Annotated in this window: 76 protein-coding genes (1 of these 76 cut by a window edge); 48 read left to right on the top strand and 28 right to left on the bottom strand. The window is 66.6% G+C overall.

The features are described 5' to 3' along the window. Both ON26_RS13885 and ON26_RS13880 read left to right on the top strand, forming a co-directional pair. Positions 1-1,157 (top strand): WD40 repeat domain-containing protein (locus ON26_RS13885; protein ID WP_174375398.1); only part of this gene is annotated, 1,157 nt, incomplete at its 5' end. Positions 1,158-1,339: 182 nt separating this feature from the next. Beyond that, positions 1,340-2,182, top strand: coding sequence for an SGNH/GDSL hydrolase family protein (locus ON26_RS13880; protein WP_245545847.1), 843 nt, complete (start codon positions 1,340-1,342; stop codon positions 2,180-2,182). Between the two features lie 475 nt (positions 2,183-2,657). Here the strand turns inward: ON26_RS13880 and ON26_RS31645 are convergent, their stop codons facing one another. The 3 genes from ON26_RS31645 to ON26_RS13870 form a co-directional block, all read right to left on the bottom strand. After that, positions 2,658-3,185 (bottom strand): hypothetical protein, encoded by a 528-nt coding sequence (locus tag ON26_RS31645; protein WP_051027038.1) that lies wholly within the window; start codon positions 3,183-3,185, stop codon positions 2,658-2,660. Between the two features lie 478 nt (positions 3,186-3,663). Further along, positions 3,664-3,786 carry a hypothetical protein gene (locus tag ON26_RS34915; protein ID WP_085999006.1) on the bottom strand — a complete coding sequence of 41 codons (123 nt, stop codon included), beginning with the start codon at positions 3,784-3,786 and terminating at the stop codon, positions 3,664-3,666. A gap of 138 nt (positions 3,787-3,924) precedes the next feature. Further along, on the bottom strand, positions 3,925-4,911 hold the full coding sequence (locus tag ON26_RS13870; protein ID WP_040796464.1) for a zinc-dependent alcohol dehydrogenase family protein: 987 nt from the start codon (positions 4,909-4,911) through the stop codon (positions 3,925-3,927). A gap of 88 nt (positions 4,912-4,999) precedes the next feature. Between ON26_RS13870 and ON26_RS13865 the strand changes: the two genes are divergently transcribed. From ON26_RS13865 to ON26_RS13800, 15 genes are all read left to right on the top strand, one after another. Next, positions 5,000-5,374 (top strand): winged helix-turn-helix transcriptional regulator, encoded by a 375-nt coding sequence (locus ON26_RS13865; RefSeq protein ID WP_040796541.1) that lies wholly within the window; start codon positions 5,000-5,002, stop codon positions 5,372-5,374. Between the two features lie 432 nt (positions 5,375-5,806). Continuing rightward, entirely contained in the window at positions 5,807-6,811 is a 1,005-nt protein-coding gene (locus tag ON26_RS13860; RefSeq protein WP_040796463.1) for a hypothetical protein, read from the top strand. 137 nt (positions 6,812-6,948) lie between these two features. Further along, positions 6,949-7,383 carry a hypothetical protein gene (locus ON26_RS13855; protein ID WP_040796462.1) on the top strand — a complete coding sequence of 145 codons (435 nt, stop codon included), beginning with the start codon at positions 6,949-6,951 and terminating at the stop codon, positions 7,381-7,383. Positions 7,384-7,514: 131 nt separating this feature from the next. Then, complete coding sequence (locus ON26_RS13850; protein ID WP_040796461.1) at positions 7,515-9,047, top strand: Hsp70 family protein; 1,533 nt, start codon at positions 7,515-7,517, stop codon at positions 9,045-9,047. 26 nt (positions 9,048-9,073) lie between these two features. After that, positions 9,074-10,210 (top strand): DnaJ domain-containing protein, encoded by a 1,137-nt coding sequence (locus ON26_RS13845; RefSeq protein ID WP_040796460.1) that lies wholly within the window; start codon positions 9,074-9,076, stop codon positions 10,208-10,210. Positions 10,211-10,212: 2 nt separating this feature from the next. Further along, positions 10,213-10,734: a nucleotide exchange factor GrpE gene (grpE, locus tag ON26_RS31640; RefSeq protein WP_051027037.1), complete on the top strand. Its 522-nt coding sequence runs from the start codon at positions 10,213-10,215 to the stop codon at positions 10,732-10,734. After that, complete coding sequence (locus ON26_RS13835; RefSeq protein WP_040796459.1) at positions 10,715-13,453, top strand: FtsK/SpoIIIE domain-containing protein; 2,739 nt, start codon at positions 10,715-10,717, stop codon at positions 13,451-13,453. The genes grpE and ON26_RS13835 overlap by 20 nt, the downstream gene beginning before the upstream one ends. Before the next feature lies 1 nt (position 13,454). Continuing rightward, a complete protein-coding gene (locus ON26_RS13830; protein ID WP_040796458.1) occupies positions 13,455-14,093 on the top strand; it encodes a hypothetical protein in 639 nt (212 codons plus the stop codon). A 34-nt stretch (positions 14,094-14,127) separates the two neighbouring features. Continuing rightward, positions 14,128-14,388, top strand: coding sequence for a hypothetical protein (locus ON26_RS13825; protein WP_040796457.1), 261 nt, complete (start codon positions 14,128-14,130; stop codon positions 14,386-14,388). Then, a complete protein-coding gene (locus ON26_RS31635; RefSeq protein WP_157171892.1) occupies positions 14,324-15,226 on the top strand; it encodes a DUF8616 domain-containing protein in 903 nt (300 codons plus the stop codon). The genes ON26_RS13825 and ON26_RS31635 overlap by 65 nt, the downstream gene beginning before the upstream one ends. Positions 15,227-15,242: 16 nt before the next feature. Beyond that, positions 15,243-15,659, top strand: coding sequence for a hypothetical protein (locus ON26_RS13815; protein WP_040796456.1), 417 nt, complete (start codon positions 15,243-15,245; stop codon positions 15,657-15,659). Between the two features lie 181 nt (positions 15,660-15,840). After that, a complete protein-coding gene (locus tag ON26_RS33365; protein ID WP_157171891.1) occupies positions 15,841-16,098 on the top strand; it encodes a hypothetical protein in 258 nt (85 codons plus the stop codon). After that, positions 16,095-16,253, top strand: coding sequence for a hypothetical protein (locus ON26_RS13810; protein ID WP_157171890.1), 159 nt, complete (start codon positions 16,095-16,097; stop codon positions 16,251-16,253). The genes ON26_RS33365 and ON26_RS13810 overlap by 4 nt, the downstream gene beginning before the upstream one ends. Continuing rightward, positions 16,253-16,753, top strand: coding sequence for a hypothetical protein (locus ON26_RS31630; RefSeq protein WP_051027035.1), 501 nt, complete (start codon positions 16,253-16,255; stop codon positions 16,751-16,753). Before ON26_RS13810 ends, ON26_RS31630 begins: the two co-directional genes overlap by 1 nt. Positions 16,754-16,917: 164 nt before the next feature. Continuing rightward, a complete protein-coding gene (locus tag ON26_RS13800; protein WP_157171889.1) occupies positions 16,918-17,481 on the top strand; it encodes a hypothetical protein in 564 nt (187 codons plus the stop codon). Positions 17,482-17,484: 3 nt separating this feature from the next. On the opposite strand, the gene ON26_RS34910 is transcribed toward ON26_RS13800, so the two are convergent. Beyond that, positions 17,485-17,613, bottom strand: a complete 129-nt coding sequence (locus ON26_RS34910) for a hypothetical protein (RefSeq protein WP_281032393.1) — start codon at positions 17,611-17,613, stop codon at positions 17,485-17,487. Between the two features lie 44 nt (positions 17,614-17,657). Between ON26_RS34910 and ON26_RS33360 the strand changes: the two genes are divergently transcribed. Next, the gene (locus ON26_RS33360; protein WP_157171888.1) at positions 17,658-17,798 is read left to right on the top strand and encodes a hypothetical protein; all 141 of its coding nucleotides are present in this window, start codon (positions 17,658-17,660) and stop codon (positions 17,796-17,798) included. 30 nt (positions 17,799-17,828) lie between these two features. Here the strand turns inward: ON26_RS33360 and ON26_RS13795 are convergent, their stop codons facing one another. The 5 genes from ON26_RS13795 to ON26_RS13775 all read right to left on the bottom strand — a co-directional run bounded on the left by ON26_RS13795 (position 17,829) and on the right by ON26_RS13775 (position 21,697). Continuing rightward, positions 17,829-18,260, bottom strand: a complete 432-nt coding sequence (locus ON26_RS13795) for a DUF6069 family protein (RefSeq protein ID WP_040796453.1) — start codon at positions 18,258-18,260, stop codon at positions 17,829-17,831. Positions 18,261-18,369: 109 nt separating this feature from the next. Further along, positions 18,370-18,846, bottom strand: a complete 477-nt coding sequence (locus tag ON26_RS13790) for a hypothetical protein (protein WP_040796452.1) — start codon at positions 18,844-18,846, stop codon at positions 18,370-18,372. Positions 18,847-18,872: 26 nt separating this feature from the next. Next, positions 18,873-19,118 (bottom strand): hypothetical protein, encoded by a 246-nt coding sequence (locus tag ON26_RS13785; RefSeq protein ID WP_157171887.1) that lies wholly within the window; start codon positions 19,116-19,118, stop codon positions 18,873-18,875. 10 nt (positions 19,119-19,128) lie between these two features. Beyond that, entirely contained in the window at positions 19,129-20,406 is a 1,278-nt protein-coding gene (locus tag ON26_RS13780; protein ID WP_051027034.1) for a cytochrome P450 family protein, read from the bottom strand. Positions 20,407-20,422: 16 nt separating this feature from the next. Beyond that, a complete protein-coding gene (locus tag ON26_RS13775; protein WP_051027033.1) occupies positions 20,423-21,697 on the bottom strand; it encodes a cytochrome P450 in 1,275 nt (424 codons plus the stop codon). A gap of 462 nt (positions 21,698-22,159) precedes the next feature. Here ON26_RS13775 and ON26_RS13770 point away from each other — a divergent pair, with 462 nt between their 5' ends. The 3 genes from ON26_RS13770 (at position 22,160) to ON26_RS32890 (ending at position 26,614) form a co-directional block, all read left to right on the top strand. Further along, complete coding sequence (locus ON26_RS13770) at positions 22,160-23,053, top strand: helix-turn-helix domain-containing protein (protein ID WP_040796450.1); 894 nt, start codon at positions 22,160-22,162, stop codon at positions 23,051-23,053. After that, the gene (locus tag ON26_RS13765) at positions 23,050-23,256 is read left to right on the top strand and encodes a DUF397 domain-containing protein (RefSeq protein WP_040796449.1); all 207 of its coding nucleotides are present in this window, start codon (positions 23,050-23,052) and stop codon (positions 23,254-23,256) included. Before ON26_RS13770 ends, ON26_RS13765 begins: the two co-directional genes overlap by 4 nt. Positions 23,257-23,713: 457 nt before the next feature. Beyond that, positions 23,714-26,614: a class I SAM-dependent DNA methyltransferase gene (locus ON26_RS32890; RefSeq protein WP_157171886.1), complete on the top strand. Its 2,901-nt coding sequence runs from the start codon at positions 23,714-23,716 to the stop codon at positions 26,612-26,614. Between the two features lie 190 nt (positions 26,615-26,804). Here ON26_RS32890 and ON26_RS13755 read toward each other — a convergent pair whose 3' ends face one another. Genes ON26_RS13755 through ON26_RS13740 form a run of 4 tightly spaced genes read right to left on the bottom strand, consistent with a single transcriptional unit; the run spans position 26,805 to position 33,904 of the window. Beyond that, the gene (locus ON26_RS13755; protein WP_040796447.1) at positions 26,805-29,738 is read right to left on the bottom strand and encodes a type I restriction endonuclease subunit R; all 2,934 of its coding nucleotides are present in this window, start codon (positions 29,736-29,738) and stop codon (positions 26,805-26,807) included. After that, positions 29,731-30,906 carry a restriction endonuclease subunit S gene (locus ON26_RS32280; protein WP_157171885.1) on the bottom strand — a complete coding sequence of 392 codons (1,176 nt, stop codon included), beginning with the start codon at positions 30,904-30,906 and terminating at the stop codon, positions 29,731-29,733. The genes ON26_RS13755 and ON26_RS32280 overlap by 8 nt, the downstream gene beginning before the upstream one ends. Beyond that, complete coding sequence (locus tag ON26_RS13745) at positions 30,903-32,399, bottom strand: type I restriction-modification system subunit M (protein WP_040796445.1); 1,497 nt, start codon at positions 32,397-32,399, stop codon at positions 30,903-30,905. The genes ON26_RS32280 and ON26_RS13745 overlap by 4 nt, the downstream gene beginning before the upstream one ends. After that, the gene (locus ON26_RS13740) at positions 32,396-33,904 is read right to left on the bottom strand and encodes a type I restriction-modification system subunit M (RefSeq protein WP_040796444.1); all 1,509 of its coding nucleotides are present in this window, start codon (positions 33,902-33,904) and stop codon (positions 32,396-32,398) included. Before ON26_RS13740 ends, ON26_RS13745 begins: the two co-directional genes overlap by 4 nt. A gap of 486 nt (positions 33,905-34,390) precedes the next feature. Between ON26_RS13740 and ON26_RS34200 the strand changes: the two genes are divergently transcribed. The 7 genes from ON26_RS34200 to ON26_RS13705 all read left to right on the top strand — a co-directional run bounded on the left by ON26_RS34200 (position 34,391) and on the right by ON26_RS13705 (position 44,419). Beyond that, positions 34,391-34,498, top strand: coding sequence for a type I restriction-modification system subunit M N-terminal domain-containing protein (locus ON26_RS34200; RefSeq protein ID WP_218000579.1), 108 nt, complete (start codon positions 34,391-34,393; stop codon positions 34,496-34,498). After that, positions 34,495-35,415 carry a GIY-YIG nuclease family protein gene (locus ON26_RS13730; RefSeq protein ID WP_040796442.1) on the top strand — a complete coding sequence of 307 codons (921 nt, stop codon included), beginning with the start codon at positions 34,495-34,497 and terminating at the stop codon, positions 35,413-35,415. Before ON26_RS34200 ends, ON26_RS13730 begins: the two co-directional genes overlap by 4 nt. Positions 35,416-35,515: 100 nt before the next feature. After that, positions 35,516-37,579 carry an McrB family protein gene (locus ON26_RS13725; protein WP_040796441.1) on the top strand — a complete coding sequence of 688 codons (2,064 nt, stop codon included), beginning with the start codon at positions 35,516-35,518 and terminating at the stop codon, positions 37,577-37,579. Beyond that, entirely contained in the window at positions 37,572-38,855 is a 1,284-nt protein-coding gene (locus ON26_RS13720; RefSeq protein WP_083884057.1) for an McrC family protein, read from the top strand. The genes ON26_RS13725 and ON26_RS13720 overlap by 8 nt, the downstream gene beginning before the upstream one ends. Before the next feature lie 216 nt (positions 38,856-39,071). Further along, complete coding sequence (locus ON26_RS13715; RefSeq protein WP_051027030.1) at positions 39,072-39,404, top strand: type VII secretion target; 333 nt, start codon at positions 39,072-39,074, stop codon at positions 39,402-39,404. Beyond that, positions 39,404-43,957, top strand: coding sequence for an RHS repeat-associated core domain-containing protein (locus ON26_RS13710; RefSeq protein WP_051027029.1), 4,554 nt, complete (start codon positions 39,404-39,406; stop codon positions 43,955-43,957). Before ON26_RS13715 ends, ON26_RS13710 begins: the two co-directional genes overlap by 1 nt. A gap of 117 nt (positions 43,958-44,074) precedes the next feature. After that, complete coding sequence (locus tag ON26_RS13705) at positions 44,075-44,419, top strand: colicin immunity domain-containing protein (RefSeq protein WP_083884056.1); 345 nt, start codon at positions 44,075-44,077, stop codon at positions 44,417-44,419. A gap of 84 nt (positions 44,420-44,503) precedes the next feature. Here ON26_RS13705 and ON26_RS33355 read toward each other — a convergent pair whose 3' ends face one another. After that, positions 44,504-45,523: a hypothetical protein gene (locus ON26_RS33355; RefSeq protein ID WP_157171884.1), complete on the bottom strand. Its 1,020-nt coding sequence runs from the start codon at positions 45,521-45,523 to the stop codon at positions 44,504-44,506. Between the two features lie 128 nt (positions 45,524-45,651). Continuing rightward, positions 45,652-46,644, bottom strand: coding sequence for a helix-turn-helix transcriptional regulator (locus tag ON26_RS13695; RefSeq protein WP_040796440.1), 993 nt, complete (start codon positions 46,642-46,644; stop codon positions 45,652-45,654). A 60-nt stretch (positions 46,645-46,704) separates the two neighbouring features. Here ON26_RS13695 and ON26_RS13690 point away from each other — a divergent pair, with 60 nt between their 5' ends. Further along, complete coding sequence (locus ON26_RS13690; RefSeq protein ID WP_085999003.1) at positions 46,705-47,862, top strand: epoxide hydrolase family protein; 1,158 nt, start codon at positions 46,705-46,707, stop codon at positions 47,860-47,862. Between the two features lie 173 nt (positions 47,863-48,035). Here ON26_RS13690 and ON26_RS13685 read toward each other — a convergent pair whose 3' ends face one another. Continuing rightward, positions 48,036-49,247 (bottom strand): NAD(P)/FAD-dependent oxidoreductase, encoded by a 1,212-nt coding sequence (locus ON26_RS13685; RefSeq protein ID WP_040796439.1) that lies wholly within the window; start codon positions 49,245-49,247, stop codon positions 48,036-48,038. A 164-nt stretch (positions 49,248-49,411) separates the two neighbouring features. After that, positions 49,412-49,858, bottom strand: coding sequence for a nuclear transport factor 2 family protein (locus tag ON26_RS13680; RefSeq protein ID WP_040796438.1), 447 nt, complete (start codon positions 49,856-49,858; stop codon positions 49,412-49,414). Positions 49,859-49,982: 124 nt separating this feature from the next. Between ON26_RS13680 and ON26_RS13675 the strand changes: the two genes are divergently transcribed. From ON26_RS13675 to ON26_RS13655, 5 genes are all read left to right on the top strand, one after another. Continuing rightward, positions 49,983-50,873 carry a LysR family transcriptional regulator gene (locus ON26_RS13675; RefSeq protein ID WP_040796437.1) on the top strand — a complete coding sequence of 297 codons (891 nt, stop codon included), beginning with the start codon at positions 49,983-49,985 and terminating at the stop codon, positions 50,871-50,873. A gap of 533 nt (positions 50,874-51,406) precedes the next feature. Continuing rightward, on the top strand, positions 51,407-51,871 hold the full coding sequence (locus tag ON26_RS13670; protein ID WP_040796529.1) for a DoxX family protein: 465 nt from the start codon (positions 51,407-51,409) through the stop codon (positions 51,869-51,871). Positions 51,872-52,348: 477 nt separating this feature from the next. Further along, positions 52,349-55,156 (top strand): aconitate hydratase, encoded by a 2,808-nt coding sequence (locus tag ON26_RS13665; RefSeq protein WP_040796436.1) that lies wholly within the window; start codon positions 52,349-52,351, stop codon positions 55,154-55,156. A 79-nt stretch (positions 55,157-55,235) separates the two neighbouring features. Then, positions 55,236-55,616, top strand: coding sequence for a DUF488 domain-containing protein (locus ON26_RS13660; protein ID WP_040796435.1), 381 nt, complete (start codon positions 55,236-55,238; stop codon positions 55,614-55,616). Positions 55,617-55,668: 52 nt separating this feature from the next. Continuing rightward, positions 55,669-56,361 (top strand): cation efflux transmembrane domain-containing protein, encoded by a 693-nt coding sequence (locus ON26_RS13655; protein WP_051027026.1) that lies wholly within the window; start codon positions 55,669-55,671, stop codon positions 56,359-56,361. Between the two features lie 102 nt (positions 56,362-56,463). On the opposite strand, the gene ON26_RS13650 is transcribed toward ON26_RS13655, so the two are convergent. After that, on the bottom strand, positions 56,464-56,823 hold the full coding sequence (locus tag ON26_RS13650) for an Rv2640c family ArsR-like transcriptional regulator (RefSeq protein ID WP_040796434.1): 360 nt from the start codon (positions 56,821-56,823) through the stop codon (positions 56,464-56,466). A gap of 98 nt (positions 56,824-56,921) precedes the next feature. Here ON26_RS13650 and ON26_RS13645 point away from each other — a divergent pair, with 98 nt between their 5' ends. After that, positions 56,922-57,392 carry an ArsI/CadI family heavy metal resistance metalloenzyme gene (locus ON26_RS13645; protein WP_040796433.1) on the top strand — a complete coding sequence of 157 codons (471 nt, stop codon included), beginning with the start codon at positions 56,922-56,924 and terminating at the stop codon, positions 57,390-57,392. Between the two features lie 126 nt (positions 57,393-57,518). Here ON26_RS13645 and arsA read toward each other — a convergent pair whose 3' ends face one another. Continuing rightward, entirely contained in the window at positions 57,519-59,276 is a 1,758-nt protein-coding gene (arsA, locus tag ON26_RS13640) for an arsenical pump-driving ATPase (RefSeq protein WP_040796527.1), read from the bottom strand. Between the two features lie 317 nt (positions 59,277-59,593). Here arsA and ON26_RS13630 point away from each other — a divergent pair, with 317 nt between their 5' ends. The 3 genes from ON26_RS13630 (at position 59,594) to ON26_RS32885 (ending at position 61,597) form a co-directional block, all read left to right on the top strand. Next, positions 59,594-59,965, top strand: a complete 372-nt coding sequence (locus ON26_RS13630) for an ArsR/SmtB family transcription factor (RefSeq protein WP_040796431.1) — start codon at positions 59,594-59,596, stop codon at positions 59,963-59,965. Then, positions 59,962-61,059, top strand: a complete 1,098-nt coding sequence (gene arsB / locus ON26_RS13625; RefSeq protein WP_040796430.1) for an ACR3 family arsenite efflux transporter — start codon at positions 59,962-59,964, stop codon at positions 61,057-61,059. The genes ON26_RS13630 and arsB overlap by 4 nt, the downstream gene beginning before the upstream one ends. A gap of 127 nt (positions 61,060-61,186) precedes the next feature. After that, complete coding sequence (locus ON26_RS32885) at positions 61,187-61,597, top strand: arsenate reductase ArsC (protein WP_040796429.1); 411 nt, start codon at positions 61,187-61,189, stop codon at positions 61,595-61,597. Positions 61,598-61,769: 172 nt separating this feature from the next. On the opposite strand, the gene ON26_RS34195 is transcribed toward ON26_RS32885, so the two are convergent. Then, positions 61,770-61,928: a response regulator gene (locus ON26_RS34195; protein ID WP_218000578.1), complete on the bottom strand. Its 159-nt coding sequence runs from the start codon at positions 61,926-61,928 to the stop codon at positions 61,770-61,772. Between the two features lie 27 nt (positions 61,929-61,955). Then, positions 61,956-63,101 (bottom strand): FAD-dependent monooxygenase, encoded by a 1,146-nt coding sequence (locus tag ON26_RS13610; protein WP_040796428.1) that lies wholly within the window; start codon positions 63,099-63,101, stop codon positions 61,956-61,958. 104 nt (positions 63,102-63,205) lie between these two features. On the opposite strand from ON26_RS13610, the gene ON26_RS13605 reads away from it, so the two are divergent. The 3 genes from ON26_RS13605 (at position 63,206) to ON26_RS13595 (ending at position 66,920) form a co-directional block, all read left to right on the top strand. Beyond that, a complete protein-coding gene (locus ON26_RS13605) occupies positions 63,206-63,748 on the top strand; it encodes a TetR/AcrR family transcriptional regulator (protein ID WP_040796427.1) in 543 nt (180 codons plus the stop codon). A gap of 208 nt (positions 63,749-63,956) precedes the next feature. Further along, complete coding sequence (locus ON26_RS13600) at positions 63,957-65,474, top strand: sulfatase family protein (protein WP_245545846.1); 1,518 nt, start codon at positions 63,957-63,959, stop codon at positions 65,472-65,474. A 225-nt stretch (positions 65,475-65,699) separates the two neighbouring features. Beyond that, complete coding sequence (locus ON26_RS13595) at positions 65,700-66,920, top strand: cytochrome P450 family protein (RefSeq protein ID WP_040796425.1); 1,221 nt, start codon at positions 65,700-65,702, stop codon at positions 66,918-66,920. A 30-nt stretch (positions 66,921-66,950) separates the two neighbouring features. Here ON26_RS13595 and ON26_RS13590 read toward each other — a convergent pair whose 3' ends face one another. After that, positions 66,951-67,355, bottom strand: coding sequence for a DUF302 domain-containing protein (locus ON26_RS13590; RefSeq protein ID WP_040796424.1), 405 nt, complete (start codon positions 67,353-67,355; stop codon positions 66,951-66,953). Positions 67,356-67,535: 180 nt separating this feature from the next. On the opposite strand from ON26_RS13590, the gene ON26_RS13585 reads away from it, so the two are divergent. Continuing rightward, positions 67,536-67,853: a hypothetical protein gene (locus ON26_RS13585; RefSeq protein WP_157171883.1), complete on the top strand. Its 318-nt coding sequence runs from the start codon at positions 67,536-67,538 to the stop codon at positions 67,851-67,853. Between the two features lie 138 nt (positions 67,854-67,991). Here the strand turns inward: ON26_RS13585 and ON26_RS13580 are convergent, their stop codons facing one another. The 4 genes from ON26_RS13580 to fabG form a co-directional block, all read right to left on the bottom strand. Next, entirely contained in the window at positions 67,992-69,143 is a 1,152-nt protein-coding gene (locus ON26_RS13580; protein ID WP_040796422.1) for an LLM class flavin-dependent oxidoreductase, read from the bottom strand. A 1-nt stretch (position 69,144) separates the two neighbouring features. Further along, positions 69,145-70,374 carry an SfnB family sulfur acquisition oxidoreductase gene (locus tag ON26_RS13575; RefSeq protein ID WP_040796421.1) on the bottom strand — a complete coding sequence of 410 codons (1,230 nt, stop codon included), beginning with the start codon at positions 70,372-70,374 and terminating at the stop codon, positions 69,145-69,147. Between the two features lie 287 nt (positions 70,375-70,661). Next, complete coding sequence (mscL, locus tag ON26_RS13570; RefSeq protein WP_306307247.1) at positions 70,662-71,174, bottom strand: large conductance mechanosensitive channel protein MscL; 513 nt, start codon at positions 71,172-71,174, stop codon at positions 70,662-70,664. A gap of 325 nt (positions 71,175-71,499) precedes the next feature. Further along, positions 71,500-72,261 (bottom strand): 3-oxoacyl-ACP reductase FabG, encoded by a 762-nt coding sequence (gene fabG, locus ON26_RS13565; RefSeq protein WP_040796420.1) that lies wholly within the window; start codon positions 72,259-72,261, stop codon positions 71,500-71,502. Positions 72,262-72,507: 246 nt separating this feature from the next. Between fabG and ON26_RS13560 the strand changes: the two genes are divergently transcribed. The 4 genes from ON26_RS13560 to gad all read left to right on the top strand — a co-directional run bounded on the left by ON26_RS13560 (position 72,508) and on the right by gad (position 77,135). Beyond that, the gene (locus tag ON26_RS13560) at positions 72,508-73,722 is read left to right on the top strand and encodes a sensor histidine kinase (RefSeq protein ID WP_245545845.1); all 1,215 of its coding nucleotides are present in this window, start codon (positions 72,508-72,510) and stop codon (positions 73,720-73,722) included. Between the two features lie 13 nt (positions 73,723-73,735). After that, a complete protein-coding gene (locus ON26_RS13555) occupies positions 73,736-74,407 on the top strand; it encodes a response regulator transcription factor (RefSeq protein ID WP_083884055.1) in 672 nt (223 codons plus the stop codon). 160 nt (positions 74,408-74,567) lie between these two features. Next, positions 74,568-75,554: an alpha/beta hydrolase gene (locus ON26_RS13550; RefSeq protein WP_083884069.1), complete on the top strand. Its 987-nt coding sequence runs from the start codon at positions 74,568-74,570 to the stop codon at positions 75,552-75,554. 183 nt (positions 75,555-75,737) lie between these two features. Next, positions 75,738-77,135 (top strand): glutamate decarboxylase, encoded by a 1,398-nt coding sequence (gene gad / locus ON26_RS13545; protein ID WP_040796419.1) that lies wholly within the window; start codon positions 75,738-75,740, stop codon positions 77,133-77,135. A 16-nt stretch (positions 77,136-77,151) separates the two neighbouring features. Here gad and ON26_RS13540 read toward each other — a convergent pair whose 3' ends face one another. Then, positions 77,152-78,573, bottom strand: coding sequence for an amidohydrolase family protein (locus ON26_RS13540; RefSeq protein ID WP_040796418.1), 1,422 nt, complete (start codon positions 78,571-78,573; stop codon positions 77,152-77,154). 82 nt (positions 78,574-78,655) lie between these two features. Then, positions 78,656-79,987, bottom strand: a complete 1,332-nt coding sequence (locus ON26_RS13535) for a CoA transferase (RefSeq protein WP_040796417.1) — start codon at positions 79,985-79,987, stop codon at positions 78,656-78,658. 42 nt (positions 79,988-80,029) lie between these two features. Here ON26_RS13535 and ON26_RS13530 point away from each other — a divergent pair, with 42 nt between their 5' ends. Both ON26_RS13530 and ON26_RS13525 read left to right on the top strand, forming a co-directional pair. Next, positions 80,030-81,199, top strand: a complete 1,170-nt coding sequence (locus tag ON26_RS13530; RefSeq protein WP_040796416.1) for an enoyl-CoA hydratase/isomerase family protein — start codon at positions 80,030-80,032, stop codon at positions 81,197-81,199. A 200-nt stretch (positions 81,200-81,399) separates the two neighbouring features. Next, positions 81,400-81,586: the 5' end (the start) of a TIGR03619 family F420-dependent LLM class oxidoreductase gene (locus ON26_RS13525; protein WP_040796415.1), read on the top strand. The gene runs 713 nt beyond the window's last position; the window shows 187 of its 900 coding nt (coding positions 1-187); the start codon lies at positions 81,400-81,402; the stop codon falls past the right edge of the window.

Below are 81,586 nucleotides of genomic sequence, written 5' to 3'. Positions count from 1 at the left end.
CCGGTCAGCCGATCGGAGAGCCACTCGTCGGTCACACGAGTGGCGCTTTCAGCGTGGCGATGAGCCCGGACGGGCAACGCATCGTCTCCGGCGCGATGGACGGCACCGTGCGGGTCTGGGACGTCTCCACGGTCGACTTCATCGACGCTCACTCCCAAGCCGTGAACAATGTGGCATTCAGCCCGGACGGGCAACGCATCGTCGCCGGTGGCCGCGACGGCACCGTGCGGATATGGGATGTGTCCACCGGCCGACCCGTCGGCCCGCCGATCACCGGGCATGCCGGCTCGGTGGCCGGCGTGGCCTACAGCCCGGACGGAAGACGGATAGCCACAGGCGGACGCGACGCCACCGTACGGTTATGGGACGCAACCACCGGGCAACCGATCGGCCCGCCGATGATCGGACACACCTCCTGGATTATCAGCGTCGCGTTCAGCCCGGACGGAAAACAGATAGCCTCCGGCGGCTACGACAGCACCGTGCGGGTGTGGGAGGCAGACACCGGCCGACCGATCGGACCGCCGATCAGCCATCCGAGCACCGTGCAGACCGTGGTGTTCAGTCCGGACGGTCGACGAATCGCCTCCGCATGCTGGGACGGCACCGTGCGCGTCTGGGACGCGCACACGGAACAGCCCGTCGGCGAGCCGATGACCGGACACGCGGGCGCTGTGATGGCCGTGGCGTACAGCCCTGATGGACACCGGATGGTTTCCGCCAGTCAGGACAACACCGTGCGGATGTGGGACGCGGCCACCGGAGAACCCCTCGGCCAGCCGATGACCGGACACACCGGAGTCGTGGACAGTGTGGTGTTCAGCCCGGATGGACAGCGCATCGTCTCCGGCGCATGGGACGACACCCTGCGAGTCTGGGATGCGGCCACGAGACAGCCGATCGGCCAGCCACTCACCGGACACACAGGCCCGGTCTTCAGTGTGTCGTTCAGTCCGGACGGGCAGCGCATCGTCTCGGGTAGCTGGGACGGCACCTTGCGGATATGGCCGACCGCCGAATCGAGCGAAGATCGATTGTGCGCCAAACTGTCCGCGAACATCAGCCGCCAGCACTGGCGTGAATGGATATCCCCGCATCTCGGCTACGTGAAGATCTGCCCTGATCTACCGATCCAACCCGACGACTACTCGCGATGAGAACCGCGGCGCCTGGTCACCAGACGTCTGAACGGCTGCCTGCTTCATCGATCACCGAATGCCCGTAGGCCGTTACCCGTTGCTGGACGACTTCTCTGAAAGGACGGATCGCCATGACAACCTTCGGGTCCCGACGCCATCACCGTGCCGTTTCCGCGGCGGGCTTGTGCGTGGCCGTTGTCATGGCCTGCGCGGGCACTGCGCAGGCCGCTCCGCAACCCGGGTCGGCGATGATCTATGTCGCGATGGGCGACTCCTTCTCTTCAGGGCTCGGCATAGCTCCTCAGGCCCACCCCGGGGCCTTCGAGGTCTGCTCCCGCTCGACGGTCAACTACCCGACCTTGGTTGCCGCCGCGCTCGGCGCGGCCGAGGTCCGCGACGTCACCTGCGCGGGGGCAGGCACCGCCGATCTCAGTGGACCGCAACTCGATCTCGACGGCTCCCTGATCGCGCCTCAATACGATGCCCTCACGCCCGACACCACCCTCGTCACCGTCGGGATCGGCGGCAACGACGTCGGCATGTTCCCACTCTTCGTCACCTGCACGAACTGGCTACCCGAACCGTTCGGGCTGTCCTGTGCCCAAACCAGCACCGCCGGAGGCAGAGACACGATGGGCGAGCGCATCGAGGCGTTCGCCCCGGCATACGGCGCCATGATCGATGAGATACGCCGACGCGCCCCACAGGCACGAATTCTGCTGGTCGGCTACCCCCTGGGCATCCGCCAGGACGGATGCCCGGGCACGCAGCCGGTCTGGCCCGCCGACGCGAATTACGAACGGGCCAAGATCGACCAGCTCAACTCCGTCATGCAACAGCAGGCGGCCGCCCACCAAGCCACCTACCTCGACTTGGGCGCCTCCGCCGACGGTCATGACGTCTGTGCCCCGGTAGGCGAACGGTGGATCGAGGGGACGATTCCCTCCTCCCCCGCCGCCACCGCACCGGGACATCCCAACGCCGCCTATCACGACAACGCCGCCCGCCGGATACTGACCGTCATCAGCCACAAAACACCATGAGAGGGGTGACTACTCGGTCCTCCTGGTCACCGACCACCGCCCCCGACTCAACCCCGAAGTCCAGCAGACGGTCGATGCGGGGCAGGATCACCCCGATCAGGAAGGAGCTCGACGATGGCGACGGACACACAGCCGCCGAGCAGCCGCCCCGAACCACCCGTCCGGCCCGAACCCCGACCATCCCGCACGGGCGGCTACGACCCGCAGACCATGCCGGACAGCCTCGGCAACCCACCGATCGCGCACCGTCCCTACCCCGGCATGCCGGACCGCGCAGACTGGCTCGAACACCTCGACCAACGCGTTCCCGGCCCCGAACACCGCGCCCCGCGGGAACACCCCCCCCGGAGAGCAGGAGTCGAGTTCATGGGCCCTCCCGAGAGAGGTCGAGCACACGGTCGGATCTCGACGAAGTCTGCGCGCACGTGGTGCACGAGTATCCGGATGTCTTCCGGTCGGCGCCCATCGGCCCGGCTCACCGCACCTCCCCGCTCCGACACCAATCGACCACCGACCGCGCCGCCGCACCGGACTCGGTATCGGCCACCAGAATGAGGTACGAGGTGCCGAGACCGCGCAGGCCGTTGATCGAACATTCGTAGCCGATCCGATGCGCCGCCTCCCGAACCCACCGGATCGCGCGCGTCCGCTCGGCCACGGAGGTCCGCCCGGCATCACACAGGATCAGGAGGCGGCGGGCGGCGATGGCGACCGCTGCCCCGGTCATGCTCTCGCACAACTGATTTCCACAGGAGCGCGCCTTCGTCGCGCGGTACAGCGACCGGAGGTTCATCCGACCGGCGCCGGACTCGCCGAACAGGGCCGCCACCATCGACCGATCGATAACGAGGACGATCGCGTCGGCGCCGGCCTGGATGCCGACGGTGATCGGCTGTGCGGAGGCCCCGGACCCACCGCCCGGCCGCGAGCACGCGCCAGGCGGTGGGTCGATACGACTCGCCGGAATGTCACAGCGGCGCAACTCCGTGAAGATCACGTCCACCAGGTGATTCGGCGGATCGGAGGCGACCGGCGTCCGGACGACCTGCTCATCCGTGGACGGAAGAGATGTGCCGCGCCGAGGCCGCACATACGTCCTGCCCCTGGGGTTCCGCTTCGTGGCGATCACTGCTGTCGTACCTGTCTGTGTGTTTCCGTGATGTCCGGACGTCGAACATCGCCTCGATCCGAGACTTGATCTCGGCGGTGCTGAATGTCATCTCGCCGTCTCTTCTCCGGTCCGCGATTCCCGGTGCAGCCATGCATTACTCCTGAAATAGAAAAGCGCACGACTCATCGCCGGAAAACTGCCGAGTCCGTGTGCAGACACGATCCGCAAGAATTCCCATACGGGCAATAGGCGGCAATTGTGGCGCCATCTCGCAGCACCACTCGGCGGAGGGTGGCGCTACACCGCTTCCAGCCGCATCCCACCCGCCACCAGGGCGGGTCGCCGAACCGACGGCGAGTTCACATCCGGTTCAGCGCTTCCTCTTTCGCACGATCACGCTCGACTCCTGCTGCCGTTCACGCTTCGCCGCCCGGCGCTGCTCGAGGGTAACCGTGGGTTTCTTCAGCGATTTCCCGCGCGATTTGTCAGCCATGGCCGCTCCTTTTCCGAAGTTTTATCCGACCGACATCGACCATACGTCAGAAAAAATAAAAAGCCAGTCGGGCGCTGTCCAGCTCGATCCTTCCCGGCCCGGTTCTCCATCGACGGTGGGTGCGAGAGAAGGCGAAGATCACCGCGGAACCGTGACGACGATCTTCTTCCCGCCGTGCAACCCCTTCTCGAGGTGACGGTGTGCCTCGACGACATCGTCGATAGCGAACACCCTGTCGATGGCCGGCCGCAGCGCGCCGAGGCGCACCCCGGCGTTCAAGAAGGCCGCCATGCGTTTCACCACCACGGCGTCGAGGGTGTGCTCGAAACTTCGGTAGTTGTGGATCAGCGATGCGCCTTCCGGGAAGGGCGTCGGCCGAGGATCCAGGAAGCCCGCGACGACCAGCGTCGCACCGGGACGGGCAGCCTGCAGGAGTTCCCGCTGACCCGGTCCCTTGACCAGGTCGAGGACGATATCGGCGCCGGCCCCACCGGTGTGGTGGCGGACGGCCTCCACGATGTCCACGTCGTCGCTGACGATCACCGCGGCAGCGCCGGCCGCGCTCAACTCGTCCCGCTTCGCGGCGCTGCGGGTGAGGGCGATGGGCACCGCGCCGATCTGATTCGCGATCTGTATCGCAGCCCGGCCGACACCGCCGGACGCGGCAGTGATCAGGACCTGATCGCCGGGACGCATCCCCGCCTTCTCGATGAGCGCGCCGTAGGCCGTGGAGTACGCGACCCAGATCGCCGCCGCCTCCTCGACGCCGAGCCCGTCGGGCCGGGCGAGCACCCGGCTCGCGGGGACCGTGGTGTATTCGGCGTAGCTACCCCGCACGCTCGCGTCCGGAACGGCCGTGAGGATCACCGGATCCCCGACCGCCACCCCGGCCACATCGGGGCCCACCGCATCGATGACGCCGGTCCCCTCCACACCGAGACGGGCGTGCGGCAGGGCAACGGCCGCGGGCATGCTCCCGGAACGCATCATCTGATCGAGCGGGTTGACAGCGAACGCCTCGATCCCGACCCGCACCTCACCGGCCGCCGGCTCGACGATCGGCTCCTCGACGACGCGCATGACTTCCGGTCCGCCGAACCGATCGAACACAACAACTCGTGACATGGTGATTCCTCCGCTTCCGGCACTGAATTCGTTGCTCTCCGGAAGACGCTACGGAGCCCTGCGTTACCTCCTGGTACCTTCGAATTCCATGCAGAACACCGCCGGACCGGCATTCCTCGTCGACTGCCCCACCCGCCTGGCGGTCGAGATCATCTCCGACAAGTGGACCGTGCTCGTGCTCTTCGGCCTCAGCCACGGCCCCCACAGGCATGGCGAACTCGTCGACCTCATCGGCGGCGGCATCTCCCGCAAGGTCCTCACCCAGACGCTGCGCCGGCTCCAGCAATACGGTCTCGTCGAACGCCGCGCCGACGCGCCGCGGCGGGTCGTGTACAGCCTCACCGACCTCGGCCGGACCCTCATCGAGCCCATCGAAGTCCTCACGAGCTGGGCGAGAGACCACGGCGGGGCGATCGTCGACTTCCAGGAAGCGGCCGAAGGCACTACACCGCACGCCGGGTAAGCGCGTCATTGCCCGGTCATCGGGCCCCACCGCACGGAACTCGACGGGTACCCATCACCGAGCCCGCGCTCGACTCGAAGCGCTCCCTCACCGCTCTCCGTCCGGTCGGGCAGGACGATGACGTCCAGGCCCGGCGATGGGGCGGGGTCCCGAGCGGGCCCTGATCAGATCCGGCGCGCTCCCACGGGGCCGGTCAGGCACAGCCGATGTCCGCCATTTGTAGGACTGACGCGAGGCAACGTGGGATGCGAAGCTCACATGGGCGGGGAGCGCCTCGATCACCGACCCGATCCACGTGCCGAGCAATACCGCAGTGCACGGCCGAATCGTCGACGGCATCGATCACAGGATCTGTCCGGAACGGAGATCCCGCGCCCCGCCGTGTCCAGATCAGCAATTTCGGGGAAATTGGATTACAGAGGCACCCTCTCGATGACCGCACCGAACCGGACCATCTGCCAGCGCGAGGCCGAATCGCCTTCGCACCGACTCAGTCCCGAGACCACCGAATGTTCGGCTACCGGGGGCATCGAAACTGCTCTCGCGTTCTGGGAGTCGCTGGGCTGTCCGGTAGATATCGATGAACTCGCCGAACATCACCTGTTCACCTGGCTGGCCGGCCTGCTGAAAGCAGGCCGCGACATCTCGGCGCTGCGGAGGGCACTCGAGGCGCTGCGGCCGGTGGTCGAACGCGGTCATCCGGTGCTGTCGGCGCAGACCCTGCACCGTATCGACGGTGCCGTCCTGGCCGTGACCACACACACCACCGCACTGGTGGTTTCCGCCGACCCGATAGTACGGTCCGGACTGGCTGCCACACTCACCGAGCAGGGTGTCATGACCTGGCCGAAGCGTCTCGACGACGCGGTCCCGCAGGCAGCGGTGGCCTGGAGTTACGTCTTCGTCTGGTTGCCGTCTCCGCGCGGCATCGACCCGAACTCCAGTGTCGGATGGATCGCCGAAGCCGCGCCGACAGGGGTGCCCGTGATCGCGGTCCACCCCAGCAGCATCACCGAACTGTTCCGGCTCCGGCTGGCCGAGGCCGGCACCCGCTACGTGCTGTCCCAACGCTGGCTGGCCGAACATGCCGGTGAACTCGCGCACATGCTCTCGAATGCCGAACTGCCCGAACAATTTCACCTCGAGACACCGCTGGCCTTGCGGCAGCGGCTCGGTCTGCGCCTGTCGGGGCAACTGGCCCCGCTCCTCGAAGCAGCCGCCGAACTGGATGCCGATGTGTGGCGTACGGCACCTGACGAACCGGCGCCGACCGTCGCCCGCTCCGACATCAAACGACTCCGGACGATCGCCTGTGAGGAAGCCGGCATACCTCCTCCGTTCGGGCGGTATTCGACCGCGATGCGCAATGCGCCGAAGACTCCGGATTGGCGTGATGTGCAACGGGTTGTGCGTCAATCACTCAATCTCGCTGAGTAACAGATCATTCCTGGCGAACCACTAGCACATCGCTTGCGGCACTACAACCGCAAGCAATGCAACGTGAACCAGCGGAGAGTTCTACGAAGGACGCCGATCCCGGAGCGAATGGGCGGCGAAGACACGAAGGAGTACATATGGACGGCGGTGTGATCTTCGGCCTCGTCGTGGTGGTGCTGATCGGCCTGTTCGGGTTCTACCTGTGGATCCACAGCCAGGCCAAGCGAACCGACGAAACGGTCGTGCCCATCAGCGCCTCGCGCGTAGCCGACGCGGTGTCGCAGTCGTTCGGTCCGCTCTGGAAGGACTGGGAAGGCCCGGCGCAGATCAACAAGAAGCGTCGCGGCTGGGTCGCCGCGTACGGGAAAGGGCACCTCGGCGGTTCGGGCCCGGTTGTGTCGGTGCAGATCGAACCGGCGTCCAACGGTGGTACCCAGGTGTCGGTGTGGATGTCGGCGTGGATCACCGACCACGGGGTCCCGCTGCTCTCGGGCACCGCGTACCGGCAGAAGCGCAAGATCCTCAAGCGCGTCGAGGCGGCAGCCGCACAGCAGGGTGCCACCACTCTGTAGGTAGCACTACACCGCCCCACGATCCAGGGACCGTGGGGCGGTGACCGTCCGCCCCACATCAGGTGCTGCGCCGGAAAGAGCCCGGACACAGCCGGATCGCGAATCAGACGCCCCCGACGATCGGATCGAAAATGGCCAAGGCAATCGGCATCGACCTCGGAACCACGTACTCCGCAGTGGCGGTCCTGCGTGAGACCGGTACGCCCGAGATCCTCCCGAACCGCGACGGCGAGGACATCACCCCGTCCGTGGTGCTGATCCAAGAAATCGGCGGTCGTGTCGAACCGCTCGTCGGGACGATGGCCAAGCACTCGGCAGCGAGTGCACCAGAGGACGTGGTGCAGTTCGTGAAACGCCAGATGGGCAACCCGTCATGGCGGTTCGACTCCCCCGGGGGCGAATCGTATACGGCCGAGGAGATTTCCGCGATCATCCTCAAACGCCTGAAAGAGGACGCCGAACTCGCACTCGGCGAGCCGGTGCGGGACGCGGTCATCACCGTGCCCGCCTACTTCGACGACGCGCGCCGGACCGCGACCCAGCACGCAGGCCGGATCGCCGGGCTCAATGTCCTGCGGGTACTGAACGAGCCGACCGCCGCGGCCCTGTCGTTCGGTCTGGACACCTCCGCGGAAGGGATCGTGCTCGTCTACGACCTCGGTGGCGGCACCTTCGACGTCACGTTGCTGAAGATCACCGACGGCGAGTTCGAGGTGCTGGGCACCGACGGTGACCGCAACCTCGGTGGGTTCGACTTCGACAACCGGCTGATGGAGTACGTCGCCGGGAAGATCGAGGCAGAAGGCGGCCCGGACCTGCTCGAGGAACCTGCGCAGGTCGTGATGCTGCGCGAGAAGGTGGAGATGGCCAAGCGGAGTCTGACGACCGTGGCCACCACGATGATCCACGTCTCGGCCGGCGGCCGGCCTTTTCGGGTCCAGGTCGAACGCAGCGAATTCGAGCGCATCACAGCCGATCTGATGAGCAGGACCGAGGACATCACCGAACTCGTTCTCGAAGAGGCAGGCTACACCTGGCCCCGGGTCGACCACGTGCTCCTGGTGGGCGGTTCGACGCGGATGCCGATGGTCCGCGCGCTCGTGGAACGGCTCGCCGGTAGACCCGTGGACCGCAGTGTGCATCCCGACGAAGCAGTGGCGTTGGGCGCGGCCATCCAGGCGGCGGTGGAGCAGTCGTCCGTGGCGGGCGCGGACCTCGCCTATCTCGGCGGAAAGCCGCTCGTCGTCGACGATGTCACCTCGCAGGCACTCGGTGTCATCACCGTCGGCGCAGACCTGCGGACGAAGATCAACACCATCGTAGTTCCGCGCAACACGAAGGTCCCCGCGAAGATGAGCGAGGATCTGCACACGGTGCACGACAACCAGACCGCCGTCGAGGTCGAGGTGACCGAGGGCGAGGAGACGAACCCGGACTATGTCGTCGTGGTCGGCTCCAAGACCCTTCCGATTCCGCCCTATCCAGCCGGTGCTCCTGTACGGGTCACCTACGCCTACGACATCGATCAGACCGTGTTCGTCGAGCTGACCGATCTCACCACCGGCAGGTCGCTGGGCACCTTCACGGTCGACAGACCGGCGAACCTCGCCGACGCCCAGCTCAGAGCAGCGGAGATCAAGGTCTCCGGTCTGCCCGTCCTTTGAATAGAGCCGTACTCAGGAGACCCATCATGGCATTCGTCAACTACTACGAGATCCTCGAGATCGCCCAGCCGTCCGACGACGACACGATCAAGAAGGCCATCCGCAAGCAGCGCAAGGAATGGCGCAACAGGACGGCTCATCCCAAGGCGGAGACCCGCGCGCTCGCGGAGAAGATGACCCAGCATATCTCCGATGCCGAGGCAGTCCTGCTCGACCCCGCCAAGCGCGCCGACTACAACCGTCAGCTCGCCGCCCAGGTCAACGCACCCGAACGACCGCAGCAGGGCGGCGGGAGCGGCCGCAACTGGCTGGAGATCACCCGCCAGTATCTTGCCGACGGTACCCCGTCCCGCGCCAACTACGCCGCTCGGGAGGCAACGCAGAACAGCCCCGGCGATCCCGAGGCGTGGTATCTGCGCGGCGTCACCTCGTCGATGCTCGACAATGTCGCGGACGCGGAATTCGAGTTGAGCGAGGCGCTGCGGCTCGACCCCAACAATGCCTCCTACCACTGCGAACTCGCCGACCTGTATGCCTCGGCCGAGCAGTGGTCCCGCGCGCAGCAGTCATACCAGCGGGCAAGCGACCTGGAGCCGGGCAATCCCTACTACCAGGTCGGCGTCGCGACGATGCATTGCGCGCAGGAGCGCCCCGATCTGGCGCTGCCGACGCTGGAGCAGTCGGTGGCCGTCAACCCACAGGTCGAGTTGTTCCGCGTCCATCTCGCGATCGCCTTGGCCGACAACCTGACCAACCAGTGGTCGCAGTTCGGCGACGGCTCGCGGAGCATCCTCAACCATGCCCAGCTCGAGCTGAGCAAGACGACCCTGCAACGCATCAAGAGTCTCAACGTAACCGATCCCGAGTTGACCGAGCACCTCGACGAAATCGACCGCGTGGTGGGCAATGCCGACCGGGTCCGCTGGTACAGCTCCGACAATCTCCTCGTCTACGCCGGCGGCATGCTGGCGTCGCTGATCGCCGTGTTCTTCCTCGCCGATCCCTCGACCGCGCTTGTCGGGCTGGTGGGGCTGGCCGGGCTGATCGGCATTCCGGCGCTCTTCGTCAAACGCCATCATGTGGCCGGATGGGTGTGGGACAGCCGCAATGCCCCCGCCTACGCCAAGAAGACCGGTCTGCAGCCGACCATTGCGGTCTCGTGACGATGGCCGGAGGACCCGCATCCCAGGAGTCTCTGCTGCAGCAGATCCACACCGACGTCGCCAATCTCACGGATCTGTTCCGGCGAAGGCTGATGGACGACAAGGTGCGTAGCGGGCTTTTCGAAACGCTGCAGGAACAGGTCAGCACGGCACGGGATCTGTTGCGCTACCGAGCTTTCGAATCGCTCTTCCGGGAGGCGTTGCTGGCGGTCGACCGGCTCCAAACGGAGCCGGTGACTGTGGAGCTCGTCGATTCCGCGGTGGCGGAACTGCTGGAGGTGTTCGCCCGCCGCACCTTGCTGCCGATCGACGATTCCGGCGAGTTCGATCCGCGCTGGCACGAGGCCATCGAGACGGTGCAGGCGAGCGAACGGATTCCGGCCGGTGCGATCGTCGCCGTGCACCGCACCGGTTACACCCTCGACGGGCGTCTGCTCCGTCCGGCCCAGGTGACGGTTGCTGTCGCGCCCGGCGCTTCGGCTACCCGTCCGCGGCAGGTACCCGATGCCGGCGTCTCGTACTGATCACATCGCCGGGCGCCTCCGGCAAGCACATGCCGAGGCGCTCGGCGCCCTCGACGCCGCCACGGCACAGGCCGCCGCGGTGTTTCAGGACGCCGAGCGCGCGGCGACGGCGCGCTTCGAACGCCAGGCCGCCATCATCCGGAAGCACTCGGATCGTCGGGCCGAGCAATGCGCCGACAGCGCGAGAGATCTCGGAACCGCGCTGACAGCCGATCGCGAAGGAGCGGTGGCCGCAGCAGATTTCATTACGATCGGCATGTTGTCGCTGCCGGCCGCCGATGGCGGCAGGACCGGCACACCGTGCGTATTGCCACTGCTCGGCAGGGGCAACATCGTCCTCGACGTGACAGGCGATCACGAAACCGGCCTGATCCGGCATATCGTCGCCGAGACCTACTCCGGCACGGCGCCCGGGCAGGTCGATGTCATCGGCTTCGATCCGCTGCTCGCCGGCGTGCTCTCGCCGTTCGCGGGCATCAAAGCGGCAGCGGAATCCGCCCTGACCGTCCTGTACCGCCCCGCCGAGCTCAGCGAGCTGGTCGATCGGCTCGCCGGCGATGTGCAGCGGGTGAACGACGTGTTGCGCGGCACCTGCGATGACCTTCTCGCGTACCGCGAGCACACCGGACACCCCGTCGAACGCCTGCAGTTGGTGGTCCTTGCCGACGCACCCGCCGGTATCGACGAACAGACATTTCATCAATTGCTCTCCTTGATGAAAGTCGGCCCGGTGGCGGGTATTTCCTTTCTCTGGTCGATACGTCCCGGCAGCGATACTCCCGACTGGTGGGATCGTGCGGCGATCGACGCCGCCGCGCAGGTGCTTTCCGCTGGGCAGGATGCTCTCCGATGGCAGGCGCACCCGCAATTCCGCCTGGAGCTGCACCAGCGCACTGCGAGCGAGATCGTCGCGACAGCCGACAGGCTCGCGACCCGCATTTCGGACGCGGTAGCACCGAGTGTCGCGTTCGAACAGGTCCAGCCACTCGACCGGCGGTGGCAGGAGTCCTCGGCCGAGGGCATCACGTTCGCCATCGGCACCGCCGGCCGGCGCACCATCGAGGTGACACTCGGCGACGAACGACAACAGCGGCACAACGCACTGGTCACCGGCGCGGTCGGGCAAGGCAAGTCCAACCTGCTGCTGGTCGTCGTGCACAGTCTGTGCCAGCGCTACGCACCGGACGAACTCGCCTTCTACATGCTCGATTTCAAGGCCGGTGTGACACTGTTCCCCTTCGCCTCCACTCCCGGGTCCCTGGATTACCTACCCCATGCGCGGGTGCTGGGGCTCGAGAGCGACCGCGAATTCGGTGTCGCCGTCCTCGAACATCTCGAAGCCGAACTGGGTCGGCGAGCGCGGTTGTTCCGCCCCTACGGCGACGACATCGCCAAATACCGCGCCGCCGTGCCCGAGGCGATCATGCCCCGGATCGTGCTGATCATCGACGAATTTCAGATGATGTTCGACCCCGTGGACAACAACGCCGAGCGCGCGGCTCATCTACTGGAGGGATTGGCCCGCCGGGGCCGTTCGTGCGGGGTCCACATCATCCTGGCCTCGCAGACGATCTCCGGCATCGCGGCGCTCATGAGCCGCGAGAACGGTATCTTCGCGCAGTTCCCTGTCCGGATCGCCTTGAAGAACTCGGTCGGCGAATCCTTTGCGAGCCTCATGCAGGGCAATGCCGCTGCCGCCCAGCTCCGCATGCGCGGGGAGGCGATCCTGAACCTCGACTACGGCATACCCACCGCCAACCAGCACACCACGATCGCAGTCGCCGACCAGGAGGTCCTCGCCCAAGTGCGCAAGGACTGGTGGGAGGCGGCCCGCAATTCGGCCACCCCACCGCAAGTATTCGACGGGACCGAGCCGGTCCGGGCAGGCGTGGCCGCTCCGGCGATCACCGCCATGCGTAGCCGGGTGGCAGCGGGCGCTGCGGCACCGGCTGCCCTGGTGGGCTATCCGATCGAAGTGTCGCGCACTCCCCTGGCCATTCCGCTGTCCGACGACCCCGGCCGCAATATCGTGGTGCTCGGGGCCGGGGAGAAGGGCGGTCAGGACGATGCCGGCGTAGCGGTCAACAACGCCATCGGCATCCTCCAGACGGCGGCGGTGAGCCTGGCACTGCAACATCCGGACTCCGACGCCGAATTCATCTGCTTCGATCTGCTGGACGAGGCGACCGCTCGGCGCAACAACCACACGGAGTGGCTGAGCCTGATGCAACAGCTCGGCTGCCGGGTGCATGTCGTCGGAAAGGGTGAGGTCGCCACCCGCCTGCAGACCATCGCCGACGGTCTCGCCGATCGGGAGCCGCGACGCCGGTCCTATCTCATCGCATTCGGGCTCGACCGCGCACCGGATCTCGAAATCCCGGACATGTTCGCCCACACACGCGCCGAAGATCTGCGGACCATCCTCCGCGACGGACCGTCACGCGGCGTGCATGTCATCGGATGGTGGTCGAACGCCGCGACGTTCAAATCCCACATCGGCTTCGGCGGCGACGGGTTCGTGGAATGCCTGATCGTGCTCCGCCTCGATCAGAGCACCACGCAAGAGTTCCTCGGCCCGTTCGTCACCTGGTCGGTACGCGACAATCGCGGACTCGTCTCCGACCGCACCCAGCTCGCGGAACCGACCACCGTCGTCCCGTTCGCGCCGCTCACCGAAGACGACAGCCGACTGCTGCTCGATGCTAGCCGGGAGGCTTGAGATGGCTGTAGAGAGATCGGCAGACCGAGCCGAACTGTTCGCCCGTTACGAGGCGGCCCTGAAAGATCTCGCCGACGTCCCCGGACGGCTGGCCCGTGAACTGGCGAATGCCACGGCAACGCACGATTCGACCCGTGCGACTGCCGGCGCCGCGGCGAAGCGGAACCAGGAACAGCTGGCCGCCTTGCGCCGGACGCTGACCAGCGGCTACCACGAGCAGGCCACCGCCCTGAGAGCGGCCAATATCTCCGTCCCGCAACAGGTCAGGGCTGTTCCGGGACGAAGAGGCGACGCCGACGCACTGTCGGCGGCTGTCGCCGCGCAGCGCGAGGCCGAGAAGGCCGTGGCCGTGGCACTCCGAGCCGCCGCTCGCGCCGCCGAACAGCAGACGAAAGAGGAACAGGCGCGGGCCGCCGCCGCGCTCGACGCCGCAGCAGCCTTACGCAGGCGGCAGGAACAGATTCTCCGTGCCCGGCAGGAGGCCGAAGACCCGCCCCGAATCGAACAGGTGGCAGAGGTGGCGGCAGGGCCGGAACCCCAGGACGACGGAGCACACGCGAAACGGCAACGCCAGGCCGCCATCGTCACGGTCGCCGCGCTGCTCCTGCTGATCGCCGCCGCCGCGCTGCTCCTCACATGAGGCCCCGGACAACAACCCATCGAAAGGATTCACGATGTCTCAGCTGACACAGGTCAAGCAACAACTCACTTCCATCGGCAGCGACGCCAAGACGACAGCCGCCGGCCTCCAGGGATTCCGGAGCAAGTTCGCGCAGGCGGTCGCTCAGGTCCAGGCAACGATCGGCGGCAGCGCCGCAGGAGTGGACAAAGACATGATCCAGACGCTGCAAGCGGCCGAGAAACAGGTCGATGCTGCGATTGCCGCGCTCCAGCACGCCTCTCAGGCCGCGAGTCGGTTCGCCTCGTCGTTGTGAAAACGGCAACCGCTGCGCGAACGGCCCCGGCCCAGCCATGAGCGAATTGCAGGAGCTCTGCCGAACGCTCGAATCGGTGAATCGTGATGCCGACCGGCTCGCGGCAGAACTCACCCACCGGGCCCAGCACCTGATGCAGGCCGCCGGCCGGGCGGCCGGTGCAGCAGACAGCTCCAGCCGCCGGGAATGCGCTCAGGTAGCGCAGACGTTGCAGGCCGCGGCACGATCGGCACACCAGGCAGCGCGACTGCTGCACCAGGTTGCCGTGTCGGGCCGTGGTTTCGTCACCCGGCACGCCGGAACTGGAACCGGCGGCGCACGAATCGGCTCCGCGGGCGCCGCAAACCCCCGCCCCGGAACAGCGACCGCGCAATCCATCTTCGACGAGCAATCTTTTGCTTTCGACAAGGGGCCGGGCCGGTTCTTCCTCGCACCCGACGACGCCCTCCGCGACCTGGCCGACACGATGCCCCGTCCCACCGACGGCAGCTATCTGGCGGTGATCCACGGCGCCGCGGATGTGGTTGGCGTCGGCGACACGGACCTGAGCGCGACCGAGCTCGCGTCGTTGATCCGCAGCGACCCCGGGTATCAGGAAGGCCGGCCCGTGACCCTGTTCGCCTGCTCCACTGGGCAGGACCCGAACGGATTCGCCCAGCAATTGGCGGATCGACTCGGTGTCCCGGTCACAGCGCCGACGAGCCTGGTCTGGTTACCACCGGACACACGCGGCAGCATTGTGGTGACACCGCAGGATCCGATCACCGGCGGACCCGCGCTCGATCCCAACGGCCGCGGATACGGCGGGTGGCGCCGTTTCGAACCCGCTGCCGCGTGATCCGCCACAACGACCTATGAACGAGGAGGCCAGGACGGTGCAGACCATCCCCCGCGGCGGACGACAGGAAACGCCCCAGCCCGACGAGCACGACGCCCTCATCGGCTACCTGTCCCGGGCAGCTGTCGTGACGGCAGCGGCCGGTGCCGCCGTCGATGAACACGACCCGTCGAAAGGCGCCGTGGTGCCGATCGGCCTGGTCACCGACGGCACGCTCGTCTGGCCGATGGAGGTCCGGTACTACTACCAGACCTATGGCGGCGGCATCGACGCAACCGTCCTGGACAGTGCGCGCCGCCACGGTTTCGCGATGCCCGCGATATCCGCCGCAGATCTCGCCACGATCAGGACCCAGGTGCTCACCGCGTCGCCCACCGCATCCGATGACGACTACGCAGATATCCGCGGGGATGCACCTGATCCGTTCGGATGACGGGTCGTCGCACAGCACAACCATGGTCCATCAGCCGGAGAAAGCCGCGCCCCACAGTCATGGGCAAGGCGTATGCTGGCGGCTCACAGGGGGGGCATCACGGCGGTGGTTGATGGTCGGTAGGACCGGTAGCGTGCATGTCGGGAGCGTCTCGCACTCGCCGTTCCGACAGGATCACGACTTGACCTATCAATTCAACGTCGTTCCCGACGACATCGCCAACACGGCGAAAACACTGTCCGACCTCGGTGCGGGCAGTGCGAAAGCTGTCGACTCCACCAAGAAATACCTCGACCTCGAAAGCAATGCCGGCCTGGTCCTGAAGCCGCTCATAGGCGTACTCCAGGAAGCCTGCGACGAGTGCGCGACCAGCCCTCCCTCGGTATCGCTCAGACAGTGCAAGCACTGGTCTTCTGCAACGCCATCCTCGTGGCGATGACGATCAACGTCGCCAAGACGGCCAAGCACCTGGGAACCCTGCTCGCGGCCGCTCAAGCCTTGCTCGGAACGATCACCGGGCTCATGGGCGCGGCAATGGAATTCCGGATGCCCGGCGTCGGCGGTACCGGCTACGACCATCCGGGAGTCATCTGATGAATCGCGACGAACCGATGCTCGACCTGGCCGGCGGGGATATCGGGATGTCCCGTCATCTCGCGAAGGCGATGAAGATCATCGCCGACAGTCCCGGCACCGACCCCGATCTGAAGGCGCAGTTGCGAGAGATCATGCGCGGACAAGCAAACCTCCGCGATCTCATGCACAGCGACGCGTTCGCGAGGCTCACCGACGCGGCGATCCCCGCCGCCCTCGAACAGACAGCTGCCATGTCGACCGAGGAGATCGAGCGCAAAGCCGCTCTCGGCGAGGCGATTCTGGAAAGCTACCGCCATCAGCCGCCAGAGACCGATCCTGCCCCCGACGCCCCGAAAGCCCCGGTCGCGCCTCGGAGCGTGAGCGATCCCGAACCCGCGGCGCGCCCGGTGATCCCGGGAACCCGCAGGCCGAATCGCGACCGCGTCGTCACACCGGACGAGGACGACGAGGACGACCTGTACTTCCGGGAGCGCCATCAACGCGGATGGCTCCAATGAGGCGCATCGACTCGATCGGCGAACGCTATCGCCCCAACAGCGGCGGCTTCGAGACCACTGCGCAGCCATCCCGACCACTCACTTACCAGCGGCCGCACACCCACGAAAGCGATGTGACGGTCGAGCTGCGACGATGTCGCGAGCCGTTGCCGAACACCGGATCCTTGTGGCTAGCGACGCCGAGGCGACTGCGTGTCGAACCCCTCGAACTCGAGCTCGCCCAGCCGTTGCCCGATGTGTGCGCCCCGCACGGCCGACCGGCGCCCGACCGCGAACCCACGCGAACCTGCTTCTACGACACCGACATCCATCCCCGCTTCCATCGCACGGCTCTCGAGCGGGATCTGGCCAAGGTGCTGTTGCTGAGACGAGTCCCGACAGCGCCTGTCTCCACGATCGTCGTCGGTGACTGGCCGGTGTGCGACCGCTGCCGTCGCGCGTCCCGCCGCTACGTCCGGCTGGCCCGCGCGCTGCTGTGGCTGATGGCCGCGGACCTCGTCGCACTGGTGATCGCCGCCGTAGCGGATCTCGACGCGCTGATCCCGCCTCTGGCACTCGGCCTCTTCCCCGGCTCGTTTCCGCTGGGACTGATGCTGTTCGTCGCCTTGCTCGGCAGGAGTGCCCGACGGGTCACCTACCGCCCGATCTACGACGAGCGCTTCGCCTTCGTCGCCGCGCACCCGAATTTCCGTGCGGCGCTGCACGACACCGCACCCGGACAGGAGTGATTCTCACTGTCCCTCCGCCTGGTCGGGCAGCACGATGACGGCCGGGACCGGCGGTGGGGCGGGACCGGTGCCGGCCAGACCCTCGTCGAGCCCATCGAAGTCCAGCTGGGCGAGGGACCACGGCGGAGCCATGGTCGACTTCCAGGAGCCGCCGTAGCCGCCACACTCCGAGCCGGGTGACACACCCTCGCCTGGTCACCGCCCCGCTGCTGGCCCCGCTGCCGGCCCCGCTTCGGCCGGCCTGCATCAAGCCCATCGCGGTGGCAGCCATGGTCTGGGTGATCATGCCGTTGTTGTCCCGGAGCTTCGCCGGGTGACCGAGTCACTGACCAGAGCTGCCGTGGACGTCACCCTTCGAGCAGCTTGCGGCGCAGCCCCTCGGTGGCGACGACGAGGGCGGGAACCAGCATCAGGTGCGCGATCGACAGCGCGATCGTGGACGCGGTGTCGAAGTCGGCACGCACGGTCAAGGCGATGGTGGCGACGGCGAGCACCGAGCCGATCACTGCGGCGACACGCAGCACGCCGATCCACTTGTAGGACAGGAGTACGGCCGCACCGAGGCCGATCAGCATCGGAACCACGGTCAGCATGATGATTCCGCCAGGGGCGGCACTTTGCACCTGCCCCGCGTCGGTCATTTCGAACGTGCCACCGGCGGCCGCGCCGATCAGCCAGACGACGAGATTGGTCAGCAGCGCGGCACCGATCGCACCGAAGAGGGCGGCGGGACGGTTCAGTGCGGGGATACGTGTCGCGATAGTGGTCGTGGCGCTCATGATGATCTCCTGTGGTTGCGAAGTTCGCGTGGAATCATCTTGAAACCTCAATGATTATTGAGGTCAACCCCCTCGGAACGCCGTGTGTCGCACATCCTTCCGCTGCCCATCACCGATCCCCCATCCCGGCGCCCTCCGGCTCGTCGGGCAGCACGACGACGGCCGGCGTCGGCGGTGGTGTCGGGTCCGGTGCCGGCCGCAGCACCCAGGCGGTGACCGAGAACGCGATCAACGCGACCACAGCGAGGACCCGGCGCGCCCTGGGCCGCTGTCTTGGATCGGTTCTCACGCATGCGAGCGGTCGGCCGGGTTCCTCGTCACGCCCGGGCACCACCAGTTCGGCGACCAGCGGCAGCACTCGGGCGGAGACGCCGAAGTGTTCGAAGCTCGGCGCCAGCAACGCTGTCGCGCCGGCACTGCGGGCCCGTTCGGCGATATGGGCGGTCGGCATGTAGGTGGATTCATCGATGGTGAGCACGTCGATCAGGTCGTAGCCGCGGGCGTGGGCAAGTTCGGTCAGGATGTGCCGATCATCGGCCGGGGATCGGCTGATGTCGAGATTGAGCACACCGAGTGCCGTCTTCATGGTGGGGTCCTTGTCGTTCGATGCGGTCAGTGGATACCGCGGTCGCGGAAGTACCGGTAGTCGTCCGCGCTGACGATGAGCGCGGCGATTCGGGTCGAGCAGTGCCAGGGGCATTCGCCGTGCAGAGTCAGCGCGGCCGCGGCCGCCGCCGGTGACCGCACAGGCCAGTGCGGGTTGTCGTGGCGGCGCTTGTCGGCCGCGGACCGGAATCCGAGCACACGCGCGGCCTGGTCGATCGGGATGGTCGGGCCGGAAAGCCGCTTCCCCCTCACCCGCCGGTCGTCACCGAGCACGGCGATCCCCGCCGCCGCCGTGCGGCCTGTCCAGGTGGACGGGCAGGGACCGGTGGCCGTGGGAGACGAAGCTGGGCAGCGGTTTCAGCTCGTCGGCCTCGACCGCGAGCGTGAGGTCCGGGAAGCGTCCGAACAGGGCGGGTAGCGCCTCGATCGCTTCCAGGCGGGCCAGCGGCGCACCGAGGCAGTAATGGGGTCCGTACCCGAAGGACAGATGCTCCTTGCCGGGGCGGGTCGGGTCGAACTCGTCCGGCCCGGGGCCGTGCACATCCGCGTGACGATTGGCAGCGGCGAAGCAGGCGAGGATCGCGTCACCGGCTTCGATCCGCCGGCCCGCGATGTCGATATCGGTGACCGCGTAACGCAGTGGCAGGTTCGGCACCGGCGGCGCGTACCGCAAGCACTCCTCGAGCAGACTCGACCACGTGACAGCGCCGACTCGCAGCCGAGGCAGCAGCTCGGGCCGGGTCAACACCTGATAGACGGCCTGGTCGAGGAGATTCACGGTCGTCTCGTATCCGGCGCTGATCACCAACAGCAGCGTGTGCACGAGTTCTTCTTCGCTGAGCCGGTCCGCCCGCTCGTCGCGGTGACCGATGAGCAGGCTGGTCATGTCGTCACCGGGTTCGATGCGCCGGCGCTCGACCAACTCGGCGAGGGTGCCGACGAGTTCGGTGAAGGTCTCGTGCGGATCGCGTCGCGGACTGGTGCAGAAGATCTCGTCGACACACACCCGCAGGCGCCCCTGAAGATCGGCGGGCACCCCCATCAGCGCGGTGATCACCCGCAGCGGCACCTGCGCGGCATACTCCTCGCGCAGGTCGATCACCGCCCCGTCGGGCCGGGCGGCGAGATCGTCGAGCAGCCTGCGCACGATCATCCTGATCTGCGGGCGCATGGCGGCCACCCGGGGAGCGGTGAACGCGGGCCCGACGAGCTTGCGCAACCGCCGATGGTCCGCGCCGTAGGCGGTGAACATGTTGCGCACCGACACCCACGTGATCAAGGGCCAATCCGGCGGAATGTCCCCGGACCGGAATCTCGGCCAGTGCCGGTGGGCGTCCTTGGACACCCGCCGGTCGGTGAACAGTTCCTTGACCACCTCGGGGTCGGTGACCGCCCATGCGGGAACACCACCGGGCAGCACCACCCGCACCAGCGGCCCTCGATCGCGCAGCGCGATGGCCTCGCCGATGATGTCGGAGCCGGTGACGTCCAACGTGACCGGACCGGGAACGGAAGCGGAAACAGATTGCAGATCGGTCATGAGGGATTCCTGACGTTCAGCGAGCGGTCGGCACGGACAGTGGCGCGACGGGAGCGAAGACGACGGGCAGCGCCTCCAAGGACCGATGGAACGGCCCCGGACGCCACCGCAGCCGGTCGGCAGGCACCGCCGGTTCGATCTCGGGCAGCGCATCGAGCAACTGATCGATCGCCTCACCCGCGATCACCTCGGCCGGTGTCCGCGCCGGGCACCGATGCGGTCCCGCCCCGAGTCCCAGATGCGATTCGTTGCCGAAGATGTTGCCGCCCAGCACAGCCGGATCGTTGTTGCAGGCGGCCAGGCTGATCACCACCGGCTGATGCGCAGGCACCCATCCCCCGTCGACCCACTGCGGCTGACGCGGATAGGACATGCAGAAGTTCGCCAACGGCGGATCACGAAACAGCACATGCGTGAGCGCGTCACGAGTCGACACCTCTCCCCCGACCACCCGGCCCCCGAAATCGGGCCGGGCCATGATCAACAAGACGGTGTTGACGATCAGATTCGTCAGCGGCTCACTCGCCGCCGCGTAGAGGGTGAACAACTGGTGGACGAGTTCCTCGTCGTCCAGGGCGGCGGGATGAGCCGCCAGCCAGGACGTGATGTCGCGCCCCGGCCCGGCCCGTTTGCGCCCGACGAGCTCACCCAACGCCCGCACCACCACCCGATTCCCCTCGACCGCGTCGGAGGTGGTGTCGAACACCATCGTCATACCCCCGGCGGCCCGCTCGCCGATGTCGGGATCACACCCGATCAACTCGCCGATCACCTCGAACACCAGCGGAAACGCGTAGTCACCGAGCAGATCCGCCCGACCGCGACCACAGAACCCGTCGATCAGCCGGACGGCGCTGCGTTCGACCACCGCGCGCAGAGCGGTCGGATCGACGCGACTCAGGGCGTCCACGGTGGCCGCCCGGTACCGGGCGTGCTCGATCCCGCTGCTGCGCAATGCGTTCGGACGCTTCTGCATCATCGGCAGGACCGGGCACTCGGCCGGGATACCGCGCTGCCAGTCGCTGGGATCGGCGGGGAAACGCTCGGGATCGTTGAGGATCTTCAGCGCGGTCCAGTACCCGATCACCAACGTCGCCGGAACACCCGGAGCCAGCCAGACCGGCGCCACCGACCCGAAATCCGCACGCATCCGCGCGTAGGCGGCGTGCGAGTCGGCGGCGAATTCCTCGCTGTGGAGCGGAACGCGGACGTCGTCGTCGGTGTCGTGGGGCGAACCGCGACCGACCGGGCGACGAATGACATGCGTGACACCGGATCGTGTTGCAGGCAAAGCGATCTCCAGAAGTGAAGGGAGTGGGGGGTGATGCGCCTCGCGGACGGCCTCCGCGAGCGAGTGGAAATCGGCCGGTGAGCCGATTTACCGCGGTGTGCGGGACCGGAACAGCTTCGACCCGCGTCGCCGTCGCAGTCCGAGGAAGAAGGGGATGAGAGTTCCGAGCGCCGATAGGGGCAACACCGCCGCCACGATCCAGGCATCGTCGACAGACATCTGAAACCCTCTCGTAGACAGTGGAATTGAATGCTGGTGAGTACTTCTCGCGGTCCGGGCCCCCTGCACCCGAAGCGCTTCAAGTACACCTTGAATTGACCTAATATGCGTGGCGCACAACGGAATTCATTGAAATTGGATGGACGTCCACCTCGAGGCGGTCCATGAAAATCCGGTCGACCGCGGTCCGGTCCACTATGCACCGGTCCGGGGTGGACCTACTCTGAGAGGGAGGCACGAGGCATGACAGGTTCGACACTTCCGAGGAGGGCGCTCGGACGCAGGTTGCGCGAGCTCAGAGAGCAGGCGAAGAAGAGTCAGCTCGCCGCGGGCACCTGCATCGAGGTGTCCAAGCAGACGATCGGACGAGTGGAGGAGGGGCGGCCGGCGCGCATCAGCACGGCGCAGTACCGCGAACTGCTCGACCTCTACGGGGCGAGCGAGGCGGAACGAGAGGAAGTGCTCGGGTTGCACAAGGAGGTGAGGGCGATCAACGACACCGTCTCGACGCGGGGTTGGTGGCGCGCGTACTCCGATGTGGTCAATCCGCACTTCGACCACTACATGAGCCTTGAGCAGGCGAGCGATCGCCTCACCACGTTCCAGCTGACGCTCCTGCCCGGCCTCGTGCAGACCAATGGCTACCGGCGATGGATCGAGACCACATCCGATCCGGTGGTTTCAGCAGTCGACATCGAGCGGCGGCTGGAACTGCTTGCCCTGCGCCAACGCCGGATCACCGAATCGCAGGACTTCCGGCTGGACGCGCTGATTTCCGAAGCAGCTCTGCGCCATCATGTAGGAGGCATCGACGTCATGGCGGAGCAGCTGCACCACCTTGTAGAGGTCAGTCGCTTGCCGAACGTCTCCTTGCGGGTGGTCCCCTTCGCGGCAGGGCCCCATCCAGGCCTGCGGACCCAGAGCTTCGTCTTGCTGCAATTCCCGCCACTGTCAGCACGCGCAGTATCCGAGCCACCGGTCGTTTATGTGGAGGGCTACACCGGCGCATTGTTCCTCGAGGAAGATGCGCTGATCCAGCGCCACCGCGCAGCATTGGAAAGCATCCAGCGATCGGCGCTGGACGAAGAGAGCACCAGGGAACTGGTGAGGCAGATTACGAAGGAGTACACATCGTGAGTGCAGACCTATCCGGCGCACACTGGTTCAAGAGCACGTTCAGCAACGCGGGCGGTGAGTGCGTCGAGATCGCGCACCTGGACGGTGGCGGCGTCGGCGTGCGGGACTCCAAGAACCCGGGCGGCGCCATCCTGACCTTCACCCCGGGTGAATGGGACGCCTTCCTCGCCGGCGCGCGGGACGGCCAGTTCGACCGCCCCTGAACGCCGGAATAGTTCGGCACCGAAGCAACGGGCCCGCCTCATCGAGGCGGGCCCGCAGCACGGACATGGCCGGATCCAGCGGCGGGCAACTCGCTGCCGTCGGCGATGCCGGAGCCGGAGTTACGTGCACCGCGACAGCATCGGCAAGACACTCGGAACCGGTTGTCCCGAACCAGGCTTGATACAACCACGCCCTCTGCTTCAGCACCCCGCCCTCACCGGCCAACTGCAGCCTCTCGCTGCGGGCCCGGTCGACCAACATCGCGATCAACTGCTCGTCCGACACCTCCGCAGAAGGATCGATCGTTGTCCGAACCTCAGCCATAACCTCACTCACTTGCCCTCTCTCCCTTGATTATTGAGATACTCCGTTGATTAGACACTCCCTCCCGCCCCTGCTCCGTGGGCTCCTGGGGCAGAGATGCTTCTGGCTTCTGCGGTGGATAGTCTTGGACGCGTGACGAGCGACGGTCTCATGCGTACCACCACTGCCCGGCTCTTCGACGCTTGCTGGGCTGGGGGAATTTCCAATCCGCTGGAGGTTGTCGATCAGCTCTCCCACCTCATGTACCTCCACGAGTTGGACCGTGCCCAGGATGACTGGGACGAGCGTGGGGTGCGATCAGAATCGATGAGGAGGGCACCGATCTTCGCCCACGATGAGCAGCACCTTCGGTGGTCCCATCTCGTTCGTCTGACTCCTCAACGCATGTTCACTACGATTGCCGACGACGTGTTCCCGTGGCTGCGTAATCACGAATTCAGGAGGATGGCCTATTCGCGTCACGTCAAGGATGTTCGTCTTACGATCCCGACGCCTGGCCTTCTGGCGAAGGTCGTCGACGTGCTCAACGAGGCTCTTTCAACCAGCGACGCCGAGGCAGCTGATCTGTACGAGCATCTGCTCGCCAAGGTCGCAACGGCTGGTCGCTTTGGCACCTTCCGTACGCCACTCCACCTGACAGCTTTGATGGTGGCGATGACCGCACCTGGCCCCGACGATGAGGTATGCGATCCGACTTGCGGCACGGGCGGTCTGCTAACCGCTGCGGCGCAGTTCATGCTGACATGCCATTCAGGCACTGCGCAGCAGAGCAAAGCGGAAGTGAGTGGCAGGCTTCACGGGTTTGATTTCGACAGGACCATGCTGCGATTGAGCAGCATGAGGCTTGCGCTACATGGTTACGGTGCTGCCGATCTGCGACATCGAGATAATCTCTCAGCAGAGGCTGGAGCGGAGATTGAGCGTTACTCGGTCGTCCTGGCAAATCCTCCTTTCGCTGGCAGTGTCGACTACGAGACCGCCGCACCCGAGTTGCTAGCGGCCGTTCGGACGAAAAAATCCGAAATCCTTCATCTTATTGCCATTCTGCGACTATTGAAGCCAGGAGGACGCGCAGCCGTAGTCGTCCCCGCCGGTCTGCTGTTCGGCTTGACTGCCGCTCACACTGAACTTCGTCGGATTCTCGTGGAAGAACATGGACTAGAGGCCGTGGTAAAATTGCCAATCGGTACGTTCAGACCGTATGCGAGTGTTTCCATGGCCATTCTGTTCTTCACCAAATACGCTGGGCAAACCGACTACGTGTGGTTCTATGATCTCAGGGCGGACGGCTGGAGCCTGGATGACCAGCGTGTGCCACTGCTGCCAGAAGACAAGCTTGGCTTGTCTCCCGAAAGCCTTCTCGACACTGCTGACCACACGCGCAACAACCTTCCAGATCTAATACGACGTTGGCGGCTACGGAAAAGCAGTGAGCGTCGACGTACCCGGTCCGAACAAAGCTTCTGCGTGACCAGATCGGAAATCGCCGCAGTGGACTATAACTTGAGCCTGGAGAATTTCCGCCGAATCCATGAAATGCATCGAGTGGCACAAGAAGGCGTCCGTCTCGGAGACTTTGCTCAGATTTTCGCCGGCTCTGTCCGCAAATCCGATCTGGACATGGAGCGGGACATAACTGACACGGATGAACGGAGACGGGTTCTGACACCCATCCTTTTGACCGACACGCTGCCGGACAGGGCACACCTTCCCCTCCGCCTAGACCGGCGCGAGCCCCAGCACAGGTTGCGACAGGGCGACATCATCGGACGAGACCTCGCCGGGAACCGCCACTGGACATCAGTACCGAGCCACTACAACGGCGTCCAGCCCGGGCAAGGCCTGATCGTGGTCCGGCTCACGCAAGAGGTCTTCCCTATCGAGTACGTGATTGCCTACTTGTCCAGCTCGCTGGCGGAACAGCAGCTTCCTAAGTACGGCACGATCCCGCGTATCCGCGCAGGCGCGATGGCCGATATTTGGATCCCCAAATGCGAAGGAGATCCATCGGAGATTCGAGCCTCACTCGCTATGCTTGCTGAAGGAGAACAGGAAGCCGCGCGCATCTATAACGAACTCCGTCAGGCTCGTAACCAAATCTTCGAGAGTGGATCGGGACCTGTCAGGCGAGAACGCCTGGATAATGCCGCTGCCATCAGCTCGTTGACTGCTCAGAACCTGCGCCGGCACAACGATCCCTACCTCCTCTTCCAGGACTCATACCCCTATGCAATCGCCCGCGCCGTACGGAAGTTCCGGCACTCCCGATCGGAGGTAGAGAAGCATGAGGCAGCGATCCAATGCGCCGAGTCACTGATCCTCTCACTGGGCATCATGGCGCTTGCCCTGGCCACCGACCGCGGCCGCCAAGACCTGCCCGCCATCGCGCAGTGGAGTCAGTCCGTTGATCGAGGTGGCGTCTCCCTTGGCCACTGGGTGGGGGTGGTCAAGGCAGTGGCCGACGACGCTCGGCAACACGGTGAACCTGCCGCAGGGCTCGTAGAGGCCACAGTCCGGAAAAAGGGCGGCAAGGGCCTGATCGCCGAACTTGAGCAATTGGTCAACCTCCGCAATAGGATTCGACACGGTGCAGGCCCTCGGACGCGAGCAGAGCTGGAAAAGAGCCTTGGGCGCATCGAGCCTCTGATGCTCAGCAGCCTGTCGGGATGTGCCTTCCTTGCCCGCACCCGATGGGTTCACACAGACCGCCTCCGATGGCAGCCCAATTCTGGAAAGTTCCGCGTGTCAGGCATGGCCTTGATGGGCGACCACCCCGACTTCGCGACGGTGACGTTCGATACGGCGCGCCCTCTAGTCGACGACCGTCTCTACCTCATCACATCACCCGATGCGCCCATCCTGCTGTCACCGTTCTGCCTTCTAAGCGACTGCCCGACTTGTCTTGCGCCCGAGCTGTACTATCCCGACCGCATGACGAATTCCACGGCCCTTCTAAAGAGTCTGGACCGAGGCCACGAACTCGATAGTGAATCCGTTTTCAAGGAACTGCGCGAATGGAGTACACCAGAATGAAGTTCACCCGATATCCAACTTCAACGGGCCGGGAGACCGCCCTTTTCTGAATTGCCAACTCAGAGGGAGGATCGAGTCCGCGTACACAGCCGCATGCTCCGAACGATCGCAACTAACGGGAAAGACCCGAAATACGCGGGGTGAATACCCGGGATCGATCACCATGTTGAGATCATGCAATAATTCCCCATCAGTAGTATTCCCGGACATAGCCAAGGGCCTTTTCGAAGACGTCGTTGTCTCGGATCTTGAACTGGACATACAGCGTCTTGCGGAGCGCTTGCCGTACTTCCTGGTCACCGCGGATAGTGCCCTGCCAGCCTTCGAAACGGACTCCGCGGACAACTTCGTCGATCCGGTTGACGATGTTGTCCACGATGATCGGGGTCTCATCGGTCTTCAGCGCTTCGAAAAGCTCAGTGAGAGCGGCTTTTCCCTGTTCCTCGCGCGGCACCTCGTCGGCGGCCTTCTCAGCGGCGACGGTGTCGCGGGCCAGTTCCAGGAGTTCCCGCAGGAAGTCGAGGCTGGACTGCTGGATATCGGCGTATTTCTCGCGCAGCGCGTTGAGACGCTGGCCGAGTTCGATAAAGACCGGGTTGTTGAGGTGGCGGGCAATACGGGCGGTGATCTGGCGTTCGATCTCCTCGGGCGGGATGTCCTTGCGCCTGCCCATCATCAGGTCCTCGACGGTTTGGGCGTCGAGCACGATCGTCTCGGTGCCTTGGGGGATTTCGACCTGGACGTGTTCGTTGATGAGGTCGATGGTTTTGGCGCCGAGGGCGTGCCAGACCAGCCGGCCGGTGATATCGGAGGGACGGACGGACTCGTAGACGTCGGTGAGCCAGCGGTAGTCGTCGCGGTACTGCCCGAGCATCGGGTCCGGGCTGATCGCTTCCCAGAATTGAGAGACCACGCTGTAGGCGAGCCCGAATGCGTCCTTGGTCGCGGCGTCGGCGATCGCGGACTGGGCCTGCACGAGGCCTTCGTAGCCGCCGACAGTGCGATCGACGCCTGGGAAAAATGACAGCGCGGCCGCGATCGCAGGCGCGAATTCCTGCTTCAGTTCCTCGATGTTGGAGATGACCTGCTGCACAGACTTCTCGTCGAAGGCGAGCGATTTGGCGACATCGTCGAAGATGCCGAGGTAGTCGACGATCAGGCCGTGGGTCTTCTTCGGCGGGTAGACCCGATTTGTGCGGGTGATCGCCTGCAGAAGCGTGTGCTCCTTCAATGGTTTGTCGAGGTACTGGCAGAACAGGATCGGGGCGTCGAACCCAGTGAGCAGCTTCGCGGTGACGATGATGATCTTCAACGGGTCGGCGGGATCATTGAAGCGCCCCACGACCTGCTCTAACTCCGCGGCCCCGGGGGTCCATTCGGCCCAGTCCGGGGAATCGCCACGGGTCTTCGACATCACGATGGTCGACGCCTCCGGCCCGAGGTACTTGTCGAGTTCGGCCTTGTAGGCGACGCAGGTTTCCTTGTCATAGGCGACGACCTGGGCCTTGAAACCCTCCGGTTCGACCTTGGCACGGAAATGGTCGGCAATATCGGCGGCGATCTTGGTGATCCGCGACGGGGTCTTGATCAGCACCTCGATCGAGGCCGCCCGCTTCGACAGGGTGGTCTTGTCGCTCTCGGACAGCCCCCGCTCGGTCGCCAACTCTTCGAACGCGGTGTCGATGGCCTCCTGGTCGATGTGGATCTCCGACAGGCGCGGCTCGAAATGCAGCGGCAAGGTGGCGCCGTCGCGAATCGAGTCGTCGAACGAGTACCTCGACAGGTAGCCGCCCTCGTCCTCGGGCGACCCGAACCACTTGAACGTGTTGCGGTCGCGCCGATTGATCGGCGTGCCGGTCAACCCGAACAGGAACGCGTTGGGCAGGGCCTCGCGCATCTTCTGCCCATAGTCGCCCTCCTGCGAACGGTGGGCTTCGTCGACCATCGCGATGATGTTGTCCCGTGTGTCCAGCACGCCGGGCGCCTCGCCGAACTTGTGGATAGTGGTGATGATGATCTTCCGTGCGCCCTGTCGCAGCAGGGTCTGCAGTTGGGCACGCGAATCGGTGGAGGCCAGGCCGGGCACATCGGAGGCATTGAAAGTGCCGGTGATCTGGGTATCGAGATCGATCCGGTCAACCACGATCAAGATCGTCGGATTAGTCAGCTCGGCCATCGCCCGCAGCTTGAGCGCGGTGAAGACCATGAGCAGCGATTTCCCGGAACCCTGGAAATGCCAGATAAGACCCTGCTTGATCTGGCCAAGCAGCACCCGCTCCACGATGAGGTTGGTGGCCTGGAACTGCTGGAACCGGGCGATGAGCTTGATCTTTCGATGCTTCTTGTCGGTCGCGTAGAGGGTGAAGAACCGCAGGAAGTCCAGTACAGACCGCGGAGCGAGTACTCCCTCGACCGCCTCCCGCACCGCACTGAGCCCGTACCGGGCCGGCGGGCCCTCCACACCATTCTCCTCGCGCCACGGGCCCCACAGCTCCACCGGCATACCGACCGTGCCGTAGCGGAAATCTTTGCCCTCGGTCGCGAACGAGAAGACGTTGGGCACGAAGAACTGCGGCACGCTCTCCTCGTACTCGTGGATCTGGGCCGCGGCGTCGATCCACGTGTACGCCGGCCGGGTCGGCGACTTCGCCTCACCGACGACCAGGGGGAAACCGTTGCACCACAACACTAGATCGAAACGCTTCTCGACCCGGCCCAGCACGAACGTTACCTCAGTGGAGATCACCCACTGATTTGCCGATTCGTCGGCGGGGTTGTCGAAGTTGATCAATCGGACGGTCGTGTGCTCACCATTCGGTCCGAACGGCATCGACTTCTGCCCGGTCAACCATGCCATGAACTCCTCGTTCGCCACCACTGGATGCGGAGCGGTGCGGGCAGCGATCAGGATGGCACGTAAGTTATAGAGAACCTCGTCAGCCTTGGTCGGATCCGAATCGATCTCCGGATTCAGCGCGATCAGCGACTTCCTGACTAGGCTTCCCAGGATCACCTCATCTGTGCGGCGCGGCAGATCAGGCCCTGGCACGAATTGGACATGTGTCGACTTCACTATGTCGCGCACGAAATCGCGGACCGAGTTCGCCTCGTCGAACTTAGCCATCAGATTCCTCGAAGATAAGAGCGAGAAGAGATGCGCGCAGAGAAGCAAGTTCCCTTGTCTCGGCATCGATATTGGTGAGACTTGATTCGAAAGTACGAAGATCATTCAGCAAGGCTTGCTGGATCTCTAATGAAACGTCCGGGAACTGCAAGCGCCCGAGAGACGCCCGGTTAATTTTCACCATGCTTGTCGCGCTGCCTGCAGCAGATCGCCGCATGTGCATCCGCCCGTACGTGCTGCTTATCACCGCGACAGCGAACTCAGAGAGTACACCTTCGATGAGGGACACACGCATCATCGTGTCAGGAAATGAGACGTCCGATCGATCCTCATCATAGATGCCAATACGCCCAACAGCATCAACCGTATTCGCCCGTGAGATCAGCAGATCGCCGCGCCGAAGGGTCGCAGCACGTGCCTGCGGGCTATCTGTAATGTTCTTCAGATTGCCGGGTCGGTACCCATCGGGGCCGAGCGCCGCCAAGGATAGAACATAGTACCCAGTGGAGTCATCGACGGGTGTGGAGGACCAGCCGCTCTCGGGCGAGCGCGACCAAATGTCCGCAAAGGGTACCACTCCTTCTGTGATAAGCGCGGACATCCGACCATCCAGCCAGATACGCCGACTCTCACTTGCGGCAGTACGGAGCTTTACCAATGATCGGAGTGCGCGCTCCACCCCCCACAAGAGATCGGCGATGCGTTTCTGTTCGTCGCAGGGTGGGAGATTGAACTCGAAGTTGGAAAGGTCTCTCCAGTTGGTTCGAGGTGACAGCGAACCAGCAGAAGTGCCGAGGGCATGGTTGAAGAACTCGTTCGATTGGACGAGAAATGGCAGATACTCGGAGAGTATCTGACTCTCGTCCGCTTCGAAGGTAAGGATGTCGCCGGAACAGATCGCATCAAACTCCGCGTAGCCAACCTTGCGCTGATATGCGCGACGCTTGCCGAAGAGCGTCTGGCCGGGCCTTACCCGGCGGGTAAAAGTGGTACCGTCCGCGACGGTACCCCATCGCTGAATCTTAAGTTCACCAGGATCCATATGTTCCATTGCAATTACTCGGTCGATACGAGCCGCTTCCGGACCCTTGACGGTGAAATTAACATTCCGAACCACGTCACCGAAAGTAACACGCTTCCATATGGATTTGTTGAGATTAAGACTCAATGCGACACCTCCGTACGCAGCAGAGCAACAACGTCAGCGAGAGCGGACTTGGATGTCACCGCCGCAGCTCGCCAGCCAGCCAGTGCATCGACGATATCGACACCCTCTCCCACATTGCCCGTTTTGACTCCGGCGACATATAGCGGGATGGCCAGGCTGAAATTCTTGTCCGCAATCTGGTCCAGCGTGGCGACGGCCGCAAACCGGTTGATGTCTGTGAAACTGCGGTACACGGTGAGGATTTTCGTCTGGTGTGCTTCGCGGAGGAATGACTGCCCTTGTTCACGGGCAACCTCGTTGACAGCGTTGATGAACAGAACCTTGCCTTCATGTTCAGCGGGTTTGGTTGCGCGGAGGGTGATGACGACAGCCTCCATGGGGCTGTTGTAGAAGAGTCCGGCGCCGAGTCCGAGAACGCATTCAACAAGGTCGGATTTTACCAGCGCCTCACGCAGGGCGGCTTCTTCTCGGCGGAACAGCACACCGTGGGGAAAGAGGATCGCTGCGCGGCCAGTCGTCGAGTCAAGGCTCTTGGCGATGTGCTGAAAGAAGGCATAGTCGGCGCGCCCTTGCGGCGGGGCGCCCCAGATGTTCCGGCCGTAGGGGTCCTTGGTGAACGCGGCTCGGTTCCACGCCTTAATGGAGTACGGCGGGTTGGCGAGTACGACGTCGAAGGTCTGCAATTGCCCGGTGGCGTCGAGGAAGGCCGGACGCGTGAGAGTGTCACCGTGGGCAATGTGCCCGTCAGTGATGCCATGCAGAAAGAGGTTCATCCGGGCGATCGCCGAGGTGCCGTAGTTGAGTTCCTGGCCGTAAAGGCGTAGGTTGCGCCATTCTTTGCCCTGCCGTTTGACCTCGGCGGCGGTGGAGATGAGCATGCCGCCGGTGCCGCAGGTCGGGTCGTAGACCGACTCGCCGGGTTGCGGTTCGAGCATGAGTGTCATCAGGTGGACGAGGGTGCGGGTGGTGTAGAACTCTTGGGCGGTGTGGCCGGAGTCGTCGGCGAATTTCTTGATCAGGTACTCGTAGCCGTTGCCGAGCTCGTCCTCGGGTAGATTCGCGATCGACAGGGTCTTGGTCGAGAAGTGTTCGATTAGATCCGCCAGCGTCGAGTCCGGTAGCAAGTTCTTGTTACTCCAGTCGCCGTCGCCGAACACACCGGGCAGGGTGTCGGGGTTCGCGGACTCAATCCCACGCATGGCCTGCAGGATCGTGGCGCCGATGTTGTGGGTGCGGGAGCGGATGTCGTCCCAGTGGCAGCCCTCGGGAATGGCGAATCGGTGGTTCTCCGGCAGGTCGGCGAGGTCTTCGTCGTCGTAGACTTCCAGGGCGGCACGGTGTTCCTCGTCGTAGACGTCGGAGATCCGTTTGAGGAACACGAGTGGGAATATGTACTGCTTGTAGTCGCCGGCGTCGATGAGGCCGCGCAGCACGACGGCGGCGCCCCAGAGGTAGGACTCCAGTTCGCGCTGGGTGATACGAGACGTACTCATGCCGTAATCCCCAGTCCCCACTTGGTCAATTCTGCCTCTAACGCGGCGCGGGTCGCCGCCGCCTCGGCACGCGCGGATTCGAGATCCGCCAGCGCGTCGGCCAGCGTCGTCTTCTCACCGGTATCCGCGGGTGCAACGTAGAGCGGAATGTTGAGATTGTAGTCGTTGTCGGCGATCTCACCGAGATCGGCGACGTGCGCCAGGCCCGGGATATCCTCGAACCGTTCGTAGGCGTCCAGGATTTGCTGGGCGTGCCCAGGCTCCAGGATGTTCTGTTTGCGCCCCCGGTTGAACAGACTCTCCCCGTTGATGAAGAGCACGTTCCCCTTCTTCTCCGCTGGTTTCCAGCGGCGCAGGATGAGTACGCAGGCGGCAAGGCCGGTGCCGTAGAATAGGTTCGGCGCCAAACCGATCACGGCCTCGACTGCGCCGGATTTCAGCATGTAGGTGCGGATCCGTGCTTCGGCTCCCTGCCGGAACAACGCGCCCTGCGGTAGCACAACGGCGACACGGCCGCTGACCGGGGTGGCGGAGGTGAACATATGCTGCACCCACGCCCAGTCGGCATACCCCTTGGGTGGCTGGCCGCCGAGCTCGTGGCGGCCCCATTTGTCCGTAGCCCACTCGGCTTCACCCCAATTCTTCAGCGAGAAGGGGGGATTGGCGACGACGCAGTCGAACTGCGCCAGGTGGTTGCCGGTATAGAAGGCCGGATTACGGAGCGTGTCCTCGCGGACGATCTTGAAGTCCTCGATCCCGTGCAGGAGCAAGTTCATCCGCGCAATCGCCGAGGTGGTAAGCACCTTCTCCTGACCGAACAGCTTGCCCCACAAAGTCTTCGGGCTACCACCGGCGGCTTTCACGTGCTCGATAACCTCGATGAGCATGCCGCCGGTACCGCAGGCCGGATCGTAGACTGTCTCAGCCTCACGGGGATCGAGAATGTTGACCAGCAGACGAACGACCGAGCGTGGGGTGTAGTACTCGCCGGCCTTCTTGTTCGACTGATCAGCAAAGCGTTTGATCAGGTACTCGTAGGCGTTGCCGAAGACATCCGGGGTCACCGCCGCATTGGAGAGCGTCTTGGTGGAAAAGTGCTCGATCAGATCGGCGAGCCGACGGTCGGGCAGCTTGTCCTTGTTCGTCCAGTTCGCGCTTCCGAAGATCCCGTAGAGGGTCTCGGGGTTGGCCTTCTCGATCCCGCGGAACGCGGTCTGCAGCGCGGTACCGATGTTCTCGGTGTGCGCCCGCACGTCGTCCCAGAGGTTGTCCTCGGGAATCGCGAAGCGGTGGTTCTCAGCGAATGCGGCGAACTCGTGATCACCACCGGACTCCTCCAACGCCTGGGCGTACTCCTCGAGGTACACGTCGCTGATCCGTTTAAAGAACATCAGCGGGAAGATGTACGCCTTGAAGTCTGCCTGGTCGATGCTGCCGCGAAGCAGATCGGCCGCCTTAGCGAGATACTGCTCCAACTCGGCCAGGGTGATGCGGTCGATGGTCACTTGCCTCCCTCTGAATGTCGGCCCCATTCTGGCAGAGCGGACCGACAGGCAAGGATCGATCCCGTCTACCACCCTGGTGTGAGCACCGTAGACTACGGTCGAAGCGACCAAGTCGACCCCGATGCTCCGGTAGTGGCTCGTCCAGGTGGAGAGCAGGGCGGGTTCGATGGTCCGGCGGGGAACATCCGGCACCAGGGGTGCTCGGTGAGTCGACCGGTGAGGTGCGGGTCGGGTCGCGATCGGAGACGATCAGCGCCACCCCGAGCCGAGCCGCCTTGAGGATCAACCCCGATTCCTCGCCGACCCCGGCTCGGCGGGTGACCAGGCTCGCGTTCGCTGCGGCAAATACCAGCCGCACCGCCGCCTCCGGCAGCAGTCCCACCGAACTCGGGGCAGTCCCAATCTAGCTCGGCTGGCCGCTGATCCGGATCCAGCCTGTGAGGGTACTTTCACTGCGACCGCCGAACCGAGGAGACCGCACCACAGATGGCCAAGACCGATGCAGTTCTGATCTGGAGCATCGCGAACCTGATGCACGGACCACTGCGTCCGAACCAGCACGGGGACGTCGTCCTGCCGCCAACGGTGGCATGACCATGGCCCGCGCACAGACGATTCAGATCTACCTTCCATCAGGCAATCCGTCAGGCATTCGAGTCGCCAGCATCACCACCCGCACCGTTCGGGTCTTCGAGGTACCGCGCTCGCTGCTCGGTGAGTTCCTCAAGCGGCCGGAGTCGGGACAGGTTGGCGTCTACTTCCTGTTCGGCGCAGACGGTGACGAGACCGCCCAGGCGTACATCGGTCAGACCGGCAATGTCGGCGGGCGACTCCAGCAGCATGCAAAGAGCAAGGACTTCTGGACGCGCGCGATGGTCGCCGTTTCGCTTACCAACGAGTGGACTACCACCCACGTGTCCTACCTGGAGTGGCTGTCGATCGGCCGCGCCACCATGGCCGACCGGTTCCGGTTGCTCAACGGAAATCAGGCCTCCAACCCGCACACACCCGAACCGTTGGAAGCGGACTGCCTCGAGTTCCTCGACACGATCGCTGTGCTGCTCGCGACCCTGGGTGCACCGATCCTCGAGCCGGTTAAGGCCGCGCCCCCGGTGGCGCCCGACGCGAGTGTGGACCAAGGCGAGAAAGACGAACTCTTGTTCCTGCAGAACGCCGGCTGCCAGGGGCGCGGGTACCTGACGTCCGAAGGGCTGCTGGTGTTGGAGGGATCGCGCGGACGTGCCGAGGCAAGTCCGAATGCGACGGCGGCGCTCATGCGGCGACGCGAGATTCTCCAGACCGAGGGGGTCATCAAGATCGACGGGGGTGACCTGGTCTTTCTCAGGGACCACCTCTTCAGCAGTCCGTCAGCCGCTGGCAGCGTGCTCGTCGGGCGGAGCACCAACGGCCGGGCGAACTGGAAGAATGCAGCTGGTCAGTCGCTGAACGACCTCGAGGAACTCGCGATCGAGGCAGTAGCGCACGGCGTGGATAGCCCGATCAGGGAATGATCCCGAAGTTATCAGTGCGGCGGCTCCAGTACCCGGCGTCTGTGTCGCCCATCGATCCGCTGCCCGCACCCAGCCCGCACTACCCTGTCGAGAGGCATCATTGACCACCGATCTGCGAACCACCATCGCCGCGTTCGACCGCTCCACCGTCGCCGCCGAAGTCGCCGAGGCCACCGACCTCCGCAAATACGTCGTCGAACAATTCCCCCTGGATGAGTGGCCCGCACTCCCTCTCGACCGCTACGCCCTCGGCCTCGGCTCCTCCGACACCATGACCTACTGCCGGCTCATGGAGTTCGGCACCCGCCGACTCGGCAGCATCAGCGGCGGCAGCGCGGGCAAGCACATGCTCTACCGGCACCGCTCCGGTGAGTGGAAGCGGGCCCCCGCCTTGCTCGATCTTCCGGTCGAGGAGGCGTGGCAGCGGCTGCGTGGCCAGTTCGTGGCCGCTTTCGACGCGGTCCAGCGGGAAGCGTTCGACGAGCTCGACGACCTCGACATTCTCCGGTCGGGCCAGGCTCTGGTCACCAAGTCTCTCGCCACATACTTCCCGGAACACTTCCTGCCGATCTTCTCCTCGTCGCACCTGCGCGCGTTCATCACCGCGCTCGGCGGGACGCCGGAGAAGAATGTCGCGGCGTGGCGCGCCAACCGGCAGTTGCGCGAGCTCGTCGCACGCGATCCCGATCTATCCACCTGGGATGCGCAGGAGGTCATGCGTTTCCTGTACGCGAACTTCGACCCGCGCGGGCACGAGCACGCCATCTGGAAGATCGCGCCGGGCGCGGATGCGAGGCATTGGCAGGAATGTCTCGAGGGCGGGTTCATGTGTGTCGGCTGGGACGAGGTCGGCGATCTCACCCAGTTCGCCAGCGACGCGGAACTCAAAGAGCTGATGGACGAGCTCTATACCGAGCGTCCCGGCATGAACGCCGACAAGGCGAGCAAGCTGATCGCGTTCCGTGACCTGCAGCCCGGCGATCGGATCGTTGCCAACCAGGGAATTCGCAAAGTGCTGGCGATCGGGACGGTTTCCGATGGCTACCGGTTCGACGACACGCGCCGCAAATCCAAACACCTCATCCCGGTCGACTGGGACACCAGCTACGCGCAGGAGCTTTCCGAGCCGAACGGTGCATGGCGGACCACCTTCGCCAAGGTGCCTCGAACTCTCTTCGCGAAGCTCACCGCCGCACGCCCCGCCGGGCCCGAGGAGCAGACGGAATCCGCACTGCCGGAGGAAGTCAGCCGTGCGCTCGCCATCCTCGAGCACAAGCCGCAGCTGATCCTGCACGGACCGCCGGGAACCGGCAAGACCCGGCTCGCCCTCGACATCGCTCTGGCGCTGCACTCGAACTCGATCGCGGAGGGTTCCTCGCGGAATGCCGCCGTCGCCCGGCTCATCGACTCCGGCCGCGTCCGGTTGGTGACCTTCCATCCCTCCTACAGCTACGAGGATTTCGTCGAGGGCTTCAAGCCTGCCCAGGATTCCAGCGGGTCGGGTCTGCGGCTGCAGTTGGCCGATGGGGTGTTCCACACGCTGTGCACCGCCGCTGCCGACGCCCCGGAATCGACGTTCCTGCTGATCATCGACGAGATCAACCGCGGCGATCTGCCTCGGATCTTCGGCGAACTGGTGACTCTGCTCGAAGCCGACAAGCGCGGCCTCCCGCTCACGCTTCCGATCAGCACTCGCCGTTTCGAGGTGCCGCCGAACATCCGGATCATCGGCACGATGAACACCGCGGATCGCAGCGTCAGCCACCTCGACGCCGCGATCCGGCGGCGGTTCGCCTTCGTGTCGGTGGATCCGGACCCGGATGCCGTGTCGGGCCAGATCGGACCGCTGGAACTGTCGTCACTGCTGACGTCGATGAACGAACGCATCGACCGTGTCCTCGACTCCGATCATCGCATCGGCCACGCCTATCTGCTGCGCGACGACGAGCCGGTCGCCACCGAGGACGAACTGTGGTCGGCCTTCTATCACGACATCGTGCCCCTGCTGGTGGACTACTGTGTCGGCCGCGTCGACCTGCTGCGGCAGATCCTCGGCGCTCTGGTCGACTCCGAGTCCGGCCGGCCGGTTCACTTCGCCGCCGCCGATCTGCCCGCGGCGCTCGCCGCCGAGTACACCGCGGGGACACACGACAGCGATGCGTGACATGCCGCGGATCCTCGTCGCCGAGTACGAGTCGGCGACGCTGGGCCACGACCAGCTGACCGACAACGATGTCCGACGCCTCACCCTGTTACAGAACCAGCGGCGCTGCACGCTCACCCCGACACGCTCCGGCTGGAGTTTCCGCCCGGAGGGGACTGTCGGTGTGCTGAATCTGGACCGAGTTCGCCTGATCATCACCCCGAAGACGGCCTTCACCGGACGCTCCCTGATCCAGTGGTTGTGTTACGCGCTACATGCCCCCGTTCCGCACGAAGCCACCCTTCGTGAATGGACCGTGGCCACCGACGGATTCGCGGACCTGGTTGCCGCCGCACTACTCGCCGAATGCCGCACACTTCTCCGCGACGGCCTCCGCCGCGACTACGTGCGTGCCGAGCACGTGGGGCCGGTCCTGCGTGGCCGGCTCGACGTCGCGGCCCAGGCCACTCGGCGGTTCGGGCAGCTCGACCGACTCCATATGCGCACGTTCGACCGGGACGTCGATATCTGGGAGAACCAGTTGTGCGGGCACGCCCTGCGCGCGGCAGTCGCGACGGTCAGCGACTCGCACCTCGCCCGGAACCTCCGGTCGGAGGCCGCGGAATTCCCCGTCACGGGATCGTCGGCGACATCGCTACGGGCCCATGCGCGGGCCCGTTATACCCACCTCACCCGTCGCTACCGGGCCGCCCACACATGGGCCGCGTTGCTTTTGCGCGGTGGCGGTGTCGCCGACCTGCTCGCCGACACCGGATCCGAAGCGGGCAGTCTGCTGCTCGATCTGCCCCGTCTCTGGGAAGCTGCCGTACGTCGGCTGTGTGCGGATTCCGTTCCACCGCAGGCGATCCTGCTACCCCAGGGAGGGAACGACGCCATCACCGTCCACGGCGATCTGTCATCGACATCGCGGTTCCGGCCCGATGTGCTCGTCCGGCTGGGCGGGCCCGACGCAGCTGTGGTTCCCGTCGATGCGAAGTACAAGACCTATCACGCCGATCGCGTGTCTCCCTCCGATGTCCATCAGCTGCTGACCTACATCGCCGGCTACTCCCCCGCCTCCGCGCCTGTCGCTGCCATCATCTACCCGCGGCCGAGCAACCACTCCCGGCGAGTCATGAGAATCGCCAGCGCCGGCCGGAGACTGGGGGAAATCCATGTGCTGGGGGTATGCGCGGATGTGACGCCCGGAGAGGCTGCCGGATGGTTGCGGGCCGAGTGCTGGAACTCCCTACAGAACGAGTCCGCACCTCCGGATCACATGTTGTCACCTCATTAGACGCATCCAAATGTCCTCGGGTTCCGTCGAATTCTCCACAGTCGTGGAGGTGAATGCCTCCGCTACGCTGGTCAATCGGCACCGAGTGGCGCAGGCCGTCGATCGGCGTTCTCTTACGGGAGGCAAAGGTGGGGCGGCCGGTCGACACCGCAGATCGAGGGGGTCGTAACGCCCGTCGAGCGGGTGGCACGAGGCTTCACCATAGGAGGGGGCACGATGACGAGTGCGGGTGGTGCCGGGGAGCTGAATGTCTCTCCGGACAAGATAAAGACCCATGCCACCAACGTCACCTCCGCCGGTTCCGGGCTCACCGAAGCCTTGGAAGCCGCCCAGGCGGCCTCAGCCCCTTCGGACGCGTTCGGGAAGCTGTGCGCGTTCCTCGGTCCGTTGTTCGTGGATTCGGTCGAAACCGACGGGATCGACGCTATCGAAGCCGCGATCACCTCCTTCGGTGACACCGCCGACAAGCTCACGGCAGTAGCCGATGCGTTCACCGGTCGCGACACCACCAACGCCGCCGCCCTGAAGTCCCAGGAATCTAGGCTGTAGTGGCCAGCAACCCGCTCATCGCCGCACCGGAAGACACCACCGACTGGTCCACCGGCATCAGTCTGGTCAGTTCGGTCACCGACCTGTCGGACGCCATTTCCAGTGGCTCCTGGATCGACGTCGGCCTCGGCGTTGTCGGTCTGGCCGCTGAAGCCGTTTCCTTGGTCGTCGATCCTTTCGGCACGCTCGCCGGCTATGGCGTCGGCTGGCTCATCGAACACTGCCAACCCCTTCAGGACGCCCTGGACTGGATCGCCGGTGACCCTGCCCAGATCGAGGCTTATGCCAAGACATGGGACAACGTCGCCACCCGCCTCGGCGAGGTCGGCGCCGCCCAGAGCAAGGCCGTCAGCACCGATGTCGCCGACTGGACGGGCCAGGCCGCCACCGCCTACAAGAACGCCGCCGCCGACACCACCAACCTCCTCACCGCCGCGAACACCGCCGCTACTGCCGCCGCCTCGGCGATCCGCCTCGCCGGCGGAGTCGTCGCCGCGGTCCGCGAAACTGTGCGCGACCTCGTCGCCCAAACCGTCGGACGCCTCGCGGTCTGGGCGGCCGAAGCCGTCTTCTCGCTGGGTGTCGCCACTCCGGTGATCGCGGCCCAGGCCACCGCCTATATCGCGAAGACCGTCGCGATGATCTCGAAGCTGTTCTCGCGGCTGGCGAAGACGATGGCGAAGCTGAAGCCATTGCTGAAGCAGTTGAAGTCGGCGTTCGGCGACATCGCGAAGGCGTTCAGGAAGACCCCGTCGAAGTCGACGAAGAACACCGACGATCTCACCACGACACCTGCGAGCGCGAAGCAGACCGACACCCCGACCACTCCCGCAAGCACCAAGCAGCCAGACACTCCGACCAACCCAGTTAGCACCAAACAGCCTGACACACAAACGAATCCGGCGAATTCCAAAGAGTCTGGATCACCATCGAATACAACCGAGAATCCCACCAAGACCACTCCCGCGAACGCTCCGGCGACGAACAACCCGAAGATCGCGGCCGACAAGGACACCAAACTTCCCGACCAGACGAAATCCGAGAGCCCGGACCTCAACAAGACCAAGTCGCAAACCACCGACTGCGGTGACCCGGTCGATGCCGCGACAGGTGAGTTCCTCCTCGCAGAGACCGACGTCGAACTCCCCGGTGTCCTCGCCTTGGTCCTGACCCGCCGCCACCGCTCCTCCTACCGATTCGGCAGGTGGTTCGGCCCGTCCTGGGCAGCGACACTGGACATGCGAGTGGTCGTCGATCAGATCGGGGTGAAATTCATCGGCCCCGACGGTGAACTATGGCAGTTCCCGCACACAGCGCCCGATGTCCCGGTCGGCCCGGTGCACAAGGGAATCCGTGCCAGGATGACCCGCACCGACACCGGTGGATACCTAGTTCACGATCCCGAGCGCGAGCTCACCTGGGGCTTCCATCCCGACCCGGTCCTGGCCGGACTCGACACCCGGCTCGGCAATTACGCAATCACCGAGATCACCGACCGCCACCACAATCACATCCGCTTCCACTACAGCACGGACGGCACCCCCACCCACGTCACCCACTCCGGTGGCTATCGCGTCGAGATCACCACCGAAGACGCGCGCATCACGTCTCTCACTGTCACCGGCGCCGACCCCGCCAACACTGCCGCCGGTATCCGCGTCCGCGAATTCGAATACACAGCAGGCAATCTCACCTCGGTCACCAACGGTGTCGGCGCTACAACCCACTACGGGTACGACAGCGACGCGCGAATGCTGTCCTGGCGCGACTCACGCGGCACCGAAATGCGCAACACCTACGACCGGTCCGGCCGCGTCGTGCAACAGGTCGGTACCGACGGCATCCTGTCGGCGAGTCTCGCCTACGAAATTCTGCCCGGGTCCGGACGGACCCGAACCCGCCACACGAACTCCTTGGGCGCGACCACCATTTTCGAGTTCGACGAGGATCTGTGCCTGCGCAACAGGATCGATCCGCGGGGCGCGACCTCGATCTTCGCCTACAACGAATACCGCCAGCCGGTCCGCCACGTCGACGCCTACGCCAACATCACCACGTATCTCTACAACTCCGACGGTGATCTGATTCTGCTGCGGCGTCCGGACCAACAATCGATCACCATCAGCTACGCCGCGCCACACCGCCCGGCCACGACGACCGATGTCGACGGAACGACCACTGTCCGCACCTACGACGAGCACGGCAATCTCGCCGGCGTCACCGATGCCGACGGTGTCACCACCACCTACACCCACCACCCGTGCGGGGCCCCGGCGTCGATCACGCTCTCGACCGGAGCCACCACCGTCATCGAGGTCGACCCCGCCGGTCTGCCGATCCGGATCACCGAACCGAACAACGCCGTCACCCTCATCGAACGCGACATGTTCGGCCGACCCACCACGATCACCGATCCCCTCGGGGGAACCAGCACCCGCCGCTACTCGGCCGAAGGCAAGCTGCTCTCGTATACCGACGCCGACGGCGGGACCCAGTCCTGGACCTACGACGGTGAAGGGAACCTGCTCACCCACACGAACCAGATCGGTGCCGTCACCCGGTACACCTACGGAACCTTCGACCTGGTCGCCACCCGCGAAGCACCCGACCGCACCGTCACCATCTACACCCACGACAGCGAACGCCGCCTCACCTCGGTCACCAACCCCCTCGGCGACACCTGGACCTACGAATACGACGCGACCGGCAACCTCAGCACCGAAACCGACTACAACGGATCGGTCACCCGCACCGAATACGATCTGCTCGGACAAGCTGCTGCCACCACCACACCGACAGGCGTCCGACGCCTGCACACCTACGACATCCTCGGCAGGTACGTCGGTACCAGAACCGACACCGGCGAGTGGATCCGCAACACATACACCCCCACCGGTCACATCGCAGCTGCCCGAAACGGTCTACACGACAAGACGATCCATACCGTCACCTTCGACCGCAGCCCAGCAGGCCGGATCCGGGCACAGTACGTCGACGGACACGCCACCACCTACGACTACGACATACACGGCCGGCAGACCGCCTACACGACTCCGAGTGGCTCGACAACCACCTACGAACGCACCCCGATCGGTGGAGTCGCCGCTCTCACCACCCAGGGGCACCGATTCGACTTCACCCACGACCCACTCGGACGCCAGAACAGTTGGCGCAGCGCCGGAATCGGACAGCACAGCACCTACAGCCGCGGCGGACACACCCTCAGCCGTGAACTCGTGCAACTCGACCCACGCACCAGTGCACCCACCCGACTACTCGAGCGCGACGAGTACACCTGGCGCCCTGACGGATACATCACCAGACACATAACCACCTCACCCACCACGGCCGGACGCCGCGACTACACCCTCGACGTTCTCGGACGCATCACCCATATCACCACACCCGACGTCGGCGTCACGGAGCAATACACCTACGACGCCCTGTCGAACCTCACGACTGCAGAGATCCCGACATCACCAGCACTTCCTCATTCCGACCACAGCACAACCGACTCCGCTGTCGGCCCCCGCTTCGAATACCGCAACAACCTCCTCATCAGAGCCGGCCGCACCCGATTCCATTACGACACCGCCGGGCGCCTCATTCGCAAGGAAAAGACCCGGCTCTCCCGCAAACCCGCCATCTGGCACTTCCGCTACAACGCCTTCGACCAGCTCAGTGAAGTCACCACCCCCGACAACGACACCTGGTCGTACACGTACGACCCGTTCGGCCGCCGCACCACGAAACACCACCATGCCACCGAGACCCACACCGATTTCACCTGGGACGGCGTCCATCTCACCGAACAGACCACCGCCACGGACTCCAGCGCCAGAACGCATACCTGGACCAATCACCCAGAAACTCACGTCCCACTCACCCAGTCCGTCGACGACCAATTCTGGGTGATCATCACCAACCTCGAAGGTTCGCCTACTCAACTGGCCGACCTCACCGGCCGAATCAGCTCGACTTCCACTACTACCCTGTGGGGCCGAACGATCTGGACCGGCCCCGACACTCCTCACCGCTTCCAAGGCCAACAACACGACCCGGAGACCGGCCTTTACTACAATTTGCACCGCTACTACGATCCCGAAACCGGCCGATACCTCACTCAGGATCCTCTGGGAATTGCTCCTGCACAAAACCCCAATTCTTATCCATGGAACCCGATTTCATGGAGTGACCCGCTCGGTCTGGCGCCGGCAGCGTGCGCCAAACGCGCATGGGCAGATAGAGCAGATTTCAGCAACCAGAAAGTCCTCGACAAGAAGTATGATGCCCATGCCGCCGACTTCGGGTTGACCGGAAACAAGAACAAGGCGAACAAGGCAGCATTCATCGAGGCAATGAAGGAGCACATGACTTCACCTGACACGAAGATTTATAGATTCAACTACCGAAACCAAGGAACCGCCATCGGATTCATCGACCCGAATAGCAACAAGATGGTCATGCTCCGATCCGACGGGCAATTCTGGTCGGCATGGAAGCTTTCCGATAGACAGTTCAGCGATGTCGTCCAAAAAGGATGGCTGTACTAGCGGTATTTGACGAAAAACCTGCCTTCGCCTGTAGATGCTAGGATCCGGTCCACACCGCAGAAGATCGACATCGAGGTGGCCTGATCGAAGTCAGGCCGATTGGTACGAGGGAAGACTATGGTCAACAACGGCTCCGACCGAAGCCACAGCAAGCGTGCATGGGTGCGCCCGCATGACGTACCCTCGACCTCAGCCGTGGGTGAACAGATCTCATTGATGAACCAATTCATATCGTCGGACATCAACGGCGCAACCTTTGCGCGCAACTGGCTGAGCGCCCGCCGCAAAGCGCTTGATACGGGAGAGCGGATCAGCGCTCAGTTCGAATTCCTGATGAATCGCGTATTCTACGCACTCGAGGACTACGCGATTGATCCGGCAGATGCAGAAGAAGGTGACCTCACTGATGAACAGCTGCGCGATCGCGTCAGTAGCGCTGTCGCGAACTTGAAGTTGCTCTGATCAACGGGCCGCCTACAGAGTTTCTTCCGAAATGCCGCCCGTATCGGCGATGTCATCGCCGCTCAGAGTCGTTGGTCCTCGCCGTCATACACCGCGGAAATCGATATGAACGATTCGAGTATTCACATCGCGCTCATCGACGGTGACATCGCGCAGCATGACCTTCCCCGCCGAAGACGTGAACCATTCCTGTGCATGAAGCACCTTCGGTGACGATTCCAGCGGAGGCCCCGCGATCGTCTTCTGGAGGTACGGCGGGTAATCAATCGCAAGAACCGTAGGGAAACGGGATTGCTCCAGCATCGAGACGAGATCGGCGGGCGACACCTCGACCGCGATCCGGTACCTCCGGTCGCGAATGACCTCCCGCTCGACCAGTAGCACCTTCCCGCGCGAGGGAAGAACCCATTCGCCGTATTCGCCGGCCTCTGCCACCAAGGCCGGATCGGTCGACGCCTCGACGTCCGGAACCATCGCCTGATCGATGGCGCGATCGCACCCGCCGAGGGCGAGCGATACGACGACGAACAGGACCGCGAAGCCAGCAGGCAGCGCCACCCCCGACAGCAAACGGAAACCATTCGAAGAGAATCTTGCTCCTCGATCATGCAGGTCCAGTTCGAATCCAGCAAGACTCGCACCCTCGGAAAATGGGCTGGTCATGCGGCGACCGGGAAAACGAACATCAAGGGTGCACTGCTGGCGGCGAATCCATTGCCAGAGCCTGACTTTGCGATTACCCGACCGTACACAAGATGTGCCGGAGCCGGGTGGAGCGAAGATCGCGATATCGTCCAAGGCATCCTCTGCACGCCCCCTGGTCTTCGGATCACGCCGAAGGTGTTGCAGGGCGGGAACGACGCGGTCGCGGTCGATACTTCGGTGGATGCGGGCGATGTGCCCCAGGGCCGTGGCCGCACTGTTGCGCACATCCGCATCCGGCTTTTCGAATAGGGCTAGCGCACGTGAGGTAACCCACTGGGCATCGGGGTCGTGCAGCGCCAGCCGCAAGATCGTCTCGGCGATCACACCACTATCCGAGGATTCGAGTAGCGTGGTTGCTTCGTCGCGCTCGATCGGATCCAGCCGTTGAAAGGTACTCATAGGCTTGCCCTTCCTATCGACTACGTCCATTAGATCCGCGACATGCCTCGCCGCATTGTCCGGCAGATCGTCTGGTGACCGAGGCTGTCGGACCAGCATGGCACAGTCGCCTCGACAGACTACAAATGTCACGAATGGTTACCCGACCGTCGCGGCGAGAGAGGGTGGCCAGTGGCCCGGGTGAACCGCCCCGCGAGAGCCTCGAGGTGGCTCACCAACTCCGGTGGGGACTCGACCTCGAATTCGACGTCCAACATGCCGACCACCAACGCCACCAACGCATAGGAGTCCGATCCCATCTCGAGGCGACAGGTGCGCTCGTCGATGGGCGTGACAATGCCTTCGATCCGCCCGGCGAGCTCTTCGGCAGGCACGTGGACGCGCATCACCGAGCGGAACGGCCACATGGCGAAGCCCATGGTGCGGCGGAGGTAGGCGACGACATCGCCGTCGGGAGACGGGCGGTGGGTGAAGCGTGGGCCGTTGGGGGTCCGCAACGACATCCGGTCGACGCGGAACGTGCGCCAGTCCGCCCGGTCGGTGTCCCAGCCGACGAGGTACCACTTGCGACTCCAGTGCGCGATGCGATGCGGCTGCACACTGCGCCGGGTTTCCTCACCCGCGTGGCTGCGATAGTCGAAACGCAGTGTTTCGGCGGCGAGAATGGCCGCCGACACGGTGGTGAGTGTGTCGGCGTCGACGCTCGGACCCGCACCGTAGCGGGGCGGCATGGCGACCACCGCACCGCGCAGGGCATCGGCCCGGTGGCGCAGCCGCGGCGGAAGCACCTGCTCCACTTTGGTCAGCGCGCGCAGCGACGCATCCTCGATGCCGGCGACATTGCCCGCCGCGCCGGCCTGCAGCCCCAGCGTGACAGCCACCGCCTCGTCGTCGTCCAACAGCAGCGGCGGCAGCGCCGCACCCGCTCCGAGCCGGTATCCCCCCACCGGCCCCATCACCGCGTGCACCGGATACCCCAACTCCCGCAGCCGATCCACGTCGCGCCGAACGGTGCGAGTGGTGACCGCGAGCTGTTCGGCCAACTCGGTCCCGGTCCATTCCCGGTGCATCTGCAGCAGCGACAGCAACCGCAGCAACCGGGCGGGTGTGGTCTCCGACATGAATCGATCATCCGGTGCGTGTAGGACAGAAACCGTCCTATACAGGCTGATGCTCTCTCCATGACCGAGAATTCCCCCGCGATCGTCCCCTTCCACATCGACATTCCCCAGGCAGACCTCGACGAGTTGAACGCCAGGCTCGGCCGCACCCGATGGCCGGACGCCCTGCCGGGTGTCGGCTGGTCCTACGGTGTCGACCGCGACTACCTGATCGACCTGGTCGAGTACTGGCGCACCGGCTACGACTGGCGCGAGCAGGAAGCGCGACTGAACAAGGTCCCGCAGTTCACCACCGAAATCGACGGCCAGAACGTGCATTTCCTGCACGTCCGCTCCCCCGAGCCGAACGCGACCCCGCTGGTCCTCACTCACGGCTGGCCCAGCACCCCCGCCGACTTCCTCGACATCCTCGGCCCGCTCACCGATCCTCGCGCGCACGGCGGCGACCCGGCCGACGCCTTCCATGTGGTGGCCCCGTCGATACCCGGCTTCGGCTTCTCGGGACCCACCCGCGACACCGGCTGGGACGTGCCCCGCATCGCACGGGCCTGGGCGGAACTCATGGAACGACTCGGCTACGAGCACTACGGCGCCCAAGGCGGCGACTACGGCAGCCTCATCTCCCCCGCACTGGGGCGGGTGGCGCCGGACAAGGTCATCGGCGTGCACGTCAACGCCCTCGCCGATGCCGCCACCGCGACCGGATCCGGCCACGAACTCGCCGAACTGTCGGAAGCGGATCGAGCGAAGGCGCTGGCCAACCAGATGTGGTGGTACGGGCACAACGGTTACGCCACGCAGATGGCCCTGCGACCACAGACCCTCGCCTACTCCCTCAACGACTCCCCGACCGGCCAATTGGCGTGGAACCTGGAGTGGTTCGTCGACTGGGATCCGACAGCCACCGACCAAGCGCCCGTCGACCGCGACATCGTCCTCACCGACGTCACGATCTACTGGCTCACCGCCACCGCCGGCTCCGCCGCCCGCCTCTACCGCGAATCGGGGGCATCCTGGGGCAGCAAGCCCACGCCCTCGGGCGTGCCGACCGCGGTCGCGAACTTCCAGGGCGACCGCGCCGTCCGCGGACTGGCGGAGAAGGCCAATACCGTCGTCCGCTGGAACGAGTACTCGGTGGGCGGCCACTTCGCCTCCCTCCAGGCGCCTGCCGAACTCGTCACCGATATCCGCGAGTTCTTCCGCTCCATCGGCGGGTAGGACTGCTGATCCATCTCAGCGACGCATGATGCGTCGGGGATCGTCCCCGCCGCGTCGGCTATACGCCGACGGGGACGATCCCCCGCCGCGATCCTCATCCGTGCCACGCGCGGCGAGCACGCCGATGGCCTCGGGGTGCAACGGCTTCGGGATTCTCGAATTCGATGCCGGGGTCAGTTCGGCTGGGTCGCGGTCGCGGCCGCTGGTGCCGCAATCGCGTCGCGCTGGGCCCGCAGCAGGGCGGGCCGGTGTTTGCCGTCTTTGAACCAGTGGTGCGAGCCGGGCTTGCTCGCCTCGGTCGCCAGGTGCGCGATACCGGCCGAGCAGGCGACTTCCTTGAGCTTCTTGCCCAGGAATCCGCTGAAGTACAGCCGCATACCGGTCTCGTTCTTGTGGCCGAGCTGGTAGATCCCGGCGTGGCGGCCGAAGCTCAGGCACATGGCGGGGAACGACAGATCGATCGGCGCGGGCTGCTCGCCGGCGATCCGGTGCAGCAGTGTGTCGGCGGCGTGCGCTCCCAGGCAGTACGCGGAGTAGGCACTCATCCGGAACGGCAGGTCCGACGGCGCCGACGCATCGCCCGCCGCGACGATGCGCTCGTCGTCGATGCTGGTCAGCGTCTCGTCGGTGAGCAGACGCCCGGCAGCATCGGTGCTCAGCCCGCTGCGGGTGGCCAGGTCGGGCACCCCGAAGCCCGCCGACCAGATCGTGACATCGCTGGCCAGTCTCCGACCGTCGGCCAGTTCCACGGCGCCGACCGTCACCGCGGTGACCGCGGCCTCGGCGCCTTCGATGACGGTGACGCCGAGCTGGGCGAGGTACTTGTGGGCGGTGCGCCGCGCCTTGGGGTGCAGGTACGGAACGAGGGCGCCGCCGCAGACCAAGGTGACCGCCCGTCCCTGTCCGGCCAGCTCGGCGGCGGTTTCCACGCCGGCCGGGCCACCGCCGATCACCGTCACCGGGGCTGTCATGGGCGTATCGGACAGCACCGACCGCAGCCGCTGCGCCGCCTCCAACGTCGCCACCGGATAGGCCGACTCGGCCGCCCCCGGCACCAGCGGTTCGGCGTTGCCACTGCCCACCGCATAGACGAGATAGTCGTAACCGATCGAGCCGCCCTCGGCCAGCACCACCCTGCGCGCGGCCGCGTCGACTCGCGTCACACTGTCGACCATCAGCCGCACCCCCTCCGCCAGCACATCCTGGTAGTCGACGACGCCCTCGTGGGTACCGCCGACCACCTGGTGCATCCGCAACCGCGGCACGAAGACCTGGCGCGGATTGATCACCGTCACCCGGACGTCGGCGCGCTGGGTCAGGCGGTTGGCCGCCATCACACCGGCATATCCGCCACCGATCACGACGATTTCGTTCGAGCTGTTCATGCTGTCTTTCCTTCGTTCGACAGGGGTTCGGGCACAAGACACCGTGGGTCCCGATGCTGTGACAGCCGGTGCATCGGATCACCGCGGTCACAGGGCCCTCGGCTGGTGAGTGGTTCGAGAGCGCAACGGCCCACACGACGCAGACCGCCGGCGCGAGGCAGTGGTCAATGGCCGATGCCCAGGGGCGAGCCGGGCAGTGGAGACGAATCGAGATATCTGACCTCGTATTCGCGTTCGCTGACCCGCCAGCCGTCGGGGGTGCGCTCGTAGCGGTCGTGATAGACGGCGAAGTTGCGATGCGAGCTGCCGTCGCGCATCCGCCCGAACTCCTCGATATAGGCGCGGCCGGTCGCGGTGTCACCGCTGACCTCGAGGAAGCCGGGGTGGACGTTCTGGACGAAGAACTCCCACAGCCCCTGTCCCCATTCGATACCCGCTCGGATCTCGCGCCGGCCGACGAACTCCTTGTCGATGTGCGGCCACCGCATCACTGCTTCATGGGTGAACAGCGATGCGACGCGGTCGAAGTCACGCATCATCACCGCGTCGGTGACTTCCGCGCACAGCGCCCCGATCTCGACCCGGTCCGCGATCACCACATGGTTGTTCATCGGGTTCACCTCTTCTCGGTCTCTCCACCGAGGCGTGTGCCGCGGTGACAAACCCAGCATCGAGGCAGACCGCGGGCCGAACAACGTAAACTTCGTGCACTGATCCATAACACTGGAGTTATTTATGGAGCTGCGCGACATCGAGATCTTCCTGACGCTCGCCGAGGAATTGCACTTCGGCCGCACCGCCGAACGTCTGCACGTATCACAAGCTCGCGTCAGCCAGGCGATCCGCAGACAGGAACGCCTCATCGGCACGCCGCTGTTCGAACGCACCAGCCGGCGTGTGGACCTGACACCTGTCGGCCGACGCCTGCGCGAAGACCTTCAGCAGGTCCACGACCTGCTCCAGGCCGCACTCGCCCGCGCCGAGGCCGCCGGATCGGTCGCGGGCCAGACGCTGAAGGTCGGCGTGTTCGGGCACGCCGGATACGAACTGCGGCCCCTCATCGAGGCGTTCCGCACTCGCTATCCGGGCAGCGACGTCACGTTCGGCGAAATCGTCGGCGCCGAACCGTTCACCGCGCTCCGCAGCGGCGAACACGACATCAACATGCTGTGGCTGCCCGTCCTCGAACCCGACCTCACCGTCGGTCCCACCGTACTCACCGGCCGCCGCGTCCTGGCTGTGGCCGCAGACCATCCGCTGGCCGCGCGTGGCGCCGCGTCCCTGGAAGATCTCGCCGACAACCATGTCATCGACTTCGGCCCCGAGGCCCCGGAGTACTGGGTAGCGTCCATGGTCCCCATGCGCACACCGCTGGGTCGCCGCATCCCCCGCGGGCCGATCGCACGAACCTTCCACGAGATCCTTTCCCTGGTTGCGTCCGGACAGTGTGTCCACCCGCTGGGCGAGATCGCCGCGCGCTACAACAACCCGCCGGGCATCGCCTTCCTGCCCATGCCCGACGCGCCGGACCTGCAGTGGGCATTGACCTGGCGCTCCAGCTCCGACAGCCCCGCGATTCGCGCCTTCGCCCGCACGGCCGCCGAATTCGGCCCGATCCGACTGTGAGGCATCGGAATCCGCTCTTCGGACTGCCCTACGGGCCGACCGCGCGGCCTCCGGGTCGACTGTCCGGTCGAGCATGTCGCCGTGGAGCTCGACATACGCTCAGCAACAGCGGTTCGGCAGGACCCTGAGTCGCACCTCGAGAACTTCCGGCAATGTCACGGAAAACGGATGGGCGCGGGGAATGAGTAACTACCAGGTGGCCCCGCCGCGGCCGCGATCACTGGTGAGCGATCACCTCGATTCGGCCCGCATCGTCTCGTGGAGGTAGAGCGGGTACTCCTTGCCGACCACCCCCGCCATCCGGATTACGCGTGTCGAAGGCCGACGTTCGGCCACGTCCTTGAACCCATTGCTGAAGAACGGCAGGCGTCTCACCCCCCTCAGGAGGGTAGACGCCTTGCGCAGGTCGCTGAACGGGCAACACGGACGCGGAGGCCGCCCCGCCCGGTGTGCGCATAGCTAGTCTCGAATGTCGTATCGGTGACGATGTCGGGAGGCGAGAGCTCATGACAGGCGTACAGCAGTGGTCACGGATGCTCGGCGCGGACGGTCCGGCGGCGGTGATCTGCATCCGGGTGGCGGTGGGGCTGGTGTTCCTCAGCGAAGGGATCCAGAAGTTCCTCTACCCGGACTCTCTCGGGCCGGGCCGCTTCGAGAAGATCGGGATACCGGCGGCCACGTTCTTCGCCGACCTCGACGGTGTCGTCGAAATCGTTTGCGGCACACTGATAGTGCTCGGACTGTGGACCCGGTTGGCGGCGGTGCCGCTGCTGATCGACATCAGCCTGGCGATCGTGCTGACCAAGTTGCGTGAGTTGCGCCCCGGCGGATTCGGTGGCGTGCAGGGCTTCTGGGGTATGGCTCATGACGCGCGCACCGATTTCGCGATGCTGCTCGGGTTGATCTTTCTGTTGTGGGCCGGGCCCGGCCGTTGGTCGCTGGACGCGGTGCTCGTCCGGCGTGCTCAGCTCACGACCGGCGGGGCCACGAACCCATAGCCCGTGCTCGGCTGCCGATGGCAGTGCGGCAGCGACGCCCGGTCCGGCCGGGCGACGACGCCGAGTCCGGCCGGGCCGACTGGATGAAGACCGCTGATGTCGGGACGGCATTTCCCCCGGGACCACGGCTGCGGAGGATGCTGAGCTGCGGGAAGCGGGTAAACGGATCAGGGTGCTGGTTCGGGTAGCGGTTCCCGATCGACGAGGCAGCGGCCGCGGGCGGTCCGATCTCGGGCGATCCGGTCCTTCCGACTGTTCGGCGGCGACCGTGAGGTGAGCTCGATGGTCGCGATAGCTGTGCGATCGCCGCGGGAGTGGTTCCATCCGGCGCCGTGCGGCATACAGTGGATCAGTAGGCCCGACGCTGCCGGCGCAGCGATGGTGATGCCCGGCAGCCCCTGATCAGGAGGCGCGTCACATGCCGGAATCGCAGCACAGCACCGAACAACCCGACACTGTAGCCGACGGGCCGCGATCATGAGCGGCAACAGTTTCCGGGCTCGCGATGTGTGGACCGTCGATGGCCGGGAGTTCACCATCTACCGGCTCGACAAAATCCCCACCGCGCACCGGCTGCCCTACAGCCTCAAGGTGCTGCTGGAGAATCTGATCCGCTGCGAGGACGGGCACCGGGTCACCGCCGAGCAGGTACGCGCGCTCGCCGCGTGGAACCCGGACGAGGTCGGCGCCACCGAGATCGCGTTCACTCCGGCGCGCGTGTTGATGCAGGACTTCACCGGAGTGCCGTGTGTGGTGGATCTGGTCGCGATGCGCGATGCCATGACGGCGCTGGGTGGTGATCCCGGCCGGATCAACCCGCTGATCCCGACCGAGCTGGTCATCGACCATTCGGTGATCGCCGATGTCTTCGCCAGGCCGGACGCGTTCGCGGTCAACGCGGAGTTGGAGTTCACCCGCAATGTCGAGCGTTACCAGCTGCTGCGGTGGGCGCAGCAGGCCTTCGAGAACTTCGCCGTCGTCCCCCCGGACACCGGCATCTGCCACCAGGTCAACCTCGAGTACCTGGCACGCGTGGTGTTCACCCGCGACGATCCCGACGGCGGGCCGCCGCTGGCCTATCCCGACACCCTGGTTGGTACCGACTCGCATACCCCGATGGTCAACGGGCTCGGCGTGCTCGGCTGGGGTGTCGGCGGTATCGAAGCGGAGGCTGCGATGCTCGGCCAGCCGATGAGCATGCTGATTCCGCAGGTTCTCGGAATCAAGCTGACCGGCGAACTGCCGGAGGGCACCACCGCCACCGATCTGGTGCTCACCGTGGCCGAGCTGCTTCGCCACACCGGTGTGGTCGGCAAGTTCGTCGAGTTCTACGGTCCGGGGGTGGCGAACGTGCCCTTGGCCAACCGCGCCACCATCGGCAACATGAGCCCCGAATACGGCTCCACCTGCGCGATCTTCCCGATCGACGCCGTCACCCTGGACTACCTGCGCCTCACCGGCCGCCCCGAACAGCAGATACGCCTGGTCGAGGCCTACGCCAAGGAACAGGGGCTGTGGCACGACCCCGACCACGAACCCGACTACAGCCGGCGCATCGAACTGGACCTGTCGACCGTGGAACCGTCCATCGCCGGGCCCAAGCGCCCCCAGGACCGCATCCCACTGGCACAGGCCCCGCACGTGGTCGCGTCCCTGCTGGACGGCCGGCCGTGCGAGCCCGCGAAGGCCGGGCTCGACGAGGCATCGGGCGAATCGTTCCCGGCCAGCGACCCGGTCGCCGTCGACCACGACCACGCCGTCGACGGACCGAACGCGCCCTGCGATTGCGGGCAGGAGCACCTCTGGCGCTCCGCGCCGCAACAGCTGTCGCTCCCCGACGGGACCGCCACGACGGTCGACCACGGGCATGTCGTCATAGCGGCGATCACCTCATGCACCAACACCTCCAATCCCTCGGTGATGATCGGGGCGGGACTGCTGGCGAAGAAGGCCGTGGAGAAGGGCTTGACCGCGAAACCGTGGGTCAAGACCTCTCTCGCGCCCGGTTCGCGGGTGGTCACCGACTACTACGCGCGGGCCGGACTCACCCCCTACCTCGACAAACTCGGGTTCTCGCTGGTGGGCTACGGATGCACCACCTGCATCGGCAACTCCGGGCCGCTGATCCCGGAGGTCAGTGCCGCCATCGCCGCCGGTGATCTCACGGTGTGCTCGGTGCTGTCGGGCAACCGCAACTTCGAGGGGCGCATCCACCCGGAGACACAGATGAACTTCCTCGCCTCTCCGCCGCTGGTCATCGCCTATGCGTTGGCCGGCACGATGCGTGTCGACCTGTTGCACGACCCGCTGACGACCGCCCCCGACGGAACCCCGGTGTACCTGCGTGACATCTGGCCGAGCACAACCGAGATCGAGGAGGTCGTCGCCGCCAACCTGCGCTCGCAGATGTTCACCCGCGGCTACGCCGACGTCTACGCCGGCGACCGACGCTGGCGCGAACTCGACGTCGCGGGCGGGCAGGTCTTCACCTGGAACGACGAATCGACCTACGTGCGCCGGCCGCCCTACTTCGAGGGCATGACCCGCGACCCGCAACCGGTCGACGACATCACCGGCGCCCGAGTACTGGCGGTGCTCGGCGATTCGGTGACCACCGACCACATCTCCCCTGCCGGGACAATCAAACGCGACGGCCCCGCCGGGACGTACCTGCAGGAGCACGGCGTCGCGCCGGAGGACTTCAACTCCTACGGCTCGCGCCGCGGCAACCACGAGGTGATGATCCGCGGCACCTTCGCCAACATCCGGTTGCGCAACCAACTCGCCCCCGGCACCGAGGGCGGGATAACCCGGCACCTGCCCGATGGGCAGCAGATGAGTATCTTCGACGCCGCGACCGCCTACGCCGCCGAGCAGGTGCCGCTGCTGATCCTCGCCGGAACCGAGTACGGCTCCGGCTCCTCACGCGACTGGGCCGCCAAAGGCACACGGCTACTCGGCGTGCGAGCGGTATTGGCCCGCTCCTTCGAACGGATCCACCGATCGAACCTGATCGGCATGGGGGTGCTACCCCTGCAATTCGCCGACGACCAGTCGGTGCGAACACTCGGACTGACGGGTGAGGAAACGTATTCGATCACCGGGCTCACCCAGACCGACACCGCGGATGCCTTCCCGCGGCAGGTGACCGTCCACGCTGTCGACAAGGCCGGGGACACCCGGGAATTCCCCGTCACCGTGCGGATCGATACACCCGCGGAGGCCGCCTACTACCGGCACAGCGGCATCCTGCATTACGTGCTACGTCAACTGCTCACAGACTGAGGATCACCTGGCGGTCGCCGCACCGAGGATCGCAATCTCACCCCACCGACTGCGCACAACAAGTCGAACAGGAGACACCATGACCGGTCATGTCACCGTTCGCAGAGTCTACGACCCGGTGTCCGACACCGACGGGGCACGGGTTCTGGTCGACCGGATCTGGCCGCGCGGGCTGCGCAAGGACAGCCTCGACCTCACCGAGTGGCTCCGCGATATCGCACCATCCACCGAGCTGCGGCAGTGGTACAACCACGAGCCCGAACGATTCACCGAGTTCCGGCGCCGCTATCTGGCCGAACTGGCCACACCGTCCCACCGCACCGCCGCCGATCACCTGCGCCGGATCGCCGCCGACGCCGACGTGACACTGCTGACCGCCACCCGGGACGTAGACCACAGCCAAGCAGCGGTCCTCGCGCGCTGGCTCACCGAAACCGACACCCCCGGCCGGCCGCGCTGACCGCGACCCGCCCCACCGGGAGCGCGAATACGGCCGCGCTCGGGATGCCTCGATGTCGTCGCCGGTGAAGCACGATCCCGATCCGGATCGCCGGGCCGTGCTGGCGCGGCGGATCCGCTGGTTGGTCGCCGCGACCATCTCCTACAACATCATCGAGGCGATCGTCGCCCTGACCGAGGGCGCGCGCGTGTCCTCGACCGCACTGATCGGGTTCGGCTTGGACTCGGTCATCGAGGTGTCTTCCGCGGCGGCGGTGGCGTGGCAGTTCGCGGGCCGCGATCCGGAGAAGCGGGAGAAGATCGCTTTGCGGGTCATCGCGTTCTCTTTCTTCGCCCTCGCCGCATACGTCACCATCGACTCGGTTCGCGCCCTGCTCGGCATAGGCGAGGCCCGGCATTCACCGATCGGCATCGGGTTGGCCGCCGCGAGCCTGGTGATCATGCCGATGCTGTCCTCGGCGCAGCGCCGTGCCGGGCGTGAGCTGGGATCGGCTTCCGCGGTCGCCGATTCGAAGCAGACCCTGCTGTGCGCCTACCTCTCGGCGGTTCTGCTGGCGGGGTTGCTGCTCAACAGCCTGTTCGGCTGGTCCTGGGCCGACCCGATCGCCGCACTGGTCATCGCCGTCATCGCCGTGCAGGAAGGCGTCGAGGCATGGAGAGGCGCTGCCCGCTGCCCCGCGCCGGCCACGCACGCCATCGACGACCAGGGCGCCGGTCGCGATCGCGACGGACACACTTCCCACTGAAGACGAACACCCGGCCCGAACGCAGCACTCGCCCCCGCCCGGGCTGCGGCCGCCGGATCGGGGATGGTGACCGCTATCGGCGGCGGACGTGGTTCCGAGGGGTCAGCTGCAGCAATTGGGATCGAGGACCAGGCACAGGGCGGCAAGTGCGTCGCGGCGGGCGCGGTGGACGACGTTCATGCCGCGCCGTTCGGACTCGACGAGACCGGCCTTGCGCAGCTGCGAAAGGTGGTGGCTGACAGTGGATTCCGACAGGGATACCGCGGCGGCGAGGTCGCCGCCGTTCTCCTGTCCGGCGGGACTGGTCAGCAGCAGCGACATCAGCTTGACGCGGACGGGGTCGGCGAGCGCTTTGAGGCGCAGCGCCACTTCGAGAGCCGCGGTGTCGTCCACGGGACCGGCCGCGACGGGCGCGCAGCAGACCGGGGCGGACATGTCGATCATGGGCAATGCCTTGGGCATGTCGCCGAGACTACCAAGGTTATTGACATATGTCGAAAAAGTGGCAGACTCGGCATCGTCAGATTTTCGACATATGTCTCACACTCGGAGGTTGTGCCATGTCCCGTGTCCAGCTCGCCCTCAACGTCGACGACCTCGATCAGGCCGTCACCTTCTATTCGACCCTGTTCGACACCGAGCCGGCCAAGCGCAAGCCGGGCTATGCGAACTTCGCGATCGCCGAGCCTCCGCTGAAGCTGGTGCTGATCGAGAATCCCGGTCACGGCGGCAGTGTGAATCACCTCGGGGTCGAGGTCGAATCCTCCGAGCAGGTGCACGCCGAGATCGCGCGGCTGTCGCAGGCCGGATTGTTCACCGAGGAGCAGATCGCGACCACGTGTTGCTTCGCGACCCAGGACAAGGTGTGGGTCACCGCGCCCGACGCCGAGCGCTGGGAGGTGTACACGAAGCTCGCCGACAGTGAGACCTTCGGCGCCGTACCCGAATTCGCCGGCGCATCGACCGATGCGGAGGCGGAGACCGGGTGCTGCGGTACCGCCGCGCAGGCCGCCACCGAGGACGCGCGCTGAGGATCGGCCAGGAAGCGGCAGGCGGGCGCCGACGCCACCGGGCCGGGTGCGGCCACCCGATGGTCGTACCCGCCGAGAACTTCGGCGGTGCGGTCCGGGATGGGGCGCAGACCCGGGCGCGGGGGCTCACCGTCCGATCGCGGTGTGGGTGAGAGCGGCCAGAGCGGGGATGCCGACGGGCTCCTCGGGGAGCGCTGGGATGACCGCGTAGCGGTCGGTGCGGGTGGCGACCCGGTGGATCTGGTCGAGTTCGGCGGCGGCGCGGTGGCGCAGCAGGGGATCGGTGGGCGCGGCGGCGGCGAGACTGTTGTCCACGACCCACGCCCAGGGATGGATGCCGGCGCGTTCGAGATCGCTCTGCAGGTCGGCGGCCTCGAGGACGGGGGTGGTTTCGGGCAGGGTCACCAGCAGGACTTTGGTTGCGCGGGGATCCTGCAGTCGCATGAGTGGGGTGACGAATCGGGTGCCGGGCGCCATCTGGCGCACGATGTCGCGATGGTAGGAGCCGGTGGCGTCCAGCAACAGCAGGGTGTGGCCGGTGGGTGCGGTGTCGATGACGACGAACCGGCGCCGGGATTCGGCGATGACGTGGGAGAACGCCTGGAAGACCGCGACTTCGTCGGTGCACGGGGAGCGCAGGTCTTCGGCGAGCGCGGCACGGCCGGCGTCGTCGAGACCGGCGCCCTTGCCCGCCATCACGCGGGCCCGGTAGTCGGCGACGGCCCTGGCGGGGTCGATGCGGGAGAGCTGCAGGTGCGCCGAGCTGCCCGCGACGGTCTCGGCGAGGTCGCCTGCCGGGTCGGTGGTCGACAGGTGCACGTCGTGGCCACGCCCGGCCAGTGCGACCGCGACCGCGGCGGCCACGGTGGTCTTGCCGACCCCGCCCTTGCCCATACACATGATCAGGCACGGCCCGTCGCGTTCGATCTGCTCGACCAGCGCGCCCAACGGCGCATCGGCCACCGCCGCCACCGCAGGGCGGGCCGGCACGGCATCGGCGGTGGGCGGGGTGGGCTCGAACAGGGTCGCCAAGGCATCGACACCGACGATATTGCCGGCCTGGAGCTCTATCAGATCCCGCGGTAGCTCCCGGACGCTCGCGGGCATGCCCTCGAGCGCGGCGCGCTCGCGGCGGCGGGTCGCGGCCACGAGCGGGTCGCCGGCATCGACCTGCTCGGGTAGCACGCCGTTGATCACCACATACTGGTCGGCCAGCCCGACCGAGGCCAGCTCGGTGCGGGTGCGGGCGATCTCGGCCAGCGTCGACCGGGACGGGCGCGCTACCAGGACCAGACGGGTGCGGTGCGGGTCGGCCAGTGCGGCGACCGCGGCGGCGTAGACGGCTTTCTGCTTGTCCAGCCCCGACAACGGGCCCAGGCAACTGGCGTCGCCGCCGCCGGTGAGGAATTCGCTCCAGCTCCCCGGCAACTGCAACAGTCGAATGGTGTGCCCGGTAGGCGCGGTGTCGAACAGCACGTGGTCGTAGTCGCCGGTCTCGTCGGTGAGCAGGGCGGTGAACTCGTTGAACGACGCCACTTCGGTCGTGCACGAGCCCGACAACTGCTCGGTCATCGACGCGATATCCGCTTCCGGCAGCACATCGCGCATCGGCTCGAGAATCCGCTCGCGGTAGGCGGCCACGGCTTGCTCCGGATCGATCTCGAGCGCCCACAACCCGGGCACGCCCGCAACCGCGGTCACCGTGTTGCCCACAGTGATGCCGAACACCTGCCCCACATTCGAGGCCGGGTCGGTCGACACCAGCAGCACTCGCCGCCCTGCCCGCGCCAGCGCCACCGCGGCGGCGCAGGCGATCGACGTCTTGCCCACTCCCCCTTTGCCGGTGAAGAAGACGAACCGGGGCACACCGGCCAAAAACTTCATCTCACCCACCGTGTCCGACACCTCCACGCAGCGACGTTGATCATCTACCTGAATGTGAGCCCTCATCCGATCACACTCCGGCCACGCCCGGCAGGGCCGAACGTCCCGCCGATCCGCGTCGATCACCGTCGCCATTGCGACCTCGAGCGCGGCCGACGCCGCCGAGCAGCTGCCCGCCGAGTCCACCGATCGCCGGTCCACCGATGTCGGGCTCGTCGAACCGGCCTGGTCGACAGATCGAGACTGCCGCAGGCATCGGCGAGACCGTCACCGGAAGTTCACTTGCCTATCGGTTCGATCATAGTCAATATCGATGCATGTCGAAATCAGAATGGGCGGTGGCGCCTGAGCCGCAGTGCGCCGCGGCGCCGCTGGCGCGTGAGCCGCTGTCGGCGCAGTCCGCGGCCGAGCTGGCGGGAGCGTTCAAGGCGCTGTCCGATCCGGTGCGGCTGCGGGTGCTGTCGGCGATCGCCAGCCGGGCGGGCGGCGAGGCGTGCGTGTGCGATGTTTCCGAGGGCATCGACGTCAGCCAGCCCACCATCTCCCACCACTTGAAGGTGCTGCGCGAGGCGGGCTTGCTGACCAGCGAACGCCGCGCTTCCTGGGTGTACTACCGGGTGGTTCCCGAAGCGCTGCAACGACTCTCGGCCGTGCTCGCGGCCGAAAGCGGGCTGGGGGTGCACGCGTGAGCGCCACGGTCGAGCACCCCGCCGTGGTGGGGAAACTGTCGACACTGGACCGGTTCCTGCCGGTCTGGATCGGCGTGGCCATGGCCGCCGGTCTGGTGCTGGGGCGGGTCGTGCCGGGGCTGGGCGAGGCGCTGTCGGCGGTCGAGATCGACGGGATCTCGCTGCCGATCGCGCTCGGGCTGCTGATCATGATGTACCCGGTGCTGGCCAAGGTGCGCTACGACCGCCTCGACACCGTCACCGGCGACCGTCGTCTGCTGGCCGGGTCGCTGGTGCTGAACTGGGTGATCGGCCCGGCGCTGATGTTCGCGCTGGCCTGGTTGCTGCTGCCGGATCTGCCCGAGTACCGGACCGGGCTGATCATCGTCGGGTTGGCCCGCTGCATCGCGATGGTGATCATCTGGAACGACCTGGCCTGCGGTGACCGCGAAGCCGCCGCGGTGCTCGTCGCGTTGAACTCGGTGTTCCAGGTGCTGATGTTCGCGGTGCTCGGCTGGTTCTACCTGTCGGTGCTGCCCGGCCGGCTGGGGCTGGAACAGGCGACCATCGAGGCCTCGCCGTGGCAGATCGCGAAATCGGTGCTGATCTTCCTCGGCATCCCGCTCGTCGCCGGGTTCCTCACCCGTCGCGTCGGCGAGCGGGCCAAGGGCCGCGACTGGTACGAGTCCCGCCTGCTGCCGACGATCGGGCCGTGGGCGCTGTACGGGCTGCTGTTCACGATCGTGATCCTGTTCGCCCTGCAAGGCGATCAGATCACCTCCCGCCCCTGGGATGTCGCGCGGATCGCGCTGCCGCTGCTGGCGTATTTCGCGATCATGTGGGGCGGCGGCTACCTCTACGGCCGCCTGATCGGTCTCGGCTACGAACGCACCACCACCCTCGCCTTCACCGCGGCGGGCAACAACTTCGAACTCGCCATCGCCGTCGCGATCGCGACCTACGGCGCCGCCTCCGGCCAAGCCCTCGCCGGCGTGGTCGGCCCGCTCATCGAAGTGCCCGTCCTCGTCGGCCTGGTCTACGTCTCCCTCGCGCTGCGCTCCCGCTTCGCCCGTATCGACACCGACACCGACGCTTCGGCCGGAGCGGCCCGCTGACCGCGACACCGTGCGCGGCATCCGCGACGACCTGGCAGATCCGGGTCCTCGCCGTCGTACCCAACTCGGCGTCGCCGAGCAGAGCCTTGCCGTCCCCATAGAAGAATCTCGAAAGGTAGTGCCCCGCATGGCATCCAAGCCCAGCGTGCTGTTCGTGTGCGTCCACAATGCCGGACGCTCCCAGATGGCCCAAGGCTTCCTCGCCCACCTCGCCGGCGACCGGATCGAGGTCCGCTCCGCAGGTACCGCCCCCGCCGAGCAGATCAACCCCGCCGCGATCGAGGCGATGGCCGAGCTCGGCATCGACATCACCGCGCAGACCCCGAAGATCCTCACCCCCGACACCGTGTCGACCTCCGATGTGGTGATCACCATGGGCTGTGGGGACACCTGCCCCTACTTTCCCGGTGTCGACTACCGGGACTGGAAACTCGACGACCCCGCCGGGAAGGGCGTCGACGCGGTGCGCCCGATCCGCGACGAGATCCGCGCACTCGTCGAAGAACTCGTCGCCGAACTGCTGCCCGCCCGCGCCTGAGCGCACCCGCGAGACCGGGTTCAGCAGTCGGTCGGCGACCGTCGGCGCCAGCGTGCTGCGTCCGGCTGCCGCGGGCCAGGTCCTCGGGCGGAGCATCCTCGAGGAGGTATCCGGTCGCGCCTGCTTCGATGGCGGGCAGCCGTGACGGCGTCGGAATCGTAGGTGGCGCCCATCAGTACTCGGGGGCGCCCTGGCGGGCGGTGATCCGGGCGGTTGCTTCGGCACCGCCCATGCCCTTGCCGAACCGCAGGTCCATCAGCACGACGTCGATGTCGCCTTCGGCGGCGCGGGTGATCGCCTCCTGTGCAGTGGCGGCTTCGGCGCGTGCCATATTCGTTTCCGGTTCGTCCTCGCCGGCTCAGCGGTACACCAAACCGCTGAGCCGGCGGGCCAGCGCCAGCCTGATCGCAGGAACCCGGCCGGCCAGGCTCAACGCGACGTTGCGGATCGGGCGCAAGGCCCGTGGCAGCGTCGCGAGCCGGGTCAGCCGATCCGTAATCGCCACAACACCTTTCGCGATCGGGCGACGAACCGCGCTGTAGTTGTCCAGCAGGCTGTCCGGCGCACCGGCGAGGACGGCCGCCAGCGCCTCCGCCAACGCGATGCCGTCCTGGATCCCCAGATTCATGCCCTGCCCACCCGCCGGGCTGTGCACGTGGGCCGCGTCGCCGGCCAGGAGCAGCCGGCCCGCACGGTACGTGTCGGCCACCCGGTGGTGGATACGGAACCGGGAGCCCCAGACCACATCGGTGACGATCATGCGGCCCGTGCCGATGCGGTCGTCCAGAAGCCGCTGGACGAACTCCGCCGTCGGCTCCTCGGGTGCCTCGGCAACCGGCGCGACGATGCGGTGGGTGCCGTCGGGCAGGGGCGCCACCACTGTCATGCCCTCTCTCGCCCAGAAAAGGGCGACCTCGTCGGTGGGCGCATCGCCGGTCAGCCGCACGTCGGCCAGCACGAATGATTCGTCGTAGACGCTCCCCTCGAACGCGATGCCCGCCTGTTCGCGCACGATGCTGCGGATGCCGTCGGCACCGACGGCGTAGCGCGCCCGTACGACCTCGCCGTTGTCCAAGGTCGCTGTCACGCCGTCGGCGTCCTGAGAGATCGCGGTGACCGTCCTGGGGCGCTCGACGGAGCCGCCCAGCTCGACGAGCCGGTCGAGCAACAGTCGCTCCGTGGTCGATTGCGGAACCAGGAGGGAGTAGGGGTATTTCGTCGGCAGTCCGCTGAAATCGACCGGAACGAGCGTGCGGCCGCGGTCGCGGATCGTGAACAGCGAGGCCTGCACGCCTTGCTTGACCAGTCGGCGAGCCACGTCGAGATCTTCGAGAACCTCCAGCGTGCGCGCGTTCACCACCGCTGCGCGCGAGGTGTTCGCGCCGGCGGCCTGGCCGTCGACGATCATGGTCGCGACTCCGCGCGCCACCAGCGATGTGGCCAGCGTCAGTCCGGTCGGCCCTGCTCCTATGACGAGGACATCCGTGTCGTAGGTGTCATTCATCGCCTTCTCCTGATCTTTCCGAACTGTCTATGCCAACGCTTGTTGGCATAACTATGCGCCCCCGTGGGGCGTAAGTCAACACTTGTTGGCCTACAATCGTTGGCATGCGTAGATCGTCGGAAGAAACCAAAGGCGTGATCCTGGCCGCGGCGCGCGAGCAGTTCGCCAAATCCGGATTCGAACGGGCTACCATCCGCGCCATCGCGGCGGAGGCCAACATCGACCCGTCGATGGTGATGCGGTACTTCGGCAACAAGGACCAGCTGTTCGCCGCCGCCGCCGACTTCGATCTGGACATCCCAGATCTGTCCGGCACCGAGCGCGACCAGCTGGGCGCCCAACTGGTTTCGCATTTCATGAATCGGTGGGAGCGCGACGAGGCCCTGGTCGTGCTGCTCCGATCGAGCGCTACCAACGCCGAAGCGGCACTACGGATGCAGGCCATGTTCGCGGATCAACTGCTGCCCGCGATCGCGAAGATCAATCCGGTGTCGCCGCAACGCCGGGCAGGGCTGGTCGGGACGCAGATGCTGGGTCTGGCGTTGTGCCGCTACGTGTTGGCGCTGCCACCCGTCGTCGCCATGTCGCACGACGAGACGGTCGAGTGGCTGGGACCCACGATTCAGCGCTACCTCGACGCGCCCTGAATTCTCGGCGGTGCCGGCCCTCGGCTCGAGATGGGTCGACGGTTCACTCTGTGATCTCGACCAGGTGCCCGCCGAGGTTACGACCCTGGCCAGCTCCAACCCATCGCCGGACACACCCCCGCTGACCACCGGTTTTCCCGGATCCGCCCTCTAGGCTCGGCGGCGACCGCGCCCCACGCCGACTTTGTCGAGATCAGAGGAGTTCGGGTTGTTCACTCTGCGTATCGCACGACGAGCACTGACCGCCTCGCTGGTCGTCCTGGCGGCATCGACGCTATGCGTCTGCGCCGCATCGGCGGAGGTCGACAACCGGCCCAATGTGGTGCTGATCCTCGCCGACGACCTGGATTCGCTGACCACGCCGGTGTGGCAGGCGATGCCGCACACCGCCACGCTGATCCGGGATCGCGGCGTCGAATTCACCCACGGATTCGCGCCGTTGCCGATCTGCTGCGGGGCCCGCTCATCGATCCTGACCGGTGAATACGGGCACAACACCGGAGTGCTGACCAATGCCGGACCCGCGGGCGGCTTCCGGGCATTCCGCGCCAAGGGCAACGAAACCCGCACCTTCGTCAAGGCGCTGCACGACAGCGGGTACCGGACCGGCATGGCGGGTGAATACCTCAACGGCCTCGAACACTCCCCCGGCCATATCCCGCCCGGGTGGGACGACTGGAACGCCGGTATCGACGACTCCCTCTACACGGGCTACAACTACACCCTCAACGAGAACGGCACCTCCGTGAAATACGGTGGGGCGCCGCAGGATTACCAGACCGATGTCGTCGCCGAGAAATCCCGGCGCTTCATCACCGATTCGGCCGAATCCGGGCAGCCGTTCTTCTGGTATGCCGCGTCCACCGCACCGCATTCCCCGCTGCCACCCGCGCCGCGCCATATCGCCGAGAGCCGGCCGACGACAGCGCCGCGCTCGCCGAACTTCCAGGAGGCCGATGTCTCCGACAAGCCCAGTTGGCTCGTCCACAGCGCCGATGCCAGGGCCGCCGCGGTCGAGGCGACCAACGATGCCGACTACACCGCCCGGCTGGGCTCGCTGAAAGCGCTCGACGAGATGGTGGCGGGCATTGTGGCGACCCTCGCCGACACCGGTGAACTCGACAACACCTACCTGATCTTCACCTCCGACAACGGTTACAGCCTCGGCGCACATCGCCTGGACCAGAAGATGGCGCCGTATGAGGAATCCATCCGGGTGCCGCTGGTGATCGCAGGCCCCGGCATCACGAGCACCTGCACCGCGGCCATGGCGCTGTCGATCGACTTGGCGCCGACGATTCTCGACTGGGCCGGCATCGGTGCGCCGGATCGGCTGGACGGTCGCTCGCTGACGCCCGTGCTGCGGGGTGACATCTCGCCGTGGCGGGCGGATTTCCTTGCCGAGTACGGCGGCGCCGGCTACACCGGCCGGGACGGCATCGCCCAGGAGCAGATCGTCGCGGAGGATACACCGCCTGCCGATGTCTTGGACATTCCGTCCTGGGTCGCCATCCGCAACCAGCGCTACCTCTACGTGCGCTGGTACGAACGTGAGCGACCACTCGCGGATCGCAAGTACGAGCTCTACGACTTGGAGGTCGATCCCTACCAGTTGACCAATCTCATCGATACCCCCGCGGGCCGGGCCGCGCACACCGATGTCGTGGCCGGACTCGATCGTCGGTTGAGTGAACTGAGATCCTGCGCCGGGGCGACCTGTCACTGAATCCGGCGCCGAGCGGGTGCCGGGCACGGCCCCGGCGTTCGCTCGCTCAGCCCGCGACGCGACTTCGGATCGGGCGGTTCCCTCGCGAACCGATCGGGCCCGCGATGCCGCGAGACGAACACCGGATCGTCGAACATCTCGCCTGCGGTGGGCTAGGGTCCGAGGCGGCCTGTCCAGAACTCGCCGCCCGCGAACCCGCACCACCCCCTTGTGTTTTGGAGAACGATGTCCGCACCGCCGACCAATCCCCATCGAGTCGACGGGGAGCGCATCAGTTTGTACTCGCCGGAGTGCACCGAGGATCCGCATCGGGTTTACCGGGAGATGCGGGAGCGGTTCGGCTCGATCGTTCCGGTCGAGGTCGCGCCGGGGGTGCCCGCCACGCTGGTGATCGGGTATCGCACGGGGTTGAACATTCTCAACGATCAGGAGCGGTTTCCGTCCGATCCGCGGGCCTGGGAGGCGACTGTGCCCGCCGACTGCCCGGTGCTGCCGGTGTTCCGGTGGCGGCCGAATGCCTCGCGCAATTCCGGTTACGTGCACGAGCGGCTGCGGCAGGCCACCACGGCGGCTGTCGCCAGCGTCGATATGCATGCGACGCACGCGCTCGTCGAGCAGTTCGCGATGCCGTTGATCAACGGCTTCTGTGAGACCGGAGCCGCCGATCTCACGATGCAGTATGTGGCGCCGCTGGTCTACATGGTGGTGAACCAGCTGGTCGGGTGTCCGGCCCATATCAGCGCGAAGGCGGCCGCGGCGACGGCCTCGGTGTTCGAGGGAGCGCCGGTGGCGGAGGCCAGCCGCGCGTTCGAGCGGGCGCTCGGCGAGCTGGTCGGCTACAAGCGCGCCCATCCCGGCGCCGATATCACCACGGCATTGCTGCGCCATCCCACCCGGCTCGACGACGAGGAGATTCTGCACCAGGTGCTGCTGTTCTACGGCGTCGGCATCGATCCGGTGCAAGCTCTGATCGTCAACGCCTTGCGGCTGCTGCTCGTCGACGACCGGTTCGGTGAGCAGATCGCCGGCGGCGCGATGTCGACCCGGGATGCCATCGACCGGGTGCTCTTCGACGATCCGCCGCTGCCGAACCCCTCCATCGTGTATCCGAAGCAGCCGATTCTGCTGGATGGTGTCTGGCTGCCGGCGAATCAACCGGTGATCGTCAGCCTCGCCGGATGCAACGACGATCCGGAGATCGCCGGCGAGGATCATGCCGGTAGTCGAGCGCACCTGGCCTGGGGCGCCGGGCCGCACACCTGCCCGGCCCGGTCGCTCGGTTATCTGATCGCCGAGTGCGCGATAGATCAACTGCTCGACGTGCTGCCCGATATCCGGCTGGCCGTTCCCGCCGAGGAACTGCGGTGGCGGCCGGGACCGTTGCATCGCACGCTTGCGGCGTTGCCGGTCGTGTTTCCGCCCGCGCCGCCGCTGCCGATCACCTGAGCGATGGACCGAGCCCAGCGACGGCGGGGCTCACTGTTTGTCGGACAACAGCTTCAACGCCGCTTCCAGGCGCGCCGTCGCTTCGGCGGCGATCACCCCCAACTCCGGTTCGCCGGTGACCTGCACCATCAAGGCCGGGTTCATCGCCTCGACGAGGATGGTGTCGGGGTCGGTGGAATCCCGGCGGACGACGACATTGCAGGGCAGCAGCACGCCGATCTGCCGGTCGAGGCCGACCGCGCGGTGCGCGAGGGCGGGATTGCAGGCGCCGAGGATGCGATAGTCCTCCATATCGACATCGATCTTCGTCTTCAATGTGGCGCGCATGTCGATCTCGGTGAGGATGCCGAAGCCTTGACTCGCCAGGGCTTCACGGGTGCGTTCGATCGCTTCGTCGAAGCCGGTGCGCATGGTGGTCGCGAGTGCCAGGGCCATTGCAGGTGCTCCTTTCCGCACGGGTGTCGGTCGTTCCTGCTCGGGGGCGCGCATCCGTGATGCCGACTGTAGTCCTCCGGCGCGCGCCGGGGGCGCCGATGCGACCTGCGCATAACTGGAACATCGACCTGCGCCCTAGTTAGTATGTGAATGACAATTCTTCGACAGAGGAGCGCAATGATGCGTACCGAACTTCGTCTCGCCGCCGCCTCGCTGGCAGCCGCGACTCTCGTGGCCACCGCGGCAGGCGCCACGGCCGCCCCGATCGACTCCGCGCCGACGCCGGGCCCATTGGCGGAGATCGCCGAGGGAACCGGCTCGTCGGCACTGGATTCGATCCCGGCTGGGGTGGATACGGGCTCGTACTACCTCCAGCAGGGCAATGTCATCGGACTCCTCGCACTGCTCGTCAACCTGCCCTTTGCGATCGTGTTCGGCGATGTGTGCGAGTGGACCACGGGCTCGGCCTGGGACCCGTGCGGGCGGCCGGGCTACTAAGTTACCTTCTGTTCTCACCAGGTCCGGTTGCCTGGACCTGGTGCGGACATTCGCACTGCGGCCGCGAAGTGCTCGCGGCCGCAGTGGCGCGAGGACACTTCGACTCGGTTCCGCCGACGGCGCCGATCGGTCTGCCGGTCAGCGAGAGGCCGCGGCGAAAGGCACCACGGGCACGGACAGCCGGCCCGGGGACGGGTGCGTCCAGCGGCCGCGGCGAGCCAGTTCGGGCAGCACGCCTTCGCCGAACCGATAGGCCTCTTCCAAATGCGGATAGCCCGACAGCACGAATTCGGTGATCCCGACCGCGGCGTATTCCTCGATGAGGTCGGCTATCTGCTGATGGGAGCCGACGAGCGCGGTCCCTGCGCCGCCACGGACCAGGCCGACGCCCGCCCACAGGTTCGGGTGGATCTGCAGCCCGTCCTTGGTGCCGCCGTTGAGCGCAAGCATCCGCCGCTGCCCTTCGGATTCGCTGCGCCGCAGGCCGCTCTGAACCTGGCGGATCTGCTCCTCGGAGATTCCGGCGAGCAGCCGATCGGCCTCGGCCCACGCCTCTTCGGCGGTGTCCCTGGCGATGGAGTGCAGGCGGATGCCGAAGCGCAGTTCGCGGCCGTGGCGTTCGGCGGCTCGGCGCAGCGTGTCGATCTTCGCGGCGACCGCGGCCGGCGGTTCGCCCCAGGTCAGGTAGACGTCGACGTGCCGGGCGGCGACCGCGAGCGCCGCGGGCGAGGAGCCGCCGAAGTAGATCTCGGGGAGCGGATCGGGGATCTGGGCGAGTTGGGCGTCCTCGAGCCGGAAGTAGCGGCCGTCGTGGTTCACGACCTCGCCGGACCACAGGGCTCGCACGATCTCGAGGTATTCCGCGCAGCGGGCGTAGCGGTCGTCCTTGTCGAGGAAGTCGCCGTACATGCGCTGTTCATGGCTTTCGCCGCCGGTGACGACGTTCAGCAGCAGTCGGCCGCCGGTGAGGTTCTGGAAGCTGCCTGCCATCTGGGCGGCCAGGAAAGGAGCGGTCAGGCCGGGGCGGAAGGCCACGAGGAACTTCAGACGCTCGGAGACGCTCGCCAGCATGGCGGTGGTGATCCAGGCGTCCTCGCACCACGCGCCGGTGGGGGTCAACGCACCGACGAAGCCGAGTTGCTCGGCAGATCTGGCGATCTGGCCCAGATACGGGACGGAGGCCGGGCGGGCGCCCGCACCGGAGACCGCGGTGCCGTGGCCGCCGCCGACGATGAAGCGGCCGTCACCGCCGTTGGTGGGCAGGAACCAGTGGAAAGTCAGCTCACTCATCTCATACCTGTCCGTGGTTGGGTGGCGGGGTGCCGTCGACGGCCCAGCGGCCGAGGTGCTGGATCTTCCAGGCGACGGGGTCGTGCAGGGTGTGGGTGCGGGCGTTGCGCCAGTGCCGGTCGAGGTTGCGGTCGCCGGCGGCGGCGCGGGTACCGCTCACCTCGAACAGCTTGGAGCTCGCCGACAGCGCGGCGTGGGTGGTGGCGGCGCGTGCGGCGGCCGTCGCGAGGCCGGCCGCCGTGGCGCTGCGGTCGGTCAGGGCCGCGTCGGCATGGTCGATGCTGCGCGCGGCTTCGGCGAGCAGGGCCTCGGCGGCCCGGATCGACAGTTCCAATTCGCCGAAGGTGTGGATCACGAGCGGGTCGGCCGCGGCGCGATCGACGCCCGCGTCGGGATAGGGCCGGCTCGACTCGCGGACGAACTGCGCGGCGTCGGTGAGGGCGGCCCGTGCGATGCCCGCGTCGATGGCGGCGTGCAGGGCCTGGGCGAAAGCGCCGTAGGTCTGCGGCCCGTCGAAGGTCGCCGCGTACGGAGTGATCAGGTCGTCGGTGACGAGTACGTCGGTGAGAACGACGCTGCCGCTGGCGGTGGTCCGTTGGCCGAGTCCGCGCCAGTCGTCGATCACATCCACGCCGTCGGCTCGGCGCTCCACCCAGGCGACGACGAGCGGGCCGTCCGCCCCGCGATGCGCCAGCACCGGGATCCAGTCGGCGAGCAGCGCGCCGGTCGCATACGCCTTGCGCCCGCTCAGCCGCCAGCGCCGCGCGCCGTCGGGATGCAGGGTCGTGCGGATGTCGCGCACGTGCTTCGTCCCGGCCTCGGATTGCGCGTTGCCGAACCGCTTTCCGGCCAGCACCTGGCCGAACAGTCGCTCGCACTGGGCTCGGGTGCCCTGGCGCCGGAGGTGTCCGACGTAGACGAAATGACTGTGCGGGATCTGGCCGATATTCGGGTCGGCTCGGGAGAGCAGCCGGACCACTTCGACGACGGTGGTCACCGGGAGGCCCGCGCCGCCGTATTCGGCAGGGACGGTGATGGCGAGCAGGCCGGATCCCGCCAGCCGGTCGAGTTCGGTCCTGGGCAGGATGCGCTGGGCATCTCGTTCGGCCGCGTGCTCGGTGAAGTCCGCCGCGAGCCGGGCGGCGGCATCGAGGGCCTGCTCGCTGGTGAGTACGGGAACGGCGGTGACAGGCGGGTCCGGTGGCCCGGCCTGCTGAACTGCGTTCGACATGCGGTGGTCTCCTCAGTTCCCGGTCACAACCGTGAGTGAGCACACCGATGACACCATCCGCCGCCGGGCTCGACCAGCATTGCCTTCAGCCCGAGTGAAACGCTGCCGGAATCGCCGCAGCGCGCGATTGCGGCTATGCGGGATCGAACGGGTCGGCGGTCAGGGATGCCGCGCGCCGGGTGGATATCCGGCCGCGCCGATCCGGGGGGAGATGCGGGCGCGCTTACCCCGAAAGACAACGGGTGGTCCGGGCGAAACCGCGCCCGGACCACCCGTTGACAATCGCTTCAGTACCGGCTGGCGACCTTCTCGTCCTCGCCACGACCGTCGGCGGGCGTGCCGGTCGCCGGGCTGCTGGTGTCGTGCTCGCGCTCGATGCGCTGGTTCGCGGCGTGCTCGGCCTCGATCGCCTCGTCGCGCTGGGCGAGCAGATCGCGGATCTCGATGAGCAGTTCGACCTCGGTGGGCTCGGCGACCTTCTTGGTGCCGAACCGGTTGGTCAGGTGCCGCATGGGCAGGATCAGGACGAAGTAGAGGACGGCCGCCACGATCACGAAGTTCACGATCGCGGTGATGATCGGGCCGACCTCCACGAAGGTGGAGTCCTTACCGGGGACGATCCGGAAGCCGAGGCCGAGCTCGTCGGGGCCGCCGATGACGGCGAGCAGCGGGGTGATGATTCCCTTGGTCACCGCGGTCACCACGGCGGTGAAGGCGGTGCCGATCACGACCGCCACCGCGAGGTCGATGACGTTCCCGCGCATCAGGAAGTCCTTGAACCCCTGCAGACTCTTCAACAACTCCGACCACTCCCAACCAGACGTACTTCCCGAACCATTCCGTGCCGACCACACCGCCCCGGTCGCCGTTGCCCGCGCAGCGCCCGCCACGACGCCTCACCGACGGGGTGGATACCCGTGGTGACGGCATCGATGCGGCATGTCCCGAAGAATCGAGCCGGCGACGGGATGCTCCCTCACCGTGGGCGGACCGGCAACCCGATCACCCGGCCGCAGCGCCGTCGCGCCCGGGCGCACGAGGTCCTGTCCCGACCGGGCCCGGTCCGATGCGACACGGCAGACGGCATGGTAACCCACTGATAGCTGAACCAGCGATTCCGCGGCGTCAGGCCCGGGGGCCGCCGGCGACGTAGAGGACCTGGCCGGAGACGAAACCGGCTTCCTCGCGGAAGAAGTAGGAGACCGCGGCGGCGATGTCCTCGGGCAGGCCGACCCGCTGCACCGGAATCTCCTTGGCCGCAGCGGCTTTCAGATCCTCGAAGTCCATGCCGATGCGGGCGGCGGTGGCCGCGGTCATGTCGGTGTCGATGAAGCCGGGCGCGATCGCGTTGACGGTCACGCCGAAGCGGCCGAGTTCGATAGCCAGCGTCTTGGTGAAGCCCTGCAGGCCGGCCTTGGCGGCGGAGTAGTTGGCCTGGCCGCGGTTGCCCAGCGCCGAGACGCTCGACAGGTTCACGATCCGGCCCCAGCCTGCCTCGGCCATGTGCTTCTGGGTGGCGCGGCTCATCAGGAAAGAGCCGCGCAGGTGCACGTTCATGACCGCGTCCCACTCCCCCGTGCTCATCTTGAACAGCAGGTTGTCGCGGGTGATGCCGGCGTTGTTCACCAGCGCGACCGGCGCGCCGAGCTGCTGCACGACCCGGTCCACCGCCGCGGTGACCGATTCCTCGTCGGAGACGTCGGCGCCGATCGCCACCGCCCTGCCGCCGTCGGCCTCGATCCGGTCGACGACCGGCTGACAAGCCTGTTCGTCGAGATCGAGCACCGCGACCGCGAAACCGTCCGAAGCCAGCCGGGTGGCGATGGCCGCGCCGATGCCGCGGGCGGCACCGGTGACGATGGCGACCTTGGAAGTGTTCTGACTCATGAATGCGTCCTTTCGAAGAGAGTCTCTCGATCATCATTGCCATACGCCCTCCTACCGCGACCCACCGGGCATATCTCGGCCGGGTGACTTACATAGTTAGATCGCAATATCTATATAGCTATGTGTTCTCTCTTCCCGGCTACGCGGAGGTGCGTAGTGACGTCGGAGACGGATACGTCGTGCGACGTAGTCGTTCACGCTTGTGCGCGGGCGATTTCGGCACGACGGGTGTCGTACGATCGCCGCATGGAGCAGCGGGCGCCGATGCGGGAACTGTTCGTCCGGTTCTCACGGCGGCCCGGTTGGCTCCCCGATGTGGCCCTGGCGGTGTTCGTCACGGTGATGCAGGTGCTCGGCGCGATGGTCACCGTCCCGGTCGAACCGCCCTCGACGCCCGTGTCGGCGATCGGCTACGCCCTGCTGATCGTCAGCGGACTGTCCATCGCGGCCCGCCGCAGCACTCCCGTCGCGGTATTCGCGATCACCGCGGTCGCCAGCCTGGTCTATTTCGGGTTCGACTTCCCCGATCGAATGTCCTATCTGGCGCTGTTCGTCGCGCTCTACACCCTCGCCGCCTACGGTGACGGTCGCCGCTCGCTGATCATCGCGGGCACAGGTATTTCGATCCTGTCCGTGGGTTGGCTGATCGCGGGGGCGGACGTCGAGCCGGTGTCGGCCATCGGCTGGGTGTTCTTCCGGATCGGCGCCTCGGTCATCAGCACGGCCCTGGGAGAGAACGTCCGCTCCCGCCGGGTCATCGCCACCGAGGCGCAGCAGCGCGCCGAGCTCGCGGAACGCTCGCGTGAGGAGGAGGCCAGGGCACGGGTGGACGCCGAACGGCTGCGCATCGCCCGCGAGGTCCACGACACGGTCGCCCACGCGATCGCCGTCATCAATGTGCAGTCCGGCGTCACCGCGCATGTGCTCGACAAACGCCCGGAGCAGGCGCGCGAAGCCCTGCGCACCATCGAGCAGACGAGTTCGCGTGCGCTGCGGGAGATGCGGGCGATCCTCGGTGTGCTGCGCGACGGCGACGATCGCGAACCGTATCCGGGGCTCGACCGGATCCACGAACTCACCGGCAAGGCCAGGGACGCCGGGCTCGACGTCGCCCTCGAGCAGACGCCGCCGGTCGCACCGCTGCCGAGCGCTGTGGGTGGCGCGGCGTATCGGATCGTGCAGGAATCCCTCACGAATGTGATCCGGCATGTCGGTCCGACCCGGGTGACGGTCACGCTCGAGCCCGGCGTCGACGACCTGCGGATTCGGGTGATCGACGACGGCGGCTCGCCCGGCAACACCGCCCGTGCCGCGGGGACGACCGCGCCGGGACGGGGGATCATCGGCATGCGTGAACGCTGCCGGCTGCTCGGCGGCGAACTCGACGCGCGCCCACATCCGAACGGCGGATTCGAGGTCGTGGCTCGGCTGCCGCTCAGCCCGGTCTCGTCGAGCCGGTGATCGCTGTGGTTGCGTGGAAGCCGTGAATCCCGCGATCAAGGTGCTGCTCGCCGACGACGAGCATCTGGTGCGCTCCGGCTTCAAGGTCCTGCTCGACCTGGAAGACGACATCACGGTGGTCGGCGAGGCCGTCGACGGCGCCGAAGCCGTCGACCAGGCGCGCGCCGTCCGTCCCGATGTCGTGCTCATGGACATCCGCATGCCCCGGCTGGACGGCATCGAGGCGACCGCCCGGATAGCGGAAACCGTCGGGCTCGAACAGGTGAAGGTTCTCATCCTGACCACCTACGACACCGACGAGAACGTCTTCGACGCCCTGCAGGCGGGCGCGAGCGGCTTCCTGCTCAAGGACGCGGGTCCCGCCGAACTCCTGCACGCCATCCGGGTCATCGCCGCAGGCGAGGCGCTGCTCGCACCCCGGGTCACCCGTCGGCTCATCGGCCGGATCACAGCGCAGCGCGAAGTCGCCGAATCCGGGCAGGAACGGCTGGCGGTGCTGACCGATCGGGAACGCGAAGTGCTCGCCCTGGTCGGGCAGGGCATGAACAACGCGGAAATCGGCGCCGCCCTGTTCCTCAGCCCGGCCACCGCGCGCACGCATGTCAGCCGGGCGATGATCAAACTCGGTGCGCGTGATCGCGCCCAGCTCGTCGTGATCGCCTATCGGACCGGCCTGGTTTCGTGACGGCCCCGCGATCGGTCGAGCGGCCGAGCCGGCGTCCGACGCGCGGCGCCGACTACGACAACGGGCGTACGCGAAACATCCTGCGCTACGCGCGATCCCGTAGGAGCCGACGCCGGTGGACGGACGCGCGGCACACCGGGCCGGCGCGACGATCGACGGCATGAGAGGCACACTTCCCTTGCGAATGCGGCTGCTGAGCGTCCTGGCGTCCCAGCCGGACTGGGATTCCATCACCCCGGACCAGCTCGTCGAATTCCGCGAAGCGCAACACCGCACACTGCTGTCACCCGTCGGCAGGCTCGTCACCGGCAGGCCCGATCGCCGCGCACGGATCAGCACCCACCCGCTCGGTCTCCCGGGCCGAGAGCTGAGCGTGCGCGTCTACCTGCCGGAGCACGCCGATACCCCGCTGCCCCTGGTGATCGCCTTCCACGGCGGCGGATTCGTCGGTGGCGAGCCCCGCCAGGACGACTGGTTGCTCAGTCATCTGGCGGCGCACTCCCCCGCCGTGGTCGTCTCGCTCGACTACCGGCTCGCCCCGGAACATCCGATCCCCGCCGCAGTCCGGGACGCGTACGAGGCCGCGCCTCTGCTCGCCGACCGGGCGGCGGAGTGGGGTGCAGATCCCGCCCGCATCGTCCTGCTCGGCTCGAGCGCGGGCGCAACCCTGGCCGCGCTGACCGCCATCGGCGCCGTCGACCTCGGGCTGTCGGTGCGGGCTCAGGTTCTGGTGAATCCGCAGCTCGACTGGACCACCGGCGCCTTCGACTACCCCTCGTTCACCGAGAACGCCGACAGCCCGACCGCCACCCCGGCCAACTGCCGGGCGGCGCGGCGAATGGCGCTGCCCGCGTCCTTCGACGCTCGCGAGATCTCCCCGATCCACATCGCCGACCTCGCGGGCGTGGCACCGGCCCTCATCGTCTCCGCGGGCTTGGACACGCTCGAAGACCAGTCCCCCGCCTACGCCGAGCGTCTGCGCCGAGCGGGAGTCGACGTGACACTGCGGCGTCACCCGCGGGCGACGCACTCCTTCCTGAGCATGCCGGGATTGGTCGCGGCGGCGCAACCGGCGCGCGCGCAGATCCTCGCCTTCCTGCGCGATCAGGTGCAGGCAGGCGCGCGACGAGCAGAATCGGGTCGCTGAACCGGCCCGCCGCCCACTCCGGCGGCGGGCAACACGCCAGTTCGTCGGCCGATCTCCGGGGATCGGCCGGAGTACTGTCACCAGTCAGTGGTGCGGAGCGCGCCCGGTCCCCCACCGGCCGCCGGGCCTGCACGGCCCGGACGCCCGCGTCACCCGGACCGGTAGCCGAGACCAGGAGTCGCCATGCCGTTGTCGCACCCTTCCTTCCGTCAGGACCAGAGCCGCAGCGAGGTCTCGGTCAATCCGATCTTCTCCCGTGAGCCGATCTCCGTGCCGCGCAACCGGATGCCCGAAGGTGAGCTCGACAACGACATCGCCTACCAGGTGGTGCACGACGAACTGATGCTCGACGGGAATGCCCGGCTGAATCTGGCCACCTTCGTCACCACGTGGATGGAACCGACCGCTCGGGTGCTGATGGCCGAGTGCGCCGACAAGAACATGATCGACAAGGACGAGTACCCGCGCACCGCCGACCTCGAGCAACGCTGCGTGCGCATGCTCGCCGATCTGTGGCACGCGGGCGATCCCGAACACGCACCGGGCTGTTCGACCACCGGTTCCAGCGAAGCCTGCATGCTCGCGGGGCTGGCGATGAAGCGGCGTTGGCAACATCGCCGGCGCGCGGCGAGGCTGCCCGCCGATCGGCCCAACCTGGTGATGGGCGCCGATGTGCAGGTGTGCTGGGAGAAGTTCGCCAATTACTGGGATGTCGAAGCCCGCTTGGTCCCGATGGAGGGCGATCGCTACCACCTCACCGCCGAATCGGCGCTGCCGCATTGCGACGAGAACACCATCGGGGTGGTCGCCGTGCTCGGGTCGACCTTCGACGGCAGCTACGAACCGGTCGCCGAGATCTGCGCCGCGCTCGACGACCTGCAACAGCGGGAAGGCTGGGACATCCCCGTCCATGTCGACGGCGCCTCGGGCGCGATGATCGCCCCCTTCTGCGACCCGGACCTGACCTGGGATTTCCAGCTGCCCCGCGTGGCCTCCATCAATACCTCCGGCCACAAGTACGGCCTCGTCTATCCCGGCGTCGGCTGGGTGGTCTGGCGCGACACCGACGCCCTGCCCGACGACCTGGTCTTTCGCGTCAACTATCTCGGCGGGGAGATGCCGACCTTCGCCCTCAATTTCTCCCGTCCGGGCGCTCAGGTGGTCGCCCAGTACTACAACTTCCTGCGGCTGGGGCGCAGCGGCTATACCCGCGTCCAGCAGTACTGCCGCGATGTCGCCACCCAACTCTCCGGAGCCATCGCGGCGATGGGGCCGTTCCGCCTGCTGACCGACGGCAGCGAACTCCCCGTCTTCGCCTTCACCCTCGCCGAGGTCGAGACCGGCTATTCGGTGTTCGATGTGTCGGCCGCGCTGCGCGAGCAGGGCTGGCTGGTTCCGGCCTACACCTTTCCCGGGAACCGCGAGGATCTGGCCGTCCTGCGGATCGTGGTGCGCAACGGGTTCAGCCACGATATGGCCGAGCTTCTGCTCGAGGCGCTCGCGCGCGTCATTCCGCGGTTGCGCGCTCAGGACCGGCCGCAGCACGGCGCCGAAACGGCGAACTTCGCCCACGGAACGTGAATTCGCGTGGCGATGGTCATCGCCGATACCGGATCCTGCCCCGAATCATCGTGCAGCGCACCGGGTCGGCTCCCGGCCGGGCGGCCTCGGCGAGCGGTCGATCGAGCAGCACCAGGTCGGCGGGCTCACCGACGCGGATCGTCCGGGGACGCCCGCCGGGGTCGTCGAGCGGGGTGAGGTAGCCGCTCAGGGCCTCGGATGCGGTGAGTTGTTCCGGCTCACCGAGGATTTCGCCGGTGGGTGCGCGCCGGGCCTCGGCGGCCGCCATCACCGACCACGGGTTCAGCGGGCCGTACGGGGCGTCGCTCGACAGTGCCAGCGCAATGCCCTCGCTCAGCAGCGAGCGGCAGCGGTACAGGTCGGGGAGGTCTTCGGCATCGACGCGATGCAGGTAGTCGTCGCCGCGATGGGCGAGGAATCCCGGTTGGGTGACGATGGTGAGGCCGTGGCCGCGCAGGGCCTCGAACGACTCGGCGGGGATGACGGCGCCGTGCTCGATCCGGTCGCCCGGCATGCTGCCGACCTCGTCGAAGACGGCGAGCAGAACGACCAGCGCGACGCGGCTGACGCAGTGGACGGCTACCGGCCGGTGTGCGGCGTGAGCCCGCCGGACGAGGGCGGCGAGCCGGTCGAAATCGACGGGGTCGGAGTCGGCGATGACGATCTTGCCGGGGCCGATGGTCACCGTGTCCGGGAATACGCGGCCGGTCGTCCTGTGGTGCGACGACTCGGCAGGATCGTCCACGGGGACGCCGAGCAGGTGCAGACGCTGTGGCAGTGCGCCGGAGATGTGGGCGTCGAGGAGCGCCGACAACGAGGCGGGTGGCAGGTCGGGTGTCGCGTCGGTGACGCCGGTGATCCCGAACCGGGACAGGTCGGCGCCTACCCTGGTCAACGAGGGTGGGCCGGTACGGGGCAGACGTTCGCGCAGCCAGGCGTCCGCGCGCCAGACGCGGCCGGTGGGACGACCGGAGTCGTCGCGCTCGACGCCGGGGTGATCGGCCGTGTCCAGCCGGACCGCCTCGCACGCAACCGAATTGAGTATCCACAGCGCGCCGCTGCGATGTTGCATCCGCACCGGGCGGCGAGCATGGAAACGGTCGAGGGCGGCGGCATCGAGCAGGCCCGCGACGGTTTCGACGTAGCCGACTCCCCTGATCCACCCCTCCCCCGGTGCGGCGGCGAGAGCGGCTGCCAGTTCGTCGCTGGTGCGTACGCGGGGCGGACCGCATCGCACCGAGTCGGCATCGGCGGCGATGGCGTGCAGGTGTAGATGATGATCGTGCAGGCCGGGCAGCAACGGGGCGCCGCGGCCGTCGATCACTTCGGCGGCTCCGGCGTCCAACCCGCCGGCGATGGCAGCGATGCGATCACCGGCGACCGCGACATCGGCTCGGCCACCGGGCAATTCGACATCACGGAAGAGGTAGCTCGTCATCGGACCGCGCTCGTTCCGGCGAGCGGGGGTGCGGCGCGCACGCAGTGCTCCGGCGATTCCGTGCCGGGGGAACGGGGCGCGATCATCGGACTGTGCCCAATCCGGCAAGCACCGTATCGGTGTCGCGGCCGGGCTCGGCGACCGTTCCGCGCGCCTGCCGTCGCTGTGGTTCGCTGATCCGCACCGGACCCGTCGAAGTCTCGACCGCCCAGTGGCTACCCTCGCGATGTGCTTGTGGCGCCGCACTTTCCGTGGCTTCGAGGGTGCGGCCGACGACATCGGTCATCGAGATATCCCACAGCTCGCCCCCGCCCCCGGCCGGCACCGACATCGCGAGCGCGGCGGCGGTCAAGCCGGTCAGCGGATCGGCGATCGCGTCACCGACGAACATCGGGCCGTCGGCGTCGAAGGCCACCAGCCCGGCGGAGGCGGCGATGTCGTCACCGAAACCCACCCGGTCCGATGCGCGGCCTGCGGCGGTGATCGACAGCCAGGTCGCGCCGTCCGCGACGAATTGTTCCGCCTCCAAACCGAATCCGCGCAGGGCGCGCGGGCGTGAGGCTTCGATGACGATATCCGCCGCGCTCACGAGGGCGTGCAGCGCCGCACGGTCTTCGGGCACCGTCGGATCGAATTGCACCGCCTCGTGGCCGCCGTGCAGCAGCCGATAGAAATCGGCATTGCCGCGGCGCGCGCCGTCCGGGCGCGAGGGTGTCTCGACCTTGACGATCCGCGCGCCCGCGAGGCCGAGCAGATGCGCGCACAGCGGCCCGGCCCACAAGGCACTGAAATCGACCACCAGCAAGCCGGCCACGGGACGCGGCTCGAGCGGCGAGATGTGTGGGGCCGCCGCGACCTGCCACGCCGTGCCGACAGGGCACGATTCGGTCGGCGCTCGATCGCCGCCGAGTGCGGCGCCACGCTGCGGGAGCGGCGGCTTCGGGGAGACTTCACCGGGCGCGCCGACAGGCCAAGCCGCGACCCCCAGCAGCTCCGCGCGTTCGGCCAACTCGGCTCCGGAGTGCTCGGCCAGCCAGGACGAAACCGCGGGCCAGGGATCGTCGTCGACGAGGTCCGCGCAGGCCAGCGCGGAGAGCAGCAGCGGATCGTCGGGCCGGGCGCACGAGACCGCGGCCCACCCGTCGGCGGTCGGCAGCAAGCGGCACGACCCTCCGGCGGACACCGAACCCGCGCGGCGGAAACCGGTGAGAGCCGCGCGTTCGGAGAGCAGGAGCGCGCCGTCCACCCGGACCGCGCCATCGGTGACATCGGCGATCCACGCACCGCAGGCCCGCGCGTGGGAAGCCGCCCGGCCCGGCGGGACGACGGGCACGCCATCGGCGCGACCGGTGAGGGCGACGATGCCGCTCTCCGCCCAATCCCGCACCCGATCAGCGCTTCCCGGGGTCCACATCGGGCCGATGTTACCTTTGGCGCGGGAGGTCGGAACCGCACCATGGACAGTCACGCACGAACCATCACCGCTGCTCAGCTCGTCGACGACGTCGCGGACATCGCCTCGGGCGCGTCCGCCGCGACAGTGGTCGACCCGGTGCTGGTCGTGGACCTCGACGGCGCGGACGAGGCGCTCGCCGCCCGTGCGGCCGCACGCGTCGCCACCCTCGATCAGCTCGTGGTCGGCCGGAGTTCGCGGCCGATCCCGCCCGGCCTGGCTCCGCTGACCGCCGCGCTCGACCTGACCTATGCGCCGCTCGCCGACCACGGCCCGCAGGCAGAGTCGGCTTTGCCGATCACAGCCGGCGCCACTGCTGGTGCGCCGGCCGAGCCGGCGGCTGTCGCGGATGGCCCCAGCTGGACGACGACGGTGGATCGCGCGGTGGTGGACGTGACCGACGTCGGCGCCGCGCTCGGCGAATTCGTCCGAGCGGTCGGCCGGAACCCGCAGGCGGCGCTCGTCGCCGGGCAGGTCCTGCGGATCTCGGAGACGCTGCCGATCCCCCAGGCCGTCGACGTCGAATCGCTGGCCTACTCCACTCTGCAAGGAGGTGCGGAGTTCCGGCGCTGGCTCGAGGAGCGCAGGGCGCTCGGCCGGCCGCTCCCGCCGCCGCCCGCCGCCGACCCGGTATTGATCGGGCGCGAGGGCGCCACCTTGCGGATCACCCTCAACCGTCCCGAACGCCGCAACGCCTACGGCACCGCCGTGCGCGACGCACTGGTCGAAGCGCTGCGGGTGGCCCTGATCGACGACACCGTGGCCGAGGTCGTGCTCGCCGGCGCCGGTCCGTGCTTCTGCGCGGGCGGCGACCTGGACGAATTCGGGCACGCCCCAGATCACGCGACGGCGCATTTCATCCGGACCAGGGGCGGGGCGGCCCGCTCGATGGCCCGGCTGGCGCCGCGCATGCGGGTCGAGCTGCACGGCCAGTGCGTCGGCGCGGGCATCGAGGTGCCCGCGTTCGCGCAGCGGATCGTGGCCGCCCCCGACACCGTCTTCCGGCTTCCCGAGGTGAGCATGGGTCTGATTCCCGGGGCGGGCGGCACGGTCAGTCTCCCCCGGCGTATCGGCCGCTGGCGCGCATTGCATCTTTTCGTCACCGGCGCGGCGCTGGACGCGTACCGTGCGCGCGAGTGGGGACTCGTGGACGAGATCACCGCTCCCGCCTGAGCCCGCACCACCGTGTTCTCCCCGGCGCGGCGTGGTAACGGCTCGCGCGGGTGGGACTCGACCGGGTCGAGACGGCGTCCGGTCGCTGTCGACGGACTGCGGACGCGTCCCAAAGAAATGCTTTATATCATGATGAATTAGCGCTATGGTGACGTGAGAAATACGACGGACCAGGGCATAGCGGCAGGTGGGAGCGGTCGATGGCATCGATTGGATTGAGCGCGTACGGCATGACGGGCGCCCGGCTCCTCGAACTCGCCGTGTCCGCGGACGCGCTCGGTTTCGACGCGCTGTGGATCGGCGAGCACCTGCTGCGCCCGGTCGTCCAGACCGGCGAGCATCCATCGACCGGCACGGTCCAGCACCACAAGGGTCCACTCATCGACG

Origin of the sequence: Nocardia higoensis NBRC 100133 (assembly GCF_000308595.1) — a bacterium.
In the GTDB taxonomy this organism is placed as follows: Bacteria; Actinomycetota; Actinomycetes; order Mycobacteriales; family Mycobacteriaceae; genus Nocardia; species Nocardia higoensis.
This window is presented reverse-complemented; position numbering and strand designations above follow the sequence as displayed.

Excerpts from the sequence above, each read along its gene's own strand:
- ON26_RS13755 (WP_040796447.1), bottom strand. The coding sequence starts at position 29,738 with ATGGCTAAGTTCGACGAGGCGAACTCGGTCCGCGATTTCGTGCGCGAC.
- ON26_RS13770 (WP_040796450.1), top strand. The coding sequence starts at position 22,160 with ATGACAGGTTCGACACTTCCGAGGAGGGCGCTCGGACGCAGGTTGCGC.
- ON26_RS13660 (WP_040796435.1), top strand. The coding sequence starts at position 55,236 with ATGACCGGTCATGTCACCGTTCGCAGAGTCTACGACCCGGTGTCCGAC.
- ON26_RS13665 (WP_040796436.1), top strand. The coding sequence starts at position 52,349 with ATGAGCGGCAACAGTTTCCGGGCTCGCGATGTGTGGACCGTCGATGGC.
- ON26_RS13865 (WP_040796541.1), top strand. The coding sequence starts at position 5,000 with ATGCAGAACACCGCCGGACCGGCATTCCTCGTCGACTGCCCCACCCGC.
- ON26_RS13590 (WP_040796424.1), bottom strand. The coding sequence starts at position 67,355 with ATGGCCCTGGCACTCGCGACCACCATGCGCACCGGCTTCGACGAAGCG.
- ON26_RS34200 (WP_218000579.1), top strand. The coding sequence starts at position 34,391 with ATGGCCAAGACCGATGCAGTTCTGATCTGGAGCATCGCGAACCTGATG.
- ON26_RS13870 (WP_040796464.1), bottom strand. The coding sequence starts at position 4,911 with ATGTCACGAGTTGTTGTGTTCGATCGGTTCGGCGGACCGGAAGTCATG.
- gad (WP_040796419.1), top strand. The coding sequence starts at position 75,738 with ATGCCGTTGTCGCACCCTTCCTTCCGTCAGGACCAGAGCCGCAGCGAG.
- ON26_RS13685 (WP_040796439.1), bottom strand. The coding sequence starts at position 49,247 with ATGAACAGCTCGAACGAAATCGTCGTGATCGGTGGCGGATATGCCGGT.
- ON26_RS13845 (WP_040796460.1), top strand. The coding sequence starts at position 9,074 with ATGGCATTCGTCAACTACTACGAGATCCTCGAGATCGCCCAGCCGTCC.
- ON26_RS13745 (WP_040796445.1), bottom strand. The coding sequence starts at position 32,399 with ATGAGTACGTCTCGTATCACCCAGCGCGAACTGGAGTCCTACCTCTGG.
- ON26_RS13705 (WP_083884056.1), top strand. The coding sequence starts at position 44,075 with ATGGTCAACAACGGCTCCGACCGAAGCCACAGCAAGCGTGCATGGGTG.
- arsA (WP_040796527.1), bottom strand. The coding sequence starts at position 59,276 with ATGAAGTTTTTGGCCGGTGTGCCCCGGTTCGTCTTCTTCACCGGCAAA.
- ON26_RS13795 (WP_040796453.1), bottom strand. The coding sequence starts at position 18,260 with ATGAGCGCCACGACCACTATCGCGACACGTATCCCCGCACTGAACCGT.
- ON26_RS13730 (WP_040796442.1), top strand. The coding sequence starts at position 34,495 with ATGACCATGGCCCGCGCACAGACGATTCAGATCTACCTTCCATCAGGC.
- ON26_RS33355 (WP_157171884.1), bottom strand. The coding sequence starts at position 45,523 with ATGAGTACCTTTCAACGGCTGGATCCGATCGAGCGCGACGAAGCAACC.
- ON26_RS13695 (WP_040796440.1), bottom strand. The coding sequence starts at position 46,644 with ATGTCGGAGACCACACCCGCCCGGTTGCTGCGGTTGCTGTCGCTGCTG.
- ON26_RS13645 (WP_040796433.1), top strand. The coding sequence starts at position 56,922 with ATGTCCCGTGTCCAGCTCGCCCTCAACGTCGACGACCTCGATCAGGCC.
- ON26_RS34915 (WP_085999006.1), bottom strand. The coding sequence starts at position 3,786 with ATGGCTGACAAATCGCGCGGGAAATCGCTGAAGAAACCCACGGTTACC.
- ON26_RS13715 (WP_051027030.1), top strand. The coding sequence starts at position 39,072 with ATGACGAGTGCGGGTGGTGCCGGGGAGCTGAATGTCTCTCCGGACAAG.
- ON26_RS13860 (WP_040796463.1), top strand. The coding sequence starts at position 5,807 with ATGACCGCACCGAACCGGACCATCTGCCAGCGCGAGGCCGAATCGCCT.
- ON26_RS13880 (WP_245545847.1), top strand. The coding sequence starts at position 1,340 with ATGGCCTGCGCGGGCACTGCGCAGGCCGCTCCGCAACCCGGGTCGGCG.
- ON26_RS13680 (WP_040796438.1), bottom strand. The coding sequence starts at position 49,858 with ATGAACAACCATGTGGTGATCGCGGACCGGGTCGAGATCGGGGCGCTG.
- ON26_RS34910 (WP_281032393.1), bottom strand. The coding sequence starts at position 17,613 with ATGGCTCCGCCGTGGTCCCTCGCCCAGCTGGACTTCGATGGGCTCGAC.
- ON26_RS13720 (WP_083884057.1), top strand. The coding sequence starts at position 37,572 with ATGCGTGACATGCCGCGGATCCTCGTCGCCGAGTACGAGTCGGCGACG.
- ON26_RS13530 (WP_040796416.1), top strand. The coding sequence starts at position 80,030 with ATGGACAGTCACGCACGAACCATCACCGCTGCTCAGCTCGTCGACGAC.
- grpE (WP_051027037.1), top strand. The coding sequence starts at position 10,213 with ATGGCCGGAGGACCCGCATCCCAGGAGTCTCTGCTGCAGCAGATCCAC.
- ON26_RS13835 (WP_040796459.1), top strand. The coding sequence starts at position 10,715 with ATGCCGGCGTCTCGTACTGATCACATCGCCGGGCGCCTCCGGCAAGCA.
- ON26_RS13535 (WP_040796417.1), bottom strand. The coding sequence starts at position 79,987 with ATGTGGACCCCGGGAAGCGCTGATCGGGTGCGGGATTGGGCGGAGAGC.
- ON26_RS13825 (WP_040796457.1), top strand. The coding sequence starts at position 14,128 with ATGTCTCAGCTGACACAGGTCAAGCAACAACTCACTTCCATCGGCAGC.
- ON26_RS13540 (WP_040796418.1), bottom strand. The coding sequence starts at position 78,573 with ATGACGAGCTACCTCTTCCGTGATGTCGAATTGCCCGGTGGCCGAGCC.
- ON26_RS13580 (WP_040796422.1), bottom strand. The coding sequence starts at position 69,143 with ATGAGTGAGCTGACTTTCCACTGGTTCCTGCCCACCAACGGCGGTGAC.
- fabG (WP_040796420.1), bottom strand. The coding sequence starts at position 72,261 with ATGAGTCAGAACACTTCCAAGGTCGCCATCGTCACCGGTGCCGCCCGC.
- ON26_RS13815 (WP_040796456.1), top strand. The coding sequence starts at position 15,243 with ATGAACGAGGAGGCCAGGACGGTGCAGACCATCCCCCGCGGCGGACGA.
- ON26_RS34195 (WP_218000578.1), bottom strand. The coding sequence starts at position 61,928 with ATGGCACGCGCCGAAGCCGCCACTGCACAGGAGGCGATCACCCGCGCC.
- ON26_RS13650 (WP_040796434.1), bottom strand. The coding sequence starts at position 56,823 with ATGCCCAAGGCATTGCCCATGATCGACATGTCCGCCCCGGTCTGCTGC.
- ON26_RS13560 (WP_245545845.1), top strand. The coding sequence starts at position 72,508 with ATGGAGCAGCGGGCGCCGATGCGGGAACTGTTCGTCCGGTTCTCACGG.
- ON26_RS13790 (WP_040796452.1), bottom strand. The coding sequence starts at position 18,846 with ATGAAGACGGCACTCGGTGTGCTCAATCTCGACATCAGCCGATCCCCG.
- ON26_RS13780 (WP_051027034.1), bottom strand. The coding sequence starts at position 20,406 with ATGACCGATCTGCAATCTGTTTCCGCTTCCGTTCCCGGTCCGGTCACG.
- ON26_RS13690 (WP_085999003.1), top strand. The coding sequence starts at position 46,705 with ATGACCGAGAATTCCCCCGCGATCGTCCCCTTCCACATCGACATTCCC.
- ON26_RS13670 (WP_040796529.1), top strand. The coding sequence starts at position 51,407 with ATGCTCGGCGCGGACGGTCCGGCGGCGGTGATCTGCATCCGGGTGGCG.
- ON26_RS13550 (WP_083884069.1), top strand. The coding sequence starts at position 74,568 with ATGAGAGGCACACTTCCCTTGCGAATGCGGCTGCTGAGCGTCCTGGCG.
- ON26_RS13850 (WP_040796461.1), top strand. The coding sequence starts at position 7,515 with ATGGCCAAGGCAATCGGCATCGACCTCGGAACCACGTACTCCGCAGTG.
- ON26_RS13830 (WP_040796458.1), top strand. The coding sequence starts at position 13,455 with ATGGCTGTAGAGAGATCGGCAGACCGAGCCGAACTGTTCGCCCGTTAC.
- ON26_RS31635 (WP_157171892.1), top strand. The coding sequence starts at position 14,324 with ATGCTGCGATTGCCGCGCTCCAGCACGCCTCTCAGGCCGCGAGTCGGT.
- ON26_RS13655 (WP_051027026.1), top strand. The coding sequence starts at position 55,669 with ATGTCGTCGCCGGTGAAGCACGATCCCGATCCGGATCGCCGGGCCGTG.
- ON26_RS13605 (WP_040796427.1), top strand. The coding sequence starts at position 63,206 with ATGCGTAGATCGTCGGAAGAAACCAAAGGCGTGATCCTGGCCGCGGCG.
- ON26_RS13585 (WP_157171883.1), top strand. The coding sequence starts at position 67,536 with ATGCGTACCGAACTTCGTCTCGCCGCCGCCTCGCTGGCAGCCGCGACT.
- ON26_RS13575 (WP_040796421.1), bottom strand. The coding sequence starts at position 70,374 with ATGTCGAACGCAGTTCAGCAGGCCGGGCCACCGGACCCGCCTGTCACC.
- ON26_RS13675 (WP_040796437.1), top strand. The coding sequence starts at position 49,983 with ATGGAGCTGCGCGACATCGAGATCTTCCTGACGCTCGCCGAGGAATTG.
- ON26_RS13630 (WP_040796431.1), top strand. The coding sequence starts at position 59,594 with ATGTCGAAATCAGAATGGGCGGTGGCGCCTGAGCCGCAGTGCGCCGCG.
- ON26_RS13855 (WP_040796462.1), top strand. The coding sequence starts at position 6,949 with ATGGACGGCGGTGTGATCTTCGGCCTCGTCGTGGTGGTGCTGATCGGC.
- ON26_RS13810 (WP_157171890.1), top strand. The coding sequence starts at position 16,095 with ATGACGATCAACGTCGCCAAGACGGCCAAGCACCTGGGAACCCTGCTC.
- ON26_RS13610 (WP_040796428.1), bottom strand. The coding sequence starts at position 63,101 with ATGAATGACACCTACGACACGGATGTCCTCGTCATAGGAGCAGGGCCG.
- ON26_RS31630 (WP_051027035.1), top strand. The coding sequence starts at position 16,253 with ATGAATCGCGACGAACCGATGCTCGACCTGGCCGGCGGGGATATCGGG.
- ON26_RS32885 (WP_040796429.1), top strand. The coding sequence starts at position 61,187 with ATGGCATCCAAGCCCAGCGTGCTGTTCGTGTGCGTCCACAATGCCGGA.
- ON26_RS13595 (WP_040796425.1), top strand. The coding sequence starts at position 65,700 with ATGTCCGCACCGCCGACCAATCCCCATCGAGTCGACGGGGAGCGCATC.